Below are 115,343 nucleotides of genomic sequence, written 5' to 3' on the forward strand. Positions count from 1 at the left end.
TAAAGAAGGAGTAATTATTTACTCTCCTTCATTTTCTTTTATTCAAAGTGGTACGCAAAAAACAGTAGTTACTAAAGCAACACGATTCGAGAATACAAGTACCCTTAGCAATTCATATAACGTTACGAAACCAATTCAATTCCAAGATGGTAGTTTAACGCTTATAGTCTTTGCTACATTTCAACCGATTGATGAAGCTTCACAAGTTTTAGTACGCTTTCTCCCCTATATTAGTATCATTGTGCTCGTTATTGGTATAGGAAGTGCTTATTTTTATTCCAGGTTTATTACAAAGCCACTTATTTATATTAATGAAGGTGCACAAAAGATGGCAAATTTAGATTTCTCCGAAAAAATTGAGGTTCGCTCTACAGATGAGTTAGGAGAATTATCTAATAGTTTGAATGACATGTCTATTAACTTGCAACAAGCTATGTTTGATTTAAAAAAAGCAAATGAACAATTAAAAAATGATATTGAAAAAGAAAGAGAAATAGAAACAAAACGAAGAGAGTTTTTTGCGATTGTAGCACATGAATTAAAGTCTCCTCTTACTGTAATGAAAGGATACTTAGAAGGAATGATATACAATATTGGCCCTTATCAAAATCGCGATCAATATTTAAAGAAAAATCATCAAATTATTGAAAGTATGGAACAATTAGTTCGTGAAATTTTAAGCGTATCGAAATTAGAACAACACACCTTCAAACTAAAAGTAGAGGAAGTTAATCCTTCAAAGTTAATAGGTACAATCACAAAAGATCTCGAATTTTTTGCTTCTCAAAAAAGCATCGAAATAATAAAAGAAATTGATTCTGACCTTTCTATTTATACCGATTGTGCTCTTTTAGAAAAAGCATGTAAAAATATTATTCACAATGCGGTTATGTATTCACCACATAATGAAAAAGTCTATATAAAGTTAATTGAGGATTCTAAACAAGGTCAAATCGAAATGAAAATTATAAATACAGGTGTCAATATTAAAGATGAAGAGATACAACAAATTTTCAAACCATTTTATCGAATTGAAAAATCAAGGAATCGAAATACTGGAGGAAATGGTTTAGGGCTATATATTGTTAAACAAATTCTTGAAACGCTAGATATAAAGTATTCAATAAAAAATATGGAACATAGTGTACAATTTTGCATGAGTATTCCATTATCTAAACATAAAAACAAACAAACTCTCCTTTAAATAGGACGAGTTTGTTTGTTTTTGTAGTAAGTATAAATTTATTAACAGGTTTTTCACGTAATGGACAAATGCTGCTTCTTAAATGGCGATTATCATAAGTAGTGACAAACCGTATTCAATTTACATATTTATCTTCTACTATAGCAGCAAAAAAACGACATTCCGCTTAGCAGCAAATTAGATTCTCTTATTTGAGATGCATTTCATCTATGAAACTGAAAAGGAAGATGAAAAATGTATATTTGCCTCCATTTTTCAGATTAATTTGGAATTCTTTTATGGTAAGCTATATGTAAAGATTAAATATAAAACATAAAGGATGATTCGTATGCAAATAAGACCACAAGTAAGTGAATGTAACTCCTATTATGCAACGTATACCAACTTGGTATCAGACGGAAATATCATACATATTCTAGAACAACAAATGAAGGAAACGAATCTTTTATTAAAGGGAATTTCTGATAGTGAGGGACTTTTCCGGTATGCTCCTACTAAATGGAGTATAAAAGAAGTAATGGGTCATATAGCAGATACAGAACGGATTATGGCGTATCGATTACTATCAATCGCTCGAGGCGAGACAGCAGAACTTCCAGGCTATAATGATGATATGTATGTTCTTAGAGCTGCTTTTGATAAGCAATCTATGCAAGATCTTCTTGAGAATTTAATAGTTGTTCGCCAATCTACCCTGCATTTACTTAGAAGCTTAGATAAAGAAGCTTGGTCACAAAGAGGAAATGCGAATAATTCTGAAGTTACAGTTCGTGCATTAGCATACATCATTGCTGGTCATGAGCTTCATCATCTTCAAATTATAAAAGAACGTTACCTTGGTTCTAATTTATATCCAGCAACTTAATATATTTCAAGAAAAAGAGTCCTATTTATGTAGGGCTCTTTTTCAGTATTTATAACGGATTAGCGCTTAGAACCATGGCAATATTATTAAAACGGGAACGACAAACTATTTTAACATTCAGTACAGGGAGACCATTTTGATTATGGCTTGATTTTATTATAAATCAAATATAAGCTTTTGAAAGGTCTGAATCTTGAAAATTATGTCAATTAAAAAGCTACGATATTTATATTAGATTTCATTTACGACCAACTTCATCTTACTTAAATACACTGCACGATCTGATTTTTTAGCAACCTCCTGTGAGTGCGTCACAACAATAATGCATTTATTCTCTTTATGTGCAAGTTCTTGAAACAGTTCTATAATATCCATTGCGGTTTCCTCGTCGAGGTTTCCTGTCGGCTCATCTGCAATCAGTAAATCAACATTACAAGATAGTGCTCGAGCAATTGCTACACGCTGTTGTTGACCACCACTTAGTTGCAGGACGTTTCGTTTCGCTTCAACTTCTGTGAGTCCTACCCTCTCTAATAATTGTAATGCTCTTGCTGTTTTATTTTGCACTTTAACACCTGTAATTTCCATTGCTGTTAAGACATTTTGAAGAGCTGTCATATAGGTTATCAAATTATAAGATTGGAAAATTACAGATACATTTTGATTACGGTATCGATCCAAACCAATTTTTCTAATATCTTTGCCATTATACAGTACATAACCATTTTTAGGGACATCCAGTCCACAACCTAAGCTCAGGGTTGTGGTTTTGCCAGATCCGGATGGTCCTAAAATCGTGTAGAAATGACCTTTTTGAAAAGAAAAGTTAACATTATCTAGTATCGCTACATTTTTTCCATTACTTTCATAATAATAATCCAAATTTTTAAACTGTAAAATCGTCTCCATATCGAGCCTCCTCATTCATCTTTTAAAAGAATTTGTTTTGGGTTTAAACGTAGAATAGATAATGCTGGAAGAAGTGTTGCTATTATAGCAATAGCTAGTCCAATTCCACCCATTTTCCCTACATCTTCTCCTGTTACACTTACATCAATTTTATCAATTGGATCTTCTTTTTGATTTTGTAGAGTACCACCAGGTCCAGCCATCATTACAGTACCATTTTGCGAGGTATTTGTTTCTTCGCCTGCAGTAGCAATTTCATTCGACAGTAAATTATCCCCGATATATTGAGAAACTTTAGCTCCTGTTGTTATGGATAATCCAAATGCTAAAATAGCGACACACACTACTTCTACTACGAATTGCGCCATTAGTTTCCACTTTTTCTCTCCAATAGACAATAGAATTCCCATTTCTTTACGGCGTCCTTTAATTGATAGCATAATGATTAATCCTAAAATAATTGCACCTGCAATCGATACAATATAAATAATCATTTGAGAAGTCGAAGAGATATTTTCGATAGGACCAATCATTTGCTTGTACAATGAATCATGCGCATCTAATTTATAATAATTAAAATCAATATTAGATTTTTTTGCTTCTTTTTTAAATGCATCAATATATTGTGGATCATTCAAGAAATACACGACTTGAACACTACTTATACCTGGGTCTACTTCTAATTTTTTCATAGTTGAATGCGGCATATATAGTTTATTAGCTGGATCCATAATAGGAGGAGCCTGTTGCCCCATTGCTTGCTCATTTGTTTCGTAAATACCGATAATTTCAACCTCAAGGGTTTCCTTCTTATCCCCTGATTGCACTTTAACTTTGTCTCCTGCTTTCAAATTGTTTAATTCCGCTAATCGTTTTTCCATTAAAGCTACATTCTGATCCTTCATTTGCTCTGTAATTGGTTTTCCATCAATGATTTTACTTTTTCCGTTTTTAAAGCTTTCTTGTAATGCAGTCTTGCGAACTCCCTCAATCATAAAAGAAGCATTCATATCTATTTCTGTACCAGAGCTTGAACCGCCTCGCGCAGCCGCCATTCCCACTTTACCTTTTCCTTCTTCTTCTCCTTCTGAAGCTCCTACTAGTTTAAGCCCATCAGAAATACCGAAAGTGTTAGCTATGTAATTATAATCTTTTACATACTTGGACTTCGCTAATTGATCTGTTTCTTTTGCATCGAGCTGCGGCGGATTTGGCATTTCTCCAGTTTCCTTAGCTTTTTGACCTAATTTGTCGAAATCAAGACCTAAAGTAACATCTACACCAAGTTTTTTTCTTGCAGCATCCGCTGCTTTTTTTGATGCATTTTGAATTGTGAAACCTGAAAGAACCAAATTTGTAACAATTAGAAAAACTGCCATCAAAATTAATGATGTTCCTATCCTTTTTTTCATACTGAGAATTGCTCGTTTCATAAAATTCATTTTTTCTTACCTCCTTGATATCTTGTATTCTACATAGGTTATCTAGAGTTTATATGGAGCTAATCGGTAGTTTAACGAGAGATATAAGGAGTTTATGTGTAGTTATTCATTTACCTGTTCAAGAAAAACTAGAACACAAATTCAAAAACGCAGTCGTTGTTGAACATTGGTAAGAAGTAGTCAATTTAAGAGAATTATAGAAAAAGAGGCTAAGGCTTGATTTAATGTATGTAACATGAAAGATATATTTATTGTATAATTTCTATACAATAAATATATAGAAGCTGATTGTGAATATCTATATGGGAATTGTAAGGTTCCTCATAGAAATTACATCTTTTAATAAGAAAAGAAGCAAGTAAACATCCTTTTATATGGATAAGAATATTAACTTGCTTCTTACATTTTAGTATAAATTATCTATTGTAAGCTTTATAATATAATATACAAATTCATCACCTATTTTTATAATTCAAGCACCTACTAGTAGGAAAAGAAAATATTTCCTACTTAATTTAAAACATAAATTTTGTTTATGTTTTAAACAATATGTATTTTGGAGGAGGTTAATTTGATTTTTTCAAAACTCATTGATCGGTACGCCTTATATGATTTACACAAAAAAAGAAGTGTAGCATTTCAGTTTACTTCCCTTTCTAACACTTCATTAAATATAAAGAACATAGAATCTTTTTATAAAGTAAAACCATCACATTTTCATTTTGACATTAAGCATTCAAAGCAGGAAAATGAATACATGGTTGGGCAATTCAACTATAAAAGTTCGGTTCAATCCGGTGATTCACGCAACGACTCTGTAACTGGGGAATTATTCTTACATAAAAATGAAAATGCACCTCATGTTATCTTTGTTCACGGTTGGAGAATGGATTCTAACGAACGTGTGAAAAACATATTCCACGATCATATGACCAGCCTGAAGTGGAATATGTATTATTTCACTCTACCCTATCATTTTGAAAGAAAACCCGATCAATCCTTATTCAGTGGAGAGTATATGGTAAGTGCAAATATTGAACGAACAGTACAAGCAACTAGACAAGCGGTAGCTGATTTACGAGCTTTGATTAAATGGATTAAAGCAAATAAAAAGGGGCCCCTGATTCTAATAGGAATTAGTTTAGGCGGATTTATAACTAACTTAACCTCTCTTGTTGAAGGAGAAATTGATGTGTTAGCATCCATTTTCTATGCAAATCGACTTTCTTATTCTATTTGGAATACAACTCCAGGTAAATTTATTAGAGAAGACTTGGAACATCATGGTGTTACGTATGATGATTTAATAGATTATTGGAAAATCACTGAACCGAGTCAAGCATTGCCAAAAGTAAAAAAAGAAAATATTTTATTAATTTCAGGTAAGCATGATCTATATGTGCATTCTGAGGATACAGACTACTTGTGGGAATCTTGGGAAAGACCTCCACGATATATTTATAAATGTGGGCATGCCGGGATCGTTCTTAAACGTAAAAAAATTGCAACTGATACTATTGATTTTATTCAAAATCGATTGAACTCCCCGCCCTTATCCAATGTCATGCCTTAAATCGCGAGATTACTAAGTACAAAATCTTATACTTATATTGTTATATTTTTTACTAGTCACCTTTGTAAATCTTCGTCCCCTAGCCTTACACGATTGAAAATGAAATAAAATAAATAACTAAGGAACTAATTTACCATATAGAAAAACAATGCTCAGCATTTTCACCAGTGATCGCTGTATATGCAATATTACATACAAAAATCTTTATTTGTTACGTTATTAATTTAAAAATAAATTATTCATCCATTAATCTATACCCTCCGTATTTACAGTTATGGATACCCTAATTACATATGAAAAGAGAGAAGAAACATTGGTTAGTTCTTCTCTCTTTGTTTATTTTTAAGATAACTATCTATAAAATTTTTCTAATGTACATAATTACAACGACATTAAAACACTTTGCTCTTAAATCCACTACTTGTATTACTGATTGCATGAAACTCCTTCTTGAGAAAGGTTTTAATTTCTGAATGTTCTGTTGACTGTTATAACATATCCAATTTACAATTTAATTGTGGTGTTCTTTTACAATTAAACTACTTAGAATACACTTCATTTATTTGAAAACAATTACAAATAGGGGTGCTAAAATGAAAACTAGAGTAAATCCAGAATTATTACAAGGGTTAGAGATGTTTCCGGATCTCGATTTACGCCCAGAAAATTTGCAATCAATCAGAGAAGGAATAGCTCAAATGAGACCACCTACCGTTGTTGATGACTCTCTTTCTTTAACAGATAAAGTCATTGTTGGGCCTGATGATAATCCGTTACCATTACGAATTTATCGTCCAAAATCAAATCATGAATCTTTACCTGTCTTATTATGGATACATGGTGGAGGTTATATCTTAGGGTCTATAGATGATAACGATGATACTTGTATGAGGTTTGCAAAAGAAGCTAGCTGTGTGGTCGTGTCTGTAGACTACCGCTTAGCACCTGAATACCCTTACCCAGCACCAATTGAGGATTGTTATTCAGCTTTAAAATGGATTGCTGATAATGCAAAGTCATTAAACATTGATTCGAATCGAATTGGGGTTGCAGGAGTAAGCGCTGGCGGTGGACTAACAGCAGCATTATCATTATTAGCCCGAGATCGAAAATATCCTTCAATTTGTTTACAAATGCCACTATATCCAATGATTGATGACAGAAATGATACACCTTCAGCGAATGAAATTAAAGAGGGATTTGTTTGGAACCAAAAGGCAAATGAAGCTGGCTGGAAAATGTATTTAGGAGAAATGTATGGAACGGATCAAATCCCTGCCTATGCAGCACCTTCTCGAGCTGAGGATTATAGTGACTTACCGTATACTTACACATTTGTTGGTCAATTAGATCCATTCCGCAGCGAAACATTAACCTATGTAAGCAAACTAGCACAAGCTGGTGTTGATGTGGAGTTTCATTTATATCCAAATGCCTATCACTGGTTTGAAGGGTTAAATCCAAATGCCGATGTATCTATTTATGCTGTGAACGAAATAGTACAAGCAATAAAAACTGGTTTCAAACGAGTATCCAAGGTTGAGGCTTAATCCCATTACAAGAGAAACACTTATAAATAGTATATATGTATTTATCATTTAAATATAATAGCCGATTCTAAATAAGAATCGGCTATTATATTTAAAATCCGCCTAATATATCAAGGTTGAGAAACAGATATAAGATGTTTAGGCGATGTGTTTATTTCCTCTGCTAATGCTTTTATGTTCATCATGATTTGAAGTATTTCTTCTTTTGTTGTCCTTGGGTTGATAGAGCAAAGTCGAATTACTACTTTTTCTTTTAATTTAGTCGTACTTAGCATAGCAAATCCTCTTTGATTAATTTCTTCTACCAATTTTTTGTTTATTTCATGAATTGTATCTGTAGATGTTAGCTCACATGGAATATAACGAAAAGTAACAATTCCTAATTGGGCAGGTGTTACTACTTCCCAATCTTTTTCTTTCCTTAAAAACTCTTCAACTTGTTCAGCTAGCATAATGCCATGATCAATTGCCTCACGAAAAGCTGTAACTCCGAATGCTTTAAAAGAAAGCCATACCTTTAATGCTCTAAATCTACGGGAAAGTTCAATTCCACGCTCTCCAAAATTCACTTTTTCTTCTATATTAGTTTCCGTATCCCTAATATACTCTGGGATCATACGAAACGTTTCGCTTAAATATTGACTATTTCGAATGAGTACACAACCAACATCATAAGGCTGAAAAAGCCATTTGTGCGGGTCTAACGTTAAAGAATCAGCACGATGAATTCCACTTAATAACTCCCTTCCTTTTTCACTGAGAATTGCTGCAGCCCCATAAGCCCCATCCACGTGTAGCCATATATCTTCATCACCACATAGATCAGCCAATTCATCGAGGGAGTCCACCGCTCCGCAATTCGTTGTCCCTGCATTAGCAATAACACAGAATGGTTTTTTCCCTTTTAATCGATCTTCTTTTATTTGTTTTCTTAAAGTACTAACTGAAATTTTTAAATCTTCATCTGTCTCAATTCGGCAAATTTGGTGCTGTTTAAAACCTAATACTTTAAGTGCTCGATCTACAGAAAAATGAGTTTGGTTAGAAAAATAAACAATCGCATTTTCTATGTCATTATTCAGCTTGACCTGTCTCGCTACAGTAAGTGCAGTCAAATTAGCCATGGAACCGCCACTGACAAATAGTCCTTCAGCTGAATCAGGGAATCCTAGCATTGATTTTAACCAGTTAATTGTCGTTAATTCAATTTGTTCGGCACCTGCACCTACTATCCAAGCTGTAGGAAATACATTAAACCCACTTGCTAAAAAATCTGCTAATACACCAACATAATTATTAGGACCTGGCACAAAAGCCATAAAATGAGGATGATCCACATGAGTAATTTGATTAAACACATTGTTATTAAGAAAATGAAGTAATTCTTTTGGATTAGATCCGTTTTCCGGAATCGTTTCAATTAGCTTGTCTCTAAAAATATTACTATCAATCGTTTCTGAAACTGGTTTACTTTTTAAATGATTCATATGATCAACAATCAAGTCAACCGCTTGATATCCTAACTGACGCATCTCTTCGGCTGATAACTGCAAGTTTTTTGTCATTTGGTTTACTCCTATTCTATTTAAAAAGGCGAGTTCTTGCTCGCCTTTTCATTTTTTATAATTTGTAATCACCAATTGCTTGTATTGGATTTTGAAGAATCATGTTGATTAATCCATGGATGTGATTTAATATTCCCTGTATTTTCTCTGCTTCATATACGGTTTGATCAAATCCAAACTTTATTGTAAGCTTTTCTTCAGGGAAGCACATAATTCCATACTTTACATGTGGCTCATCAACAACTTCGTAATCCGTGATAGCAAAATTTCTGTTTTCATTTAAAGAAAAGATTGCTGGATTAGTTGGATAGTTTTCAAAAACCCAAAGATGGTCAGTCAACTCAGTTTTTAATTCACTTTGCTTTTGTATATCAACAAATGAATAGTATGCATACTCATTACATTTCAATGTCTCTAGTTGTACCTTTTGCAGGAAGTCCACAAAAGATTGCGTTTCTGTCCATGCTAATCGGATAGGCAAAACATTTGTGAACAGACCGAACATATTTTCAATTCCTTCTACTTCGGGAGGTCTGACTGATACTAGATTAGGCAATACTACTTCTCTCGTTCCGTTGAATTTGCCAAGCAATATTCCCCATACAGCTAGTAATGCCGTATTCATAGTTATATTATTTTTAGTTACAAATGTCTGTAACTGATCAGTCAAATCCTTGTCTAATGTTAAATCCATAAAAGTGAAGTTTAACCCTTCACTTTTAGATGGGACTTTCTTTTTAGGAATACTAATTTTCTGATTGTATCCTGATAAATAATCTTGCCAAAAATGACGTGCTTTCTCATGATCTTGTGCCAAAGTCCAGTCTATGAATGTTTCAAAAGGTTTTACCATAGGTAACTCCGCCATAGTTCCCGCATTTGTAGTTTCGTAGAGCTGGAATAATTCGTCTATCAAAATGCTGACGCTCCACCCATCACATAATAGATGATGGGAACTCCAAATTACCTTATGCTCATTATTACCTAGTTGGAATATACAGAGACGTGTCATAGGTTCATCATTTTTGAATCCTCGACTTAAATTTTCATTCATCCACTGTTTTAGGAATTCTTGCTGTTCTTGTTTCGTCATCTCAATCAAGTTTTTTATTTCTGAATTTATTTGAACATCATATAGAACAGCTTGCCAAGGTTTTGCTTGTTCATCTTGCACAATTATTGTTCTTAAAGAATCATGACGATCAACTAATTGTTTGAAACACTGAATAAAGAGTTTAATATCCAACTCCCCCTCAAGTGCCCAAATTGTTTGTTCAAAATATGCATTTGTATCAGGTTCATTCGTAGCATGTTCATAAATAACTTCTTGGAAAGGTGCTAACGGGTAAATACGTTCTATTTTTATATCCGGCATTTTTTCTTGTATTTTGGTAAGTGTTTGTTGATTAAGTTGTTTATCTTTAATATTTAGTAATGTAGCTTTATTATCGTTCATTATGTTTACATCATTTGTTTGTGAACTTGAAAAATGGTCTAGCTTTTTAACAAATTGAACCATATCCCTTAATATAGGAAATGAAAATAGATTTTTTGGTTCAAGCTCAAATCCTTGTCGATACAGTCTGACGGACACTTGAATCGCTTTTATCGAATCTCCACCTAAGGCGAAGAAATGATCATTTACTCCAACTTGATCTATTTTGAGTACTTCTTGCCAAATACTAGTTAATATTTTTTCCATTTCAGTTTTTGGAGCAATAAATACTTCATTTGTTTGTTTCTCGGGAGCAGGAAGCGCTTTCCTATCTAATTTACCGTTTGGAGTCAAGGGTAATTGGTCCAAATAAACAAAATAAGAAGGAATCATGTAATCTGGCAAGTGATCTCGCAAATGCTTTCGTAGTTCTGTTGTACTAATATTTTGCTTAGTTACCACATATGCAACTAAAAATCTTATTCCGTTCTCATCTGTTTGATCAATTACGACAGCATGTTCGACTTGTTTATAAGTTAGAAGACAATGAGCGATTTCTTCTAACTCTACTCGATACCCTTGAATTTTTACTTGGTAATCTTGGCGGCCTAAAAATTCAATATATCCCTCAGAATGCATTTTTCCACAATCTCCTGTTTTGTATATAAGACCAAAATCAGGATGTGACACAAACGCTTCATTTGTTTTCTTTTCATCATTTAAATATCCTTTAGCAAGGCCCACTCCCCCGATATATAAATCTCCAATTACACCAACAGGGCACATTTTCTTTTCATAGTTCAACACATAATACGTTTGGTTTGCCAAGGGCATCCCGTATGGAATACTATTCCAATGTGATTCCACCTGTTTGACCGGATAATAAATTGACCAAATCGATGCTTCTGTTGCCCCTCCTAGTGAAACTACTTCTGCAATCGGAAAATGTCGTTTTATTTTTTCTGGTAAAGAAAGCGGAATCCAATCTCCACTATGTAAAACTAAACGTAAAGAAGAATGTTCAAAATGAGAACCTACTTGATCCAATGCCAAATCCATGATTGCAGGCACTGTATTCCAAATTGTAATCCCTCTACGTTCGACAGTGCGGATTAATTCTTGCATGTCTCTCGGATCACGAATCATTACTAACATTGCACCTGTGCTTAAAGCTCCGAAAATATCGTATACAGATAGGTCAAAACACATGGAAGAGATACCAATAATACGATCATCTTCATTCACCTCATATTTTTGATTTATGTCTTGAATAGTATTTGTAACCGCTTGGTGAGTAATAATTACTCCTTTTGGTTTTCCTGTACTTCCTGAAGTGTATATAATATAGGCAATATCTTCTGGACCAGCAATAGAGGGCATATCTTCTGTTGTATAAAATGACAAATCATTTTCTTCATAAAGACTAGGTTCTAATAAAAGCTTGCATGAGCTATTTTTTAAAATATATGTTTGGCGATCTAAAGGATGATCGGGATCAATCGGAACATAAGCAGCACCTGCTTTTAAAATACCTAGCATATTAACAATTGTGTCAACTCGTCTTTTGGCTAAAAGACCCACTTTGTCACCAAGACCAATCCCCTGCTCTTTTAAGAATTGGGCAATTTGATTGGAGCGTTTATGAAGTTCCGAGTATGTTAACCATTTTTGCTCAAATACCACCGCTACTTCATTCGGTGTACGTTTTACTTGGTCTGTAAATAATTGATACAGAGTAGTTGAAGGTATTTTTTCTGTTGTTTCATTGTATTGTTCAATTAAAGTTTGATCCGATTCTTTCATCTGCAAAGATGTTATATCGCTTTGTTTCACCAATTGTTCCAATAAGTTAACAAATTGGGAAAACATTGCTTCTATCACATCAATATCAAACAACTCTTCAACATAATTCCAGCTAATTAATAACTCTCCATTTTTTTCAATTACTACATTATCCAAATACACTTGTGGAGTCCGAGCATGAATATAGCGAAGAGAACCAAGTTGTTCCCAAGAGAAAGCACCTGCACCTGCTAACATCGAGGTGAAAACGATTGGCATAACTGCTTTTGGCGTCATTTGATGATATCGAGTAAAATCTCGAATAAAGTTAACTCCATCGTAATGACGATGTTCAAGGCCATCTAATAAAGTAGCTTGCGTTTCTTTTACTCTAGTAAAGAAAGTTTGCTCTGGTTTTACATCAACATCCAACAAAATAAGCGATGTGAAATCTCCTACAATCTGTTCTACTTCATCATGAACAGGATAACGGTTAAATACAGTCAAATTAATTGCTAATCGACGTTGATTACTCCAATATGCCAACACATCACCATATATTGTACAAAGTAGAGCGGAAGGCGTTACCTCTTTCTCTTGTGCTAACTTTCGTAGCTTTGTCCATTTTTCATTGTCCAGGATTTTTGTAAGTGATTGGAATTTAGGAGTAGCAATCTCTGCTGGATCCTTTTTTAACAGCAAAGAAGGTGCAAACGGAAAGTCAGGCAGCTTACTTGTCCAATAATCTTTTGCTGTTTTATATTCTTCGCTTTGTTCCATTTCATCATAGATAAACATATAATCTTGAAAATCAAAAGATAAAGATTCTAATTTTTGATTTGGTTTATAATAATAATGCAACAAATCCTGTCCAACAATGTTCATGCTTGCTCCGTCCATTAATAAAGCATCGTATCGAAAACATAATAAATACGTGTCTTCTTTTAAAAGAAAAGCTTTCAATTCAAACAAAGGCCATTTTCCCAAAGGGAATACATGGTTAGTCATTCGAGAACGCTCTTCTCGCAAGCGAGCATTTTGATTCCTATCATCTAAATCTATGAGACTCACTATTTCAATCTCGTAATCAGGAACGCTTTGTAATATTTGCTGTTTTCCCTCTGGTAAAATTACAGCTCGCAACATTGGATGACGATGGATTACCTTTTGAAAACTTTTTGAAAGACGATTGATATCCAATGTTGTTTCATATTCAAAATATGTTTGAGGTGAAATACCACTTAATTCAAACTGTGAATTCCTTCCTAACATATACGCTGTCTGAACTTCTGTTAAGGAAAATGGATTAGATAAATCTTTAACATGAGTTGGTCTACTTTCAAAGTTTTCCTCTTTATGCTCTAACTTTACACAAGAACTCAGTTGAGCGATTGTGGGGTGTTTAAAAAAATCTGTTGTACTTATTTTTAAGCAGTCTTTTCTTAGTAAATTAATTACTTGAAGTGCTTTAATAGATTCTCCTTTTAATGCAAAAAAATTATCATGAATACCGATTCCCTCAATCTCCATAACTTTTTCCCATGCACACACTAATTTTTGTTCAATTTCATTGCGCGGGGCAACGTATGGGATTGATACATAATCCGTTTGTGTTATATCCAATAACCTTTTTCTATCCACTTTTCCATTTGGATTCAATGGAATCTCTTCTACCTGAATCATTTTTTCAGGAATCATAAACTCAGGTAGTTTATCACTTAAATATTTTCTGATTTCACCAAAAGACACCTTGTTATCCGATACATAGTAGGCAGCTAATAATTTCCTATTTCCATACACTTGATCAACAACGATAGCCTGGTTTATTTCTGGATATTCCCTTAATTGAGTTTCGATTTCTCTTAATTCAATCCGATACCCCCGAATTTTCACTTGATGATCCATTCGACCTAAATACTCAAGTTCTCCATTAGGCAACCAACGAACGAGATCACCTGTATGATACATCATTTCTCCTGCCGTAAAAGGACTCGGTACAAATTTTTCATCTGTCAGTTTACTTTTACCAAGATACCCTCGTGCTACCGCTACGCCAGCAATGCAGAGTTCACCAGGAATTCCAAATGGTTTTAATTGGCCATACTTATTCAATATATAGGAATGATAATTCGGATTTGGTTTGCCAATCGTAACTTCTTTGGAAGTGCTCAAGTCTTTTACTGTTGCGCAAATGGTTGTTTCTGTGGGACCATAGATATTTAAAATTGTTGCTTCACTGATACAACGAATTTTTTCAACCAAATCAATGGAAAATGATTCTCCTGCTAATAAAATAGATTTTAAATCTTTTAGAAAATTTGCCCCTTCTGGATCACTCAAAATCACTTCCATTCGCGAAGGCGTTGATTCCCATAAATCCACTTTATGTTTTTTGACCAAATGAGCCAATTCTTTTGTTGCAAACTGGTCCTCTGTAGCAATTACTACTTTTGAACCTTGCGTTAAAGGAAGACATATTTCTAACAAGGAAATATCAAAAGATACACTAGCAAGAAACAAGAATGATTGATTAGCTTTTACTTTTTCTCTCATTACATTTAAAAAATGAACTAGCGATTTTTGTTCTATCATTACCCCTTTTGGATTTCCTGTCGATCCTGATGTGTAAATAACATAAGCTAAATCATTAGGATTATGTTCTTGTACTAAATTACTTTCTTCACCTTGAAAAAGATATTCTTTATCAAGATACAGTACTTCACCTGCAAATTGTGGCAATACTTCCTCTGTTCGCTTACTAAGTAAATATTTTGCTTGACTATCTTGTAACATATATTCAATTCGTTCAGTTGGGTAGTTAGGGTCGATTGGTAAATACGCTGCTCCTGCTTTTAAAATCCCCACCATACCAATAATCATTTCTAATGACCGATCTACCATAACGCCAATAATACTTTCTTTTGAAACACCTTTACTTTGAAGAATAGAAGCCAATTGATTCGCTTTCTTATTCAATTCTCTATATGTCAAAGATTGATCATTACAAACAACAGCAATTTGATCTGGAGTTTTTAATACTTGCGCTTCAAACAAATCTTGAAATGATTGAAACAAGTCTATGCCTGTTTGAAAAGTATTCAATCCTTCTAACAACTCTTTTTCTCCTTCTGCAATAATACAAATATCTTTCAATGCCAAATTCGGATTTTGTGAAACTTGCTTTAAAACATAACAATACGAATTGGCAAACTGTTGCAAAGAAGAGAATGAACGGGACTTGCAAGAAATTTGAAATTCAAATTCATTATGTATTTCATTCCATTTTCTTCGTATCCATAGGACTAAATTATTCTCTGCGTATTCTTCTAGTGAATTTTCATTATGTAATCCTTCCATCCCGATTACAATTTGAAAAGGAGTTAAATTGTGTTTAACTAATAATTCAGAGAGCGGATACTCCTGATTTTCATACCCGAATAAAGTCGTTTGTTCAATCTCATTTACTAACTGTTTAAAGGTGTGATGCGGATGGATTTCACTTCCTAAAGGAATCAACTTATTAAGATTCTCACTTTGTTCAAGATTCTTTTCAATTATAGGAATACCAATAGTAATTCTTTCTTGATCTGTATAATGTGCCAAACAAACTCTTAAAGCGGCTTGAAACCAGCTAAATAATAATAAATCTTGAGACTTACTTATTTTTTGTATATTTTTACTAATTTCTACATTCACTATGACTTGAACGTACTCACAAGGTGTTTCTTTATTTAGTTGGTAATCGCTATTAAATACAGAAAAATCGAGAATCTCGGAAGATAATTGCTCCTTCCAAAACGCTTCTACTTCTTTATTTTCATGAATCGAACTTCGATCTTTAATGTGCATTTTTATCTTTATCCCCCTAATATTCATTTCTTCTACTCGTTAATTTTCAAGCCAACTTCAAGCCCATGGAGAAACACTTGATGGTTATCCAAACATAAAAATTGCTGAATCTCTTCAAATTTCATATGACCAACTGAACAAACCCCTAAATTTAATGTCTCAGCAACCATATTTAAGGTAGCAGTGATAATGCCTGACTCAATACAAGCAAATAAATATCCATCTGAACCGTATTTCGGAATGGAAGCGTTCGCATTATAAACCAAATAAACTGAGAATGCAGATTGAGTAAATAAATCTTGATTAATTAACTCATGATCACTTTTGATCACTTGATCAATGTTGTTTACAATCACAAGACTATTTTTTGATGGGTTATAATAATAAAATCCAGCTTTCATACCCTCTATACGTTTTGGTTTTATATAAACAAAGATATCAATGGGATAGAGCCCGCCTGCACTTGCGTAATGATAGTATATTTTTTCTTCCTTAACCTGTTTTAGAGTTGATAAGAATTGGGAAAATTCCGAAAAACCGATGTGTTTTTCCATTTCAAATTGACGACAAGACCTACGTTCCTTGATTATAGTGGGTAGCTCATCTGTTGTTTCAAGTTGAATTTCGGTTGACCGTGCAGCAACGTGCGTGCGATTTAATTGTTCACTCATATACTTATCTAACTCTTCTTTAGAAAAGCGAATCTGGTTGCTATATGGATTTGGAAAAATCTTTTCTTGTGAAGAAAATACTTCTCTTGGGTGTAATATGTTACTTACTAACACACGATTTTTTATCATGAGTTCTATGTTTTTTTGTGTCTCTTCTACATTCCCTAACGAAAAGCGCTCTACTAGTTCACTAATTTTCACACCTTTTTGAGCCATAAAATAAAAATCAGGAAACCACTCAGACAGAATACCTGTAAATCTCATTTCCCCTATCAAAACTTCATTATGCAACTTCTCCCAATGCTTAATCGGAGACCAGTAATAAATTTGTTCGCTCATATACTCCTCCATAAATGTTTAACTTATTTTTACAATGCACTTTTCCAAGCTACAAAAAATCATCATTTCTCTCATGAAGGTTATAACACGTAATTCAAGAGAATTTTGGGATAATAAAATAACATTTTTCTCATTATTTTTTTTTATTTCATCACAAAAAATGATTTTTTATTAGACATTTCACATCCTTTCCCATAGTAATCCAATAAGGTATAAACCATTTATAACATTGAGAATATTCATTTATTTTCAATGTGAAATTATTGTAATGGATTGGAGAGCAGTTGAATATAGTTATTAAATCAAATAATGTTGAGAAAGTTTTATTTATTATATCGATAAAATTTTATGATTCATTTTATTACAAATAGATTAAGAAAAGAGCTTTAAATTTTTCTTAAAAAGTTAGTGTAAAAATACAACATATTATTACATACAAAGAAGTTACTTACATATCATCTTCAAAATAGAGAAAAGACACCCTTCAAGGTGTCTTTTCTCTATTTTGATTCCATATACTTTTGGCGCCTTCGTTATTTTTAAACGGTTTATAGGAATTAATACAATTCGAACATCTAGCTCGTTATATGTTCGAGTATATAATAAAAATTATATAAATTACGAATGGATTTCAGATAATTTTATCGATAAACGCAAAGATATATTCTACTCCTACGGTTACAATAGCAATAACCTATTGCTTATTTTTTATTAAATTGTAATATAATTACAGTATGTGAAATTATATTACATTAACTTTAAAAGCGAAGTGAGAATAATCTTCACTTCGCTTTTAAAGTTTGCAATCCTTATTAAATTTGCTCAATTCAGTATTTATTTCCACACTCTTCGCTTTTATTTAATCGGTTTTTCTGATTTTAAAACAATGGAACTTAGTGCAGGAATTTTAATTTTATTGTCATGTACAACATAAAGTGGTTTACTTCCCGCCTGCTTCCCGTCTACTAGTACTTTCCAAGGACCTTTAAATGGAAGTGTTATTTCAACAGCTTCTCTATTTGCATTGTGAGCCACTGTAAAGTATTCATGTTTATTCCCCTCTATTGTATAAGTTACAGTATTTTTCGGAGCATCAATAAATGATACGTGTGTTTTTATTTGATCTGCAGATGTCATTCGAAAAGCTGAGTACTTTTTGCGTAATTCTATTAAACCCTTCATATAATCTACTTCATTATTAAACGTTGCACGGCGCAACCAATCCATCTGGTTAATTGAATCTGGAGATTTGTAACTATTATGATCACCGTATTTCGTCCGCATAAACTCTTGCCCTGCATGTAAGAATGGAATTCCTTGTGATGTTAATAAAATCGAAGAAGACAATTTGTGCATTTGTTTTCGCACTTCATCGCTATCATCTGAATTAGTTAACTCAAGTTTATCCCATAATGTATGATTGTCATGTGCTTCCACATAAGTTAATACCTGTTCCGAATCTTGATAGGTAGATGAATTTTTATCGTAGTCAATACCTGCCGTAATCCCTTTTTTAATACGATCTTCCATGTTTTCCTTCCCATTTATAAAACCATTTTCCTTCTCCTCAAATACACTACCCTTCAATCCATCACGTATATTATCATTAAAATGAGCAATCCCTTTCATTTTCTCTGCATTTTTTTGATTTGCTTTCAGCTCAGCTGCAAGAGGTGTATTTAAATCCCATCCTTCTCCATGTAGTATAATAGAAGGGTCAATTTGATTAACAGCTTTACGTATTTCATTCATCGTTTCATAATCATGAATACCCATTAAATCAAAACGGAATCCATCTAAATTGTATTCTTTTGCCCAATATGTGACGGAATCTATCATAAATTTCCTCATCATTTTTCTTTCTGAAGCAGTATCATTTCCTACTCCAGTTCCATTTGCAAATGTTCCATCTTCATTGTAACGATAATAATAACCTGGAACTAACTTATGAAAATTAGATTCAGCAGCGTTATACATATGGTTATATACGACATCCATCACTACTCGAAGATTATTATCATGCAGTGTTTGAACCATTTGCTTTAATTCAGTTATTCGAACAGTCGGCTCATAAGGATTTGTAGAATAGGAGCCTTCTGGAACATTGAAATTTTTAGGATCATATCCCCAGTTATATTGCGGTTCATTTAAAGTCTCTTCATTTACTGAAGCATAATCAAATATCGGTAAAAACTGAACGTGAGTAACACCAAGATCCTTTATATGATCAAGTCCTGTTTTTACACCTTCTGGCCCTTTTGTTCCTTTTTCTGTTACACCTAAATATTTCCCTCTCTGTTTAATACCACTTTCAGGTTGGATGGAAAGATCGCGTACATGTAATTCATAAATAATAGCATCTTCTGGATTTTTAAATTTCGGCTTTTTGTTTGCTTTCCATTTTTTCGGATTTGTTTCTTCTAAATTAACGACTGCACCTTTATCTCCATTTACAGAAGCAGCACGCACATATGGATCAACCGCTTCAGTCCATGTATCACCAATTTTGACCTTATACGTATAAAAGAGCCCTTTTTGATTCCCCTTTAGTTCTGCTGTCCAAGTTCCCTTTTCACCTTGTTGCATGTTTATTTCAGCACCTATTTTATCGTTCCAGTTTTTATATGTAACTAACTTCGCTTCGCTTGCAGTAGGAGCCCATAAACGGAACTTTGTATGTTGCGCGGTATATGTATTCCCTAAATCGTTACCACTATAATAAAATAAATTATCAAATTCCTCGCTACGAATGACTTTACCAATTTCAGTATTCGTATCAGCTAAGTTTTCTATTTTAACTTTGTATGTTTGTTTTAAATCAATTTTCTGTTCCGTAATTATTTTGACCTTATTAGTAATATCTCCACTATTTATATCATAAGGACTAATATTTTTAATTTTAATGCCTTCAATTTCAATTTTCTTTTCCCTAATATGAAACGGGACATTAGTCGTTACGGTAATTTCATGGAAACTATCAATAGTTGCTTTTTGAATTGAGAGATCTGAAGAAGGCTTAGAGTTATATACTTTTTCATCGCCCGAAAGAATCCATACTTCAGCACGACCGCCCTTTATATTTTCAATCCAACGATCCCCACCATCTTTTTCCCATTCATTTGTTCGAACTATAAATCCTACACGATTATAGTCACCGTCTATTTTTATCTTAGCGTATTTTCCAAATTCATCTTCACCAGTAAATTCATAAGATGTACCATTTGCATTTTCTCCCCATAACCAAAGATTCCAGTCTTTTGTATTTCCAAGCTTCTCTTTGTAATGAATGATAACTTCAGTTGTTTTCGAATTTGAAACTGCCTTCACACCCTGAAAGGAGAAAACAGATGATAACATAACGATTAAAGTAAGTAATAAAACTGTTTTGTTAATTAATCTTTTTATAATTTGCACCACATACACCCTTTCTTCAAATATTACTAGCGATTTATTATGCTTACACTGAATAACACTGCTTAAATTAATCTAGAAATCTCTTTTGCTTCACCTCCATATTGGCTATTTTCACGTATGTATTTCAATGACCTTTCAATACGGAAGCGTTTGCATAAATTGCTTAAAAAAATAGATTTGTGTATGCCCTCATATATTTGTAAATGCTAAAAGGTCAGGGAAATCATTTTAAAGCAATCGTTTGTTATCGCTTTCATTTTATAGACTTTCTATCAAGAGGTCAATATATTATTAATTTTCTGTTTTTACACACTTTAAACCTTATTTATTTGTCGCAACTTCTTACAGATAACGCACCTAATTATTGCTTAGTCAGTTTATTTTCAACAATACATCGCTACGTAAAAAAGCTAATATCCTTAAAATGATATTAGCTTTTTTCATAATGTATTAATATATGAATGAGAACTATAATTCTAAATTACTTAATTTTTGCTGCATCAAATGCCTTTTGAACTGCTTGAACTTCAGCTGTATTTGCACCATATTTATTAGTTGCCACTCGAATACATGCTGATCTCAATTCTTTGAAATTAGAAGTCATGTTTAACTCATCAGTATTTGCATAATAGAAAATATCAAACATTTTATCTTCACCAATTCCTTTAACAGTCACTCCGTTATGAGTTCCGCCTTTTGCAATGAGATACGCAACTTTATTAATAATACTTGAATTAAAATGAACACCGCCTTGATCCCATCCATTAAAATCGTTAAATTCACTGTAATCATCTGGATAAGGTACTCCGAGTGAAGATGGAACAGAAGCTGGGTTTTCCATATCACGGAAAACAGATCCCGTTTGTTCTCCCATTGTCCAATTAAAGTTTCCATTATTTACGTATTTCTCAATAGATGTTCCCATAATATCAGATAGCGCCTCATTAATCGCACCGGATTCACCGTAATATTCAAGATTAGATTCACTAGAAGTAACAGCATGTGTAAATTCATGTCCAGCTACGTCATATGCTTTAACAATAGGATCCCCATATACAAGCATACTTCCATTATTAGCACTTAATGCATTCTGCCAATTTTTCGGATCATTCGTCTCTTCAGAATCCCAAGCATGTACAACTGAAACTACCTTTTGTCCCTTATTATCAAAGCTATTACGTTTGTATTTATCTTTATAAAAATCAAATACTTTTGTTGCTAAGTAATGAGCACTTACTGCTTTTGGATCGTTAAATGTTGCCGAAGTACTAGTCGCTAATGTACCAGGATAATAGCTTTCTTCTTTAGTAATATCTCTGTAATTCACATCATATGTTTCAATTCCTTGCCCTCTTGTATAATCAGCAAGAGCATATTTGCCATTACTTTGTTTAGAGATACCAAATGAACGAGAAATACCTAAATCATCTTTTCCTGTTCCAGTTAATGATGTAAGACTGCTTTGTTTACTTTTCTTTAAAGCTCCAACTAGTTTGTCACTAGCTTTTAAGTTAGATTCTTGTACCATATTTTTTAACATATCACCATTTTGTGCATTTACTAAATAAGTACCAGAAACATAGTTTGGTGTTGCAGCTTCAAAGGTAACTTGGTATGCATTTTTAGCTTGTCCATTATTTTCATCAACAAAAATAACCTCTTTAACTTCTGGCTCAGTAATAAACTTGATATCGTTCCCGTACTTCGTATAAATAAATTGTTTTGCTTCATCTTTTGACAGATTAATAGGTTTTTTCAATTCTTCTTGTTTTAGATTTTGCGCGCTATCACCTGAAACACTTTTAATAACACCATTATTATCTACGTGTGCAGTTAATTGATGACCATACACTTCTTTTCCTTCGTATGTTTGCTGCATACGTACAAGTGTAGTTCCATCATACGAACCACGTTTTTGAAGGACTTTATAATCTACTCCTGCTTCTCCATTGACTTGTTTTTGGGAGAGAGCTTGCTCTGTTTTCTCCTTAAGTGCATCCTTTACTACATTTTCTGGTGTCTTTTGTGACGGTTGTGTCAGTTCACCCGAACGGAACGATTCTTCCTGAATTTGAACTTGTAGTTGATCTGTTTCCTCTGCATGACCTACCCCATATGGTGCCACAGCTGTTAAAGCTAATCCAGTTGTTAATGCTACCTTAGTTAATGTCTTTTTGTTTTTCATTATTTCACCTCGTATAATTTTTGAAATAGAAAGCTTGTACAAAGTATACTGTCTATTTCTGTCGGAAAAAAGAGAAAATACACAATTTATGTAACATTATGCAAAATTACATAAATTGTGGTCAATATTATAAATAATGAACGGAACACATATGTACATTAATTTGAATAAAAGAGAGTCCTTATAGGCGCTCATCCAATTGGTTAGTTATTAATTATCTATATTCATTGTAATAAAAGTATACTTACCTCTAAATAACAACATAAAAACCCACTCTTTACTATTTTAAGAGTGGGTTTAATGTTGTTAAAATAACAATTACTATAAGAAACCTTATAATTTATATTTTTTTAGTAATCCTACTAAGTTTTTTGTAAAATTCACCTTTCGTTTTTATATGCTTAAACTGATTTGGATTAATATTTGCTTTTTGTGAGAGTGCTACAATCTCTTCTTTTGTAATTGAATCTTTCGTATTTATAGATGCTATATTTGTGTATTTTCCGTCTTCTGTTTTTGGAATTTCTAAAATCCCTTTATTCACAAGATCAACTACAGCCTTATGCTCTGAAGAATGTAAATCTACACCAGTAATTTTCCAATTACGCATAACTTTTGGCGTGTATACACCGTTCTTTACCTCTTTTAAATATGTAATAGCAAGGTTACGAATGGTTCCACCTGTTTCTCCAAATGCATTCTCTTGTTTAGATGACCAAATTTGTTCAAACTTACGCCCATCTAAAGCTCCTCCTTTTGCCTGAAGAGCCTCCATTCTGTATGCATTCATTCCCAGCGTCATAACATCGCTCATTTTGATTGGTTTGTTTGTACGAATAGAGCGTAAATTTGTAATTCTACTTCCGTATGGTTTTGTTAAGTCAATTTCGTATTTTACGCCTCCAAAGAAATCGTTCGTACTGTATTTAGATGCACGGCGGGTTTTATCAAAGCTAACGGTTACATCTCCGGCACGAGATGAGTTAAAATATCCTGCTGCCCATTCCATATAGTCTTTTAAATCTTTTCCAGAAATCTTATATACTGTAATCTCTCCCAAGGCATATTGGTAATTATACGCAATATCTTTTTTCTTAATAGGACCTGTATCCAAACGGGCATAATCATTATCAATTTGATGGGCTACTACATCTGCTTTACTGTAGTAGAGCATGACTTCATGAAAGAAATCTGATAAAGGTGTTTCTTGAATCTGAACACTTGGAATACCCTTTATTTCATTTTCAGGAACAAGATTTCTACCCTTTAATTGAGCGACTACAACATTTGCATCTCCTCTCGCATATTCGTGAAAAGGTGTTAGTGTTTCTTCAAGTGTAGGATCAGATAATATCGTTGTTCCATCAGCATTTTTTACAGGTATAGCGGTAGCAGTTTTATCTTTTAAAACCAACTTCCCATCTTGCTTTGTAAAAGTAAGGTCAATACGTGAAATATGTGTTCCATATTTATCTGGCTCTGTAATAATTACGCCATTTACAACTTCTTTTTTTACAAGTTTATGCATGTGAGCCGCAAAAATAGCGCTTAGTTCCGGACAAGCATTTGCAATATCTTGAACACCAGTACCAGGGATACCATTCTCATTTTCTAATCCCATATGCATAACTCCTACCATTACATCTACTTTACCTTCTAATTCCTTAATTGCCTTTTTCGTCTCTTCTACCGGATTTTTCACCACTAAACCATTTAAGTGATCTGTCCCTTTTTCAAAATCACTAATCATTGGTGTATTCATACCAATAATCCCAACTTTAATTCCACCTTTTTCTACAATTGTATATGCAGGAAGAAAGCGCTCTCCATTTTCCTTATAAATATTTCCTGCTAACGTTTTTCCCTTATATTGCTCACTAACTTTTTTCAATGTATCTAATCCAAAGTTGAATTCATGATTTCCAAATGCCCAGGCGTCATATCCCATTGTATTCATCGCTACCATCATTGGCGATTGTGGCTTATCGTTGAATAATTCTACTGAGTTTCCTTGAATTGTATCCCCGGCATCTACTAATATGGTATTTTGATTTTCTTGACGGACCTTCTTTATAACCGTATAAAGCTGCGTCAAACTTCCACTCATATTTGCTCCATCAAGCGCATAATCCCAAGGCATAAATCTGCCATGAATATCTGCAGTACCTAACAATGTAATATTAACTTCAGATTCCTCAGCCTTAGAGATAGGTGGTTTGACTATTACTGCTGTTCCGAGCAGTAATAGAATTACAAAGTAACATACATAGTTCTTCCATTTCATTTTTTGCATAATAATAATATTTCTCCCCTTTTTGTACTTTCGTAAAGTTGTTTGAACTTTAAAAATGTAACTTATTATTCGGGAAACTTCAACTACAAAAGATAATTTTGAAGGTGGTTCTGTTGCAAAAATAAAGAGAATAAATTGCATACATCCCCTAACAGAATTGTATTTTATCGTTTCCTGACAGAATACCCCTTCCTTAAGGGTGTGAAGTGTACTTTCAAAATAAGGATATATCATTCATTATCATTTCAATTTATTAAAACGTGCATATACAATATGTTATGATGATTAATTTTTTGAATTTCGTTGCTGATTTATTTCCTTCTAAATAAAAACACTTTCAAAAAAAATAACCCCGCTCTTCATTTAAGACGGGGTTACACTTATACAGAAAATCGGATAGTTTTATATTTTCTTAAGCTTATTGGTTACTTTCAACTAATTTCATTCTATTTTTGTTTTCTTCTGAATCAATATGAATCAATCGTTTCCCCTGTTTATAATACGCATCAATAAACAGGGAATGATTTTTACTTTTCAATTTCACAAAGCAATTTTATCTCTTTGATTTGTTCTATATGACGCTGTTCATGCAAATAGATTAATTCTATCCACTGATCAAGAAATAATTCTCCAAGAGCTGGATGCATCACTGATTTTTTTACTAATTTAGATTCATCTTCTATTGTACTCAGAAAACGCATCAATTCTTTTCTTGATTCGTTTAGCATATTGAGCATTTGCTCCACTTCAAATGGTTCTATACTTGGTTCAATCATTTCTGGAGCTATAAACTTTTTCGTTCTATCTAATAAAATAGTGTGAATTTCTTTACGCTCATTTTGGGTACTATCTAACTTTTTTAACCCTGAGGAAATAACTGTTATCACTCTTTCATCTAATAAAACTAAATGATGACAAACTTGTGCAATACTCCATTTATCCTTATCTGGTTTCCTATTAAATTGAGCATCACTCAACAAATTAATTTCCTCAACTAATTGATATCTCGTTTCATAAAACTTGTTATTTACAAATGTATCCATGTGGATTCTCCTTTCATTGCAACCTACATACTTAAATTCCTACGCTAGAAATATTATCTTCGAAAAAAGATTTTCTTTCACTACTATTCCAATTTCATTTTAAAGCCACAAATAAATCAACCTTTAACTTTCCTTCTAAATCCTCAGGAACATTATTTAAGCAAAACTCTAAATTATCTCTATCATAATCTGCATCATACTCACTATTTGGTAGCCACTCTGCATACATGTATTGATACGCTTCACTTAATTTATGAGGTTCACCATAGAACTGGTATAGACCATATGTACCTCCATCTAATCTTTTAAATTGCACATCATGATACTTTTCTTTATCGAAGTTTTCAGGAATCGTAACACATGCATCATGCCGGCACTTATGACTTGCAACGAGTTCAGGATTATCTAATGATATTCCGATAAATGATTGCTCTGGTGGATAAAGGTTATTTTCAATTGACCAGTTCAGTAACTTTCCCCAGTGATCTTGCGGTTCAAAGTAGCTACCAGTTCGTCTTATATACGCTACTTCTAATGGTGGTAATTTTTTTATAACAACTTTCATTTACATCTTCTCCCCTATAAATACGTACACTGTTTAATTAGCTTTTTTTAACATTTATTCCTTCTTAAATTAAAAGAATTCTCTAATCATATAAAGTGAACCTTTAATCAGCGGGGGATAAATTTCAATTGTAATATAATTGATTACTACTACTAAAGTAGTATGTACTTTCATACTTTTATTTGATTTTACATTCTTTTTAAATCGATATATTAATTGTAAGGAAATAAAAAGGTGGAGGATTTTAATTGATTAAAGGAATATACGAAGCACATTTACCAGTGAGTAATTTACAACAATCTATCGAATTTTATGAAAAACTAGGATTGAAGTTAGCCTGGAGCGATGAGTCAACAGCATTCTTTTGGATTGAGGATGGGAAAAGTTGGCTAGGATTATGGGCGGGCTCTGAATACGAAACAAAATATCATCCTTCTTTACGTCATATTGCATTTAGAGTTTCATATGAGGATTTAAAAGAATCATTACATTGGTTACACTCACTTCAAATTAAAACCGTTCCGTTTGGAAGTAATGAATCTATTGAACCCTTTGTCCGTCCACATCAAGGTAATGCATCTGTTTATTTTATTGATCCAGATGGTAATAGCTTAGAACTTATTTGTCATATTGTTGTACCTAATGCACTAAAACATATAACTAATAAATTATCATTTAAAGATTGGGAGACACTATTAGCTGACACATTTGAATGAATATAAGCTATAAATCATAGTGGCTCGCCTTTATTTTTATAACATGTATAACAATCGTGAATAATAATGTCCTATCAATTTATCATTAAATAAATGTAAAAAATGACCCTATTTATTCATTTTTCATGCGTATGTATGTACATTTGTGAATTTATTCGATATATTATGGGTATTGAATGATTACGAAAAGTGTATAGGTCGCTTATATAACACCTTATATTTTTATATCCGTGAAAACTACAAAGTGTATGAAAATCCATTTGTCAAATGAATTTAGTGCGGAAGGAGGTTTGTGGTTACTTCATAGGGTATAATAATCAGTTTTTTACTGATAAAAATATAGGAGGCGACATAATGTTTCGTACGATTTCAAATTTCATGAGAGTAGCTGAGATAAGAAGGAAAATCCTTTTTACACTAGCGATGTTAATCGTTTTTCGAATTGGCACGTTTATTCCAGTTCCTCATACTAACGCAGAGGTATTAAAAGTACAAGATCAAGCTAACGTTCTAGGTATGTTAAACGTATTTGGTGGAGGAGCACTGCAACACTTCTCAATCTTTGCTGTAGGTATTACACCATATATTACAGCTTCCATCATAGTACAGTTACTACAAATGGATGTTATACCTAAATTTTCGGAATGGGCAAAGCAAGGAGAAATGGGCCGTAAGAAATCAGCTCAATTCACTCGATACTTTACAATCATTCTCGCATTCATACAGGCCATCGGAATGTCTTATGGCTTTAATAATATAGCAGGTGGACAATTAATAACAGATCAAAGCTGGACTACATACTTATTTATTGCGACAGTTTTAACTGCAGGTACTGCATTTTTACTTTGGTTAGGCGAACAAATTACCGCTAACGGAGTTGGTAATGGTATTTCGATGATTATCTTCGCAGGTCTCGTTGCCGCCATTCCAAATGTTGCAAATCAAATTTATTTACAACAATTCCAAAATGCTGGCGATCAGCTATTTATGCACATAATAAAAATTGTTTTAATTGGACTCGTAATTTTAGCGATAGTTGTTGGTGTTATTTACATTCAACAAGCTGTACGTAAAATACCGATCCAATATGCAAAAGCTGTTTCAGGAAACAATCAATATCAAGGAGCAAAAAACACTCATTTACCGCTTAAAGTAAATAGTGCTGGTGTTATACCAGTTATCTTTGCTTCTGCATTTTTAATGACGCCGCGTACAATTGCGCAGCTCTTCCCTGATTCAAGCGTATCAAAATGGTTAGTTGCAAATCTTGATTTCGCACATCCAATTGGAATGACACTTTATGTCGGTCTTATTGTTGCTTTCACATACTTCTACGCATTTATTCAAGTAAATCCTGAACAAATGGCTGAGAATTTGAAAAAGCAAAATGGATATGTTCCTGGTATTCGTCCTGGTAAAGCAACTGAACAATATGTAACTAAAATTCTATACCGTTTAACATTTATCGGTGCAATTTTCTTAGGTGCTATTTCTATATTACCGCTCGTATTTACGAAAATTGCTACGTTACCACCTTCTGCTCAAATTGGTGGTACAAGCTTACTTATCATTGTCGGTGTAGCACTAGAAACTATGAAGACGTTAGAAAGCCAGCTTGTAAAACGTCATTATAAAGGCTTTATTAAAAAAGTGAATTAATTATAAAAAACACAGTTGGTTATTTTTCCAACTGTGTTTTTTATTTTATCAGTTCTGTAATTAATATACAGGGCTGTTACTTTATTAAACTACATCTCCTTCTCTAATAACCGCCCTTTTTTGAAATAAGTCCGTAGTGTTGAACGATTGGCCAAAAATACACCAATCAATATAAGACAAGCCCCCATTCCCATTGTAGGATTTAAAGGTTCTCCTAAAATGATATATCCCACAATTATTGCAATCAATGGTGATACATATAACCACGTCGATGGAAATACTGGATTTGTTTTTGATAAGAGCCAGTAATATAATCCGTGGCCACCAATCGATCCGATAAATATGAGATATAAAATAGGCCATTGCACACTCCATGAAGTTAATACGGTTACATTGGGTTGTTCTACAATAATAGATGCGATTAGTAGTAAAATCCCTCCATAAAACATTTGAATACCGTTAATAAGAAATGGTGATACATTTGATAAATCTGAAAGTATTTCTTTCGAACGAATAGAGCCTATTCCGTAAAATAACTCCCCTATAACTAAAACAATACAAGCAATACTCCATATGAAACTTACTTGTTGATGCATTCCTGGTAAAGAAACAAATATAACACCTATTAGTGCAATAACTAAAGCAACGAGTTGTTCCTTTTGTAGCTTCTCCCTATTCCTCTTTGCTTGTATTAACAAGATCATCATTGGTCCCGTAGCAGAAAGAACAGCAGCTAATCCTGAAGAAATATACTGTTCTGACCAATATAAACTTGCGAATGTCATGAATGTTAAACAAAATCCAGCATACATAATGCGTTTTGAAAATATATGTGGCATAATTTCTTTTCGCTTGAATTTAAAAATAATCATAAGGATTATGCCTGCTAAAAAGAAGCGAATTCCTGCTGAAAACAACGGTGGCGCCCCTGCTTCAATTCCAATTTTTATCGTTAAAAATGTTGTCCCGAAAATAATACATACTAAAATGTAATTAAAAATGACCATTTTGCTTCCTCCTTTTTACTCTTAAAATGAGTATAGAGGGTATGGTGTATAACAGTGTATCGGTACATATAACAGTTACTTCAAGTTGTAGTTGATTCCCTATATATTTTTCGCTTTAATTAAGTTAAAAAGAAAAATAGGTGAACCTATGAAAATTGTATTGCGTAAAGAAACAAACATACCGTATTACAAGCAAATATATATGCAAATTGTTGACAGAATACAAAGTGGTATGCTTTCACATGGTGAATCTCTTCCTTCTTTACGTTGTATGGCCACAGATTTACAAATCAATGTATTAACAGTTCGCAAAGCGTATAAACAATTAGAAACCAAAGGGTATATACGCATCGAACAAGGAAAAGGTGCTTACATATATAAACGGGTAAAGAAAGATTTCAAACCAATTCCGTATAAATGGCAACAAACGAAAACGATTAATGTTATGCGTTCTCAATATGCAATGAATAAACACCGTAAATATTATGATTTTTCACAAGCAATTCTGTATCCTCGTCTATTACCAAACCCATTTTTGGCAGACGAAATGCATAAATTGCTGGATAAAAATCCAATGTTGTTAGCAACTTACGGGCCAGTTCAAGGCGATTATGAACTGCGAGTTGAAATAGCAAATTACTTACATGAACACCAGAAATTAGTGACAGACCCATCTCAATTATTAATTACAAGCGGAGCACAACAAGGAATTGATTTAATTGCTCAAACATTATTAAAACCTGGAGATATTGTATTAGTAGAAAGTCCGTGTTACAGTGCTGCGCTTGATGTTTTCATCAATAAAAGTGTTCAAATCATTCCCGTTTCTCTTGATAATCATGGAGTTCGCGCCGACTTAATTGATGATATTTGTCAAAGTAAAAATCCCGTTTTATTGTATACGAATCCAACCTTCCAAAACCCGACAGGTACAGTAATGAGTAAAGAACGAAGAGTGGAACTTATTGAACTAGCGGAGTTATATCAATTTTTTATCATTGAAGATGATTCTTTCGGGGAAATATATTTTGAGGATGCTATAGTCCCGCCTCCAATCAAAAGTTTTGATAAAGATGGCCACGTAATATATATAAAAGGATTTAGTAAAACGTTAGCACCAGGACTGCGTATCGCAGCACTTATTGCCGATGGTCCTATTTTTGAATGGCTATATGCAGTGAAAGGTTCAATGGATATCGGTAGTCCCTTATTAACACAAAAGGCACTTCTGCCGTTTTTACGTGCGGAACGTATGAAAAACCATTTAGAAAAATTACGTACAGCTTTACAAATGAGACGTGATTTAACAATTAATATATTATCGCCATTAAAAGAACTAAACTTTGAAATACCAAATGGAGGTTTTAATTTATGGGTGACACTGCCTGATTCGATAGATCCCTTTACCTTATTACAAAAAGCAAATGAAGTAGATGTCTCTTTTTTACCAGGAACAGCTTGTCTATTAAATTACGAAACAAATGATAACCAATTAAGAATTAGCTATTCAATGTTAAACGAGAAAGATATGGAAATTGGATTAGAGAAATTACATGATACAATACGAAAAAGTATTTGTTAGAAGCAATCTCACATTAGCCAACAATAAATAATACCCGAAAATGAAAATGTATAGTATGGGATATTATTTATTGTTGAGCTTTTTCGTTATTCTTAACAATCGGTTTTAAAACTTGTCTTTCTTTTAATTCTTCAACACTGCCATATTAATCAATAACAATTGCTTTCATTTCCTTTCCTCTCCTCCTTGCTGTTTATTTTAATAACATACAATTATTTCTCAAAATTTTTTGTCTTGAATTAACATATAATTATTTTTGGGGGTAATTATGTAAGAAGCATTATAAAGTGAAACTTTAATCAACCCTCGTCAATCGGTCTTTTTCAGGAAGTTGGTCCCCTCCCAACTTCTTTACTTTCCCTGAATTTTGAGATGAGACTCTTACCGCCCGGCAAATGGCAAATAGCGGGATGAATTACAATACGAATCTTACACACATCTTAGAATCATCCAAAACTGTTTTATTAATTAAATTCAAAAGAAATGGGGCTAACTATATGAGTGAAAAGATATTTAAAATAAATGGAATTGATATATGTACAGAAAGCTTTGGAAACCCTAAGAACCCTGCTATTTTATTAATTATGGGCGCTACATGTTCCATGGTTTATTGGGACGAAGAGTTTTGTGAGCTGTTGGCTAGTACGGGGAAGTTTGTTATTCGCTTTGATAACCGTGATGTTGGACGCTCTGTTGCCTATGAACCTAGAACTTCCAATTATACAGTAACAGATATGGCTGAAGATGCAATTGGAGTACTAGATGCTTATCATATTGATAAAGCTCACCTATTTGGTATGTCATTAGGTGGTATGATTGCTCAAATTGCCGCTGTAAAACATCCCGAAAGAATTTTGACGCTAACTTTACTAGCGACTAGTGTAATAGGATCTGATGACAATACTCGCGATTTACCTCCAATGGATGAAAGAATTTTAACACATCATGTAAATGGCACAAGTATAGATTGGGCAAATAAAAATGATGTGGCAGAGTATTTAGTTTCAGGATCTCGTCTATTATGTGGATCAGAACGAATATTTGATGAAAATAGAGTTTATAAACAAGTAAAACAAGAAATAGAACGCGCAAACAATTTATTAAGTATGTTTAATCACGCTTTACTTCAAGGTGATGATGCATATGAAGGTGTACTTCAATCCATACAAGCACCTACATTAGTTATTCACGGAACAGACGATACAGCACTCCCATTTGAACATGGCCTCGCACTAATTGGTGAAATTCCAAACTCAGTACTATTAACTCTTAAAGGAGCAGGCCATGAAAACCATCCAGATGACTGGGAAAGCATAATTAATGCTGTTTCTAAACATACATCTAAAATTTAGATAAATAACTAATGGAAGGGGCACAAATTGTATTGTGCCTCCTTCTAGTTACAAACAAAAACCCATCACTGTATTCGTATGTATAGTGATGGGGACTTTTTATACTTTTCTATGTTTAAAAAAATGGACAATCTAATTGATCAACAGATTCCCATAATTTTTTTTTTGCATTTTCGGTGGATGTATTTGTGTCTAGTGTCATGTTTTTAAAAGGGTTTACTTCGACTTTTAATAAGGATGAAGGCTCCACATATAATGAGAAAACATGGCTGCTTGGTAAAGCTTTTGAAACGTCAATATCTCCTACTTGTTTAAATAGTTGCTGTGCAGCAAAAAAGAAGAAATTAGTTGGATTTGATTGTTTATTCAGCCACGCAAGCATTTCAGGTGATACCGATTTATGAATATTGATTTTTACTCGATCACCACGTTTATATCGCCTAGATCGCATACTTCCACTAACTAACTTATCGTTAAGTTTGTAAATCCTAACTCTTTTTGCTTATGCTCTCTATATTTTGGTGAACAAGTATATACTAATAATCCTCGTGCATTTGTAAATAACGGATTATCTACAAAGATTACATTTTTGAGTCGTCCTTTTTGCTTTAAAATCATTTTTAAACTGTTTTTAATAATTACTGCACCCCCGCCATAAATAAACACGTATGGATCGTCTTTCATATCATCAATTTTGTTTATAATATCCGTTGCAACGCGCGCTGCTAAACCTAATAATGCTGGTTGTGATTCCTCAACTAATAATGCATTTCTAGGGTGTTTATCATTTAAATAAATTTGATTGAACTCTGTAATACTATCAATTGTCTTTGTTGGATACTTCCGGTTCCATCTCGTAATAATTTGTAGTAACGTTTCTTTCACACCATAGGATAAACCCTTACTTAGTTGTGGTCTAAAGTTTACGCCTAGTGATACTACTTCTTCTGTCGTCCCTGCGCCAATATCAAAAGATAATAGTGTTTTATCAACAAAATCAATTTCTGACACTTTATTTTGTTCACATTCTATTTTATGTTTCACAACATTTCCTTCTTCATCGTATACAATGCCCCACGTCCCAGAAGCACCCTCAGGCAGGCATTTACAATACTCAATTGAAACATTAATTGTCACATCACGTCCGTTCGGATAATGGAAAATAACCTTATGATTTCCCATATAACGTTTTGCATTTTCAGCAGCTATTTCTTGTGTAATAAGCTGCATAGGAAGAGCGACAGATAAATCATAACGAATATTAATATGACTAGAAGTTGGACTTTGACGCATAGCGCTTACAGCTAAACCTGATAGAATTGTAATAACCATTAACTCATCAGTCGACTTATTCGATTTCTTCTCAACCTCAGTACCTTTTAATTGATCTTGGATGACTTTTTCTCCAACGATGTATCGTACATTATTTAACATTAACGATGGCGAACTTATAGTCACATCAATGTGGTTTTCTAATTCAGATAATGAGACATCTACCTCATCTAAGAGTCCTGTAGGCTCACCTATATATAAAGAATAAATACTCGGAATAAAAATAGGGTCTTGCCCTTTCACCATTAACTTCAAACCGTTGTTTCCTGCATCTGCACCAGCCTTTAAAAGTATAGACATAACTACCCCCTAAATTAATCTGACATCCCTTCCAAATATATGCGAGCCCATTCTTTTACATTCAAATGTATTGTAATTTTTTACTCATTACAAAAACAAGATATTACATAATTACGCATTGCGTGTAAAAAACATTTGACACAAAACTTCCCAAATTTTATACTATAGTTGTAAATAGTTTTTTACAATAGTGGAGGTGTTGTTCTAATATGAATCGTAATAAATTCATTTTAATAACAATCGTTTTATCATTAGTCGCAGTCCTTATACATGGTACCTATAAATACATCAATGAAGGTGTAATTTTAGGTGGAACCATTTTCTCAAGCGCTTTAATACTTAGCTACCTCCTTAATCATATTACATGGGGAGATCCCCGCGGTGTGTCAGAAGAAAGTCAAGATGAGATGGGACAACAAATTACATATAAAAGCTTTAAAATCGCATATTTTGTGCTTGTAGTTGTAATGTTCCTTTTATTAATCTTCTCCGAAGGATTTTCTATGGGAGCTAATTTAGATGGAGTAAAAAACCTCCCTCTGTTCATCGCAATTTGCTCTTCATTCTTTATTTATCCTATTGTCGAACTCATAGTTGCAAAACAATATAAGTAAAAAGATGAGGTTTTCTACATGTAGAAAACCTCATCTTTTTATATTTACATACTCTCTACAATTGCTTTTAATTTATTCACAGTCCGCCAATTCCTAACTGTAGCTGGTGTATGTAACTTCTGAAACTGGTTCATTAATTTAGAATTTCGAATGCTATTTTTGAAAAATAAATAAACGACCTTCTCATCTATATAGCAATCTTCAAGTTCACTTTTAAATGTAAGCAATTGACTACTCTCTTCTTCAGAAAGTACATTAGCTAAAAAAGCAATATGAACACTTTCTCCTTCTAACAATGAATGAACTTCATATGGACATTGTTTAATAATATTTATAAATTCATCATGTGTTCTTAGCATGACTGGAACATCGAAATCAAATTCTTTTTTTATTTCAGATTGTATTCAGTCCTTTAGAAAGTTTATACCTTCCTCAGATTCGAACACAATATTACCACTTTGTATATATGTTTTCACTTGTTTTAACCCTATTGATTCAAACACTCGTTTTAAATCAGCCATTTTGATTACTTTATGGCCACCGACATTGATTCCTCTTAGTAATGCAATATAAAGTGTCATATTATCCCCCCCACAGTAAAATGAACTTATCAATTGAATCGGTTTTCCCACTCATATTTCTCGGATATTTGTTTTAATTCTTCTAACATATCATGAATAGATAATACCTCAAATAAAATAATAGATTCACTTGAAAAATGGTGATGATAATGATTTGGTTTATAATCTTTTAAATCATTTTTATAACTCCAAGTTGGGATGTTAAAAAAATCACAAACTAACACTGTAAGAAAAACTGCAATCCCAGTTTTAATCACTCTTCCCCCAACAATATACCATTTTCTATCTTGATTCATTTTTTATATCCTTCATTTCTGTTTCATTTTATATACATATATTATATATTGTTAAAATAAAAAAACCTACTACATGAATATTCAAGAGTAAGTTTTCTATCTCGTTATTCCATTATAGGTAAATGCATTATTATTTGTTGGCCAATTGGCCCCATTCTCCTAAAACCTTTATCTTGGAAGCCGACTTTTGCATATAAATTTTGTGCAGGAATATTTCTTTCATTCACAGCAAGTACAACTTCATTTTTTATTGGAAAATAACGTTTTACAAACTCTTCTAATAATAACAATGAATTTTTAGCGTATCCTTTTCTTTGTCTATTGTGATTAATAGAAAATGATGTTAAAAGTAAAGCATCCTCATTATCAGTGAACTTCTTTACTCTATCTCCTGTTTGCAATGCGAAAAGACCAACAGGTAACCCGTTGTAATCTAAAATAACAATCACGTTTTTTGTACGATCACTTTTTGCTTTCTCCAGTAATGCGCTTGGATCTGATGTAAACTGGACTTGTTCACTTGGTAAAGTAAATGTTTGTATAACTTCTTTATATTTCTCCTTATACGGAACTAATTGAATTTCCCCTGTGTGTATGTTCATGCTAAACTCTCCCATTTTTTAGCTTATTAACTTATACCTTGCTGTGCTTTTGAATGCACTCTTCCATCTAAAAAGGTAATTTCAACAAATGAATTTGGATCGTTTCCTTTCCAAGCAAAAATTTGTTTAATTTGTGTAGAATGTTCTACCCCTTCTTCTATAAGTAAATCCCCTTCAAAACCAATTAAATCTTTCACTTCTGTATAAGTCATTCCTTCATTTATGTTCGAGAAATGATTTATATTAATAGAATCTTTCTGTTGCCTTTCCATCACAGTAGAAGAAGTTGCTGTTTGATTTTTCACTTCTTTTCTCTGTTCACACGCTGTCATACTGAAACCTAAGCATAAACTAAACAATATACATGCGCTTTTTTTCATCATAACAGTTGTCCCTCCCATCATAATTAAACCATATATTCCCTTGAAAATAAACTGAATATTTAATATTACATTCAAAAACCTCGTACAATTAAGTACGAGGTTAATTTCATTTATTCAAATGATTATTTGATTGATCATCCTGTTCTTTTCTTAACTCTTGTTCTTCATCTTTTGGTAATTGTTTATCATTATCTTTAATTGGATTCGTTTCTCTATTTTCAATCATATCATTTGGAACTTGTGGCATTACTCGGCCCACAATAGCCGCTAATTCATCTAGTATACCTTCACCTGTTTTTCCTTTTTTAATTTGCTTTCCAATTTGTTTTAGGCGTTCATACGTATCAACATCTGCTACAACGACTGCATTAGCACCGTCAGGGTCATTTTTTAAACTTTCTGCAACAGAGTATTTAATTGATTCAACACGAGTTCGATCAAGTTTTGCTTTTACGTCTATACCTACAATAGCATATTTTCCAAAAACGACCGCTGTTGCATCATTCACACCTGGCAAACTTGCTGCTAAAGATGCTAAATGATCTGCTGCTTTTTCATTTGGCTTATTTGATTTATTCGTATAATTAACATTTTTCATTGAAACATTTTTTTGTTCCGACTTTTCGTTTGGATTGTCTTTTTTTCCAATACTGCATCCAGTTATAACGAAGCAAAGCATCAATATATATATTAGAGTTTTCATTATTTTCACCACTTCACTATTAAGGTTTAATCATAAATTTTTTCAACAGCTTGCATTTTCTTTACCTTTTCCTCGGCCCCGCTATTAGCATTAATGAATATTTGATACGTATCTTTTCCTAAAGTACCTATAAATTCATAGCAAAGTACTTCATTATGCAAATCATTGACTACTAAAGCTTTACGTTCTTCCATAACTTTTACATCCGGATTGATTTTCTTTCTTGCTTCTGCTGCAGTTAGCTTTGCCGATGGAACTGTTCGCTTTTGATGTGACGCTAAGTATTCTTTTGCGGAGAACCCAACGATAGAACCATCATCTAAAGCAATTTTCATTTGGATTGCTTCTGGATAAATTCGTACTCCATTTTCATTTACTACATACGTAAATACACCAACATTATCATATTGAGAGCTATCATAAAGCTCCATATTATTAAACTTATGGTCCTTTAAAAATTTCAAACCTTTACTACCTGCATCGTTTAAACTAACTTTCTGTTCTTTAATTTCGCGGTTATTCATAACCCAAATTGGATATCCGCCTTTTCCGGTAATATCCATATAGAACTCATTGTTCGTTGCTTCATCTTTAATTTTCACACTATAGAAGGATTCTTTCGCACCTTTTCCGCTTTTCTCAACATCTACTTTTTCATTTCCTTTTAAATTCAAAAACGATTTGGCAATTTTCGCCGCTTCATCTTTAGAAATTGCCTTTCCTTCCGCTTCAAATCCACCTTTTTTATTTTTTTGCGCACTTGTAAAGGTCGGTCCGAAGTTTGTAGAAGAATATGATGTTACGTTTTTCTCTACAGTTTTCAATCCATCAATAATTGTGTTATCTGCTGGATCGCGATTTGATGCAAGTGCCATTTCTACATCCATCCAGCGTAAATTATCTTTCAAAACAAGATGTTGTACTTTTCTTAGTTCATCTTGTATATTTCCTGCATTTGAATATAAAGTTTGCAACGTTTTATATTCTTGCTCATTTAACGGCTCTTTTTCTAAATCACGAATGGCTGCACGGTAACTAAAATCACCGATATTCGCTAAAAATTCTTCCGTTTTATTAAACGGCATTAATGTTAAAGGCAGTTGCCCAACATCTGAGCGAGCTTCAGATGTTAAACGCCATACATCCGCTAGTGCAGGTGATAAAGATGATCGTGAATTCATCGCAAGTGTTGTACCAATTTTATCGTGCAATAAATCGACTTCGTATGCTAAATCATGGAATGCACGTTGATAACTATTTTCCGCTCGAATTAAAACCGCATTTTTCTCTTGGTGCTCTTTATAGCCCCAGTATCCTGTTCCTACTACACCGACTGTTAATAATACAATGATAATACCTCTTAACATTGTCCCACCTCCGCTCTATTTACAGAAAATATGTTTACCGATTTTTTTAATTTGTGGACGAGTCCAAATCCATTTACTAGTCGCAGTATCTGGATTGAAATAATATAAAGCATTTCCTGTTGGATCCCATCCGTTAATCGCATCTAAAACTGCTTTTTTTGCTGTTTCATTTGGCGTTAAATATATTTGTCCATCGGCTACCGCTGTAAATGCTCTAGGCTCAAAGATTACACCTGAAACAGTATTTGGGAACGACGCACTTGTAACACGATTTAAAATAACAGCAGCTACTGCAACTTGTCCTAAATACGGTTCACCACGTGATTCCCCGTATACTGCGTTTGCCATAAGCTGAATATCATTTTGAGAATAACCGTTCGGAACATTTGTCCCTTTATTTTGAGGTGGTTTATTCTCCTGTGCAGTGCCACCACTATTTCCTTTATTCGTTGTCGTCCCTTTATTAGCAGTTGACTTGTCATACTTCGTTGCCTTCACGAGCATTTGCTTCGTTTTAGCTCCAGCTAAACCATCAACGGGTAATCCGAATTTCTCTTGAAAATTCCGAAGTGCCCAGTATGTACCCCATCCGAAAACACCATCCACTTTTCCCGTATAAAATCCGTTATATTTCAAACGAGATTGCAGTTCAATGACATCTTCGCCAGATGCCCCTCTTTGAATGACTTGATTAGAAAAAGCTTCTACATTCTTTAGTTGTATACTACTGACCATTAAAGACAGCCCTATGAACGCAAGTAAAACTGCTATTTTAAAAATAGCCTTTTGGCGCATAATTTTTCCTCCTTAATTACGGAAATGATTTCTTGGTTATGTTTTGTAAAAGCCTCGCTTTTATGTAAAGAAGACAAAAAAATCCAAACTAATATCGTTGAAAAAATATGTAAACAATATACAAAAAAGATAAAAGGAGTTCATCATGAAGAAATTGTTAAAGCGTGTCGCACTTGTCATTCTGTTCCTAACAACATGTTCAAATATATATACAGGCTCATCAATTGTTCATGCGCAGCCGCCGTATGCTAAATGGGGTAAGCTAGCCGTAGAAAAGACGAAAGAACAATACCCAAAAGCAGAAATTATTGACTATCTTCATATAGGTAGAAAACCCAAAACAGTTCAAATAACTGTTGAAAAATTTAAATTGTGGTTACGTGAAGATGGAAAAGAATATGGTGTTTTTGTTGATGTAGAATTTGAAACAAAGACGGAGAAATTTATAAAGATGTCGTTTCAGAAGACGAGTAGATAAAGTGAAACCCCCACTGTTAAAAACAGACACAGTGGGGGTTCTTGCATTTCTAAAATTCTTTTCTAAAGTTTCGATTCCCTAAAAATCTTACCAATATACAAATAGCGCCAATTACAACTGCTATCCCTATACTGTATAAAAGTACTTTACCATACCCACCTATTCTTGGATCTAAAAACGGATATGGATACCAATTCACGATTGGACCACGTACTAAGCTATATACCACATAAAAAAACGGGAATAAGAGCCAACTTGCAGATTGTTTCCAAGTGATTTTCTTAATAGGTGGATTTAAAATCCAATCTAAAAGCATTGTAATCGGCATGATATAATGTAGCACAGTATTTACCCATGGTATTGCCGTTTGAAGTGATTCTTCTAACCCTCTTAATAATAAAAAATAAATGAGTCCAGTCGTAAGTATGTATACCGTTGCTGCACCACGAAGTATACCAAACTGCTCTGAGCAACCAAATGTAGCTGTTCCGATACTACTTAAAAGGAGAATACATGCAACTAAAATGTTACTTTCGATAGTGAAGAAACTAAAAAAGTTAACTGGGTTGAACGGTTTCACTTGTGCCCGTATTATAAATTGCGTAATGATTGTACTAAATGCTAGAAGGCTTAAACATAGTCTAAATAAAGATAAAATTTTTTCATCTTTCATACATTCCCTCCTTTTCTTATATATAATTAGAATTTCCCTGTACATGCTCAATAAATAATTTTAACGGAACGAGCCCACGTTTTGGCATATGACTACTTATAATAGCTACTACTTCTAACTGAGGAATGATAACAATGTATTGTCCGCCATATCCCATAGCAAAATATATACAATACGGTATGTGAAATCTTTCGTTATGTAATACCCACCAGTGATATCCATATGCGCCCACATGTTCATATGTCTCAAATTGCGCCCTACTTGACTCTTCTAACCATTTCGCTGATACAATTTCTTTTTCATTCCAATATCCATTTTGCAAACATAATTTTCCTAATTTTAATAAATCGGTAGATTTCATTTTCATACCGAAGCCACCTACATATATACCCTGCGGATCTTGTTGCCACTCGTATTCGTTAATTTCTAATGAATTAAATAAATATTTCTTTGCAAACCGCTCTGTCGACATTCCAGTAGCTTCTTGAATAATATAGCTCAGTAAATGAGAAGAACCTGAATTATAATTCATTTTTGTAGCAGGTTCTTCAATTATTGGCTTTTCTAATATGTACTGTACCCAGTTCTCTGATTCTACAAAGTCATTTGGGAATACTACTCCATTCCCAAACTCTTTCCAGTCCTCACCAGTAGTCATTGTTAATAAGTGATATAGCGTTAAATCATGTTTTTCCCCAGGTACATTTTCAATCCACTCTGTAATTGATGTATGTATATCATTTATATAGCCCTTATCAATTGCAATACCAATTAATAAAGATACGATACTTTTTGTAATCGAATTTATTTTATATAAGTTATTTGCACATTCGGGTGTTTTATAATACTCAGTTGTTAATTCCCCTTTTTGATAAACAAGAAATGTATTCACTTTTTTCTTTTCGAATTTATTTTCTAGTTGCTTGAAATCCAAAAACTTTACCTCCATTTAAATAGTTACTCCATTTATTATATCTTGTTCCTTCATTTTAAACATAATTGTGCTCAAATAAAAATAAACCTGTCAGCCATAATGAACTGACAGGTTTATTTTTATAATTTCGTACGAACATTCCAAAGCTCTGGGAAGAATTGTTGATCAAGTACTCGCTTTAAATAAGAAACACCGGAGGATCCACCTGTACCCATTTTATGCCCAATAATTCTTTCTACTGTTTTCATATGACGGAAACGCCATTGTTGTAGCCAGTCTTCAATATCAATCAATTTTTCAGCAAGCTGATATAAATTCCAATATTTTTTCACATCCGCATACACTTCCAACCATGCTGCTTCTACTGTTGCATCTTCTTCATAAGGCTGCGTAATATCACGGTTTAACACATCTTTATGAATAGGGAATCCTTCTTTTACTAATGCTTGAATCGCGACATCATATAGACTTGGTGCATGTAGCGCTTTATGAAGTCGTGCATGTAATTCTGGATCCTTTTCATAAATTTTTAATGCGTGTGGCGTTTTATAGCCAAGTGCATACTCAATCATACGATATTGATACGATTGAAAACCTGAAGCTTGACCGAGTGAATCACGAAACTCAATATATTCTGATGGTGTTAATGTCGCAAGAATATCCCAAGATTGAATAATTTGAGACTGAATTTTTGATACACGTGCTAACATTTTAAAAGCTGGTTGTAATTTATCTTGTTTAATAGATTCAACCGCCGCATTTAGCTCATGTAAAATGAGCTTCATCCAAAGCTCACTTGCTTGGTGAATAACGATAAATAACATTTCATCATGATGGTCCGATAATCTTTTTTGAGAAGATAGTAAACTATCTAATTGTAAATACTCCCCATACGTCATATTCTCTTTAAAATCCGTATGAATCCCTTTTTCCATAATTACTTTTTCATTTTCTTTCATATTAGCCAAACGCCCCTTTTATATGATTCTACTTATATTGGTCTAATAACGGCTCGAACTGGACTTCCATCTGCATCAGTTAATGCAAGTGGTAATGCAATAAGTTCATAATCACCGTCTGCTACATGATCTAGTACGACATTTTCTAAAATATGAATTCCATGTTTAAATAATTGATGATGCGCTGCTAATTCTTTATCATCTAGCGGATCAACTGATGGTACATCTACTCCGATTAAACGAATACCTTTCTCTGAAAGAAACGACGCTATGTCTGCACGTAAATGAGGGATCACCTCTGGAAATTCTTCAGCTTTTCCATGTGAAGATGTACGTAATAATAATCGTTCTACACCTTCTAAATGAAAGCTTTCTAATTCCTTTTTCCCGATGCTTTCAAGATTAGAAACGTCAATAATCCGTGCTGGGCCAACATAAACTTGAACATCTAAATCCAATACTTTCTTTCCATCATTATCAAAATGAAATGGTGCATCAATATGAGTGCCTGTATGAATACTCATCGTTAACTTTCCGACATTTACTGAGCCACTTTCTTCTTTTGACCATGAAACTTCATACGAGAACGGTGTGTCTCCTGGCCACGTTGCAATATTATTATTTAGCGGTTGTGAAATATCAATCCACTCTGATGTTTTCATATTTATGCCACAACCTCTCGCTTATTTTCAAACTGCTTATACTCTTCATTTTTCATAATTTTCTTTAATATTTGTACAGATTTCCACACTTCTTCGTATGTGTTATATAAAGCGACCGGCGCAAGTCTCACCCCATTTGGCGCTCTAAAATCTGGAATTACTCCATTTGCTTTTAGTGCTTTACATATACGTGCTGCTTCTGCATGCTCTAAATAAATGTGCCCGCCTCGTTTTTCATCCTCTAATGGATTTCCAATTGTAAATTCGAAATCTTTTAATTCATGTCCAATTAAATTCAGCATGTATCTCGTAATATGTAAAGATTTCTCACGTAAACGTTCAATACCAGCATCTTTGAAAATTTCAAGTGAACCAATTAATGGTGCTGTACTTAATACGTGCGGTGTACCAATTTGATAAGCACCTGCATGATCAGCAGCTGTTAATGTATGCTCCATATCAAACTGTTTATCTTTTCTAGAACTAAACCATCCAGACAATCCTGGCAGTCTATTAAAATGTTTACTATTTACATAAAGGCCTGCAACACTACCCGGTCCTGCATTTAAATATTTATAATTGCACCAAACAGCAAAATCGACATCCCAATCTTTGAAATGATGCGGAATAGATCCTATTGAATGGCATAAATCAAATCCAATGTGAATGCCGCATTTATGAGCTTCCGTTGTTAAACGTTTCATATCAAGAATTTGACCACTTCTATATAAAACAGAAGGTAATAAAATTAAAGCGATATCATCTTCCATCGCATGGATAATATCTTCTTCAGAAAGTGTTCTACCATCTCTGCTTTTCACTCTTACTAAATGCTCATCTGGATCTAATCCTTTTAAACGAATTTGACTTTGAAGTGCATATATATCTGATGGGAATGTTAATTCATCCGCAAGAATTTTTGTACGTATTCCTTTCGGCTCATAAAATGTGGCAATCACTTGGTGTATATTCATCGTCGTGGAACCGGTTACAATGGTTTCTTCTGGTAAGGCTCCAATAAGAGGTGCAGTCAACTCACCTAATTTCTCCGAGAGAAAAAACCACGGATGCTCACCCTCTGTCCAGCCGTCAATGCCATACTCTTTCCATGAATCTAGCAAAATAAGTAACGATTTCTCTGCTCTTTTTGAAAGTAGTCCTAATGAGTTTCCATCTAAATATATCGTTCCTTCTTTTTTATAGAATTCAGTTTGAAAATCTTTCAGTTCATCATGTTTATCACATTCAAGCGCATATTCATAATTCGGTTGAAATAGTTCTTTATACATGGTGTCACCTTCTCTTAATTTTCTTTTTATTCTAACTAATTGAAATATATCACCTCAATTGATACGACGTCAATGATATTATGTCAGTTGACTTTATATATGAATTTCTTTTACAATACAGTTATATTTTCAGATATTTCAGTATAAAGAGGTGATTCTTTGAAAAACAGTACCCTTTCATCAAGAAAACACCGCTCCTTAGAAACGAAGAAGAAACTATTACACTCTGGTTACACTATTTTTATACGTAACGGATTTCAAAAAACGACAATTACACAAATTATTAAACATGCAGAAACCGGATATGGTACAGCATATGTATACTTCAAAAACAAAGATGATTTCCTAATTAGTTTAATGGAAGATGTTATGAATCGTTTTTATAATATCGCTGAACGCTCTTTTTCTCCACAAACAAAAGAAGAAGCACGTATAATGATCCAAAATCAAGTTAGAGCATTCCTGCAATTAGCAAATGAAGAACGCGCTATTTTGCAAGTTGTAGAGGAAGCGATAGGATTATCAAGAGAAATACGGCAAAAATGGGATGAGATTCGGGAACGTTTTATAAAAAGCATTAAACAGGATATTACATACTCTCAAGAAAGTGGATTGGCACAACCTAATTTAAATAAAGAGATTGTAGCACGCGGTTGGTTCGCGATGAATGAATCGTTTCTTTGGACTATTATGCAAAACGACAAAAAGATTAACTTAGAGGAAATTGTGTATACGTTAACGGAGATGTATACGACGGGGTTATATAAATAGCACACCTTCAATAAGTAAGGTGTGTTATTTTACATCTATAAAAATATATTATCTGGGTATGGTAGTGCTAAAGTAGGCTTTTCAGAAAATGAGAAATATTGTAGTTTTAAAGATTCACCATCTATCGATTTCAGTTTTCCACTAGTAACTTCACACTCAAACACAACAACAATATATTCTACCTTATCGCCATTTGCATATGTATAACGAAACTCTTCCCCTCCAAATACCCCTTTTTGTTTTTTTACTTGTACTTTCAATCCTGTTTCTTCCCATACTTCCCGAATTACTGCTTCTTCTGGAGTTTCCCCAGGTTCAATTGCTCCAGCTGGCAAACTCCAGTATTCTCCGCCAGGATATTGAAATAAGATTTCTCCCTGCTCGTTTTTAATAACTGCAGCTACACTTGGCATGAATATTAGTTCATGTCCTAATTGCTCCCGGATTTTTTTATAATATAGCGACATCGACATAAAATTCTCCCCCACTTCATTAGTAAATACCTTTATTTCCTGACATCTATTGTATAATAATACCAATAACAATTCCTATATAGAAAGGACAAGAAAATGTCTCAAGAACAACTAATAAATAGTTTTCTATCATTTTTAGGTGCTACAAAACAGCATACTAGCTTAAGGTTTTTAAATGAACTTATTAAAGCTCATCAAGAAAAAGTAAAGTGAGAAACTCTTACTAAAATAATTGACTGGGAAAAAGGTAATAAAACAGGTCATTTTTTTCCTTCCATTGAGACATACATATACCGTATTACAACAAAAGGTCTCGGGGGTACTTGTTGGACGCACTCAATTGGATTTCATTGGTTATTATCAAATCTTGGTTTTAATGTTCATTATATGTATATGGATCCCGGACATTTATGCTTACGGGTTAACTTAGACCAACCTTATTATGTTGATGTTGGTTATTGTGCACCTTTATTCCAATCTTACCCACTTTATGAATCATTTCAAGTAAGTAATGTAAGAGAAACTTTCACTTATGAAGTCTCAAATAATAAGATTGAAATTACTAGAAATCCAGGTCCCACAAAAACCTTACACATAGAACCAATACACTTATCAAATATGAAAGAACTTATTTCAAGGTCTAACGATTGGCGTACATCTCCTGTATTAAAGAAAATTCAGATTTTCGGTTATATCGATGGTATTCCAACTTCTATTAATGATAATGTTTTAAAACGATATTTCCAAGGTAAGAAAAGAGAACAAATCATTACATCTTCTGAACTTAATTATTGGATAACAGAAAGATTTTGTGTTGATAAAGAAATATATGAAAGAGCTATTGAGATTTTCAATGAAAAAATTTTCAAACAGTAAAAGCGTTACTCATGAGATTGAGTAACGCTTTTACCTTAATATATTTTTAATATTAATCTTCTTTATGATAAGCAGCTTCTACACATTCTGCTAGACGTTCCATTTGTTCTATAGTTAAACCTCGTGAAATCCAGCCTGTTAACTTATACATCATTTTATAATAAAAATTACTAGGTTCATATTCTGAAATTAATGTTAGTGCTGTACCTTCCTCATCTTCTTCTAACATATAAGTCATTGCTGAATATCCTTGCTTCATTTCACTACCTAGTGAAATAATATGGGGTGTATCGTATTCAAGAATTTCTACTTCTGCCTCAAATGTTTTCTTACCTACTTTTTGAACAGAAATATATTTATCTCCTACACGTGGATTCTCTTTATCCATATTTGAAGGATAGCGATTTTCTATTATAAACGTATTCCATTCTTTTATTTTTTCATCTTCTATTATATAGTCACATACAATATCCATTGGTGCTTTTATTACTATTTCAATTGCAAAACTCATTATACTGCCCCTCTCAAATACCCTATCCATTTCTATTTAACTAAATCATTATGCCATATTTTATATAGTGAAATACAAATGGAATTTTAACTTTTATTGCGAGAATATTTTTCGTAATAAGAAAATCATGAATAAATAATTTAAATACTTATTCATGCAAAATGTTTTACTAACAATACAACAATTAAATATAACGCAACGAGTAGTCAAGCGATGCCCATACTTTTATTTTCTTTATTTTTAAAATTTTGCACTCCTAAGCTAACTAACATAATCCCTATAAGCGTTTGTAAAATTAGCATACTCTGTTCCGAAACATCATTCCAACTATAAATAGAATACCCCCTTACAATAATTGCAAGTACAATCGTTAAGATCCTATTCATATGAAAATCCTTCCTATAAAAAAAGAAGCCACTAAGTTTCCTTAGTGGTTTTATTAACAATTTATATTTAGTAAAATTACTTTTTATGAGTTTGATATAAGTCAATAGAATTTCCTGTCCAATATAACTACGCATGTTAGCCCACTTTTTCTTTATTCAGTCTACTTACAATTCCAACAATAAATTTATATTCAACCCTTCTCTTCTTATCTTTCTTAAAACCCTCTTTCGTATCAAAAATAAAACAAGTTTTCCGAAACCAAATACGTACGTATAAAGACTCAAAATAAATAGGTTTTATAATACCTCGTTCTTCAAATTCAGTTCCATCTTTATTTTCGGTTTCTGTTCGAACAAACCACCTATTCCCGATGCCAATTTCAATATACTTCACATAAGCCCCCCTTCCGGAAATTAATTTCTAACAATTCTATTATTTCCCCGGTAAGCGCACATTCCGACAGAACATGAGCCCACAAAGAAAAAGTAGATTGCAAAAATCTACTTTATAACTTATATTTTTGCATTCGTTTATAAAATGTACTACGGGGTACATTTAATAGTTTTGCAGCTAACGAAACATTTCCATTTGTCTTTTGTAATGCTTCAATCATGCTATCACGCTGTATTTTTTCGCGAAAATGTAATGTCTGTTCTGTTTTAGTTTCAACTTGTAACTCAAGTTGTTGTTGATTTCCCATCATTGTTTGCAGCAAAAAAACTACTTGTTTTTCGCATATTTCCCGTCCTTGCGACAAAATGTAAATGCGTTCTAATACATTTACTAGTTCCCGAATATTTCCGGGCCATGTATGTTGTAAAAATTGATTGTATATACTCTTTGGAAATACAACATTCCAATTCTTCTGTTCGCAAAAGTGTTGTATAAAATATGGGATATCCTCTTTTCTTTCTATTAACGATGGAACATATAACGGATAAACGTGCAAACGATAATATAAATCTTGACGGAATTTCCCTTCTTCTACTAACCGTAGTAAATCTTTATGTGTGGCAGTAATAATACGAATATTTACTGGTACCAATTTTGAACTCCCAATTGGAGTTATTGTGCGTTCTTGTAAAACACGCAATAATGCTACTTGCATCTCTGGTGGTACTTCACCAATTTCATCTAAAAATAATGTTCCTCCGTTTGCTTGTTCAAATTTCCCTTTATATCCTTGACGTCGCGCACCTGTAAATGCACCTTCATCATAACCGAACAATTCACTTTCCATTAATTCTTTAGGCAAAGAACCGCAGTTTACAGCTATAAAGGGCCCGTCTTTTCTTGGACTATTTTCATGAATCGCTCTCGCGACATATTCCTTTCCTACTCCTGTCTCACCACATACATACACACTAGCATCAGTCGGTGAAACAAGCTTAATTTCTTCTAGTGTGTGTTGAAATGCTTTACTTGTCCCGGTAACTCCTGGAAAAGTAATTCCTTTTATAAATGTGAAAGTAGAATATGTATTCATTTGTTTGTTTTCCTTTAAATACATACATTTCCCGATCATTCTTTCATTACTATATACCGGTATCTCTAATTTAGTTTCCAATCCATGGTGCACTAACTCTTCAAGTTTCATTCTTGACCAATTAGTTACTCGTTCCCGAACGCTCTTACTCGCAGAAACGATAACATCACGATGATTACAAATAACTACTTGTTCATCACTATCAATGACATCTAAAAAACGATGGATTAAGTGTAATTCATTTTGATGAACTCTTATGCTACATTCGCGTTCAATCGCATGTGCAATTGAAGTTACCATACCGAGCATATATGGATGTGAAAATTCAATTGGACAGGAGAAATCTAGAATACCAATTAATTTCCCGTCATCGTTATGAATGGGAGCAGCCGCACAACTCCAGCTATGAGATACCACGGAGTAATGTTCAGTACCACTTATCATAATAGCTTCTTCAATTTCTAGCGCTGTTCCTATTGCGTTTGTCCCCACAGCTGCTTCCGTCCATTTTACACCTTCAATAAAATTAATATGTTTCGCTCGCTTTAACGTTTGTTTATTTCCACTTAACGATAGAACATAACCATCTGGATCGATTAATAATGCCATCATTTGTAGTTCATCAATGGTTTTTCTCATATTTTGTATTTGAGGTAATGCTATATCAAGGAAAATTTCACTCTTTTTCTTTTGTTCTTGAAAAAAAACAGAAGACAAAATTTTCTGACCTTTACTCATATGAGGATTCACATTTGCTTGTTTACATCGGTACCATGATTCTGAAATTCTTTCGTTTATACGGTTCGAATCAAGGACTCCTTCATCAATAAACTTTTTCCATGTATGTAAGTAAAACGGTGAAGCTAACATTGTATCATCTCCCTTTTAATTGTTTTGGAGATTTATAAAACATACTTTTATTATAAAACTGAATAAAAGCGTTTTCAATAAAACTAGAAAGACGACACAAATATGTTAATAATTTGAATATCCTAATGCATTTCTTTATTCTTTTTTAGTAGCACTATATTTTGTATAATGGACGCAAAGAAAATACATAACCAAAACCACTTTTGTGGATTATCATTTATAAAGAAAACAATCACGGCTATTGCAAATAAAATAGTGGATGCTAAACTAAAATATAATTTTGTTCTAATTTCTATTATCCCTCACCCCTCTGTTACTTTACAGTACATACTAACTCTTCATTTTTCATCTCTACTATGTACTCCTGTAAAACATATTCTTTCCCGCCATGGTTTTCATACCATTCATGTATTCCTTTAATATGCCTCTCATCACTTCTAATTTTCGATTCTATTTCATTATACTGTTCATAACTATCATATTCCCATATGGCAAATACTTCAGACGTACCATTCTTATTATCTTTCATCCAGCGTCCTATTAGCCTAGAACTATGCTTTAATTGATTAGGTACGTTCGTATTATTGAAATGATCATTAAATACTTCTATGAATTCATTTTTCACTACATAGTACTTCCTTCTGTAAAACATACTTCTTCACCTCTTTCATGAAAAGTATTAGTAAATCTTCCCATCACTACCGTATTATAATACTTTCCATCCGATAGTCTTTTGTCATTTTTCAAAATGCCTTCTACTTCAAAACCTAATTTTTTATAAAGATGAATAGCTTTCTCGTTTGTCTCTAATACTTGTAAAGATATTTTATTCACTGCATTTTCGTCAGCCCATTTAATAGATTGTTGTAATAGGCTCTTCCCCATTCTATATCCCCAAAACTCTTTTAAAATGCAAACGCCAAACTCCACTTTATGAGATAATCTCTTAAAATTTGATCCTTCACATCTTGAAAATCCAACGATTTGATTGTGCACTTCTGCAACTAAAAAGAGATTCTTAGTCTCTTCACTATCTGTTTTTATTATTTTTTGAAATCCTAGATTATCTATAAATCCCTCTCCAGCATCTCTATCCATATTTTCAGTTTCTCCATCAATCTGAACTCTAATTTTCGATAACTGCTCAGCATCTTTCTCAGCTGCAGAACGAATTGTATAAGTTAATCCATTTATATAAAACTCTTGCTCTTTTACAATCATGTCAAACTCCTTTCAAATGAATATAATGGCGCTATTACAACTTGTTTACCTTGTTTCTCAAAGTCCTGAACAGTTTCTTTACTAGCCTCTTCGTCAGTTATAATAATGTCAATTTCTTTTAGAGACTCTCCTCTTATAAAACAATCTATTCCAAGTTTATTATGTGGAACTAAACAAATATTTCTTCTAGCAATTTCACTTACTCTTTTACTAAAATAAGCAACTTCAGGTGTTGCAGTACTAATACCTTGTAATGAAATGCCTCCACCTGTAGAGAAATAAAGATCAATAGAAAATCTACTTATCAATTCAGAGGCAAGTGTATCAGTAATATTCCCTGAAGGTTTTACTTTTCCGCCAATTAAATACGTATCAATATTCTTATATTCTCGTAGATAACCAGCTATTTCTATAGAATTCGTAATAACCGTAAATGATACTTCTGGTAAATATTTCAGCATCGCATTATGAACGGAAGCCCCACCAATAAAAATTGAATCACCTTCTTGTATATAAGATACCGCAACTCTTGCAATTGTGTCCTCATACATTGAGCTATCACTATAACGTTTAGCTGGTTCCGCAGCTAAGTTTCTCACTCGCGTAAGTTCAATTGCACCTCCGTGCGTTCTTTTTAATAAACCATCCTTTTCCATAATAGACAAATCTCTTCTTATAGAATCAATAGACATATCAAATCTTTCCGCAAGATCCTTTGCGATTACTCTTCCATCTGTATTAAGTAGTTCTAAGATTCTCTCTCGACGTTCTTCAGTAAACATGTCATCACCACCGTTATTGAAGATTCAGAAACTTAAACTTTATTTTAATTATATGTATGCCTCTTCCATTTTACAATATTTTCAATTCTTATTTATTCCGTTTTATACAGTCTTCTCCCTCTTTCTATCCTGTTAACTTGACAACCAAATAAATATATATCTGTATATTATGCAAAAACACTTCCATTCACCTTCCTATTGATGTAAAATTATTCCTATGTTTTACTTTTTAATACAGAAAGGGATTACTATGAAACCATTAATCAAAACGACATGTACAGCATTATTATTTACTGGAATATTAACAGGATGTAATAGCAATACTACATCAAAACAAGAAAAGAGTGCTCTCGAAAAGAATGCAATGCACTATGGAGAAATAGTTAAAAACGAATACTATAGAGCGACAGTTGAAAATGCAAAGTTTGAAAAAATAGACAAAGAGCGGCGCCTTACTACTCGTGTTATGATTAATAATGTTCGGGACGATGGACAAACTATTGATCTTTCGGAAATAAAATATTTCATACAAGATGAAAAAACTGGTCAGAAATATGAAGGTGAAGCTCATCCGATAGATGACGAGCACTATAAAAATGTTCCACACGAATTCTCTTTAACTACTGACGTTGTGTTTGAACTGAAAACTTCACCAAAAGATTTAAATAATATGTATTTATACATAGATAGCAAAGCAGCGCCGTTAACAGATACATATTGGAAGCTTGATAATTTAGTATCTAAATAGAAAGACCAGTCTTACATGACTGGTCTTTTACATTCATACATTTAACTTTCATTAACACTTATAATAATTTTCTAATAACAACTTGAATAACATCAGCTAAACCAGTGTGCCCTTTCCCTTCAATTCGCTCTTGTTCGCCATTAAAGAAATGAATTACCTTATGTTCTTCACACCAAGTAAGGATATCAATTGGATCATACAGCATATCAACATCTTTTGGTCCACCAGTACCATAGTTTATTTGTTTTTTTGAGTAAACTTCAAACATAATTAAACCACCAGGCTTTATCGTTTGTATCATTTTACCTAATATCATTTTTTTATAATCATCATGAAAATGTCCAAATACCATAATTGCTGCATCATATTCGTTTTCTGGCAAACTATCAGCTAATAAATCTACTTTTTTTGTATGCACGTTTACGTTATGCTTCTCTGCCAATTTTTTTGTCTTCTCTAATCCATCTTCCGAATAATCAATAGCTGTTACTTCGTTCCCTTGTCTTGCTAGAAATATAGCATTTCTACCTTCTCCCTCCGCGAAAGCTATTACTTTATTGTGATTTGCTAAACGAAATGCTTGTTCTTTAATAAATGTATTAGGTTCTTCCCCGTAAAAATATTCATCTGATTTATATCGATCATTCCAAAATTTAGTCATCATCTTCTCTCCTTCTTCATATCATTTTCCAACTACAATTAAAGATATCAAAGAGTCTTTTTATCCTTAATTAATTTAAAAATAAAAGCAGATTAAAAATCCACTTTTATTTTTTTCGCAAGATCTACGATTTTTTGATTTCGTAACTCTTCTTCCATTTTCTCTTCTGCTGCAAGCATTACTTCATTAATTAAACATCCAGGTTTGTCATGTAAACAACATTCAAACAATGATGTTTTACCTTCAATTGCATGTATAATATCTAAAAATGAAATATCTTCCCAATTCTTACTAAGCGAGTAACCGCCCTTTGGACCAGATGATGAATGTATCATCCCTTCCTTCGTCAACTTAGTTAGTATTTTAGACAAGTACGTTGGTGAAACATTTTGCATTTCTGCTAATTGGTGAACACTAACTAACTTATTTGGTGTAGCCTTTGCCAGAAAAAGCATTGTATGAAGAGCATAATTTGTAGCTTTAGAATATTTCATAATACAGCTCCTATTGTAGACTTCATGTATCTACAATAACTTTATTTTTTTATTATGTCAAACGTTTGTAATACTCCATACAACATTATTTCTTCACAAGTAATACATCTGCCGCGCAAATCGTCACTTCTCTAAATGGAGAGTCAAATAAAACACCTAGTTCAAAACCATCTTCAGTAAGAGCTATTTCATGATATAACCACCAAGCATTTTCAAAGTTTTCCAGCATAGAACACTTTGTTACTCCTATAAAGTGAAACTTTAATCAGTGGGGGTTTTGTTCATCTCCCACTGATTATTAGCTCTAACCAATCGGGCTTTTACGGGCAGTTAATTCCCACCTAACTTCTTTGCTTTCGCTGCATTTTGAGGTGGGTGTCTTACTGCCCGTTAATGCGGGATAAAAGTTATTTCAAGTTTATCAAATTCACTAAAAGTACCAATGCAATCTAATACGATAGACAAAATATCTTCTGACTTTCTCTTTACTACTTTAATTACACTATCTTGTAGTGATGTCTTGTGTAACTGAGCAACATTTGACGGAAGTTTTTTCTCAATGGAATTAAAATATTCTACGTATGATTGATCTAATTATTCCACTCTTTTCTCATAATCTGTTGACCACTCTCGCATACGTTTTTTCAATTCACCTGATGGGTACTCTGAATTAATTGTGATGTTTTGTATAATTGAGTATATCGATTCAGGAAGGAATTTTAATAAATCTATTTTCCTTTCCTCTATTTCTTCCTTTAAACTTTGTATATCCATTTCCGACCATTCTTTTATAGACTCTATAAAACTTAAAAATTCTAAAAATTTATTTTTTTATACCAATCTCTTGTAAAATATTTCAATGACACCTCTCCTAAAACATCTTTACATCCAGTAAAAACAATATATCCACTTATTATATCATTCCAATAACTATTTTTTCTAAAGAAAAAATGTAAAACTGTAAATATTCCGCCTATTATTTCTAAAACTTCAGAATATTTACAAAAGTATAAAATTATAATACATTTTAGCTGTACAAGATTCACCTGTACAAAAATCCAAACAAAAAGGGATGGTTATATGTTGAAGAAATTAGTAGCAGGTACATTAGTAGCGGGATTTGCATTTACTGGAGGACTAGGAGTAGCAAGTGCTGAAGAAAAAAGTAACACAATTAAGTCTTTTGATTATTTAAAAGTGGATGAACAGAACGTTAATTCACTTACAAAATTAAGTGATCAAGATAAAAAAGACATCCAAATTACTATGGTATTACCAGAGCAAAATGAAAATGGAGATTGGTTAGCTTACGGTTTTACTAGTAGAGAAACATTGGATGCTTATATTGAAAAGGATAAAAAAGCACTTAAAAATAAAATTAATCCTTTAGGTAGCGGCGCTGGTAGTACTGATTTTTATGAACATATAAATAAAGGTGGACAATACATTTACTGGAGCAGTGGCTTTAAAAACTTACCTTCTAGCTGGAACGACAGAATTTCTTCTGTAAGTACGGCTTCACCTTCTGCAAGTTATTCAACGACACTTTGGGAGCATACTTCTACACAAGGATATGGAAAAGGTGTTGTATTTAAACACGCTGATTGGTATGGTAAAACTGCTAATTTAGCTCCTGAATGGAACGATAAAACTTCAGCTATTGACGTAAAAAAATAATAGGATATTCAATTTCTTCCGTAAAAATTCAAACCACTATTCTCTTATTCATTTAGAGAATAGTGGTTTATTATAATTCCATTTAAGCATGTACAGCATGCCCTACTGCTTGCGATAGCGCTTCATGAATCGCTTCAGATAAAGTCGGATGCGCTGCAATATAATCTCTCATAATATCGGCAGTAACTTCCGTATGAATCATTACAGTTCCTTGACCAATTAGTTCGGTTGCACGTGGACCGATAATAGAAATCCCAACAATTTCTTGATATTTAGGTTCCACAATAACTTTTACTTTCCCCGTTTGTTCTCCAATAATAAGCGCTTTTCCGTTCGCTGTAAAAGGAAATTCTCCAATTTGTATGTCACCGTACTGCTCTTTTGCATCTTTTTCTGTTAGACCAACGCTAGCAATTTCTGGAGCGGTATACATACAACGAGGTACAGCATGATAGTTAACTTTTACATCTTCTCCGCTCGCGTGTAATGCTGCCGTCGTTCCTTCATGGAAGGCAACGTGAGCAAGCTGGATGCCACCAATTACATCACCAGCTGCGTAAATATGTGATACATTGGTTTGCATATGTTCATTTACAGAAATTCCTTTATTTGAATATTGAATGCCTGCTTTTTCTAAATCTAATTGTTGTATACGTGGTTTTCGGCCGACTGAAACGAGAACAAATTCTGGATTAACTTCTTGGATACTTCCTTCATATTCAAATAATGCCTGCTTCTTATAACTATTTAATCCTTTTAAAGCTGCCCCTGTACATATTTTTACGCCATCAGTTTCTAGTTTTCCTCTTAAAATATGTGCGATATCTTCATCTTCACCAGGTAATAATTGTGGTGCCATTTCAATAATTGTAACTTTTGTTCCAAGACGACTATAAATACTTGCAAACTCGCACCCTATTACACCACCGCCAACGATTAATAATGATTTCGGTATATGATCTATGGACATTGCATGGCTACTATTTAAAACCCACTTTCCATCAAATGGAGCAAAGGGTAATTCAGTCGGTTCTGAACCTGCCGCTATAATGAACTGTTCTCCATCTACTACATCTTCTTTATCACCGTATGTAACTCGCACACGATGATCCGTTTCGAATTTCGCTTTTCCTTTTACAACTTTAATTTTATTTTTCTTCATTAAATATTGTATTCCTTGGACGAGTTGCATTACGATTTGTGATTTCCTTGCCTGTATTTGATCCCAATCAATTGATATACTTCCTGTATTAAGCATAACCCCATAATCATTCGCTTTTCTCACAATGTCATGCACTTCTGCACTTTCTAACAATGATTTCGTCGGCATACACCCAACATTCAAACACGTTCCGCCAAGGTCAGCTTCATCAATAAGAGTGACCTCTTTTCCATTTTGAGCCGCGGTAATTGCCGCTACATATCCAGCTGGTCCGCCTCCAATTACAACTAATTTACTCATTCTCTCACCTTCTCTTTATAAAAGAATTGTTATAGGTTCTTCTAAATAATATTTAATTGTGCGTAAAAATGCAGCTGCTGGTGCACCATCTAGTACACGATGATCGAATGTTAAACTTAAAGGTAACATACTACCTTTTTTTAATTTTTTCCCTTTATATACAGGAACATGTTCAATTGCGCCAATACCTAAAATACCAGTCTCAGGTGTATTTAATACAGGTGTGAAATATTCAATACCAAAGCTACCTAAATTACTAATTGTAAATGTCGTTCCGTGCATATCATCACTACTTAAGCTACCTGCTCGCGCCTTTTGTGCCATATCCTTAATCTCTTTAGACAACTCTACTAAAGATAAATTATTTGCAAAGCGAATAGCTGGAACGACTAATCCTTTTTCTAATGCGACTGCCATACCTAAATGAACATGTTCAAATTGATGAATTGCATCATCTATATAAGCGCTGTTCATTTCTTTATGATCCCCAAGCGCTAATATAACAGCTCGAGAAACGAAATCCGTAATGGTTAATTTGTTATCGTATCGTTTTTGTACAACTTCCGCTATTTCTTTATGTAAAGCAACTAAATCTGTAACATCTACTTTCATCGTTAAGGTTAATTGTGCGCTATTTTGTAAGCTTGCGTGCATACGATTTGCGATTGCTTTCCGCATACCAGTAACAGGAATGGCTTTACTTTCTTCTTGTTCAAGTACTTCTGGGATTGCTACTCTTTCTTCAAGCGCCTTTAATACATCTACCTTTGTAATTCTTCCGCCGGGGCCTGTACCAACTAATGCCTTGAAATCCAGATTTTCAGACTTTGCAATTTTCTTCGCTACAGGTGAAATTTTAATTCTTTGCTTCGATACTTCTTTCCCATTTGGTTCTTGATTTTGTACATTTTGTACTTCTATATTAGATGTTTTTTCTTCTACAACATGTGTGCTTTCCTGCATTTCTACTTTTTCATTCGGTTTACCGATGTAGCAAATTACAGTACCAGGCGGCACTCCTTCATCTTCACTTACAGCTATATCAAGTACCGTACCATCAACTGGCGCTTCAATTTCCGTTTCAATTTTTTCTGAATTAATACTAGCAATCAGTTCTCCTTTTGCTACATTATCGCCTGCTTTAATATTCCAGCTCGTAATAATACCTTCTTTCATCGCCATACCTAACTTCGGCATTACAACTTCTACAGCCATGTTTCTCTCTCCCTTCACATCGTTTTATTACACATGTAATAAAGATTGGTCTCCAATCATTTCTGATACAGTTTCAATTACTTTTTCTGGCGTTGGCAAATACAATTTTTCAAGTGGTGGTGAAAACGGAACCGGCGTATGTGGTGCTGTAATTCGTTTAATGGGTGCATCTAACAAATCAAAACCTTTATCCGCTACAATTGCCGCAATATCTGTTGCGATACTACATCTTGGATTCGCTTCGTCAATAACGATAAGACGATTTGTTTTTTCAACAGATGATAAAATCGTATCTTCATCAAGCGGTGATAAAGATCGTGGATCGATTACTTCTACTTCAAGCCCCTTTTTCGATAATTGCTTTGCAGCTGCAAGCGCTGTATGAACTTGCTTTCCGATTGCGACAATTGTTACATCAGAACCTTCCCGTTTAATATCTGCTTTTCCTAATGGAATTGTATAGTATCCTTCTGGCACTTCACCTTTCATATTGTAAAGTGTTTTATCCTCAAAGAAGATTACTGGATCATCATCTTCAATTGCTGCTAATAATAAGCCTTTTGCATCATACGGCGTGGAAGGAACAACAACTTTAATACCTGGTATGCTCGTAAATAATGCGTACAAACTTTGTGAATGCTGAGCTGCTGCACTAAAACCAGCGCCATGCATCGTACGTACTGTAACGGGTACTTTTGCTTTACCTCCAAACATATAACGGAATTTCGCACCTTGGTTTAATACTTGGTCAAGACAACTACCGATAAAATCATTAAACATTAACTCAGCTATCGGACGTAACCCAGTTGCAGCAGCTGCCATCGCAGCTCCCATATAACCTGCTTCAGAAATTGGTGTATCTAAAATACGATTCCGGCCAAATTCTTGTACTAGCCCTTTTGTAACACCAAGAACACCACCCCAAGCTTCATCATCTTGCAGATGATCAACTTGTGCACCGCCTGCAACGTCTTCACCTATTAAAATTACATTTTCATCACGACGCATTGAGATTTTCATTGCTTCATTAATTGCAGTTGACATACTTACTGTTCTAGTCATAATTTTTCACCCTCCTCTTATTTGTAAGAAACGTATACATCTTTTAATAATTCTTCATCGTCTGGGTATGGACTATTTTCACTAAATTCAATCGATTTTTGCACCGCTTCATCTACTGCCTTTTCCATATCTACAAGCTCAGATTCAGTTAATAAAGCTTCATGAATTAAATGCTTACGGAAATTCACAATTGCATCTTTTTCATTTAAATGTTCTTCTTTTTCTTCTGAAGTTTTATACGTTTGTGCTTCACCCTCGAAATGACCGTAATTACGATATGTCATACATTCAATTATTGTTGGACCACCGCCTTTACGCGCACGTTCTACTGCTTCTTCAGCAGCTTTATATACAGCTAGAAGATTTTTTCCATCCACTTGAACACCTGGAATGTTATAAGCTTTTGCACGATCCGCAATAGAATCACAACTTGAAGCATATTCAAATGTCGTTGCTTCACCGTAACCGTTATTTTCTGCGATAAAAATAACTGGTAACTTCCAAATCGCCGCTAAATTAACCCCTTCATGAAATGTACCTTCATTATTTGCTCCATCACCAAAGAAACAAACACTTACATCTTTTGTTCCTTTATATTTAGCTGTTAATGCTGAGCCACAAGCAAGCGGGAAACCACCGCCTACAATGCCATTTGCACCAAGCATTCCTTTATCTAAATCAGCAATATGCATGGAACCGCCTTTACCTTTACATAATCCTGTTGCTTTCCCGAAAAGTTCAGCCATCATACCATTTAAATCACAACCTTTTGCGATACAATGTCCATGACCTCTATGTGTACTTGTAATACTGTCACTATCCGTTAAGTGGGCACATACACCAACTGCTACCGCTTCTTCACCTGCGTATAAATGGACGAAACCTGGCAGCACGCCTTGCGCGAACAATTCATGTACCTTATCTTCAAACTTACGAATCTCTAACATTTTTTTATACATCCAACGAGCTTGTTCTTTCGTAATTTCATTCCCTTTACTTTCAGTTGTTTTTAACATGTCCAGCCCTCCTATTTTCTTGTTCGTCTGTTATATTGCAAGTACCGTGCCAAATTCTAATCCTTGATTTAATAGGTTTTCTCTTTTCTTTCATAATAAAAAAGTGGACAAAACGAGACATCTGTCTCGTTTTGTCCACTTTTGTTCACCTAATTTGAGAACTATTATCTTATTGATTATCAAAGCTCTGCTGTAATTTTCGGATGTAAATAATTTGCCCAATATGATATGCATTATGAGTTGTTACATTCGCTAACACTTCCCACCACTTTGCAGAAACAGGAAGTCCTACTACATCACTTTCAACCTTTTCTTCATTTATAAGATTTTGCCATTGTAACAGTTTTTCTAGTAGTTTTTCCCGTAATTCATCGAAAGTTTGATTATTTGAAAGCATAAAACTTTTGTTATTATCTCCTATAGCGGGTACTGCATTCACATTTGATTCTTTATACCTAGTTTGCCACGTAGAGTTCCAATACAGTAAATGTTGTACGATTTCAGCTATACTATTACTCTCTTCACTCGGTTTCCAGCAAGCTTCCCTCTCAGATAAATCCTTAACTGCATCGGAAAATGGCATATACCAACTAGGATCATTTGCATTCGCTAATAGCTGATCTGCTAATACATCTTTCACATGGACCATTTTTCTTCCCTCATTTCATTATCATATTGATATACACTACTCTATATACGCTCATTCCCTATAATCCCCTTTTTTTACATACAAATTGATTTCATACTAAATGTAAGAATAATAGATTTTCTTATCATAACTCGTTATGATAAAAGAAAAAGAAAGCTGGCGAAAAATGAATAAAAAAATCGCAATAATTACTGGAGCCTCAAGTGGATTTGGACTATTAACTACACTCGAACTCGCAAAAAAAGATTATTTAGTTATCGCTACAATGCGAAACCTTGAAAAACAAGGAACCTTACTATCCCAAGTTACTCAACTTAACTTACAGCAAAATATAAAAGTTCAACAATTAGATGTAACAGATCAAAATTCTATACATAATTTCCAATTATTTTTAAAAGAAATTAATAGAATAGATCTCCTTATAAATAATGCAGGATATGCAAATGGGGGCTTTGTAGAAGAAATCCAAGTAGACGAATATCGAAAGCAATTTGAAACGAACCTTTTTGGAGCTATATCAATTACCCAGCTTGTTTTACCATATATGAGAAAACAAAGAAGTGGAAAAATCATTAATATAAGCAGCATTAGCGGCCAAGTTGGATTCCCTGGTTTATCTCCTTATGTATCTTCAAAATATGCATTAGAAGGCTGGAGTGAATCGCTTCGCTTAGAATTAAAACCTTTCGGAATAGATGTCGCTTTAATTGAACCTGGTTCTTACAACACAAATATATGGGAGGTTGGTAAACAACTAGCTGAAAACCAATCTGATACAACATCTCCTTACAAAGAATATATGGATAAAATACAAAAACATATTAATAGCGGTAGTGATACATTTGGTAATCCGATAGATGTTGCTAATAAAATCGTTGAAATTGCTGAAACAAAGCGTACTACTTTACGATATCCTATTGGAAAAGGTGTAAAATTTATGATCTTTACGAAGAAGATTCTTCCTTGGAGATTGTGGGAACACCTTGTTTTGAGAAGCTTTAAGAAGATGTAATAAACTTTTTGAAAACTATTTTGAAAGAGGTGCTAATTAAATGTTAGGTTTACCGTATGGGAAAGTGTTTTTAGTGCCGTGGACTGAAGAATGGGAAATTGAGTTTATGAAAGAGAAACAAATCATTGAGGAACAAATTGGCGAACATATTTTAGCGATACACCATATTGGTAGTACTTCTATTCCATATTTAAGTGCAAAGCCAATTATTGATATAGCAATAGAACTAAAAGATAATGCAGTTGGCATACAATGTATCGCAAAGTTGGAACTACTAAATTATAAATACAGAAAAGATGTATTGCCTGAAAGATACTATTTTAATAAAGGAGAGCCACGAACTCATCAAATTCATATGTATGAACAAGGAAATAAATATTTAATAGAACAATTACAATTTCGAGATTACTTAATAGACAATAAAACATCTCGTATACAGTATGAACAATTAAAAATTCAACTTTCACAAGCTAATCCTACTGATAAACATAAGTATGCGGAGGACAAAACAAATTTCATTACATTCATACTAGCTAAAATAAATGATTGAATGAAAAAGACAGAATTTCATACACAGAATAAGAAACCGTTTATTCCTAAGTAAATGGTTTCTTATTCGTTAGTTATCTTATTATTTATACTATCAATTTTTTTATTATACAGCAGGTGGAAAGAAGTAAAATAGTATCGAAGTCATAAAAATAAACGTGAATACCCCAATTACCGAAAATATATATTCTTTCGACTCTCTATCATACTTCCATTCCATCAATGCTCTTAAGATTAACTTCCCACCTAAATAAGTAAAAATGACATAAGCAATATTAACACTTTCGAATTTAAAGATAAACATAAAGCTAGTTATTAAATAAATAAAAAGTAGTCCTATTTCCAATTTTTTATGTAAACTATTTACATGTTTCTTATATCCCCAAAAACCACCCTTGGGCATATTCAATTTTTTTCTTAAAAACTTATCGAGAAAATAGACAGCTATACAAAAAACAATAGTTATAATCCAAAAAGTAGAAGCTCCTATTTTCACCCCTCCTATTATTTCATTTGATTACTTGAAATAAATTGGACTATATTACGGTTATCCCCTTCTAAATAACTTATGATTCCTTCAGGATATGTCGGCTTCTCCTGTAATTCCTCTAGACTTTTCCAAATTAATATAATATCCTCATGCTCTTTATGCCTTATTTCATTTGTAATGATTTTTTCAACAGTCCCCCAATATATCAATGTACAATGATGACCTTTTTCGTTGTCCCACTCAAAAATGTGTTCATTTACAATTGCTAACTCTTGAACATGAACTTTCAAATCGTATTCTTCTATTAACTCTCGAATTATTGCTTCTTTTGACGTTTCACCAAATTCAATAGAGCCACCTGGAAAACGATAAAATGATTCGTTTTCATCACATTGTACTAGTACTTTTGAATGTTCGTCGTTTACAATCATTACTTCAGCCCGTAAATGTGGTCTTATCATTTTCTCACCCTTTATTTGTATGACCATCCATCACCAATACGTATTATAGAATACATTCAAAATAATACCTGTAATTATTAATAACGGAACAATTCCAAACGAAATAATATATTCTTTTGCTTTACTATCATATTTCCACTGCATATATCCTTGAAAAATGTACAACGTCATAAAAAAGAAAATTGGTATATAAGTCATGTATATTGGATTCCAAATTGAACCTATCATCATAAGTACTACATAAGAAATAATGATGATTCATTGTCCCCATTTATGTGATTGACTGACATATTTACTATTCCATCCTGTTTGTCTCGGTATATTTAACTTCTTCCTCACGATTTTTTCTAAAAAAATTAAAATTATAATCCATAACAATAAGACAATTAGTTTCAAAAGAAACAGAAAGGCCTCCTCCTTTACCTTTTCTCCGGCTGATCACTCGGATACGTAACATTCTCTTTATTTTCAACGTCCCAACTAATTATAGTCGCACTATCACGTCCCAACTGATGATGCACGTGTTCTAAAACATTGTGAATATTTTCTTTAAGTGTTTTATCATTTCTGTTAATAGTATTATACAAATTTACAGGTATTTCATATCGGCGTTCCCCGCATTCTAATACTCCATCTGTCACCATTACAATTCGGTTCTTTCCAGTACGTAATTCACGAATACCTGATGAATAGCAAGGAACAGGTAAATCAAATGTGTTTACATTTCCAATCCATTCGTAAAAATGACGTTGATTTAATGCATATTGTCCTAACTTATGTAACTCTTCATGAAATACATACACTAAACAATCACCGATAGAAAGCCACCATATATAATTTTCTTTCCTTACACATAGTAAGCAAGCTGTTTCACCTTTAATTTTTTTGCACTTTTCCTTAAATGAAGATGCCTGAAAAATTGTCAGTATATGATTTTCAACAGATTGAAACACTGTATTAATTGGTTCATTCAAAATTACTTTTATATTTTCATATTCTTTTTCGATTGTATTTACTACTAAATCAACACTTTCCGCACTATTATGTCCATCTAATATAGCTGCAAATTCCCAATCACCATTTGACCAAACTAACGCGCCATCTTCGTTCTTTTTTGCTCCGGCGCTTATATTCCCGCCGTATTTACCAAGTACAATATCACCATATTGCTTAACTGAAATTTCTCCTAAGCACATTTCTGTATTTCCAACCCATGAATATTGTCTATTATTTGTTATATGCATATTCACTCACCATATACTTTCGTATTCTTTCGCATAGTTTTTGGATTTTCTCTGCGTCACCATATGGCGCACCATTCCATTTCGCTACTTCAGTCGGTGACCAAAACTCTTTGGGTGTATTTGGATAACGCGGTATGATGTGCATATGCATATGTGGTACACCATTCCCTGAAACAAAAGCATAAATATGTTCTGCTCCCTCACTTTCTTTTAACGCTTTACTTACCCTACTTGTTATAAGTCCGAACGCTTTTGCTTCTTCATCCGTTAATTCAGCAAGGCCAAGTACATGTCTTTTTATATCTATCATGACATAACCAAGGTATGTTTCTTCATTATCCCAATGGACATGTCCAACATAAACGAGTTCATCTTCGTAAATAGCTCCACCTGGAACTATAATATTTCCTTTATGTTTTTTGCAAATGAAACAGTTTTGTTCTATTTGATTGTTTGTTGACATATCCATCACCTTCCTTTTCATATATAATATCACAATAAAAGGAAAAACAGGTTTCGTATTCCGAATTTTCATTCTTTTGATACAACAATTTTTGAAATGAATTTACATCTCATTATTTCTTCAAAAACGCAATCCCAATTATAATCCCAATCACAATTCCGATTACTAAATTATTTGTAAAGTGCCCTTGAAATACACCAATTACAACTCCTATACCGACACCTATTGCCAAAGCATCATTCCTTTTTTTATTTTTAGCCAAAATTACATCTCCTCCCATCATTTCTCCCTAAATAACATACATTTACTTTAATGTATTAATATACGCACTATCTCGCTTAAATATTTCCAAAAAATGTACTGTAACTTCACATATAATATTTTCCATTTTCTGTACATACTCCTTTTATATTGGAAAATTTTCAAGTAACTATTAATTATACATAGGCATTTACTATAAGAAAGCTTCGTAATTTATTGAAGGAGGAACGATTCAAATGTATCCTCATTGGAATCCAAATATAAATCAACAGTATGTTTATTCCCCTCATCCCGCAAGGAATACATTGCATCATGATTCACAATATATGATGCAGCGTATTGCAAGTCTTGAAAATCAATTAACTAAATTAATCTCATTAATCGAGGAAAATAATCAATTAATTAAATCAATGGAACAACAAAAAAACCAAGTTTGTGCACCAGCTGGAGGTTCTGTTATCGTTCGTATGTGATCTGGATGCAATAAAAAACACACTTTGTATTATAAAAGTGTGTTTTTTATTCATTATTTTCTTTTCGTATGGAACCCTTGTGTAATTCGATCTAATATAATTGCGATTACTACGATAGCTAATCCAGCTTCAAATCCCATTCCGATATTAACTTGTGTTACAGAGCGATATACATCAACTCCAAGTCCTGGAGCTCCTACAAGTGATGCTGTTACAACCATCGATAACGAAAGCATAATGCTTTGGTTCACACCAGCCATAATCGTTCCGGTTGCAAGTGGTAATTGTACTTTAAATAGTTTTTGTGATGCCGTGGATCCAAACGCATTCGCTGCTTCAATTAAATCTTCTGGAACTTGTCTAATTCCTAAGTCAGTAAAACGAATTGTCGGTGGCATTGCAAAGATTACTGATGCAATAATTCCAGGTACTACACCTACTCCGAAAAATGTAATCGCTGGAATAAGGTATACGAATGCAGGCATTGTTTGCATAAAATCTAATGTTGGTTTTAAAAATTTTGAGAAACGTTCATTTTGAGATGCTAATATACCAATTGGAATTCCGACAATAATTGAAATAATAACAGACGTAAGTACGAGTGCTAATGTTTGCATCGTCTGTGCCCAGTAGTTAATATTTAAAATAAATAATAAACCGATCAGTGTAAAAATAATTAAAGATACCTTTCTCGTTGTGTACAAAATGAGGAAACAAAGGATGATAATCATCAATATGGCCGGTATTATTGTTAAAAAATTAGTGAGTAAATCAACGAATCCGCCGATAATATAAGAGAATCCTCGGAATAAGCCTTCAAGGTGCTCATATAAACTTGCAACAAATGAGTCGACCCATTCCCCTAATGGAATCCGCGGTATACTATTCATCGTCTTTCACCTCTTCCTCAATGTTTCCTGCAAGAGCTTGAATGACACTTTCACGTTTAATAATTCCTCTTAGCCTTTTCTTCTCATCGATTACTGGTAACGGATATTTCATCTCTGCCATTTTTGCATATGTCTCTTCCAGTAAAGTATCCAAATACACATGCGGAATATCATTAAGTAATAAATCAGCAATCGGCCACTGTTTTTGTACTGCTTTACTCGCATCATCCGCAGTTAATATACCTAAAAACTCATACTTTTTGTTTACAACATATACAGTTGAGACACCTGCATTCCTCATAATTTGAAGGGCTACACGAGGTCCACGATCAATTAATAAAGTTTCTGGTCGTTTTAAAATAGACTCAGCCGTAATTACTTTTCCTAAATTCACGTCCGCAACAAACTTTTCTACAAATTCATTAGCGGGACTCATCATAATTTCTTCTGGTGTTCCAATTTGGACAATTTCTCCATCTTTCATTAATGCGATACGATCTCCAATTCGAAGCGCTTCATCTAAATCATGCGTAATAAATATAATCGTTTTTTCCATTTTATCTTGTAACTCTAACAATTCATCTTGCATTTCTTTTCGAATAAGTGGATCTAATGCACTGAATGACTCGTCCATTAGTAATACATCTGGATTATTCGTTAGTGCCCTTGCGATTCCAACGCGCTGCTGCATACCACCACTAAGTTGACTTGGGTAATTATCTTTATGATGATCGAGTCCTACTAACTGTAGCGATTCTAACGCTTTTTTCTCTCGCTCTTCAACCGGAACTCCTTGAATTTCTAAACCATATGCAACATTTTGTATAACTGTACGATGCGGAAATAGAGCGGATTTCTGAAATACCATACTCATTTTCGTTCTTCTTACTCTCCGTAACTCTTCTTTTCCCATCGTTGCGATGTCTTCACCATCTATGTATATATGACCTGCAGTTGGTTTAATCAATTGATTTAACATACGAACTAGCGTAGATTTCCCGCTACCAGACAAACCCATAATAACGAAAATCTCTCCAGAGTAAACTTCAAACGTTGCTTTTTTCACCCCAACGTTCATTCCTGTCTCTTTTAAAATTTCCGATTTACTTTTTCCTTCTTTTAATAAGGAAAGGGCTCTTTGCGGATGTTTCCCGAATACTTTTGTTACGTTTTCAACACGCACCTTTGTATTATCCATGTCACTACTCCTTTTCTACCCATCTATTCACATAGTGTTGCGATTTTACAAAGAAATATTACATAAAAATGACATTCATAAGATTTCTTTAAAATTCTCGTTTCCGTTCATAATAAGAATGCTTACTTATACATTTATTTTATAAGGCAAACGTTACTTAGGAGGTTTTCGATGCGAAAGAAAATTTGGTTTATATGCCTTGCATTATTTATTACTATGATTTTCACTTCATGTAATGCAACAAATGCAAATTCGAAAGGAAAAATTAAACTTGGTGTAACAAGTTGGAAAGAAAATATTGCAACCGCAAACATGTGGAAAGTTTTATTAGAAGAAAAAGGCTACAAAGTTGAACTTATGTATTTAGAAAAAGCCGCAATTTGGACTGGTGTCGCTCGCGGTGATGTTGATGCTAATTTAGAAGTGTGGCTACCCGTTACGGATAAACCGCTAAACGATCGTTATAAAGATGATATTGTTTTAAAATCAAAATGGTATGAAGGTACTGGTCTTGGCCTAGTCGTCCCTTCTTATATGAAAAACATTAACAGTATCGAAGATTTAAATGCACATAAAGGTGAGCTAGATAACAAAATTGTCGGAATCGAACCCGGTAGTAGTCTTATGAATTTAACGAACAAAGCAATGAAGGAATATGATATTAAACTAAAACTTGTCCAATCTTCTGAGGCTGCGATGATGAGTGAATTAAAGAAAGCATATACGAAAAAGAAACCAATCGCTGTTACGCTTTGGAATCCACATTGGGGCTTTTCGGAATTTGACTTGAAATATTTAAAAGACCCTAAGAAAGTATATGGTGAAAAAGATGACATTTATTACTCTGTTCGTAAAGGTTTCGAAAAAGACCATCCGGATATCATAAAATGCTTTGACAAATGGAAGATGAACGATGAACAGCTTGGTACGTTAATGGTCGAGTTAAATAAAACGAAAGATCCCGAAGAAGCGGCGCGAAAATGGATTAAGAAGAATCAAGCGCTAGTTGATGAATGGGTAAAAGATTAATAAAAATAGGCTAGAGGGTTAGCGTATCCTCTAGCCTGTTTTTAACTTATTTTTTCGTAACAACGTCATCTACAATCCCATATGCCTTCGCTTCTTCTGCAGTCATAAAATAATCTCTTTCTGTATCATGTGCTACTCTTTCAATCGGTTGGCCTGTTTTTTCTGCAATCATTTTATTAATATCATGCTTTAACTTTAATATTCTTTTTGCTGTGATTTCAATTTCTGTTGCCTGACCTTGTGCACCACCAAGCGGTTGATGAATCATAATTTCACTGTTAGGGAGTGCAAACCGTTTTCCTTTTGCACCTGATAATAATAACAATGCACCAAATGATGCTGCAAATCCCATGCATAACGTTTGCACATCTGGTTTAATGAGATTCATCGTATCTAATATGGCAAAACCTGCTGTCGTTGAGCCGCCTGGGCTATTGATGTATAAAAATATATCTTTCTCGGCATCTTCCGCTTCTAAAAATAATAATTGCGCTACGACACTACTCGCTACTTGATCATTTATTTCTGAACCGATAATAATAATGCGGTCTTTCAATAACCTTGAATATATATCATAAGAACGTTCTCCTAATTTCGTTTGTTCCACTACATATGGAATTGCATTCATTTTATATCCCTCCAATAATTATTATGCTGCGTAAAGCATATAACTGTAGGAAGAAGGTTTTTTCACATTAAATAATAAGACTGGCTGTTTAGATGGTAACTTAGTAAAATCTATTGTCGGAAGAAGCTTCGTTAATAATTCCGGTCTTTCCTCACGAATAGATGTTACAACAACTTCAATATCCTCTGTGAATTCGACTATCTCAATCCCTTCTTCACTTACAGTTTTTAGCCTATTTCTACTCCGAAATAAAGAAGCTTTCACTGCACCTTCTGATACAGAACACACTTTAGCAATATCAGCGATACTATATTGAAAAACATCTTTTAATAATAAAATTGCGGATTGCTGTACATTTAATGAAGACAATACTTTCCCTACCATTTCATGCAAATCTGCAATGTTCTCATGTGGTTCTTCAAATGTGATTTGTTCTCTTATTTTTTCATAAACAGACTTAGACTTCATCTGATCTAACCAACGATTTCTTGCTATTTTATAGACGAGTGTCATACAAATATCTTTATTTCTATATTTTTGAAGCACTTTACACACTGTTTCTTGGGCGAGATCTTCCCCATCCCATTTGTTTTTCGTTAAAAAAGTACAGTATCTTTTTAACTCTCCATATTGTTCAATTAAAAAGTTTATATTTGAATGATTCATATCGATATGATTCTTTAAAACATGAGTTACTTTTGTGCACAAAATAACCACTCCTTTTCAGCGCTTACTTAATAAACGATTCAACATTAAAAAAGTTACGGGGATATAAAAAAATAATGTTTATGTTCAATAATTCGCGGTCATAAATATGTTATGTACAATTTTACGTGAGGAGGAACAAATTTGCCAAAATTAACAATTGAAGGTGCGGGAACTTTTGATGTGAAAGAAGGAACAAAGTTAGTATTAGCAATTGAAGATAGCGGTGTCAACATTCTTCATCGTTGCGGCGGGAATGCACGTTGCACAACTTGTAGAGTAGAAATACTAGCAGGTGATTTCTGTGAAGCAAGTGCGAATGAGAAACATGCAATGACGGAAAAAGGGATTGAAGATCATTTACGATTATCTTGTCAAATGCGCGTACATAAAGATATAGTCGTTCGTCCGGTACTTACAGTTGAAAATTCAGGTCTTGATGCCGGGCCGCGTCCGGCGGAATAAAGAGATGAATTTAAAACAGCTCGCTGGCGAATATGCCGCTAACTTTGTAAATGATGGCATGAAGATTGGGCTTGGTACAGGTTCTACTGTATATTGGACAATACAAAAATTAGGTGAGCGTGTAAAAGAAGGATTATCATTTGAAGCTGTACCAACATCAAAGGAAACTGAAGCATTAGCACATCAACTAAATATCCCCCTACTTTCGTTAAACGACGTACAAAGTCTTGATCTTACAATTGATGGAGCGGATGAAATTGATTCAAATTTACAGCTTATAAAAGGCGGTGGCGGTGCATTACTTCGTGAAAAAATCGTTGCCTCTTCCTCTAAAGAACTAATTATCATTGCTGATGAATCGAAACTTGTAACACATTTAGGTAATTTTCCATTACCTGTTGAAATCATCCCTTTTTCATGGAAACAAACCGAAAATAAAATTCAGTCTTTAGGGTGTCAAACAACGTTACGTTTAAAAAATAATGAAACCTATATAACCGATAACAATAACATGATTATCGATTGTATATTCCCTAATCATATTTCTAATCCTGCCCATTTACACACCCAATTAAAAATGATTACTGGTGTAGTTGAAACAGGGTTGTTTATAAGTATGACGAGTACAGCAATTATTGGCACTAAAAATGGGATAAAGAAATTGTAATAAAAGCTAACTTTTTAAAGTTGGCTTTTTAGTATGTTCTTCTTCTCTTAATAGTGCTTTATTATGATATACTAGGAAAACGCAAACTGATTACATTAGAAAGGACTGAATATTTTGCAATCCAAACTTATAACAGAACTTACTGATTTAGAAACTGCCTTTCATATTCGAAAAGAAGTATTTGTAAAAGAACAAGGTGTTCCTCTTACAGATGAATTCGATACATTCGATGAAATCGGAGAGCAATGTAAACATATTTTAGTTTATTATCATGATCTTCCTGTAGGCACAGGGCGTATACGATTTGTTGATGGTGTCGGAAAATTAGAACGTATTTGTATTTTAAAAGATTATCGTACATACGGATTAGGTAAAGTCATCATTCAAACGTTAGAAGAAATTGCTCGTAACGAACAAGCTACAAAAGTGAAGCTACACGGTCAAACACAAGCTGAAGGATTTTATAAAAAATTAGACTATCAAACTTCTTCTGATATATTTATGGAAGATGGCATTCCGCACATACTTATGACGAAAGTGTTATCATAATAAAAAGGGTAGTATATGAATCTTATGTATTCATACACTACCCTTTTTTATTAATAGAAAAGTGAATTCTCAAGATTACCTTTTGCATCAAAGCCCATCATCTTTTAGTTCATACCTAGGTAAAACTTACACTGTTTTCCATAATGATAATGCATAAATCCAGTTTGGATCACCATTTCCTTGATAACTCTGGACTGCTTCATATACTTTTCCTTCGTGTAGAACTCTATCTCCCTTTTTATATGCTTTTTTTGCATCCCACGCTTCATATGAAGCGCTTTCAGCTTTTGTAGTAATTGTGAATATATCACTCTGTACGGATTCATTTCCAGCTACATCAACAGCTTTCACTACATATTTATAAGTAGTATTAGCAAGCAGATTTTTATCCATATAAGAAGTTGTATTGGATGTTGCAATCTTTTTCATTAATCCTTCTATTTCTCTATAAATATCATAATGGTCTACACCAATGTTATCGTCAGATGGACTCCACATTAAATCCACACTTGATGCTGTCGTTCCCATACTATGTAATCCTTTTGGTTGTGTTGGTGCTTCTGTATCAGGAGTCGCAACTGTCGTTTTTACTGTAAGCGCTGTACTTTCTTTCGATACATTTCCAGCTGCGTCAATTGCTTTTACAGTATAAGAGTATTCTGTGCTTGGTTGTAACTTCTTATCAATAAAATGAGTGCCTAGTATTGTATCGATCATCTCTCCGTTACGGAAGATTTGATATCCTTTTACCCCTACATTATCCGTAGAAGAGTTCCATGTTAGTTCTACACTATTCGCTGTTACTTTTTTCGTCTGAAGTCCATTTGGAATACTTGGCGCTTCTATGTCTGGTTTCACATCATTAATAAGATTAACATCAATTACATTATAGAATGCATTTGCTGTATCAGCTACATCCCATACTGCTAAAATCACATGATATCCACTACGATCAGTAGGTACATTAATTTTATGAGTTAAATTATTTGAAGCTGCAGAACCATCGTGTTGCACAGTTCCAATTGGTTCAAAATCTGCTCTTGTTAGCGCTTTATTTGGGTTCCATCCTTTTTTAGTAATATAGTAATGCCACTTACTCGTTAAGTGAGGCGCAGTATACTTCCAAGTAAATGTATTTTCCCCACCAGTGATTGTATTTTTAAACCAACGATTTGCTGTTTGTTGATCTAAAATACCACCAAATTTTCCGCCTGCTGAAGCAATTTGTCCATCTACTGGACCACCTTGTGGGAACCCTTTTGGAGCTTCTAAACTTTGTGGTTCATACATAACACTTCCGCAGTTTACATTTAGCGCACCATAAGTTGGACTACATAAAGCGGATCGGCTACCAGGCTTTTCAACAAAACCGTGCGCATAAGCATTTTGAGGAATAAGTGTCGTACTAATAATTCCAGCTGTTAATGCTACAGCTCCTAAACTTTTTTTGTTCATTTTCATGTTTTGTAGTTGTTTTAAAAATCGATTATTCATGTTCATGTCTCCTTCTTGTTATACTTTGTAGTGGAATGTGGGCTTTGATGTAAAAGAATAACAAGAGACAAACTTGTACCGATGTATGTATTAATTATGCATACATCGCAGTGAAAATATATTTTTCCTTGTGAAACATTTCACTTTATGAATATATCATGACATAGAACTGGCCTAAGCATGTGCAGAAGTTGTGCAGAAACAGTGAAATTATTACTAACATATAAAACCACATCCTGAAATCATAAAGTAAAACTTTAATTAGTTGGGGTTTTACGGTCGGTTAATACGGGATAAAATAAAAGTGTGCAGCAGAAATTGTAGACTTAGTTCTCAAAATTCACATTTAGTATTTTCATTTTTTCCATTTAAACAATTCTTCTTTTCTTACAACAGAAAAGTGTCTATATCATTTAATATAGACACTTTTTTCATGTATAACTTTATATTTATTACTGACCTACAAATGTAAAAAATAGAATAATATTCTTTTAATCCCGCTTTTTTTTGAAAGTACATTACAAAACGCAATGGCATCGTTCCATGAAATATTGACAACTGGTTTATGATTTTTATCAAAATTATTTAATGGACTATTTGTAATAGCATCATATAGTTTGATTGTTACAGCATACTTCGCAAGAAGAAATGGTTGAATTTGCACTAGCCATTCTTTTTTTATTCGATCATTTCTTAATACTACCTCTCCAGCTGGAATATTTACCATTAATGAATCGATTGTTTGAATTAAATCATTAGTCATTTTCTATTCCTCCAAACGTTCATTTTATATGAATTTATAGTCATATACTCATTACAAAATACAATTTTCAAAAAGCGTTAAATTTTTCATAATAAAAAACGATTAGTTTAATCAAACTAATCGGTAAGATCCAAAAAGAATTGTTGTGTCACATTCTATTATTATATGTGCTCTAAAAATTTCCGAACCTCATTTGGAGATTTTAAAACAATAACCTTTTTCTCTTCGGACAATTGCTCTAACCCTTTTAAAATTGTAGGTCGTTTAGCATTAGGATATTTCCATATCCATTTAAAAAATTGCAAATCAAATCTTTCTTCACATCTCGCGCCCATATCTGGTCTTGTTTTATTCCGGTATTTTACAATTCTTTTAAACGCACGATAAATACAAATTGTTCTATGAATATCAAGGAAGATAATTGTATCAGCTGCATTCAGTCTGATATCCATCGTCCCGCCATAATTCCCATCAATAATCCACTTCTCATCTTTAATTAAGTTATTTTGAACTGCTATTTGTTCTTCTCTCGGAACACCTTCCCAATTCGGTTTCCAAAATAATGCATCAAGATGATGCACCTTAATATTTAATTTATTTCCTAACTGCCTTGCTAATGTAGATTTTCCTGAACCACCAGAACCAATTAATATTATTTTTTTCATACCTTTACGATACCTTCTATAACTTCTTCAATAGCTTCCTTATTAGCAAAAATCCAGAAGAACATTTCTTCATTTAACTTTAATAAATCTGGTAACTGGACAAAATAAGCAATAAAGATAATTTGAATTGAAAGCATAACATACCAAATGGCTTTTCGTTCTTCTTTCGTTAAATCATTTTGTTTATAATAACCTTCAAAGACTTTGCTAACGATATGTAACCATTTCCCTCTTAATCTTTCATCACTAAATAGCTCGCTTAATATACTTGTACAGCAATAACATAAATCAAATATTTTTACATTATTTTCTAAAATCTCAAAATCTATAAACCCTTCCAGTTTATCATCTTTAAAGATTACATTTGATAGATGCATATCACGATGAATAATTTGTCTCGGTAATGAATGGACCGTTTCCTTGAAATCTGTGTGCATTCGCTCCATCTTTTGAATTACCTCTCGATGAACATACTCATTCTTTTCTAAAATTGGTATAGCCCATTCAAATACCGTCTTATATAAATTTCTTTTTATTAACTCATGATCACTATTCACCGAATGTAATGCTTTGTGCAGATTAGCTATTTCTTCTCCAATTGTACTTGCTAGCCTTTCCAGCTTATCCGTATCTTTTATTTCTAAAACACTTCCGGCAACATACTCATATAAGCAATAATATTTTTCTTTATATAATACATATTGTTCATCATTTTCTGTCTTTACTACTCTCTGTACTTTAATTCCCTTTTCATACAGTTGATCCAAAACATCGAATTCAACTAGAAGTTGGTCTATCGATCCCGTTCTCTTTAAAATATACTCTTTATTCTTGCATATAACCTTCGCTACTTTTGGTTGCATTACAGTAGCTGTGACATGTTCATTTTGAAACCAAAACTTTGCAATTTCCAGTGCTTGTTCCATTTACAAATACTCCTTTTACAATTCTTATTTCTTCCGAAAAATAACCTCACACAGTATTCCCACTCCAACACCAATTGTATAAGCCACTAAATCACTCCACAAAAAACCGTATCCCAACACGAGTCCACCCAAAGTCGTTGCACGCATGCTATCTATCCATTCCGCATGATACAATTGGCTCGCTTCAATCCCGTAGCAAAACATTAAACTAATAAAAGCCAACTTCTTCGTCTCTGTTTTAGGAAACAAAAATCCAAAGCCAGTGAAAATCATTAATGCCCATAATGCATCACCTAAATAATCATTTAATAGATGTGGTAGTGCAAAAGCAAACTTTCTTGAGCTAAGACCTAAAATAATAACAACTATAGTAAATAGTGCATATACTACTCTATTTCGTTTCGTATTCATTTTAAAGTCTCCTAATATGTGATGTAAAACTGTAAATAGCTAGTAAAACAAAGTTATTTTACTAGCTATTTATTGATTGCTTTTATGATAAGAAAATGTGGATTCATATTTAAATAATAATATGATTTTTCGCTTACTTCTTTCATTTTTTCAATTGCCTTCGGTTCCACTATCTCTTCTAATACAAAATAATTTGTAGTTTCATTTAGTATGTCTTGTAATGATCTTCTAAAAAACTTGACTTCAATAGTAATATTCGGTTTAACCCAAGTATCTATTAATAACTGTTTTTCAAAATAATTTTCACATGGAAACTTTGTGAAATCCATAAAAGGATGATGAATAGAATAAATAAGTTCTCCACCTGGCTTCAATACACGACGAAATTCTTGAAATACTTGATTCCAATTTTCTATATAATGAAGAGTTAATGAGCTTACAATCACATCATACGTATTATCTTCAAATGGCAATGTTTCTTGCAGATCATGACAAAGGAACGTCGCTTCTTCTCCTATATTTTCTTTTGCTGCTTTTACCATTTCAGGACTTACATCAATTGCTGTAACATTTGCTCCTCTTCCTATGAATTGAGAAGTATACCATCCAGCTGCACATCCAGCATCTAATATCTTTTTTCCTTCTAGTTCCTTTGGAATAAGCTCCATCATCGCCGGTCTTTCATAATAACTGTTATATGGATTTGCGAAATCTAGATTTTCTTTATATGTACTCGCTAATTTATCATACGTATCTTTAATCGAATCTTTCATTACACACACTCCTAATACATATTAATCCATTAACTCCTGCTGCTTTTTCTTTGAAAATGATTGTAGTACTAAATCATACGACCAATCAATCATTTTATTAATTTGCTCCTGCTCTATATCCTTATGAATATAAACGGTATTCCAATGTTTTTTATTTATATGATACCCTGGAATAATTGTTTCTGGATAATCTTCTCTTATTCTTAATGCGACTTCTGGATCACACTTCAATGTAATCGCAGCTTTTTCGCCTTCTTCATGATTTACTATCGCAAATATTTTATTATTAAGCCTCATACATGTTGCACTCCAGCCACCTGGAGAATCTTCTGTCGCTTTTCTTTTCGATAAACAGTACGCTCTTGTTGCATTCATTTTAATTGGCACCTCTTATTCTTTCCCTGTTTGATTACGATGCATCACAATTTGCTTCGTTGCTTGAAATTGCTGCTCACCGTAAAACTTTATTAGCTTCTCTCCGCAAAATAGACTAACAATATCAATATGAGATATTTCTGGAAGTAATATTGTAAGCATTTTCTCTCCAATACCTTTATTTCTTACATTCTCATGTACGACAACATCTTCAATGTATGCTCGAAAAACACCATCAGAAACGACTCTAGCAAATCCAACTAATTCATTTTCTTCCCATACTCCAATGGCTATACTATTCTTTAACATTTTTTCAATATCGACTTCTTTTCTTTCTGGCCACCAACCGACAGAATCATAAAGCTTCTTTATTTTTTCTGCACAGATTGGTTGTTCTTGTTGCAATTTATACGTGTACATATGCTTTCTCCCATCAATCAGTATACATAATATTATTATAATCTCTTTTCAAAAAAGTGCTGACTATGACCTTTCGGATGATCTTCAACGATACCATACTCCCTGTAACCGTGCTTTTTATAAAATTCTGGCGCTTGAAAACTAAATGAATCTAGCAATATTAATCTGCACCCTTTTTCCTTCGCAATTTCTTCAATTTTATGTAACAGTTGACTACCATAACCGTCATGACGAACTGATTTATCAACCCATAAAAAGTCGATATGAAGATGATAAAAATACATCGTACCTGTTACACCACCAAATATTTTTCCTTCTTCATTTTTTACTACGAGACTTACTTCTTCCATCGGCTGTTTTACTTCATCTGTTAAGATGGACATATTATATTGAATGACTTTATTTTTAATGTATTCTCCTTCAATACGTGTACCGTTCTCTATATGTTTCATATACATTGCTTCCTTTCAACTTAGTAAGCTACATTTTATTTTTCCCCTTTAAAATACTAATCAAAACGAATCCACCATATGTAACAAAGCATGAAAAGCCAATTATCCCTGGTACAGAGACATAGCCTACCCTTATGTAACTTATAACTGCAAAACAAGCGATAGACAATAAAATAGATGGCCAAAATATAACAGCTATTTTTCTTCGCCCTCGTTTCGATGTACTTTCTTTCTCTTCAGAAACACGTGTGCCAAAAAGCAATACAATACAAATAAGGATCGCTGCAAAGTAAATTGTATCTAATGACAAATTGTGATCATATAGGGCGATTCCAACTTCAAGAGCAATAATCGTTAAAATTAAAATAATGATTGTTAAAGTCTTTAAGTTTCTTTTCAATCGCTCACTCCTAGCATGCTTTCACTATATTCTTTGTATATGTACTTTAAAACTACTGCAAAAGCTTCATCTATTTCTTTATTTTCACTTCGATTAGGTAAATCTTTCCCCCCAATAACGTAAAGAACCGGGAATTCGTTAAACACCCCTATTATACCAATATTTATTATTGCTGTAGGTAATCCACCTGTCATATGAGCTATATGATAATACGGTATCCCTTCATATTCTCCTTGTTGCCTTACCATTCCATTTATTATTGGTTCCCATAATTCCGGCTCAGTTTTATACCCTCGAAAAATTCGCACTAAAAGTGAATGTATTTCATTTAACTCTCCAACATTTTGTTCATCTCTAGGGTTTTCTTGAACATGTATGTTAGGGAAGTACGTTGAAACATGCTTTCTAATAGTATCCCATCCTCCGCAGTGCAATACAATCGCCTTTGCAATATAACTGTCATGACACGCTATCATCACTTCAACAGCTTTACTGAGTGATATTGTATCTCTTCCTTGCAAATGTGGATATAATTGTGCACTATCTTCTTTTGAATTAAATTTAATTTGGTGAAGCATATCATTCCAACTAATTTGTTTGTTTTTTACCATGTTTGCTACTGCAAATCCAATTGCCACTTTTGCTGCTGATGCTAAAGGAACATATAGTTCATTATTATAGGAGGCAATTATATCTTCAAATTTTGTAGAAGACACAATCACTCCAACTTGACCAGATTGTATTTCTTTCATTCCTTCAATGACAGTTTGCATATTCGCACCTCTTTTTATATTGTTTTATTACATTCTTTAATTTCGATATAGAATGTATAAAACCTTTTTTGTTACTTGATATGTATGCATACAATAAAAAAGATAGCATGAAATTTTCCCATGCTACCTTTCTAAAATACATACTAAGCAAAACGCAAATATCTATTCTTCCGTAGGCCTTTCAGGACCATTAAGCTCCAATTGATAAAAAGCTAAATCTAACCACCTATTAAACTTATAACCAGCCTTCTTAATTGTCCCCGCATGAACAAATCCATAGTTTTCATGTAAGGCAATACTTTTCTCATTTTCTGCATCAATTCCAGCAATTAAGGTCATATACTCTCTTTCCTTTGCAATTTTGATTAATTCTTTCATTAATGAAGACCCAATGCCACTTTTTCTATATGCCTTATCTACATACACAGAATGTTCAACTGAATATTTATAAGCAGGCCACGCTCTAAATGGACCGAATGTCGCAAATCCTACTACTTTATTATCTAATTCATATACGAAAATTGGATACCCTTCAGCCTTTTTTTGTTCATACCAATCTATTCTATTTTCAAGGGTTACAGGTTTATACGCATATACAGCTGTTGTATAAAGTATCGCATCGTTATAAATATCTAAAATGTATGCTAAATCTCTTTTCGTTGCTTCCCTTATCATTGTTTTCTTCCTTTCATCATGTTCATCTTATTTCACTACCTTTTTAATAGTTTTATTTTATCGAAAATTCCGATTTTTATCTACATACGAATACTAGCTTTTCGGAAACCATCAAACATATTTATTGCAGCAGATAACATGTAGAAAAAAATTCCTCCCCCAATGAGCCACGTTTTAAACTCATCTGGGGAAATAGTAAATGCATTTGCCAAATACGTAATAAACCCTGCGTTAAATACATGTGGATTTACTACAATTACAATGAATACTATCGTCCCAGCTACTTGAAGAATAGCATTCCCAATCGCCAATCTTTGCGTCCATTGTCCCTGCACTAATTTATAAAGGGATATACATATTTCAAAAACGATCATAATTACAACGATTGGCCAGTACTGCAATAAAACATCTTGATTAAAAGTTGGCGAGACAAACTTCAGTCCATTTGCCGTACCGTTATATACGCCAACAAGATGATTCGCATAAAAATAAAGTGTAGCCCAAACTGCTGTCCACATTAAACCTCCAAAAACTTCAAACTTCGAGATTGCTTTTTTCTTTGGGATATACGAGATGGTTTTCAAATCATCTGGTGTCCATTTTTTTAAACTTGTTGTCAATGGTTGTGGGTCTTTTTCTTTATCTGTTCTTTCTAAAACAGCAAAAACAAGTGTAATCCAAAAAAATACTTGGAGACCTACTTCAAATGTTTTTGCAATTCCTTCACCCATCAATTTTAAAATAACATTTACTACTGCCTGCTCACCACTATAACTACTAAAACTTTCTGCAGCCATTGAAATAAGTGCAATAACAACTGCAATTGGTATAATCATTTTTAATAATGTCATATATACATCAAAATAACGTGGTCCAATTAAATGCATCGGTCTATCCATGTATCCATTAGCCAATGAAACTGGACTTCCCAATTTTTCAAGAACGCTCTTTACATCATCTTCATTATAATTATCAGGTAACATATCCTCTATTGTTGACCGTATTTCAAGTGTAATATCTTCACGATTTTTTTCAGGTAATCTTTTTGCAACTTCATGGACGTAGATATCAATTAGACTCATTATCGTCCTCCTCCTTTAATAAGTTATACAGTTCTTTTGAATCCTTTATCCATTCTTTTTTCAACTGCAAAAATATTTCTAATCCATATTCACTTAAAACATAATACTTACGAGGTCTACTCTCCGTTTTATCCCAACTACTCGTCACTAATTCCTGCTTTTCTAATCGGCGAAGTAGCGGATATAAAGTACTTTGATCAATTGTAATTCCTGATTGCTCCAATAACTGGACAAGTGAATATCCGTACTGCGGCGTTGTTAATTGACTTAAAACGGCTAACGTTAATGTCCCTCTTCTTAACTCAGTAATTAACGAGTTTAATAAAGTATCCATTCACTCACCTCATTTCCATTACTATATGTCATACAGTATGTGTTTTATACTATGTATCGTACAGTATTAGTGTGACAAAAACTATAATTTTTTACCAAAAAACGGATAATGAAAAGCGCAAATTATATGATTTGTGCTTTTTTAGCTAAGTTATATATATCACTCTAAAAGGTAGCAACCTTAACTACTAATTTTGCAGTTCCAGTAATACTATATTAAGCTACAAATATCGTATACATATGATGTGAACATAACACCTCACTATAGGAAGCTAATAAAACGGAAAATTACCATAGTTGAATGATTCCTGTTTTATTCTTTAGGCACTGTTAATTTCACACTGTTTTCAGCACCTAATCAACGTTATTTCCTTCATAAACTTCATCTTGTTCAAAATCTTTATTTTTGTTTGGTTTATTAGAGAAAAATAAAAAAACAATTAAATTAGGTTAATTGTTTTTCAAATACAAAATCTTTATTTTTTTAAATAACCTATGATATTCGAAAAGACAAATTCTCCAAATGCAAGTGGTATATAAATAAACCATAACTTTAATATTGCCTTTGTTTCTTTGTGATCAGAATCCCCCATTAAAACCAACCCTATCCTTTATTTTCAAATATTTTGATTTTAATTCCAATAACAAGGAAATTATACCATTTACCAATGTTGTAGTCTATGTTTTCTAAAAAATTAAATAAATAAAACTCTTGTATTCCTTCAATATTCAGATAAAAACAATAACTTTTTTACGTTTCATCTTCAAAGTCTATAATGAGTCCTGTTAGAACCTCTACATTACCTATCGATTGGATCCCGTGACCATCTTAAATTCTTCCCACTCTAACTGCTCTTTTGTGATTCATCGTCACATTATGATGAATCACTCATACATTATCTAGAAGTAAAAAACCCTAATTCACTTTTCTCTTAAAGAGCACAATTCAAATGTGCTCTTTTTAAGTCCGTTCGAATAAAATTCAAAATCCTACTGATAAACAAAAAACCCTCGTTTATCAATAGGATTCATTAGCTATATATAGCGATTATAGCGAACTCCATCACCTATTACTAAAGTCGAACTGATTTAAGTAATATAAATTCCCCTTTTTCTTTAGAAAATTGAACAACCTCTACAATCGCCTCAACATTAATTACTCCGTAAACATGCGGATATTCTTGACCGTTAGAAGCAAGTTCATATTTTACTTCTGCTTTTAATAGAGCTGGATCAATTGTAAGTAATAAAACATCTTCTTCATGCTTGAAATATTTTTCTGCAACTTTTAAAGCTTGATCTAATAATGAACAATGGATAAATCCCTCTTTTATAAGTGATTCTTCATTAATTTCTCCAGTTGTTTTTGCGATTTCCCAATTACTTTTCGTAATTACTTTTGTAATCATAGTGACTCTCCCTTTTTAATTTATGTAATGATATAATAACACTAAATTTTCAACACGTGCTTAATAGATTGGGGACTTATAATGGATAAACCTCTCACTGCATTACAAACTATTATTATACATATGAATAAAAATGAGCATTGGCATGATTTTATTTGTTACTGTCAGCATCGCGAAGCGGGACTTCGAAAATTAGCTTTTAAACATTTAGAGACATTTATTTCAAATGCAAAGAAATGGGAATCAAAAGATCAAGAAGAGTTTGCCATTTCGCTGTTTACTATTTTAGATGCATTAAACGAAAAAGATGGGATCTTAACTTTCTCACTAAATAGTTTTCTAATTGACATTCTATATAGATGGACAGAAAACAACCCATTTGATTCAAGACCTTTTAGATGGATAGGAATTTATATGGACTCTAGCAATAAAGAAGACGATTTAGAAAAATTCCTTCGAAAAGCGATTGAATTAGGTGGTGATACCGAACAAAAAGCCATGATATACCTAGTTTCTAATTACATCAATACTTTAGAATTTGGTACAAATGAATTCCCTTCAGGTTATTGCGGAGATTTAAGCGAATGTATAGAAAAACTTCCCTATATGCTGCAATTAATTAATAGAATTCAGAATAAGAACATAAAGGAGCAAAACATTGGGCAAATACAAGAACAACTACACCTTATTCTAGATTGGTTAAAACATACACAAACTCCAGTAGATGCCGTTCGTGTACGGGAAAAAGAACAAACTAAGGAATTAGAAAAGGTCATTGTATATTATTTACACAACAGCTCAAGTCGTTAATTCATCGTGTACAGAGATAATAAAGTTGTTTAAAAAACGCCAGTCATGTTATTCAACAATCGGGCTATATAACGGAATAAATCATTGTGAAAATTAAAAACATTTGAAATAATCGTCATTAAGTTGAAGCAGAGCGATTGCAGCAAAAGGTGATATGACTTTTTCTTACTTAATAATCGTACGATAGTTAAAAAATTCAACTAATTATATTCCGAAAGGGTGTGTGTAGTATCTTATCAACTAATGTTTTTACTTATAAATCTAAGGATGGAAAAACAGTAATAATTAGAGAAGCTAAAGAACATGATGCAGAAAGAATACTAGATTCTGCTTCAAAAGCTTTAATAAACGCTCCATACATGCTAAGTACGGTTGAGGATGTAAAAAAGGTGCGTATCGATGCTATTCAAAAAACGTTAAAAGCTTATCTTGAAAATCCAAATTATGTACAGTTTATTGCTGAAGTTGATGGTAAGTTAGTCGGTGCAATAGATTTTAAGAACGGAAACAAAGAAAAAATTAGTCATCAAGGGGCTTTTGCGATGACCATACTACCTGAATATCGAAATTATGGTATTGGAAGAGCTCTTCTAGAAACGTTAATCAATTGGGCTAAAAATAACAGTAAGATTGAAAAAGTTTGTCTTGAGGTAATGGAAGATAATCTAGGTGCAATCCAGTTATATAAGAATCTAGGCTTCTTTGAAGAGGGTAGAAAAGCAAAGGGTGTAAAATTGGATGATAGCTATCAAAATTTAATATTAATGGCTTTATTCGTTTAAAATCGAACACTAATTTCAATATAAAAAGAGGATCTTCATAGTCATCTCCCTGTTAAGTAGACAGTAATAGAAATCCTCTTTTTATATTTATCTCACATTAGCTTGCAGTAAAAATCCCCACTGATTATAGTTTCACTTTATTTTAATCCTTTAATTAAAGGTGACGCTTCTCCACTATAGAAAATCCATAAGTCATGAAGTGATCTCGTACATCCGACATATAGTAATTTTGCATCATGCTTTGTGTTTTTGTAATGTTCCTCATCCACATCAATTAAAAGCACCGCATCAAATTCTAAACCTTTCGCTAAATAGACAGGTACTACTGATATACCACCTTCATATTTACTTTGGTTTGCTTCAATTACGTTTACCGTTAATCCTGCATTTGTTAATTTCACATATATATCACGGCATTCATCTTCTGTTCTTCCGATTACCGCAATTGTTTTCACATCTGCATTTTGCAAATGTTTTACCGTCTTCACAATTTCAGTAAATTGATTTTCTGTATGAATTACTTTCACATCTTCTCCACTGCGGAAGACTGGTGTTGTGAGTCCTACTGGGATTTCTGCATTTTTAATTATTTCATTTGCAAATTCAATAATTTCTTTTGTAGAACGATAACTTCTTGTCAATTCATAATAACCGGTTTCTTGGAATACTTCCTTAAAAGCATTCCAATCTTCAATTCCTTGGTAATCATAAATCGCTTGCGATAAATCACCTAATATAGTGAAAGAATTACCTAATGTAATTTCTTTTAATACATAAACTTGGAAAGGCGAAAAATCTTGCGCTTCATCAATAACAACGTGATGAAACTTCTGCCCGATTTCAATCCCTGTTATACGATGATGTATGTATATTAAAGCTGGTAAATCTTCTACATACACTTCTTTTTTACGACAACTCTTTTCTGTTTCTTTAACAAGTTCTTCAGGTAATACCTCGAGTATTTCTTTACTTTTTACTATTGAACTATACAGTGAAAGAGCACTCATTTTCGGCCAAAACTTCATATATGCGTTCAGTCTCTTAGTCGCTTCTTTTTTAAGTAATTTTTTCTCGTTTGTTTCCCCGAATTTTTTAAGTTCAATTTCAATCCAGCGCTTCATTCGTCCTACTAATCGTTCTCTTCTTTTCTGTAAAGGATAATGTTTATATTCAACTTGCATCCATTTTTTAATATCTTCTACTGGAATAATCGCTCTATCCCACGCCTCAAAATCTTTTGTCGGAACTAACTCATTTTCAAATTGGATCATTCTCTCTTCAATAAACTTCTTAAATTCCAACGTACCCTTTAATTTACCTAGCATTACCTTCTTTTGATCACGATTAATTGAAAATGCTTCTTTCAATTTTTCTTCTGTCTGCTTTAGTTTCACTGAATCATCTAACGTACGTAATGCCCAATCCAGAAACGTTGTTTGACTAATATTCCCTACACCTAATTCAGGAAGTACACTCGAAATGTAGTCTAAAAACAGACTATTCGGCGCAAATACGATCATTCTTTCTGCTTCTAGTTGTTCACGATGTTCATAAATTAAAAAAGCAAGGCGATGTAAAGCAATTGTTGTCTTTCCACTCCCTGCAACCCCTTGAATAAGTAATGGTAAATTTCTTTCCGCTCGAATAATATCATTTTGTTCCGATTGAATCGTTGAAACAATATCCTTTAGCTTATTATCTTTATTCTCACCTAATCGATATAGAAGAAAATCATCGGCATGCGATACATCTTCATTTCCTTTTACATATGTATCAACAACACGTTCAAGTTCTCTTTTTCGAATGGAAATGTTTCGTTTTAAATACACATCACCTTCTACTAACCCATCTGGTGATTGATAAAATGCTAATTCTTCTCCACCGGTAAATGAATAAAACATACTTGCGACAGGCGCCCGCCAATCAATAATGATTGGCTTCATCGTGTCCATATCCGAAACCCCTACTTTTCCGATATAAATCGGCATAACTTCTTCTTTTCCATCTTCCTGAAAATCTAACCTTCCAAAGTACGGCTCTTGCACACCAATACGTAAGTTTTGTCTATTAGACTCCCTCATACTTTCAAGAATTTGCTCTTTAAAATCTTCTCCATAATAAACCGGGGTTTTTTCAAGCTTATCCAATTGCTCATCCATCGTATGTAAAGTATCCTTCATTTTTTGTAACTCACCTTCAAATATGTTGCTCATTTCGACGATTCCCTCCTGTCCGTTCTAATTTTTCAGTCGAAGTATCATTGTATTAAAAACCCAATTATAAAGTCAATAGTTTCCGTTTAAATTTTCCGAAAAAACTTATTTTTCATCTTTCTAATTTAAAAAGAATATGCAACATCTAAATCACACAAATACACATATAGTATAGTGATGCATACAAAAGATACTACTTTCTATTTGTCTCCTATTTAATTTATCTATTAACAAATATTGTAAAAATTAAAGACTTTAATCAATGGGCGTTTTACTGCCCACAAATAGTAGGATAAATAAAAGTAAAGGAGGTTCTTCAAATGAATATTTTGAATCTATCTCAAGATTAAATATGCTTCTATCTGGCTGTATCCTTATGGTTTGTTGGTCAATTATGTATGTTGAAATATATAGACTTACAAAATCCGTCTGGCCATGTGTTATCATGCATGCAATCGAGGATGCTGTTCCTACTGTTTTAGTTACAATAACAGGGATTATTACTCTTACAAACAGTAGTGATTTTTGGTTAAATCCTACTAGCGGGGTCGCTGCTACTGTTTTATTTCTCGGAATTGGAATCGTACTAAGAACTATAAGAATAAAAAGAGAACGACAATTATTCACACAATAAAAAGCAGATAATGAATTCGTCATTATCTGCTTTCCAATTTTTAAAACTACCTTATTATATTTTTTGATACATAAGCCAATCTCCAGAGTCTATCACTTTCTTTAACATCTTTTTATCCTGAGCGATATACACATATGCCTCAATTTCCCTATAAGCAACATATACTGTTTGCGTGATTCGATTATATAAATCAGTCTCCGCATTGCCTTTATATTCTTCTAGTTCATCTAACTTACACAATATCTCATCATTTACTACATAAATTTCTCCATACACCTGTTCTTCAATCGAATAAGTCATGGCCGGATATCCTTCGTTCGTATCAAATAATTTTCCATATGTCCAAGCTCTGTCTGCGATGCATGTTGCACCTAGCATATAATGAGCATTCGTTTGTCCTCTTCTTAACGTTCCATAAACGAAAACATGATACATAAATTCTTATCCCCTTTATATGCCTCTACTTTCTTATTTGTAAATAAGCACGAATCATAAAGTAACTCACTTCATTCGGAAGCTGTTCTTTAATAGATTTCAGACCACCATCTGCATTTTGAACGGCAGTTTCAATAAGAGATTCATACTCTGCTGGAACAAAGCTTTGCCAATCTACTTCCATTCCATCCTCATAGCAGCGAATTAAATGGTTTTCGATTGTTTGTCTTGATAAGTTACGTTCTTTTGCAATCTCATTCAAATCAATACCTTGTTTATACATTTCATACGTTTCTAAATGAGAATTTGCGGACGCTTTTCCTGACTTTTTACGCTCTGAAACTACTTCTGTCTTAATCGTTTCACCATAATTTGGATTTTCCTTAATAAAATGCTGAACTGCTTGTAAGAAGTGCGAGCCATATTTCACAAGTTTGTGTTCTCCGATACCTTTTACCGCCAACAATTCGGAATCACTTTGCGGCATTTTCACACACATATCTTTTAATGTTTGGTCAGAGAAAATAACGAATGGCGGTACACCTTCTCCTTGTGCAATTTCTTTACGTACTTCACGAAGCACTTCAAATAAAGGATGGTCTTGAACAATTTGTCTTGTCTCTACTCGTTCTTTTCGTAAAACATTCTCTTTACCAAGTAATACTTCTTTCCCTTTTTCAGTTACTTTTAACGTCGGATAAGTGCCATGTTCAACTGCAATTAACTCGTCTGAAATTAAAAACTCAATAAACTCACTGACCTCTTTTACACTACGGTTCGATAAAAGCCCATACGTTGGTAAAGTATGAAAATTAAATTCAATAACTTTCTTATTCTTCGACCCAGTTAATACTTGCGCTATCATTTGCTTTCCAAAGCGTTGGTTCGTTCTAATCATGCATGATAAAACCATTTGTGATTCTCTTGTCACATCGATGCTCTCGCGATTGTCTGTACAATTACCACAGCGTCCACAATCTTCTTTCGGTTCTTCTCCAAAGTATTGCAAAATGAATGATTGTAAACATTGTTCTGTATGACAGTAATCGGTCATATTTTGCAATTTTTCAAGTTCATTTGAAAAACGTGATTCTCCAGTTGATTGATCAATTAAAAAACGCTGTACTTGTACATCTTGAGAAGAATATAACAATATACATGTACTATCTAATCCGTCACGACCAGCACGTCCTGCTTCTTGATAGTAACTTTCCATATTTTTTGGAAGCTGATAATGAATTACGTAACGAATATTCGATTTATCAATACCCATCCCGAATGCAGATGTTGCTACCATTACACTTACTTCATCTCGTAAAAAGAGTTCTTGTTGCTCATTTCGATCAATATCACTCATACCAGCGTGATATTTTGATACAGAAACTCCTGCCTTCATTAAATCTTCATATAACTGATCGACTACTTTTCTAGTAGCTGCATATATAATCCCAGATTCCTTTTGATTTTGACGAATATAATCCGCCAAATATGCATTTCGATCTTGCCCTTTAATAACAGAAAACGATAAGTTTTCACGCTCAAACGTTGTCATAATTGTATTTTCTTGATTAATTTCAAGTGTATTACAAATATCATCACGTACTTGCGGTGTTGCTGTTGCTGTTAATGCTAATACGAGCGGCTTTTCTGGAAGATAATCTAATATGCGATGTATATGTAAATAACTTGGACGGAAATCATGTCCCCACTGTGAAATACAGTGTGCTTCATCAATCGCAATCATAGGGATTTTCATATCGATAAGTTGGTCAACAAACTCCATCGAATCAAGACGCTCAGGCGCCACATAAAGTAACTTGTAATGTCCTTGTTTCGCTAATTGAATTCGCTGATTTGCTTCTGCAATAGATATAGAACTATTAATATATGTAGCTGAAATGCCATTCTGTACCAATGTATCTACTTGATCCTTCATAAGTGATATTAGAGGCGATATAACCAACGTCGTTCCTTCAAATACTAATGCCGGAATTTGATAACAAATCGACTTACCGCCACCGGTTGGCATAATACAAACCGTATCTTTCCCATCTAGTACATTTTTAATTGTTTCATCTTGTCCTCTTCGAAACGAAGAATAACCAAAGTAGGACGCTAAAAGTTCTTGTGCTTTAGTAAACAAAAAAGAGTCACCTGCTTTTCTTTATCTTTCATCTACTTCTATTATATCAATCACTTATGCGACTTGAAAGGGATGATTAGATGCTTATTGTTTTTTCATTATTCTATGTTTCTTCACTTATTTAATATGAATTAGCATCATTATTTTATATGTTTTACAGCATTTATAACGTAAATCCAGTACACAAGAAGAAAGATTTTCAATTTAAATGTTCATTTTATTTCCCTTTCTTGAATACTACTAATCGTATACATATAAATTCAGGAGGTTACTATATGAATCATCGTAATATGAGTTCCATCAAGGCAAAAACGAAAACACAAAAGCCCCAATTCTCTAATAATGATGCGTGGAAATATGAATCATACTATAAGTATCAGGCATTATTCTCTTATAAAAAGCTTTTTAATTTTCTTTCTCAACTTTTTAGACGTTAATATATGCACAAAAAATATATTATTCACAGAAGTTTTCTCAATATTAAACGTATAAACTTACTACAATTGAATTGTTAACATATATAATAATCTGTTGGATAAACCCCTTAAGTTGACCTGCTTATATTAGCAGGTCTTTTTCATGATTACATACTTCTGTGCACCTCAATCTCACTTCCACTTCTTTTCTCCATTTTATAACCATATTTAAATCCCAACAATTAATGATAATCATAAATTGTTGGGATTTAAATTGTTCACATATAATTATGCAATTCTTCTTTCTCAATACACAAAAGTCATTTTACTTGTTACTATAAAAGTACTCCAGATGAGTTTTTGCTCATCGACATTATCTAGTTATTGGGACCTGCCGCGGGAAGCAGGTCCCTTTGACTGTATTAAGGTACCAATTTCATTTGGACACATTTACCAGGTTTTTTCAAAAGAATTTTATGATAACATTACGTAGTCGAGTCCGACATCTCGGCAATACCCTTTTGAGGGTCTGCAACTTCCCTTGCAGACCCTATTTTACTTTATATTCACTTTATTCATATATACCACAACATCATTCACCTAATTTCTCCATTTCAAATTCCCTAAAAATAATCTAGGACACGTAACTAAAAATAAATGTTTATCATACTTTGAGTTATACATGTTCAAAGGAGTGTTACTATTTATGTATTCTTATTGGCAATCGTATTACTCCCCCTACCATAACCCTTATGTAAACTATGATTTATCCGTACGGAACTACCGAATTAGTAAAAATGAGAATTTTTTAAAAGGGTATATGCGTTCTTTATGGGAACAACACGTCGCTTGGACGAGATTGGCTATTGTAAGTATAGTATTTAATTTACCAGATGTTAACGTTACTGTTGGGCGACTTTTACAAAACGCAACACATATGGGACTATCACTTGAACCATTTTACGGTGAAGATGCAGTGAAAAAATATAGTGCATTAATTAAAGATCACTTAGTAATTGCAGCGGATCTTGTTAAAGCCGCAAAAGCTGGTAATCAAAATGCAGCGGCCGCTATAGAGAAAAAATGGTACGCTAATGGTGACGCAATTATTGAATTTCTTAACAGTATCAACCCATATATAGATAAAGAAGAATTTAGAAAAATGTTTTATGAACATTTAGCACTAACGAAAGCAGAAGCACTTGCCTTCCTAAATAAAGATTATGAAGCAGGAGTAGAACTTTACGATAAAATTGAAAAAGAAGCATTAGAAATGGCCGACATGATAACAAACGCAATCGTAAAACAATTCCCGCAAGTATTTCAATAAAGTGAAACTTTAATCAGAGTAGGTATTACTACTAAGTAATACTTGATAAAAATAAGTCGATTTCCCAACATAAATCGGCTTATTTAGTTTTCTCTCCATGATATTTCACCTCTCCTCTTTACATTTAGCTTATATCGATATATTTTATTAATATCCGTTTTTTATAGGAGGAAATAGTTTGATTAACGCGATTGGTCTAGTTTTTATACTTACAAATAAACACGAGAAAAAAAAGAAAGTTTACTTAAATGAAAAATTTGCACTAATAGATATTATTGATTCTAAAGAAGTATTTGATGATGAAGGGAATCCTTTAGTAGAACTAACATGTAAATACAGTATATATTTAGATGAAAAATATTACTGTAAATCTCTCGATGATTATACTGGACAAGTATTTCCTTTCTTAAGTGCAAAAATAGGAAAAGGTCTTCTAAGAAACTTAAACTACTACTTTTCTTACGTTGATGCCTATGATAAGAAACCACCAGTTAAAGAAATAAGACCACTTATGAAACAAGTAACTAACAGATAGCCAAAAATACAAAAAAGAAAGCATCTAACTCTGGATGTTTTCTTTTTTATTGAAAATTCATTAACTTTCATACTCTTCTAAAAGTCTGTATCCAAGCATATTTTAAATTAAAAACATTGGAGGATTAGAGTGAATGAAATACTCAGAAACAATTATAAGCAAACGACTTCGAATACTTAAAATGACGGGTATGTTTTTCATGCTAGTGTTAATAGCATGGATTGGCTATACAAAATTACTTTATGAAAACGGCTTTCTTCAAGAAAAAAAGAATTCAGTAGAAGTAATGAACACTAGCATTACAGGAGAAATAGAGCAGCTTTTTCATATAAACTTGCAAGGTTATCGAAAAACAAGCCTTGATGCTGTTATAGAAGCCAGTAAAACCGATCCAAGTGAACTATCCTTAATTGAACTAGTCAACAAATCCTGTTCGCGAGATTGCATAGGTGAACCAGTTACATATGTAAACTCAAACAATGGATATATCTTTTATAAGGAATCTAATGGAACTAATGTAGCTATAACGGTTAAAAAGAAAGACACATGGGTAATTGTAAAGAAATCTGTTCAAGATGGAATATAATCACCCCAAAAAAGAGTACGCATCGTACTCTTTTTTATTATTAATACCCTTCCTCTTCATGCCTACAATGGCATTTCGCTTTTGTTTTACAATGACATTTTTCACACTCACACTTCGGTTTCTCTTTGCAACAACACTCGTGAAAATCATTGCGCTTACATCTACATCTCCCAAACATTAAATCATCCCAAAATTTATTACAATCTTGAAAATGTCCACAATGACAAGTATTTCTCATAAATATGCTTCCTCCTTGATAGAATTCATCATATTCTATGTTTGAAAGTATACAAAGGCTTGTTTATTAGTCTATTTTCTCCATATTATAAGTAGAGTTAAAAGATTAAATAAAAATAAAAACCGTCACATGACGGCTCTTATTTTTATTTAGCAAACTACTCTTTTGTATAAAAATATTTAATTCCTTTCATATCTAACCAAGCAGTTGCTTTGTCCAGTTCGTTCCCTTGACGATAATCTGTTTCGAAATACACAAGCCCTTGGTTATCTCCACGAGATATTATTTTAGAAGTATATCCAAGCTTATCCATCATTTGAATCATGTCAGAAATTAAATTTACACCAAATTCATAAGTAACTACTTTGTTATATTTATTCACTATAATTCCAACCCCTTCTTGTTTTTTTATCGGCTCAACAATTTGATTTGTAAACCAAGCTAACGGCTTATTTCCAATCAGCTTATTTAAATCACACTTGCCGATACCAGCCACATTGCCTGTCTCTGTGTATTGCCAAATATCACATGGATACGCCGGTTTGTTACCACCATAACGAGGAATCCATACAAAATCACAATTGACATTTGCCATTCCAAATGGAGCATACATATGATGAGCAATATATAAACCGACTTTCTTAGCTCCTAATCTGCGTAATTCATCAATAAAAGCTTGTGCACCCGCTCTCATATCGTTCATTGTTCTTACTTCTACGTCAGCTACCCAAACTGTTGCATTTTTATCACCACGGTTCCAAAAGTCTCTTGCTTCTATCCGTGCATCCTCTACTGAAACGAAACGACAGAACGCATAATTACCAAACGGAATATTCCTTGCTTTCATTGCTTGTACATAATTTTTATATAAAGGATCTACATAGTTTGAACCATCTTGCACACGTACAATTACGAAATCTAATTGTGGTGCTGCGATATCCCAGTTAATGTCGCCATTCCATTTCGAAATATCTACAATATAACCCATTATTTAACATCTCCTTTTTCATTATTATATTCAAAGCTTGTTTTTTTGTTATTATCAACTAATAAATAGTATGAGAGGTATTATATTATTGGGTAATAATTTAAAATTCGGCTTATGTATTGAGAAAACAAAATATTATTACGGGTTTAATAAGTAAAGATTTACAAAACTCTAAACTATATAAAGTGAAACGATAATTAGTAGGAGTCTACGAGCAGTGTAATTCCCACCTAATTTCTTAGCTTCATCCGAATTTTGAGGTGAGAATTTTACCGCCCACAAATAGCTTGATAAATAAAACCACCTTTCTGACAGGTGGTTTTGTGTACTAATTTACATATAAATTGTCCATATTTTTATAGTTACTTAATATACTTGTTAACTAAAAATAAGACAATTTTTAGTTTTTAATCAAACCAATTTTCGTTTTATCTCACGTACTCATAGTACCATTTACGTGCATCTAACCAAGCTGTAAATTTATCGATATTCCCGGACGGATAGCCATTCGTTATAGCATAACCAATGCCATCTTTTTGAACGACAATTTGTCCATCAATACCCGCATCAACCATAGCTTGAGCCAAAGCTTGTAAATTACTAAATGCTACACCACCAGTTTTTACTTTGAGCAAATTCGCTGCACCTCCTCCAGTTTGTCCTGTAAGAGCAAATACAATAGAATTAGCGATTTTATCAACATTCCATTTTGCCATGTCGGATTCATTATCAATAAACCCTAATTCAATAAGAATAGCCGGTGCCTTCGTTCCATTTAATACTGCTAAATCTGTACGTTGTTTCGCACCTCGATCACGCCATCCAATATCTTTTGCTAGTTGAGCTGAGATTTTAGCCGCCAAATCTTTCTGATCATAATATAAAACCTCAACACCCTGTCCATTTCCATCACTTGCATTAAGATGAAAAGAAATAACTAAATCCACAGCATGGGAATTGCTATTCCGAATGATATTATTTAAATTTTGTGATTGAGTTGCCCCTACCTCGTCCGTATCGTCATAAACCGTGTGTCCTAGGGCTCTTAACTTAGCCGCCACGGCATCTTTAACTTGCCTATCTAGAACGTGTTCTTTCCGATTCCCGAAATTAGCACCTTGAACAATACTATTGTGTCCTCCGTGCAAACTATATCTAGCCATTATTCATCAACATCTCCTTTCTTAATATCTTATTCAAAACTTGTCTTATTGCTATTCCCACTTACAATCTTAACTGTGCCCATACGTCCTATATTTTCTAAAAGTGACGCAATTTGTTTTCGATATAAAAAAGCTATCGCTTCATAAATCGAATGATTTATTCTCTAAATTACTTTTACATGAATGACGACACGAACAAAAAAGCATCACCCTTTCGGCGATGCCTAAAAACTCTATTTTACTTTTCAGCTCCCTAAATAAATAGAGTTTAAAATCACTGAAACTACACCTATATTTCCTCCCCTTCCTTCACAGCTTCTTTCAACCTCTGCAACATATACCCAATTCCTTTACACCCCTCTAGCGGATATGTAATCATTTCTTCTGGATATAACTTTGTCACTACTTTTTTATGCTTCTTCCCTGCTAGTAAGACGATTTCGTCAAACTGTAGTAAACTTTTATCTACCATCTGTTTTTGTAATTGCTCTATACTTATTACCTCATCGCTTTTTGAATCAAATGCAAGATCATAGTTTTCTAATACAATATCACTTGGTCTTAAAAATCCATGTTTCGCTGATAATATAACCCAGTTTTCGAAAAACATAGTTGCGTACGCCTGACATGCTTTTCCGAACGGACTAATATATACATCTTTTGCTTCCATCGGTCCGTAGTCTGAATGTTTATCCCAAATTTTCTTTTTTCCGCATGGAATTATACATAGCCTTTTCATATATATTTCTACTCCCTTTACTTTGGTAAATAAAATTCGTTATTTTGTACATTTTTTTCTCGAAATACTATATAATAATTCTGAAAGTTAAAATTACACATTTTACCATATGCGTACTATAGATTACTCTCATTGCAAATATTATAATACCATAAAAAATTTTTCATTTTTTCTTCAAAATAATGAAACTAAATTATAATACAAGTATGTATTAATAAAACAATAAGGGAGGTTCATAAAAATGAAAAATATTATCCCTGCACTATTAGTCTATTTTATCGTTTGCGTTATTTCCGTTATCATCCCAGCATCTGAAGGCTATAATTATGTCGGCTGGAAGTTATTTGTTGGGCAAGTGTATGCGATACCTATTTTCTTCATTACTACGATAATCACATTTTATATAAACAAGAAAAAATCTTACGAATAAACGATTATAAGGATAGCTAACGCTATCCTTATTTTAATTCGTTAATCAAAACTTTATATCCTTTCTTCTAAAAAGTTAAACGCAACATCTGTATTTCAGCGTTTAAACGCAGTTCCTCCGAAATCCAGCTCTCTAATTTTGAAACAGATGCAATATTTTTTCAAAAAGCCCCTGTAATTTACTTTTCAATACTTCCATATCATTAAGCATACACAATGCGACTGTTTAAAAGTTAAAAATTTCTGCTTATTATAAATAAAAAAGGACAAGTAGCCAATCTGACTACTTGTCCTTACTGTTCATCTGTACGCAATACGATTAAGCTTGGAATGCTTCTGTTAATACTGGTACGATTTGTTTTTTACGAGATACAACACCTTTTAAAGTAGCTGTATTGTTTTCTAGTGATACGTTGTATGCTTTCTCAACAACGTTTGCTGCTTTACCGATCGCAAGACCGACAGAATCGTTAGTTAAGATATCAGTTACAACGAATAAGAATAGGTCTAAACCTTTTTCTTCTACTACTGCAGAAATTACTTTTTCAAGTTCCGCTTGGTGTACAAGAACGTCGTTTGTATCAACAGCGTTTACTTGTGCGATTTCAACTTTCGCATTACCCATTTGGAATTCTTTAGCATCAAGAGAAATTAATTGCTCCATTGTTTTTCCGCTTAAGTCAGCACCAGCTTTTAACATTTCTAAGCCGTAGTTATCTGCATCTACACCAGCGATTTCCGCTAATTCACGAGCAGCTGCTACATCTTGTTCTGTGCAAGTTGGAGATTTGAATAGTAAAGAATCTGAAATGATTGCAGATAACATTAAACCTGCAACTTCTTTACGAATTGTTACGCCATTTTCTTTGTACATTTTGTTTAAGATTGTAGCTGTACAGCCAACTGGCTCACAACGATAGTATATAGGATCGCTTGTTTCAAAGTTAGCAATACGGTGATGGTCAATAACTTCTAACACACGAACTGATTCGATATCGTTAGCACTTTGTTGACGCTCGTTATGGTCAACTAAAATAACGTTGTCCACTTCGCTTGCTACTGTCTCAACAAAACGCGGTCCTTCTACTTTAAAATAGTCTAACGCAAATTGAGTTTCACCGCTGATTTCGCCTAAACGTACAGGCTCAGCATTCATTCCTAATTCTTTTTTCAATTCTGCATAAGCAATTGCAGAACAAATTGCATCTGTATCTGGGTTTTTATGCCCGAAAACTAGTACTTTTTCCATGTTTTCCACCTCTTCATGAAAAGGATATCTTAAAGAAGCAAATATGACAATATTTAAAGCATATTTTTTTATAAATAATTGCACTTTCTTCTATATTTTTCATCATTTTCATAAAAAAAATCATCTAAAATGAATTAGATGATCGAAATGTATGTTTCAATTAAAATAATGTAGGAGCTTGCACTACATTGTTAAAAGCGAAATTTGAGGATAAGCCATTATTCAAAAGGTTTACATCTATAACTTGATAAAACGCATTTCCAGTGTCTGCAATTTCCCAAACAGCTAAAATAAGATGGTATCCACTACGGTCAGTTGGTACATTCGCTTCGTGCATTACTGTTGTCCCTGGTCTAGCTCCACCGTCATTTTTCACATAGAATGGCACTAAATCTAAATCTGATCGCGTCAAAGGTTTATTGGGATTCCAACCTTTTTTCGTAATATAGTATTTCCACTCTTTCGTACTATGAGGAGCCGTTAGTTTCCACTTGAATGTATTCGTCCCGCCATTTAACGTAACTTTCTTCCACCTATCTACAGTTTGAACATCTAAAGCGGGAAAATGACCAGCCCCTGCAATTTGTCCATCAGAAGGTCCTAGTTGCGGGAATCCACCTATTCCTTCTACGCTTTGAGGTTCATATTGAATCGGTCCACAATTTACATTTACCCCTTGCTTACATAAATAAGATCGGCTCGCTGGTGATTCTACATATCCATGAGCTGAAGCCTTTTCTGAAAATCCAAATGTTAATAATCCCGTAAGTAATACGCCACCACTTAAAATAACTTTCTTCATCTTTTGTAAACTATTCTTTTTCATTCTTTCATCCCCTTCCCATAATAAAGCGAAAATAACTATAGTTGGCTAGTCATCTTCTCTACATTTATTATAAGACGAGAATCATTACTAAAAGAACCCTCTAAAAACTTTCTCAAATTCATTTAGTGCGTTAATTAGATTATAATTAACTATTTTAACACCGCCAGAAAAATATAGACGGTGTTAAAAATAGTCGTTTATTATTCACTTACTAATAATTAAGCACTCTCCCCGTTTGATTATAACTTAAATGTTTTTATAATAAAGAACCGTAGCATCTAACTTTCCATTCGTAGAAATTGCATACCCTGGTATTGTTCCAACTTCTTGGTAGTCTAGTGATTTGTACAATTTATTGGAAGGATCTCCTTCTCTTGTATCTAATACTAAAAGAGACCTGTTTTCTTGCTTTGCTCGTTCCTCTACTTTTTGCATAAGCGATCGTCCAATACCGTTTCGTCTAAAATTTGGATGAGTCATTAATTTGCAAATCTCGGCTCTATGAATTCCGTTAGGCTTAGTAACTAATTGTAATTGAATACTCCCTGCTACTTCGTTGTTTATTTTAGCCACATACAATATCACTTCTGGCGCTAATACTGTTTGCCAATACTTTGTTGCATCTTTTTGTTCCAGTGGAGGCAAAAAACCAATTGATGCCCCATCATTTACAACCATTTTCAAAAGTTTCGAAAGTTCTTCTATATCATTTTCTAGTTTCTTAATTTCTTCAATTACTAAATTCCGCATTACTTTTCCCCCTTTTGTTTCATTGTAACAATTTTTAAAGAAGGAATAATGAAATAATAAGAGGAATTTATAGTTAAGATATGATTTTTTGTGAAAGGATAACGATATGAAATATATATTAGATAGAACGTACGCAAAAGAATTACTCGAATGGGCATATGAACAAAACCCGGGCCCTTGGTTTGAACATTCACTACATGTTGCTCATGCAACTGAAAACATAATTATAGAACTTATAAAAAAAGGGTACAAGCTAGATGCTGACATAGCATATAACGCTGCCCTTTTGCATGATATCGGAAGATACAAAGGTTTTACCAAATCGGTCATTCATTCCTATGATGGTTATATGTATATGAATGATTTAGGGTATACAGGAAACGCTGTTATTTGTGTGACACACTCATTCCCATGCAAAAATGAACATATAGATATCGCAGCGGAATGGAGTCTCGTTCCTGACCATATGAGAAGCCGGTTAGTTGAAATATTAAATGAACATTGTAACTACGACTTATACAATAAAGTAATTACTCTTTGTGACGCTCTTGCTGATGCGGATGGCTTTACTACGCTGGAAAGAAGATTAATTTCTGTTGGTTTGCGTCATGGTACAACATCTCATACATCTTTACATTGGAAAGGGTTTTATGCGATTAAGAAAGAATTAGAAGCTTTAATCGGTAAGAGTATATACACAGTTCTTCCTGATGTAGAAAAATCTATTTATGAAGATATAGAATATTAAAGTAAATACAAATTGAAAACGATAAACTTTGTATGTATGTTTCTAAAAGACTCTTTCAAAAATGGAGGGATTTCTTATTAGTAAAATAGGATTTGACTTGATAAACCTTGAGGGGAATTTTGAATTTGGATATGAAGATATAAAAAAGATTTCTATAAGATGTAAATTTTCTAACTGTTCACATACAAACGAACCAAACTGCGCGGTTAAAAGAGCTATCTCTGACGGTGCTCTTTCTGAAGAAGTAGTTAACAGTTACTATAGAGATTTTAATGAGGCACATTATGTTTCTAAACAGAAAAATAAAACAAAAGCCATTGATTATATGAAGCAATTGAAGCTTTTTACAAAACCTTAAAATTAAATAAATAGTTGTTATTTCTCATTCCTACTAAATTTAAAATTCTCCCATTATTGTATAACCATAAATTGAACCCATCCTAGATAATTTTTATACTCAAATTTAATTTCACATAAAAAACGTTTTAAACATAAAGTTTAAAACGTTTTTTTATTCAATGCTTTTGATTTTTCAATTCTGTTAAACACTCTTGCACTAAAGTTACCGCTTGACTCATCGCAGCTCCGCCAGCAAATGCTGCTGAAACACCACATGCTTCTAGAATCTCTTTATCCGAACATCCTTGATCAAGACAACCTTTTGTATGATAAATTGTACAATACTCATCTTGCGTTGCTAAACTAATTCCTAATGCAATAAGTTGTTTTTCTCTTTTTGTTAAAGAACCCTCTTGAAAACAAGCTTGCGTGAACGCATTATATGTCTCAGCGATTTCAGGAATTTGATTTGTAAAACTACCTATACCTTCTTTATAATGATGTAGAATATCATTTATCGAACTATGTTGCTCATGTTCCATCTTATTCCCTCCAGTCATATTATCCATACTTATTGTAGTATGTGATGAAATGGAGGCAATATACCTTCTTTTAAATTAAGAATTTTCAATTAATTTTAGTTATAATTTTAAATTATCATCGACAATAACTTTTTCTCTAGAACTTTTTCTTTCAACCTCTTTACTTCTTTCTTCCCAAAATGTTAATCCTTCAATCCCCACATTTTTAGGATTAAATACTGGATCTTTCCCTTCTTTTTTCTGCGTTTCATAATCTTTTAACACTTTTAATGCGGTTTTACTTAAAAGTAAGATTGCGATTAAGTTTAACCATGCCATACTACCAATTCCTAAATCTCCAAGATTCCATAAAAGCGACGCTGATTCAACGCTACCGATGTAAACCATAATTAAAAATCCAAATTTTAAAACTGGTTTTAACCAGCCATACTTCAGTTGACGATCTAAATAAGTAAGTGTCGTTTCAGCGATATAGTAATAAGCGAGTAACGTTGTAAATGCAAAAAAGAAAATCGCAATTGAAATAAATATTGGACCAAACCCTGTTATCACAGTTTCAACTGCTTGTTGTGTATAAATTGGACCAGCTTCCACATTTCCTATGTTTTGTACAATGGCGGTTTTCCCTTCAGGTATAACATTATACATACCTGTTATTAAAATCATAAGAGCTGTCGCTGTACATACGACAATTGTATCGATATATACGGAAAACGCTTGAACTAATCCTTGTTTTGCGGGATGCGTTACTTCAGCAGCCGCCGAACTATACGTCGCTTCTCCGACACCAGCAACGTTTGAAAATACAGCGCGTTTTACGCCCCATGCAATAGCTGCACCAACAATTCCACCAAACATTTCATTTACACCAAATGCGCTAGAGAAAATTAAAGCAAACATACTTGGAATCTCCGTTACATTCGCAATTAATATGATACATGTAACAATTACATAACCAATTGCCATAAATGGAACAAGCATTTGAGAAACGCCAGCAATTCTCTTTACACCACCAAAAATAATTGCTGCTAGTAACACGACTAAAAATATACCAGTTATATATTTGCTAATACCATTAGAGTTTTCAAATCCAACTGCGATACTACTAGATTGAATACCTGGTAATAACACGCCATATGAAAGTGTTACAACTACTGCTACAATGACTGCAAACCATTTCATTTTCAAACCTTTCTCAATGAAATATGGAGTACCGCCGCGATATTCATTCCCTACTTTACTTTTGTATACTTGAGATAATGTTGATTCTACAAACGCGCTCGCTGCCCCTAACAAAGCCATTACCCACATCCAAAATACAGCTCCAGGACCGCCGAAAGCAATTGCTGTCGCTACCCCTGCAATATTACCAATTCCAACTCTTCCTGATAAGGCTAAACAAAATGCCTGAAAAGATGATATTCCCGTCTCTGAACTCTTTCCTTCAAATAATAGTTTAATCATCTCTTTAAAATAACGGATTTGCAAAAAGCGTGTTGCAATCGTGAAATATACGCCTGCCCCTAATGCAAAAACAACTAAACCGATACCCCACACTTGCCCTACTAACCATTCTACTAAATTCTCCATCCAAATCCCCCTTATCATTCTTTGGAAAAGCAATTTTGTATATAAAAAAAACGGACAACTATTATCAAACTTTCTAGTTGTCCGCATCTTTCATTATTTCATCCCTCAATTTTTATCAGTAAAACGCCCTATTACTTTATATTTACCCAAACACTTTTCACTTCTGTATAATTATCAAGCGCATATGAACCTAATTCGCGGCCAATACCAGATTGTTTATATCCACCAAATGGTGTAGCTGCATTTTCTAAGTTATAATCATTAATCCACACTGTTCCTGCTTTTAATTTATTTGCTACTTGATGACCCGTTTTGATATTTTGCGTCCATACACCCGCAGCAAGGCCATAGGATGAGTTGTTCGCTCGTTCAATTACTTCTTCTGTCGAATCAAATGGAAGTACGACAACAACTGGTCCAAATATTTCTTCCTTAACGATTGTCATATTGTCTGTAACATCTGTGAATATAGTTGGCTTAACGAAATAACCTTTTTCAAGCGCACGTTCGCCACCAGCCGCAACTGTAGCACCTTCTTTCTTCCCTTGCTCAATATAATTTAACACACGCTCTTGTTGTTTCTTAGATACGAGTGGACCCATTTCCGTTCCTTTCTCCATACCTGCTCCAAGTTTTACGTTGTTCGCCATTTTCACAAGTGCATCTACTACAGTTTCATAATGTTTACGATGAACAAATACACGTGATCCTGCGCTACAATTTTGACCGTGGTTATACATAATACCTTGGAATGCACCATTTATCGCTTCTTCCAAGTCCGCATCTTCTAAAATGATATTTGGTGATTTTCCGCCAAGCTCTAACGTTACATGCTTAATCATTTCTGCAGATTGACGCATAATATACTTTCCTGTAACAGTAGATCCTGTAAAAGCAACTTTATCAATGTCATGATGATTTACAATTGCAGCCCCTGCTTCAGGACCAAAGCCTGATACAAAGTTTACAACGCCGTTTGGAAATCCAGCCTCTTTAAAGAGTTTCGCTGTATATAGTAAAGATAAAGGCGTTTGCTCTGCTGGCTTTAATACAATCGTACAACCTGTCGCCAGTGCAGCTCCCATTTTCCAAGAAGACATAACAAGCGGAAAATTCCACGGAATAATTTGTCCTACAACACCAACAGGTTCATGTCTCGTATAATTCAAGTAATCTTTAGAAATCGGGATTGTTTGCCCAATAATTTTTGTAGCCCATCCTGCGTAATAACGATAATTTTCTACAGTCGCTGAAATATCATCATCAAGTGCTACTTGATATGGCTTTCCATTATCTAAAGCTTCTAGTTGCGCTAATTCTTCTCTATGTTCTTCAATTAAATCTGCTAATTTATAAATAAGATGCGCTCTTTCAGCAGTAGTCATTTCTGCCCACGGGCCAGATTCAAATGCAGATCTTGCCGCTTTTACTGCAGCATCAATATCCTCTTCTTGCGCTTCACATACGACTGCTAGAACCTCTTCTGTTGCTGGATTGTACGTTTCAAACGTCTTTCCGCCAATAGCAGAAACAAATTCGCCATTAATAAACATTTTAATTTCTTCATTTAAAAACGCTTCCACTTTTGGTTTCAGCTCAATATTTGTCTTTAACATTATGTTCTCCTCCTTATTTAAACAGCTGCATGAGCTGCAATATTTGATAAAATCGTTTGAAGCTTTTGATCTTCTTCTACAGTTAACCCTAGTCTTGGATAGCGAGAAGGTCCTCCCGCTTGCCCATGTAATTCCATAGAACGTTTAACGATTTGAACATATTTCCCTGATCCTTCAAGAAACTCGCAAAGTGGTAAAATAGCATCGTTTATTTCCCACGCCTTTTCTAATTCACCATTTTGAAAATGCTCATACATTTTTGTAACGAGACCGGGAACGATATTTCCTGCTACTGAAACCCATCCCGAGGCACCAACTAAATATGATTCCATAACTAAATCTTCAGAACCACAGAAGACTTGGAAAGCCCCTTCACTTTGTCTTACTAAATCTCTCGCTTTTCGAATATCTCCGCTAGATTCTTTAATATGTGTAACATTTTCACACTCTTTTCCAATACGGAGCATTAGCTCTGTACTCATATCAACACCAGAAGTAAATGGATTATTGTATAACATAATTGGTATATTTACAGAGTTTGAGATTTCTTTAAAATGAAAATAAATCTCCTCTTCCTTCGGTTTACAATAGTAAGAGTTTATAATTAATACACAATCCGCTCCGTGCGCTTCTGCATGTTTCGTATATTCAATTGTTTCTTTCGTCGTCTCTGCTGCAGTTCCAACAATAACTGGAATACGGCCATCAATTTCTTTCAACACGGTTGCTACCATTTTAAATCGTTCTTCTTTTGATAAACTTACAAATTCTCCTGTACTTCCATTAATGATGATACCTGCAACGTTTTGTTCGATAAAGTAATTTACATTTTGCTTTACCCCATCCCAATTAATTTCCTGAAATTCATCCATCGGTGTTATTAATACTGGAAATGCCCCTTTAATTTTTTGCATATTTATCTCTCCCTATCACATTTTATTTTAATAAGAAACCTGCCGGAAACGGATCCGTAGGGTCTAATAGAAACGTCTGCATCCCTGTAATAAACCCTCTACTTTCAAAACGGAAAATGTATCCTAGTTCCTCCTTCTTCACTTTCTCCACAGTTATAAAACTATTAAATATACTTTCATTTTTAAAAGGTTTATCCGCCATATAATCATTTTTAAATAACGCATGAACATAGGAAACAATAGTAGAAACAAAACCTGGCGAACGTACGATAAAGTTATCTTCATGAAATGTAATCGATTTTATATGGTTCTTTTCTTTTTGCGAAGGATCTACTAAAATAAGCCCTTTTATTAGCGACTGTATTTGTATAGCCTGCAGTGTAGCTTCTCCCCATCTTTTCAATTCAGAAATGTTTTCCATGCGAATTTCTGGCGAATACGCACCTTTTTCTACAACTGCATATACTTTATCTGCTTGTATAAGAGAATAACTTACATTACCAATCTGTAAATTTTTCTCAATCATATAGCATAGTTTGCTTTCAAACGAAACCGATATAACTTCATCATTCTCTACATACGCATGAACTAAAAATATTCCACATAACGTTTCAATTTTGTATTGATTGGACTCTCTCTTTTTTAAATACCCACTTTCGAGTAACATCGTTATTACTGCAACAATGCCTCCATAATGAAGCGGAATCGAACCTTCATGATTAAAAAATAATACAGCTGCATCCACTTCATTATAGATAGATGGAACGACAATACACCCATTCAAACCGATAAAACCACGTGGTTCATTTAATAAAAGCTTCATCTCTTCTGCTAATTCACCTGAAAATTGTTCATTTAATTGCTCCAAACTGTAGTAGTATTTGCATGGTACGTCTTTCATTACACGAAATGCCTCGCCATTTACATGTACGTCTACTGCTGTATACATTTTTTGAATGTTCATTTTATATCCTCCGTTTCATGTTCCATCGGCGGAATTAGCAAAAACCCTTCTTTAAGTGGATCCATTTCATTGTAAAAAAATCTATGCATACCCATAAGCCAAGCTGATCCCGTAATTTTCGTTATGACAGCTTCAATATTTTCAACATGTGTCGTATTCATGACATATCCTTTAAATAAAGAACCAACGATACTCTCATGAATGAACTCTTCACCAATTTCGATTTCTTTCTGAGCGTATAATACAGCTAGCTTCGCAGATGTTCCTGTACCGCATGGAGATCGATCTATTCCGCCTGGTGGTACAACAACTGTATTTTTCACATGCGCACATTCATGAGTAGGATCTGTATAAAATTCAACATGTGTTAATCCTCTTATAAACGAATACTCTGGATGAGTGATTTCAAACTTCTCATTAATTGTGTTCCTTATATGAATCGCCTTATCGATGATTGTAGATGCATTTTCTGGTACTAATTCTAGATCTACTGATTTCGCATCAATAATGGCATAAAAATTCCCTCCATACGCAATATCAGCCTCTATAGTTCCAATGTCTTTCACTTGTACAGTAATATTTTTCAATAAAAAAGCTGGTATGTTACAGAAAGATACTTCTTTTGCTTTTCCATCTTGAACAGCAATATCTACTTCAACTAAGCCAGCCGGTGTATCTAGTTTTAAAGAAGTAATCGGTTCAACTACCGGAATTAAACCTGATTCAACTAACGCTGTACATACACCGATTGTATCGTGACCACACATCGGTAAATATCCACCTGTCTCTATGTATATAACACCTATATCAGCCTCAGGATGACACGGGTCTGTTAATAATGCTCCTGACATTACATCATGACCACGCGGTTCATTCATTAACAATTTTCGAATCCAATCATACTCCTTTTTCATATGTAACATCTTCTCTACCATCGTCTCTCCAATCAACTTTGGAAGTCCACTAATTAATGTCCTCGTTGGATTCCCACCTGTGTGTGTATCAATCGTCGTAAAGGCTCTTTGTGACCTCATCCGTTTAACACCCTTTCTGTAAAACGACTCAAACGAAGTGGTTCAATAGGAATAATTGTCTCTTTTTCATTTAATAACTCTTCAATTACTTTTCCAGTAACTGCTGCAAGACTAATCCCATCACCTTCATGTCCAGCGGCAATGAAATAATTCGGAATATGTTCCACTCGTGAAATAATCGGTAAATGATCTTCCGTCCACGGACGTAAACCAGCGTAAGAACGAATTACCATCATATCTGCCATTTTGGGATAAAAACGAATTGCTCTATTTGCGATACATTTAATGACTTCATTATTTATCCTCGTATGAAATCCTACAAATTCACGACTACTACCAATTAAGAAATTTTGACTTTCAGTAGGCTCAAATACGAGCGCAACCCCGTATTTTTCAGTTAAAGCATCCACTTTTCGTTTTCCGCCAAATTTAGAAATTAAATAACCGAATTCCATTACTTTACGGCATCCTACGTGTTGTTGCCTTGAAGCTACAATAATATGCCCTTTTCTCGGTTCAATTGGTATATTTATATTTAACATCTGACCAATCTTAGGAGCCCACACACCGGCTGCATTTACAACTTGTTGTGCTGTAAAAGTTCCATTCGTAGTTTCTACAACAAATGAACCATCCGTCTCTATTTCCATACTCTTTACTTCCGTCTGCTTAAAAGCTTTTGCGCCAAACTTTTGTGCCTCTGACACAAGCGAGAAAGCAAGGAGATATGGATTCACAGTTGAATCCGTCGCACATTCTAAACCACCTAATAAATCATCAGCAAAAAAAGGCGACTCTTCCCTTATATCTTGCCTATCAAGCATTCGAAACGGTAATCCAGCTTCTTTTTGCCGATTTACCCATTGCTGCGCAGCTTCCATCTCTTCGTCTGACTCACATACGAGAATACTTCCTGGTGCCCTATATTCAAATGAATGCTCTAATTCTTCACTTAAATCAGTTACTAATTTTTGACTTACTAAAGACATTTGACTATCAAATCCCGGGTCTTTATCAATGGCCAAAATATTCCCATCACACCGTGAAGACGTCCCGCTGACAAATTCCCCTTTTTCAATGATTGTTACGTCTCTTCCGTATTTTGAAGTGTAATAAGCGATAGAACACCCTATTATTCCACCACCTATAATTAAAACGTCGCAGTGCCTCACAATATACTCCTCCTTTCCTAGCCCTCTCACTTTCTTTTCATGCAATTGACGTGCCAATTCTGTACATATACAATTTTTATAAATAATATTTTTATTTGTAAAAATATTTTAAATTTATAGTAAATAGGTGTATTATTTTTTTATCACTGTCAAAATTTTTATACATAACAGGAGGACATTATGGAATTTTCATTCCCGACTATACAAGAATTTTTGGAAAGCGTTTTAATCAATCATACATGTTGCCTTGATCGCATTAAGAAAATAAACGAAAGGTTTTATTATCTCCCTTCTACTACAGAAGAATATAATTGCGCAATTATTTATGTAGATGACTCATTCACTGCATTAATTGACGCTTTTTCTTATGAATTAGCTGTTATCATCCTTAACGAAAACGATGAGCCGATATGCTGTATAACTTCTCAGCAAATGATTCTATTTCTTTATAAGTCCTACAATGAACTACAGTCATTTTATGACACTGTAATACAAACAACTGACTCTTCTGTTACAGTAATTGATAGTAAAGAATGCGTTCGAACTTGGACAGATGGTGCTGAAAAAATATTTTCAGTCAACCATAATGAGATTATTGGGCAACCGATTACTCGTTTTTTTGATTATAAAGACTTGGAAATTTTACAATCTTTACATGATGGAAAAAGCATAGTCGCTCAGTTCCATCAGCCTCGCCCCGATTTATTCGTATTAATTAATTCAAATCCAGTTTATTGTAATGATGAAATTATAGGAGCAGTCGTTTCAGAAACAGATGTTACAAATCAAGTCGCTTTAAATGAAAAACTATTTAATATGTCACATGAAATGCACCGTTTAGAACAAGAAGTGGCAAAGTATAAAGATGAATCCGATCCATTCCTTGCGATGAATGGAAAAAGTCCTGTTATACAAAGAACGATACAATTAGCTAGAAAAGTTTGTTCGGTAAAATCAACTGTTTTAATACTTGGGGAAAGCGGAGTTGGAAAAGAAGTATTTGCGAAAGCAATTCATGAAGCAAGTGAAGCAGCGAAGGCGCCTTTCATTTCGATTAACTGCGGGGCAATTCCAGAAGCATTATTTGAAAGTGAATTATTCGGTTACGAGCGTGGGGCGTTTTCTGGAGCAAATAGTAAAGGAAAAAAAGGTAAAATTGAACTCGCGCAAGGCGGTACTTTATTTCTTGATGAAATAGGTGAAATGCCACTTGATATGCAAGTAAAACTGTTACGTGTACTGCAAGAGCGAAAGTATTACCGAGTTGGTGGTGAAAAAGAAATTAATATTGATTTCCGTATTATCGCTGCTACAAATCGTGATTTACAAGAAGAAATGATAAAAGGAACTTTCCGAGAAGATTTATATTACCGCTTAAATGTAGTTAGCTTGCAGATTCCACCGCTGCGCGAAAGACGCGAGGATATTATTGAATTAACCTATTCTTTCTTAAACGATTTTTCAATCAACTATAACAGACCAATTCGTGACTTACCTTCAAGCATTATGCATGAACTGCTTCATTACAATTGGCCAGGTAATATTCGCGAACTTCGAAACGTTGTTGAACGGCTTGTGGTATTCGCAACAGACGGAATTATAAAACAAGAATATTTACCATTTCATACGACTGAAACTTTAGACAACCATACAGCCCATTCCCTATTACTCAGCAACAATAATACAATCCTTTCTTTACAAGAAGAGATGGATGAGCATGAGAAAAAAGTTATTGAAAGGGCTTTACGAATTTTAAATGGGAATAAATTAGAATGCGCAAAACAACTTGGTGTAACAAGGGCTACTTTATATAACCGTTTAAAGAAACTTGGACTTCAATAAAGAATCAGTATGCACCGATCAGGCGTTTACAGGTAGCCCTCTCTCCCTCCTCTATATTGGCATGATTTTTGCATATATAATTTGTGAAAACCGAACTAGAGGAGGAATACATATGACAAATAAAAACAACTTAATCGTTTGTCGTTGTGAAGAGGTTACATATGGGCAACTTCAATCGACAATTGCTGAATATAACTGTTCGGCAAGAGAATTAAAACTAAGAACACGTGCTGGCATGGGATTTTGCGGTGGTCGCACATGCAGAATAATGATAGATCGAATGATTGAAAATGCGAATCCTGACGTAACTCTTAATGAACTACCGTTAAAATATCAACCACCAATACGTGCAGTTACTTTTGGATCGGTAGGTGAAAGTAAATGAGTAGAATTACACATCACCCTATTTTAGGTACTTTACAAAGTAGTGAGCGTATTACCTTTCAATTTAACGGTCATCAATACGGAGCATATGAACATGAAACGATAGCTGCTGCCCTGTTAGCAAATGGAATACGGACATTAAGAGTTCATGAAGATAGCGGAGCACCGCGAGGTATTTATTGTAATATCGGGCACTGTTCCGAATGCCGCATGACAGTAAATAATCAAACAAATGTGCGCGCATGCTTAACTGTTGTAGAAGAAAACATGGTTGTTGAAAGCGGGAAACAGCATCCGAATATCGTGAGAGAGATGGTGAAAAAACGATGAGTGATGTAATTATTATTGGTGCAGGGCCAGCGGGATTATCTGCTTCTATTTCTTGTGCTCGTTTCGGACTAAAAGTGCTCGTTATTGATGAATTTATGAAGCCGGGCGGGAGATTGTTAGGACAGTTGCATCAAGAGCCTACTGGAGAATGGTGGAACGGAATAAAAGAATCGAAGCGACTTCATGAAGAAGCAGAATCACTTTCAGTACATATCAGGTGCGGTGTTTCGGTCTATAATTTAGATAGAGATGAAAACAATTGGTTTGTACATACTAATATCGGTACGTTAGAAGCACCTTTCGTACTACTTGCTACTGGAGCTGCGGAACATTCTATTCCCCTTCCTGGCTGGACACTTCCAGGAGTGATGTCAATTGGAGCAGCTCAAGTTATGACAAATGTTCATCGCGTGCAAGTTGGAAAAAAAGGAATTATTATTGGTGCTAACATTTTGTCTTTCGCCATTTTAAGTGAATTGCAATTAGCGGGAATTACAGTGGATCATATTGTACTCCCTGAGAAAAGCGAGTTAAGTCAAAAAGCTGGTGAACCTGAAGAAGTTTTAAACTCTCTTTTAAATGCAGCTCACCTCGCTCCTTCTGCTTTCTTGCGAATAGGTAGCCACTTTATGAAATTTGATTGGATTCGAAAAGTTGGATTAACATTCTATCCAAACAACGGAATGAAAATAAACGGAACGCCACTTCACCTTCGGAAAGCAGCTCTTGAAATTATCGGAACAGATCAAGTTGAAGGTGTACGTATTGCTAATATTGACTCTAAAGGAAATGTTATTAATGGATCAGAGAAAATATATGAAGCAGATTTTGTTTGTATTGCCGGAGGATTATACCCACTTGCCGAACTTGCAGCTGTAGCTGGTTGTCCCTTCCATTACATTTCAGAATTAGGCGGACACGTTCCTCTCCATTCCGAAACAATGGAAACCCCTCTTCCTGGTTTATTTGTAGCCGGCAATATTACAGGCATTGAAAGCGGAAAAATTGCGATGGCGCAAGGAACAGTTGCAGGTCTATCTATTGCTAAATATGCAAGCAAAAAACGTGATATAGTCGACCAACAATTATCTCACGCCATTCAAAACGTTCGCTTTATTCGTCAGAAAGCTGCAATTCAGTTTAATCCGATAGTAGATATCGGTAGACGAAAAATGAATGAAATTTGGCGTGATTACTCATCTACATATGCACATACTAAAAAGAGCTGCTGAGATTATTCTCAACAGCTCTCTTCTCTACTCATCTGAGTTATTAAATTTCGCTAATGCGTAAATGCCTTCTTCATCATCTAATTCAAGTTGTAATCTCGCTGCGAATGGATTGACATTATATTCTCTGTCAAGCAATAAGCGTAAAGCTTCGATTAAGTTTGCTTGAATTAAAATTTGCTGGCGACCATTTACCTCTACTTCCGCAGAGAAACCGTAGTCATCGTCATACATGAGTTCAACTAACACTTCTTCTGGACCCACTTGTCTTTTTTCAGCTATATATACGCACAGCGCATTTATAAGCTCTTGTTCAGAAATTTTTATTGTTTCCATGCTACTTCATCTGCCTTCTTCTTACGTTGGTCTTTGAAGTATTTAAATGCACGAACTGCTAACATTACGATACCAGCCATTACTAACATATTTACCATAAACGCTAATACAGAACCAAGAGCTCCCATATTTGCAAATAAGCTACCCATTAGTAAACCACCAAGACCACCTAGTAATAAACCTTTCATAAAGCTTCCTTTATTACTTTTTGGTGTTGTGTTTGTTGCTTTCGTTTTTGAATCTGGAGTCGTTTTTTGAGAATTTACATTTGAGTCTTTTTTGTTTAAATCAACTTTTGACTTTTGACCTGAACTTGGTGTAAATGATTTTTTACCAGATTTGTAACTTTTCGCTGCCGCATGATCTACGAACATAAAGCTGCTAGCCCCAAAGATAACCATGAATGCTGTCATTACTGTTACAAGTTTTTTCAACATATTATATCCATTCTCCTTTTATATAGATATATGTGAAACCTATCTTTCTAGTAAATTCAGAATGATAGATTTGTTTTTAAGAACATTTTAAAGGTTCTTATGAACTTATTATATGAACTTTTGTCGAAATATGCAAGTATTATTTACTTTCAACAGTTTGGTCACAAGGGAAAAATTAAGCAAAACAGAATTGACTTTAAATGAAACAAAACATATTATAAGTTCATAAGAACTTTTTATTATTTTGGAGGTGAAAAGATGGAAACATTTCATCTCACACGAAATGAAATGGCTACCCTTCTTCTATCACTAAGAGGATGGAATACGAAAAAGCCTCTCGGTATTTTACAAGAAGCTTGGGCAAAGTCACATAAAAAAGATATTGAAAGCGGACAAAGCGTTACAGCTTTTATTACTACCGCACTTTCACCTATTTTTGAAAAGCTGATTAAAATTGACGATACTGATGTCGGTTTTTCTTTAAATGAAATAGTTGCGCTTGGCAATCAGATTGAAAACACAAGTTTCTCTGTAACTGCTATGCAAAACTGGGTGAAACGAGATATAAAAGAAATGATTGGCTCTCCTCAAAAAGGGAAAAAATATTCAATTGAACAAGCAGCCTTACTATTTATTGTCGAAGATTTAAAAACAGCACTTGATTTTGAATCCATTCGTAAGCTATTACGCCTTATTGTAAATGATCCAGCTGATCGAAGTGATGATTTAATCAATCCTGTTCATTTATATGTAGCATACTCTTCTTTATTTGAAGAACTCAATCAAGGGAATTGCTTACAATTAAATGCAACAGATACCGTTCATACAATTGAAAACATCGTAAAAGAAAAAGCTGATAAAATCGCAAGTAAGTTCGATCAAATTAATAACGAACAACGCGAAGCAATTCGTAACGCTATTATTATTGCGACCCTTTCTGTACATACCGCTTATGTACAAATGTTAGCAAAGCGTTACGTAACAGCAACTTTATTTTTACAGAACTTAGATGTGAAGCCGTAAAAAAACAAGCATCCCCCCGTCATATACGTAGGACAGGGGGATGCTTGTTTTCAATCAATATAAAATACAAAAATCATTTTACATCTAAGTTTCATTCTACAATAGCTCTTGATTATGTAAAAATCATTACTAACCTAACATTCAACAACGTTCATTTATTTCCATTAAATTCCTATCTGATTTTCTCGATAAACTTAATTACTTCATCTTTATAATTATATTTGTCATTAATTTCTTGTAATAATTCAATATCATGCGTATGAGTTTTTCCTGTCTCTAACAGCTCACGATATAAATCAATGTAAGGAAGATTTTTATTCATGGCATTTTTATATTCCTTTTCTACATCGTAAAAAACCTTTTTAAACCTCACATCAGTAATCCCTGCCTCATCAATTTCAAGAATTGCATACTGAGCACGCAAGTCAGAGTTTAGCTTATTCCACTTGTAAAAAGGTTGTCCAACTGTTCCTGGGTTAATAATTAATTGATCATTGCTACTATAGCGCAACAATTGATGGTGGGTATGAGCGTAAATCGCAATATCATAATCACGATCAAATAGCCGATCAAACTGTTCCTGATTATTAGTGGGCCACAAATCTCCTCCGTAATTTTTATTTTGTAGATTATGACTAATACTGATTGATAAATCATTAACCTGTTTTGTTATATGTAATGGTAAATTTTTAACATACTTAATATAGTTTTCATCCAGGTTTTCACATTGATACTGAACTAATCTAGAAACATAAATATCAGTTGCGTTATCAATATCAATATTTTTATTAAGAACGTCAAGAAAACTATCTTCCCAGTTTCCTTGTACATAAGTATCAACGTTAATACTTTCTAATATTTCAAACAAATCATTCGATCCAGGACCAGGCATAATTAAATCTCCTAAAAACCAATAATCAGTCACACCTTCTTTCATAGAATCTTCGATAACTGCTTTTAAAGCAGTTGCATTTCCATGTACATCTGCCAGTACAGCAATTTTATGTTTCATGTATTTTATTCCCTCCTCTAAATTTACGTTTCCATCTCATTCATTTTTTATTTTCGAACCAAATCAAATTGAATAGGCATATTCTTTTTTAGGCAATTTTACTATCTCTTGAATGAAATTTGATTTCTCTAAAATGTCCTCTAACTGCCCCTCACTATGGACGTAAATACCACCTGCATATGAACTGTACGCCTTTTTCTC

Annotated in this window: 116 protein-coding genes, 8 pseudogenes and 1 riboswitch (2 of these 125 cut by a window edge); of the genes and pseudogenes, 36 read left to right on the plus strand and 88 right to left on the minus strand. The window is 33.6% G+C overall.

The window, feature by feature from the left end; all coding sequences use genetic code 11:
- Together F3I02_RS21475 and F3I02_RS21480 are read left to right on the plus strand one after the other, a co-directional pair.
- Positions 1-1,204: the 3' portion of a sensor histidine kinase gene (locus F3I02_RS21475; protein WP_001084902.1), read on the plus strand. 269 nt of this gene lie to the left of the window's left edge; 1,204 of the gene's 1,473 nt are visible here — the last part of the coding sequence; its start codon lies beyond the left edge, outside the window; the stop codon is at positions 1,202-1,204.
- A 328-nt stretch (positions 1,205-1,532) separates the two neighbouring features.
- A complete protein-coding gene (locus F3I02_RS21480) occupies positions 1,533-2,069 on the plus strand; it encodes a DinB family protein (RefSeq protein WP_196478409.1) in 537 nt (178 codons plus the stop codon).
- A gap of 231 nt (positions 2,070-2,300) precedes the next feature.
- Here the strand turns inward: F3I02_RS21480 and F3I02_RS21485 are convergent, their stop codons facing one another.
- Together F3I02_RS21485 and F3I02_RS21490 are read right to left on the minus strand one after the other, a co-directional pair.
- Positions 2,301-2,978 carry an ABC transporter ATP-binding protein gene (locus F3I02_RS21485; protein ID WP_000447859.1) on the minus strand — a complete coding sequence of 226 codons (678 nt, stop codon included), beginning with the start codon at positions 2,976-2,978 and terminating at the stop codon, positions 2,301-2,303.
- A gap of 11 nt (positions 2,979-2,989) precedes the next feature.
- Complete coding sequence (locus F3I02_RS21490; RefSeq protein WP_001010229.1) at positions 2,990-4,420, minus strand: ABC transporter permease; 1,431 nt, start codon at positions 4,418-4,420, stop codon at positions 2,990-2,992.
- 571 nt (positions 4,421-4,991) lie between these two features.
- Between F3I02_RS21490 and F3I02_RS21495 the strand changes: the two genes are divergently transcribed.
- Together F3I02_RS21495 and F3I02_RS21500 are read left to right on the plus strand one after the other, a co-directional pair.
- On the plus strand, positions 4,992-5,993 hold the full coding sequence (locus tag F3I02_RS21495) for an alpha/beta hydrolase (RefSeq protein ID WP_196478410.1): 1,002 nt from the start codon (positions 4,992-4,994) through the stop codon (positions 5,991-5,993).
- Positions 5,994-6,586: 593 nt separating this feature from the next.
- A complete protein-coding gene (locus F3I02_RS21500; RefSeq protein ID WP_000857945.1) occupies positions 6,587-7,543 on the plus strand; it encodes an alpha/beta hydrolase in 957 nt (318 codons plus the stop codon).
- Positions 7,544-7,653: 110 nt separating this feature from the next.
- Here the strand turns inward: F3I02_RS21500 and F3I02_RS21505 are convergent, their stop codons facing one another.
- From F3I02_RS21505 to F3I02_RS21540, 8 genes are all read right to left on the minus strand, one after another.
- Complete coding sequence (locus F3I02_RS21505) at positions 7,654-9,108, minus strand: pyridoxal phosphate-dependent decarboxylase family protein (RefSeq protein WP_000164808.1); 1,455 nt, start codon at positions 9,106-9,108, stop codon at positions 7,654-7,656.
- A gap of 55 nt (positions 9,109-9,163) precedes the next feature.
- Positions 9,164-16,174: a non-ribosomal peptide synthetase gene (locus F3I02_RS21510; protein WP_196478411.1), complete on the minus strand. Its 7,011-nt coding sequence runs from the start codon at positions 16,172-16,174 to the stop codon at positions 9,164-9,166.
- A 32-nt stretch (positions 16,175-16,206) separates the two neighbouring features.
- Entirely contained in the window at positions 16,207-17,184 is a 978-nt protein-coding gene (locus F3I02_RS21515) for a SagB/ThcOx family dehydrogenase (protein WP_000003217.1), read from the minus strand.
- 855 nt (positions 17,185-18,039) lie between these two features.
- Positions 18,040-20,598 carry a type I pullulanase gene (gene pulA, locus F3I02_RS21520; RefSeq protein WP_196478412.1) on the minus strand — a complete coding sequence of 853 codons (2,559 nt, stop codon included), beginning with the start codon at positions 20,596-20,598 and terminating at the stop codon, positions 18,040-18,042.
- Positions 20,599-21,079: 481 nt separating this feature from the next.
- On the minus strand, positions 21,080-22,783 hold the full coding sequence (locus tag F3I02_RS21525; protein WP_097946176.1) for a M4 family metallopeptidase: 1,704 nt from the start codon (positions 22,781-22,783) through the stop codon (positions 21,080-21,082).
- 340 nt (positions 22,784-23,123) lie between these two features.
- Positions 23,124-25,076: a bifunctional metallophosphatase/5'-nucleotidase gene (locus F3I02_RS21530; RefSeq protein WP_196478413.1), complete on the minus strand. Its 1,953-nt coding sequence runs from the start codon at positions 25,074-25,076 to the stop codon at positions 23,124-23,126.
- Positions 25,077-25,603: 527 nt separating this feature from the next.
- A complete protein-coding gene (locus F3I02_RS21535) occupies positions 25,604-26,119 on the minus strand; it encodes a DinB family protein (RefSeq protein ID WP_000379383.1) in 516 nt (171 codons plus the stop codon).
- A gap of 94 nt (positions 26,120-26,213) precedes the next feature.
- Positions 26,214-26,684: an AraC family transcriptional regulator gene (locus F3I02_RS21540; RefSeq protein ID WP_150158997.1), complete on the minus strand. Its 471-nt coding sequence runs from the start codon at positions 26,682-26,684 to the stop codon at positions 26,214-26,216.
- A gap of 248 nt (positions 26,685-26,932) precedes the next feature.
- Between F3I02_RS21540 and F3I02_RS21545 the strand changes: the two genes are divergently transcribed.
- Together F3I02_RS21545 and secY are read left to right on the plus strand one after the other, a co-directional pair.
- Positions 26,933-27,400, plus strand: coding sequence for a VOC family protein (locus F3I02_RS21545; RefSeq protein WP_000589638.1), 468 nt, complete (start codon positions 26,933-26,935; stop codon positions 27,398-27,400).
- Positions 27,401-27,754: 354 nt separating this feature from the next.
- Positions 27,755-29,059, plus strand: a complete 1,305-nt coding sequence (gene secY / locus F3I02_RS21550) for a preprotein translocase subunit SecY (RefSeq protein ID WP_000490135.1) — start codon at positions 27,755-27,757, stop codon at positions 29,057-29,059.
- Between the two features lie 89 nt (positions 29,060-29,148).
- Here secY and F3I02_RS21555 read toward each other — a convergent pair whose 3' ends face one another.
- Complete coding sequence (locus F3I02_RS21555; RefSeq protein ID WP_000234327.1) at positions 29,149-30,066, minus strand: DMT family transporter; 918 nt, start codon at positions 30,064-30,066, stop codon at positions 29,149-29,151.
- Positions 30,067-30,214: 148 nt separating this feature from the next.
- Between F3I02_RS21555 and pdxR the strand changes: the two genes are divergently transcribed.
- Both pdxR and mleBCA read left to right on the plus strand, forming a co-directional pair.
- A complete protein-coding gene (gene pdxR / locus F3I02_RS21560; protein WP_000706795.1) occupies positions 30,215-31,648 on the plus strand; it encodes a MocR-like pyridoxine biosynthesis transcription factor PdxR in 1,434 nt (477 codons plus the stop codon).
- Positions 31,649-32,145: 497 nt separating this feature from the next.
- Positions 32,146-33,000, plus strand: coding sequence for a BCA family alpha/beta fold macrolide esterase (gene mleBCA / locus F3I02_RS21565; RefSeq protein ID WP_001290771.1), 855 nt, complete (start codon positions 32,146-32,148; stop codon positions 32,998-33,000).
- A gap of 115 nt (positions 33,001-33,115) precedes the next feature.
- On the opposite strand, the gene F3I02_RS21570 is transcribed toward mleBCA, so the two are convergent.
- Positions 33,116-33,451, minus strand: coding sequence for a hypothetical protein (locus tag F3I02_RS21570; protein WP_001257760.1), 336 nt, complete (start codon positions 33,449-33,451; stop codon positions 33,116-33,118).
- Positions 33,452-33,462: 11 nt separating this feature from the next.
- Positions 33,463-34,632 carry a ParM/StbA family protein gene (locus tag F3I02_RS21575; RefSeq protein WP_000025621.1) on the minus strand — a complete coding sequence of 390 codons (1,170 nt, stop codon included), beginning with the start codon at positions 34,630-34,632 and terminating at the stop codon, positions 33,463-33,465.
- 209 nt (positions 34,633-34,841) lie between these two features.
- Between F3I02_RS21575 and F3I02_RS21580 the strand changes: the two genes are divergently transcribed.
- Positions 34,842-35,246, plus strand: coding sequence for a hypothetical protein (locus F3I02_RS21580; RefSeq protein WP_001081360.1), 405 nt, complete (start codon positions 34,842-34,844; stop codon positions 35,244-35,246).
- Positions 35,247-35,290: 44 nt separating this feature from the next.
- On the opposite strand, the pseudogene F3I02_RS21585 reads toward F3I02_RS21580, so the two are convergent.
- The 7 genes and pseudogenes from F3I02_RS21585 to sleB all read right to left on the minus strand — a co-directional run bounded on the left by F3I02_RS21585 (position 35,291) and on the right by sleB (position 39,973).
- Positions 35,291-35,827: pseudogene (locus F3I02_RS21585) on the minus strand (DUF1697 domain-containing protein).
- A gap of 227 nt (positions 35,828-36,054) precedes the next feature.
- Positions 36,055-36,123, minus strand: a pseudogene (locus tag F3I02_RS34115) (hypothetical protein); the annotation flags it as partial.
- A gap of 104 nt (positions 36,124-36,227) precedes the next feature.
- A complete protein-coding gene (locus tag F3I02_RS21595) occupies positions 36,228-36,740 on the minus strand; it encodes a GNAT family N-acetyltransferase (RefSeq protein ID WP_003301495.1) in 513 nt (170 codons plus the stop codon).
- Positions 36,741-36,751: 11 nt separating this feature from the next.
- A complete protein-coding gene (locus tag F3I02_RS21600; RefSeq protein WP_000976443.1) occupies positions 36,752-37,108 on the minus strand; it encodes a hypothetical protein in 357 nt (118 codons plus the stop codon).
- Positions 37,109-37,214: 106 nt separating this feature from the next.
- The gene (locus F3I02_RS21605) at positions 37,215-37,811 is read right to left on the minus strand and encodes a YhcN/YlaJ family sporulation lipoprotein (protein WP_000854058.1); all 597 of its coding nucleotides are present in this window, start codon (positions 37,809-37,811) and stop codon (positions 37,215-37,217) included.
- A gap of 26 nt (positions 37,812-37,837) precedes the next feature.
- On the minus strand, positions 37,838-39,178 hold the full coding sequence (gene ypeB / locus F3I02_RS21610) for a germination protein YpeB (protein ID WP_196478414.1): 1,341 nt from the start codon (positions 39,176-39,178) through the stop codon (positions 37,838-37,840).
- 15 nt (positions 39,179-39,193) lie between these two features.
- The gene (gene sleB / locus F3I02_RS21615) at positions 39,194-39,973 is read right to left on the minus strand and encodes a spore cortex-lytic enzyme (RefSeq protein ID WP_001249053.1); all 780 of its coding nucleotides are present in this window, start codon (positions 39,971-39,973) and stop codon (positions 39,194-39,196) included.
- A gap of 145 nt (positions 39,974-40,118) precedes the next feature.
- On the opposite strand from sleB, the gene F3I02_RS21620 reads away from it, so the two are divergent.
- Positions 40,119-40,451: a DUF3889 domain-containing protein gene (locus tag F3I02_RS21620; protein WP_000734902.1), complete on the plus strand. Its 333-nt coding sequence runs from the start codon at positions 40,119-40,121 to the stop codon at positions 40,449-40,451.
- A gap of 49 nt (positions 40,452-40,500) precedes the next feature.
- Here F3I02_RS21620 and F3I02_RS21625 read toward each other — a convergent pair whose 3' ends face one another.
- The 5 genes from F3I02_RS21625 to kynU form a co-directional block, all read right to left on the minus strand.
- Positions 40,501-41,124: a Pr6Pr family membrane protein gene (locus F3I02_RS21625; RefSeq protein ID WP_196478415.1), complete on the minus strand. Its 624-nt coding sequence runs from the start codon at positions 41,122-41,124 to the stop codon at positions 40,501-40,503.
- Between the two features lie 16 nt (positions 41,125-41,140).
- Positions 41,141-42,058: a serine hydrolase domain-containing protein gene (locus tag F3I02_RS21630; RefSeq protein ID WP_163051203.1), complete on the minus strand. Its 918-nt coding sequence runs from the start codon at positions 42,056-42,058 to the stop codon at positions 41,141-41,143.
- 119 nt (positions 42,059-42,177) lie between these two features.
- Positions 42,178-43,017: a tryptophan 2,3-dioxygenase gene (kynA, locus tag F3I02_RS21635; protein ID WP_000661972.1), complete on the minus strand. Its 840-nt coding sequence runs from the start codon at positions 43,015-43,017 to the stop codon at positions 42,178-42,180.
- A gap of 32 nt (positions 43,018-43,049) precedes the next feature.
- The gene (gene kynB / locus F3I02_RS21640; RefSeq protein WP_000858074.1) at positions 43,050-43,679 is read right to left on the minus strand and encodes an arylformamidase; all 630 of its coding nucleotides are present in this window, start codon (positions 43,677-43,679) and stop codon (positions 43,050-43,052) included.
- Positions 43,680-43,681: 2 nt separating this feature from the next.
- Positions 43,682-44,968, minus strand: a complete 1,287-nt coding sequence (gene kynU / locus F3I02_RS21645) for a kynureninase (RefSeq protein WP_196478416.1) — start codon at positions 44,966-44,968, stop codon at positions 43,682-43,684.
- 159 nt (positions 44,969-45,127) lie between these two features.
- Between kynU and F3I02_RS21650 the strand changes: the two genes are divergently transcribed.
- Positions 45,128-45,739, plus strand: a complete 612-nt coding sequence (locus F3I02_RS21650; protein WP_196478417.1) for a TetR/AcrR family transcriptional regulator — start codon at positions 45,128-45,130, stop codon at positions 45,737-45,739.
- A gap of 35 nt (positions 45,740-45,774) precedes the next feature.
- On the opposite strand, the gene F3I02_RS21655 is transcribed toward F3I02_RS21650, so the two are convergent.
- Complete coding sequence (locus F3I02_RS21655) at positions 45,775-46,212, minus strand: NUDIX hydrolase (RefSeq protein WP_000062925.1); 438 nt, start codon at positions 46,210-46,212, stop codon at positions 45,775-45,777.
- A gap of 96 nt (positions 46,213-46,308) precedes the next feature.
- Between F3I02_RS21655 and F3I02_RS21660 the strand changes: the two are divergent.
- Positions 46,309-47,113: pseudogene (locus F3I02_RS21660) on the plus strand (arylamine N-acetyltransferase family protein).
- Between the two features lie 27 nt (positions 47,114-47,140).
- Here the strand turns inward: F3I02_RS21660 and F3I02_RS21665 are convergent.
- The 7 genes from F3I02_RS21665 to F3I02_RS21695 all read right to left on the minus strand — a co-directional run bounded on the left by F3I02_RS21665 (position 47,141) and on the right by F3I02_RS21695 (position 52,345).
- Entirely contained in the window at positions 47,141-47,599 is a 459-nt protein-coding gene (locus F3I02_RS21665; protein ID WP_000006414.1) for an SRPBCC domain-containing protein, read from the minus strand.
- Between the two features lie 206 nt (positions 47,600-47,805).
- Positions 47,806-47,985, minus strand: a complete 180-nt coding sequence (locus tag F3I02_RS21670; RefSeq protein ID WP_002164057.1) for a DUF3953 domain-containing protein — start codon at positions 47,983-47,985, stop codon at positions 47,806-47,808.
- 136 nt (positions 47,986-48,121) lie between these two features.
- Positions 48,122-48,379 carry a DUF3977 family protein gene (locus tag F3I02_RS21675; RefSeq protein ID WP_000873842.1) on the minus strand — a complete coding sequence of 86 codons (258 nt, stop codon included), beginning with the start codon at positions 48,377-48,379 and terminating at the stop codon, positions 48,122-48,124.
- Between the two features lie 112 nt (positions 48,380-48,491).
- Positions 48,492-50,342 carry a sigma-54-dependent Fis family transcriptional regulator gene (locus tag F3I02_RS21680; protein WP_163051211.1) on the minus strand — a complete coding sequence of 617 codons (1,851 nt, stop codon included), beginning with the start codon at positions 50,340-50,342 and terminating at the stop codon, positions 48,492-48,494.
- A gap of 313 nt (positions 50,343-50,655) precedes the next feature.
- Positions 50,656-50,994: an NIPSNAP family protein gene (locus tag F3I02_RS21685; protein WP_163051213.1), complete on the minus strand. Its 339-nt coding sequence runs from the start codon at positions 50,992-50,994 to the stop codon at positions 50,656-50,658.
- The gene (locus tag F3I02_RS21690; RefSeq protein ID WP_196478418.1) at positions 50,967-51,563 is read right to left on the minus strand and encodes a GNAT family N-acetyltransferase; all 597 of its coding nucleotides are present in this window, start codon (positions 51,561-51,563) and stop codon (positions 50,967-50,969) included. Before F3I02_RS21690 ends, F3I02_RS21685 begins: the two co-directional genes overlap by 28 nt.
- The gene (locus tag F3I02_RS21695) at positions 51,560-52,345 is read right to left on the minus strand and encodes a DeoR/GlpR family DNA-binding transcription regulator (RefSeq protein ID WP_196478419.1); all 786 of its coding nucleotides are present in this window, start codon (positions 52,343-52,345) and stop codon (positions 51,560-51,562) included. Before F3I02_RS21695 ends, F3I02_RS21690 begins: the two co-directional genes overlap by 4 nt.
- Positions 52,346-52,595: 250 nt before the next feature.
- Between F3I02_RS21695 and F3I02_RS21700 the strand changes: the two genes are divergently transcribed.
- Positions 52,596-53,093 carry a hypothetical protein gene (locus F3I02_RS21700; protein ID WP_098906109.1) on the plus strand — a complete coding sequence of 166 codons (498 nt, stop codon included), beginning with the start codon at positions 52,596-52,598 and terminating at the stop codon, positions 53,091-53,093.
- Between the two features lie 58 nt (positions 53,094-53,151).
- On the opposite strand, the gene F3I02_RS21705 is transcribed toward F3I02_RS21700, so the two are convergent.
- From F3I02_RS21705 to F3I02_RS21720, 4 genes and pseudogenes are all read right to left on the minus strand, one after another.
- Positions 53,152-53,757: a class I SAM-dependent methyltransferase gene (locus tag F3I02_RS21705; RefSeq protein WP_196478420.1), complete on the minus strand. Its 606-nt coding sequence runs from the start codon at positions 53,755-53,757 to the stop codon at positions 53,152-53,154.
- Positions 53,758-53,846: 89 nt separating this feature from the next.
- Positions 53,847-54,248 carry an Rrf2 family transcriptional regulator gene (locus F3I02_RS21710; protein WP_000877650.1) on the minus strand — a complete coding sequence of 134 codons (402 nt, stop codon included), beginning with the start codon at positions 54,246-54,248 and terminating at the stop codon, positions 53,847-53,849.
- An 85-nt stretch (positions 54,249-54,333) separates the two neighbouring features.
- Positions 54,334-54,501: pseudogene (locus tag F3I02_RS21715) on the minus strand (DUF4085 family protein); the annotation flags it as partial.
- A 146-nt stretch (positions 54,502-54,647) separates the two neighbouring features.
- Positions 54,648-55,108 (minus strand): annotated as a pseudogene (locus tag F3I02_RS21720) (DUF4085 family protein); the annotation flags it as partial.
- A gap of 220 nt (positions 55,109-55,328) precedes the next feature.
- Here F3I02_RS21720 and F3I02_RS21725 point away from each other — a divergent pair.
- Complete coding sequence (locus tag F3I02_RS21725; protein ID WP_196478421.1) at positions 55,329-55,925, plus strand: hypothetical protein; 597 nt, start codon at positions 55,329-55,331, stop codon at positions 55,923-55,925.
- Positions 55,926-56,007: 82 nt separating this feature from the next.
- Here F3I02_RS21725 and lpdA read toward each other — a convergent pair whose 3' ends face one another.
- The 5 genes from lpdA to F3I02_RS21750 all read right to left on the minus strand — a co-directional run bounded on the left by lpdA (position 56,008) and on the right by F3I02_RS21750 (position 61,329).
- Positions 56,008-57,387, minus strand: coding sequence for a dihydrolipoyl dehydrogenase (lpdA, locus tag F3I02_RS21730; RefSeq protein WP_196478422.1), 1,380 nt, complete (start codon positions 57,385-57,387; stop codon positions 56,008-56,010).
- Positions 57,388-57,402: 15 nt separating this feature from the next.
- On the minus strand, positions 57,403-58,602 hold the full coding sequence (locus F3I02_RS21735) for a dihydrolipoamide acetyltransferase family protein (protein WP_196478423.1): 1,200 nt from the start codon (positions 58,600-58,602) through the stop codon (positions 57,403-57,405).
- Between the two features lie 27 nt (positions 58,603-58,629).
- Positions 58,630-59,664, minus strand: a complete 1,035-nt coding sequence (gene acoB / locus F3I02_RS21740; protein WP_000198898.1) for an acetoin:2,6-dichlorophenolindophenol oxidoreductase subunit beta — start codon at positions 59,662-59,664, stop codon at positions 58,630-58,632.
- Between the two features lie 17 nt (positions 59,665-59,681).
- On the minus strand, positions 59,682-60,680 hold the full coding sequence (gene acoA, locus F3I02_RS21745; protein WP_000921299.1) for an acetoin:2,6-dichlorophenolindophenol oxidoreductase subunit alpha: 999 nt from the start codon (positions 60,678-60,680) through the stop codon (positions 59,682-59,684).
- Between the two features lie 169 nt (positions 60,681-60,849).
- A complete protein-coding gene (locus F3I02_RS21750) occupies positions 60,850-61,329 on the minus strand; it encodes a DinB family protein (RefSeq protein WP_196478424.1) in 480 nt (159 codons plus the stop codon).
- A 166-nt stretch (positions 61,330-61,495) separates the two neighbouring features.
- Here F3I02_RS21750 and F3I02_RS21755 point away from each other — a divergent pair, with 166 nt between their 5' ends.
- Positions 61,496-62,341: an oxidoreductase gene (locus F3I02_RS21755; RefSeq protein WP_222838330.1), complete on the plus strand. Its 846-nt coding sequence runs from the start codon at positions 61,496-61,498 to the stop codon at positions 62,339-62,341.
- A gap of 40 nt (positions 62,342-62,381) precedes the next feature.
- Positions 62,382-62,891 (plus strand): GrpB family protein, encoded by a 510-nt coding sequence (locus F3I02_RS21760; protein ID WP_000901210.1) that lies wholly within the window; start codon positions 62,382-62,384, stop codon positions 62,889-62,891.
- 105 nt (positions 62,892-62,996) lie between these two features.
- Here F3I02_RS21760 and F3I02_RS21765 read toward each other — a convergent pair whose 3' ends face one another.
- The 6 genes and pseudogenes from F3I02_RS21765 to F3I02_RS21790 all read right to left on the minus strand — a co-directional run bounded on the left by F3I02_RS21765 (position 62,997) and on the right by F3I02_RS21790 (position 65,828).
- Entirely contained in the window at positions 62,997-63,380 is a 384-nt protein-coding gene (locus F3I02_RS21765; protein WP_041488163.1) for a DUF4181 domain-containing protein, read from the minus strand.
- Positions 63,381-63,394: 14 nt separating this feature from the next.
- Positions 63,395-63,841 carry an NUDIX domain-containing protein gene (locus F3I02_RS21770; RefSeq protein WP_196478425.1) on the minus strand — a complete coding sequence of 149 codons (447 nt, stop codon included), beginning with the start codon at positions 63,839-63,841 and terminating at the stop codon, positions 63,395-63,397.
- Between the two features lie 30 nt (positions 63,842-63,871).
- Positions 63,872-64,237: pseudogene (locus tag F3I02_RS21775) on the minus strand (DUF4181 domain-containing protein).
- 23 nt (positions 64,238-64,260) lie between these two features.
- Positions 64,261-65,085 (minus strand): PP2C family serine/threonine-protein phosphatase, encoded by an 825-nt coding sequence (locus F3I02_RS21780; RefSeq protein ID WP_196478426.1) that lies wholly within the window; start codon positions 65,083-65,085, stop codon positions 64,261-64,263.
- Positions 65,069-65,569, minus strand: a complete 501-nt coding sequence (locus F3I02_RS21785) for an HIT family protein (protein ID WP_142237967.1) — start codon at positions 65,567-65,569, stop codon at positions 65,069-65,071. Before F3I02_RS21785 ends, F3I02_RS21780 begins: the two co-directional genes overlap by 17 nt.
- Positions 65,570-65,660: 91 nt before the next feature.
- On the minus strand, positions 65,661-65,828 hold the full coding sequence (locus F3I02_RS21790) for a glycine zipper domain-containing protein (protein ID WP_000508470.1): 168 nt from the start codon (positions 65,826-65,828) through the stop codon (positions 65,661-65,663).
- A gap of 217 nt (positions 65,829-66,045) precedes the next feature.
- On the opposite strand from F3I02_RS21790, the gene F3I02_RS21795 reads away from it, so the two are divergent.
- On the plus strand, positions 66,046-66,282 hold the full coding sequence (locus F3I02_RS21795) for a hypothetical protein (protein ID WP_000283222.1): 237 nt from the start codon (positions 66,046-66,048) through the stop codon (positions 66,280-66,282).
- 53 nt (positions 66,283-66,335) lie between these two features.
- On the opposite strand, the gene F3I02_RS21800 is transcribed toward F3I02_RS21795, so the two are convergent.
- Together F3I02_RS21800 and F3I02_RS21805 are read right to left on the minus strand one after the other, a co-directional pair.
- A complete protein-coding gene (locus F3I02_RS21800; protein ID WP_196478427.1) occupies positions 66,336-67,172 on the minus strand; it encodes an ABC transporter permease in 837 nt (278 codons plus the stop codon).
- Positions 67,165-68,370, minus strand: a complete 1,206-nt coding sequence (locus F3I02_RS21805; RefSeq protein WP_196478428.1) for a quaternary amine ABC transporter ATP-binding protein — start codon at positions 68,368-68,370, stop codon at positions 67,165-67,167. Before F3I02_RS21805 ends, F3I02_RS21800 begins: the two co-directional genes overlap by 8 nt.
- Positions 68,371-68,541: 171 nt before the next feature.
- Here F3I02_RS21805 and F3I02_RS21810 point away from each other — a divergent pair, with 171 nt between their 5' ends.
- A complete protein-coding gene (locus F3I02_RS21810; RefSeq protein ID WP_001227624.1) occupies positions 68,542-69,399 on the plus strand; it encodes a glycine betaine ABC transporter substrate-binding protein in 858 nt (285 codons plus the stop codon).
- 46 nt (positions 69,400-69,445) lie between these two features.
- Here F3I02_RS21810 and clpP read toward each other — a convergent pair whose 3' ends face one another.
- Together clpP and F3I02_RS21820 are read right to left on the minus strand one after the other, a co-directional pair.
- Positions 69,446-70,027 carry an ATP-dependent Clp endopeptidase proteolytic subunit ClpP gene (gene clpP, locus F3I02_RS21815; RefSeq protein ID WP_000991610.1) on the minus strand — a complete coding sequence of 194 codons (582 nt, stop codon included), beginning with the start codon at positions 70,025-70,027 and terminating at the stop codon, positions 69,446-69,448.
- Between the two features lie 21 nt (positions 70,028-70,048).
- Complete coding sequence (locus tag F3I02_RS21820) at positions 70,049-70,735, minus strand: RNA polymerase subunit sigma-70 (protein ID WP_000337518.1); 687 nt, start codon at positions 70,733-70,735, stop codon at positions 70,049-70,051.
- 141 nt (positions 70,736-70,876) lie between these two features.
- Here F3I02_RS21820 and F3I02_RS21825 point away from each other — a divergent pair, with 141 nt between their 5' ends.
- The 3 genes from F3I02_RS21825 to F3I02_RS21835 all read left to right on the plus strand — a co-directional run bounded on the left by F3I02_RS21825 (position 70,877) and on the right by F3I02_RS21835 (position 72,413).
- A complete protein-coding gene (locus tag F3I02_RS21825) occupies positions 70,877-71,197 on the plus strand; it encodes a 2Fe-2S iron-sulfur cluster-binding protein (protein ID WP_001125388.1) in 321 nt (106 codons plus the stop codon).
- 4 nt (positions 71,198-71,201) lie between these two features.
- Positions 71,202-71,864, plus strand: coding sequence for a ribose 5-phosphate isomerase A (gene rpiA, locus F3I02_RS21830; protein ID WP_001049981.1), 663 nt, complete (start codon positions 71,202-71,204; stop codon positions 71,862-71,864).
- 114 nt (positions 71,865-71,978) lie between these two features.
- On the plus strand, positions 71,979-72,413 hold the full coding sequence (locus tag F3I02_RS21835) for a GNAT family N-acetyltransferase (protein WP_001190880.1): 435 nt from the start codon (positions 71,979-71,981) through the stop codon (positions 72,411-72,413).
- Positions 72,414-72,539: 126 nt separating this feature from the next.
- On the opposite strand, the gene F3I02_RS21840 is transcribed toward F3I02_RS21835, so the two are convergent.
- From F3I02_RS21840 to F3I02_RS21910, 15 genes and pseudogenes are all read right to left on the minus strand, one after another.
- Positions 72,540-73,907: a lytic polysaccharide monooxygenase gene (locus tag F3I02_RS21840; protein ID WP_001065141.1), complete on the minus strand. Its 1,368-nt coding sequence runs from the start codon at positions 73,905-73,907 to the stop codon at positions 72,540-72,542.
- A 474-nt stretch (positions 73,908-74,381) separates the two neighbouring features.
- Positions 74,382-74,670 (minus strand): annotated as a pseudogene (locus F3I02_RS21845) (formylglycine-generating enzyme family protein); the annotation flags it as partial.
- A 161-nt stretch (positions 74,671-74,831) separates the two neighbouring features.
- Positions 74,832-75,335: a DNA topology modulation protein gene (locus F3I02_RS21850; RefSeq protein WP_196478429.1), complete on the minus strand. Its 504-nt coding sequence runs from the start codon at positions 75,333-75,335 to the stop codon at positions 74,832-74,834.
- Positions 75,332-76,261 (minus strand): phosphotransferase enzyme family protein, encoded by a 930-nt coding sequence (locus F3I02_RS21855; RefSeq protein ID WP_196478430.1) that lies wholly within the window; start codon positions 76,259-76,261, stop codon positions 75,332-75,334. Before F3I02_RS21855 ends, F3I02_RS21850 begins: the two co-directional genes overlap by 4 nt.
- Positions 76,262-76,285: 24 nt before the next feature.
- Positions 76,286-76,672, minus strand: coding sequence for a ribosomal maturation YjgA family protein (locus tag F3I02_RS21860; protein ID WP_196478431.1), 387 nt, complete (start codon positions 76,670-76,672; stop codon positions 76,286-76,288).
- 65 nt (positions 76,673-76,737) lie between these two features.
- Positions 76,738-77,445: a class I SAM-dependent methyltransferase gene (locus F3I02_RS21865; protein WP_000655257.1), complete on the minus strand. Its 708-nt coding sequence runs from the start codon at positions 77,443-77,445 to the stop codon at positions 76,738-76,740.
- A gap of 21 nt (positions 77,446-77,466) precedes the next feature.
- Positions 77,467-77,820 (minus strand): MmcQ/YjbR family DNA-binding protein, encoded by a 354-nt coding sequence (locus tag F3I02_RS21870; protein WP_000994629.1) that lies wholly within the window; start codon positions 77,818-77,820, stop codon positions 77,467-77,469.
- A gap of 15 nt (positions 77,821-77,835) precedes the next feature.
- Positions 77,836-78,240 (minus strand): GNAT family N-acetyltransferase, encoded by a 405-nt coding sequence (locus F3I02_RS21875; RefSeq protein ID WP_046945011.1) that lies wholly within the window; start codon positions 78,238-78,240, stop codon positions 77,836-77,838.
- Positions 78,241-78,275: 35 nt separating this feature from the next.
- Complete coding sequence (locus tag F3I02_RS21880) at positions 78,276-78,692, minus strand: GNAT family N-acetyltransferase (protein ID WP_000680417.1); 417 nt, start codon at positions 78,690-78,692, stop codon at positions 78,276-78,278.
- A gap of 28 nt (positions 78,693-78,720) precedes the next feature.
- Positions 78,721-79,092 (minus strand): hypothetical protein, encoded by a 372-nt coding sequence (locus F3I02_RS21885; protein WP_000827982.1) that lies wholly within the window; start codon positions 79,090-79,092, stop codon positions 78,721-78,723.
- Positions 79,089-79,865, minus strand: coding sequence for a serine hydrolase (locus tag F3I02_RS21890; RefSeq protein WP_196478432.1), 777 nt, complete (start codon positions 79,863-79,865; stop codon positions 79,089-79,091). Before F3I02_RS21890 ends, F3I02_RS21885 begins: the two co-directional genes overlap by 4 nt.
- Positions 79,866-80,027: 162 nt before the next feature.
- A complete protein-coding gene (locus F3I02_RS21895; RefSeq protein ID WP_196478433.1) occupies positions 80,028-80,540 on the minus strand; it encodes a GNAT family N-acetyltransferase in 513 nt (170 codons plus the stop codon).
- Between the two features lie 80 nt (positions 80,541-80,620).
- Positions 80,621-81,622: an HAAS signaling domain-containing protein gene (locus F3I02_RS21900; protein WP_196478434.1), complete on the minus strand. Its 1,002-nt coding sequence runs from the start codon at positions 81,620-81,622 to the stop codon at positions 80,621-80,623.
- Positions 81,609-81,956, minus strand: a complete 348-nt coding sequence (locus F3I02_RS21905) for a PadR family transcriptional regulator (RefSeq protein WP_000380305.1) — start codon at positions 81,954-81,956, stop codon at positions 81,609-81,611. The genes F3I02_RS21900 and F3I02_RS21905 overlap by 14 nt, the downstream gene beginning before the upstream one ends.
- A 1,014-nt stretch (positions 81,957-82,970) precedes the next feature.
- A riboswitch (Fluoride riboswitch) is annotated at positions 82,971-83,032 on the minus strand.
- Positions 83,029-83,364 carry a DUF952 domain-containing protein gene (locus F3I02_RS21910; RefSeq protein ID WP_046945009.1) on the minus strand — a complete coding sequence of 112 codons (336 nt, stop codon included), beginning with the start codon at positions 83,362-83,364 and terminating at the stop codon, positions 83,029-83,031. It overlaps the preceding riboswitch by 4 nt.
- An 81-nt stretch (positions 83,365-83,445) precedes the next feature.
- On the opposite strand from F3I02_RS21910, the gene F3I02_RS21915 reads away from it, so the two are divergent.
- Complete coding sequence (locus F3I02_RS21915) at positions 83,446-84,174, plus strand: hypothetical protein (RefSeq protein ID WP_000360489.1); 729 nt, start codon at positions 83,446-83,448, stop codon at positions 84,172-84,174.
- A 221-nt stretch (positions 84,175-84,395) separates the two neighbouring features.
- The gene (locus F3I02_RS21920; protein ID WP_196478435.1) at positions 84,396-84,956 is read left to right on the plus strand and encodes a GNAT family N-acetyltransferase; all 561 of its coding nucleotides are present in this window, start codon (positions 84,396-84,398) and stop codon (positions 84,954-84,956) included.
- 137 nt (positions 84,957-85,093) lie between these two features.
- On the opposite strand, the gene F3I02_RS21925 is transcribed toward F3I02_RS21920, so the two are convergent.
- Entirely contained in the window at positions 85,094-87,169 is a 2,076-nt protein-coding gene (locus tag F3I02_RS21925) for a HelD family protein (RefSeq protein WP_196478436.1), read from the minus strand.
- A gap of 319 nt (positions 87,170-87,488) precedes the next feature.
- Between F3I02_RS21925 and F3I02_RS21930 the strand changes: the two are divergent.
- Positions 87,489-87,803, plus strand: a pseudogene (locus F3I02_RS21930) (CPBP family intramembrane glutamate endopeptidase); the annotation flags it as partial.
- A gap of 54 nt (positions 87,804-87,857) precedes the next feature.
- Here the strand turns inward: F3I02_RS21930 and F3I02_RS21935 are convergent.
- Together F3I02_RS21935 and recQ are read right to left on the minus strand one after the other, a co-directional pair.
- Entirely contained in the window at positions 87,858-88,238 is a 381-nt protein-coding gene (locus F3I02_RS21935; protein ID WP_000274902.1) for a gamma-glutamylcyclotransferase family protein, read from the minus strand.
- Between the two features lie 25 nt (positions 88,239-88,263).
- Positions 88,264-90,381, minus strand: coding sequence for a DNA helicase RecQ (gene recQ, locus F3I02_RS21940; RefSeq protein ID WP_196478437.1), 2,118 nt, complete (start codon positions 90,379-90,381; stop codon positions 88,264-88,266).
- A 275-nt stretch (positions 90,382-90,656) separates the two neighbouring features.
- On the opposite strand from recQ, the gene F3I02_RS21945 reads away from it, so the two are divergent.
- The 4 genes from F3I02_RS21945 to F3I02_RS21960 all read left to right on the plus strand — a co-directional run bounded on the left by F3I02_RS21945 (position 90,657) and on the right by F3I02_RS21960 (position 93,248).
- Positions 90,657-90,818: a hypothetical protein gene (locus tag F3I02_RS21945; protein WP_001016536.1), complete on the plus strand. Its 162-nt coding sequence runs from the start codon at positions 90,657-90,659 to the stop codon at positions 90,816-90,818.
- 685 nt (positions 90,819-91,503) lie between these two features.
- On the plus strand, positions 91,504-92,127 hold the full coding sequence (locus F3I02_RS21950; protein WP_000287736.1) for a hypothetical protein: 624 nt from the start codon (positions 91,504-91,506) through the stop codon (positions 92,125-92,127).
- 178 nt (positions 92,128-92,305) lie between these two features.
- Entirely contained in the window at positions 92,306-92,662 is a 357-nt protein-coding gene (locus F3I02_RS21955) for a hypothetical protein (RefSeq protein WP_000606231.1), read from the plus strand.
- A gap of 133 nt (positions 92,663-92,795) precedes the next feature.
- On the plus strand, positions 92,796-93,248 hold the full coding sequence (locus F3I02_RS21960) for a hypothetical protein (RefSeq protein WP_000877572.1): 453 nt from the start codon (positions 92,796-92,798) through the stop codon (positions 93,246-93,248).
- Here F3I02_RS21960 and F3I02_RS21965 read toward each other — a convergent pair whose 3' ends face one another.
- From F3I02_RS21965 to F3I02_RS21980, 4 genes are all read right to left on the minus strand, one after another.
- On the minus strand, positions 93,249-93,422 hold the full coding sequence (locus tag F3I02_RS21965; protein ID WP_000503012.1) for a hypothetical protein: 174 nt from the start codon (positions 93,420-93,422) through the stop codon (positions 93,249-93,251).
- A 221-nt stretch (positions 93,423-93,643) separates the two neighbouring features.
- Positions 93,644-94,474 carry a GH25 family lysozyme gene (locus F3I02_RS21970; protein WP_000540620.1) on the minus strand — a complete coding sequence of 277 codons (831 nt, stop codon included), beginning with the start codon at positions 94,472-94,474 and terminating at the stop codon, positions 93,644-93,646.
- 428 nt (positions 94,475-94,902) lie between these two features.
- Complete coding sequence (locus tag F3I02_RS21975) at positions 94,903-95,637, minus strand: N-acetylmuramoyl-L-alanine amidase (RefSeq protein ID WP_000135279.1); 735 nt, start codon at positions 95,635-95,637, stop codon at positions 94,903-94,905.
- Between the two features lie 289 nt (positions 95,638-95,926).
- Entirely contained in the window at positions 95,927-96,376 is a 450-nt protein-coding gene (locus F3I02_RS21980; protein ID WP_000824872.1) for a DUF6884 domain-containing protein, read from the minus strand.
- A gap of 241 nt (positions 96,377-96,617) precedes the next feature.
- Between F3I02_RS21980 and F3I02_RS21985 the strand changes: the two genes are divergently transcribed.
- Positions 96,618-96,806 (plus strand): DUF4017 family protein, encoded by a 189-nt coding sequence (locus tag F3I02_RS21985; RefSeq protein ID WP_000789486.1) that lies wholly within the window; start codon positions 96,618-96,620, stop codon positions 96,804-96,806.
- Between the two features lie 318 nt (positions 96,807-97,124).
- On the opposite strand, the gene ppaC is transcribed toward F3I02_RS21985, so the two are convergent.
- The 3 genes from ppaC to F3I02_RS22000 all read right to left on the minus strand — a co-directional run bounded on the left by ppaC (position 97,125) and on the right by F3I02_RS22000 (position 99,630).
- Positions 97,125-98,054, minus strand: a complete 930-nt coding sequence (gene ppaC / locus F3I02_RS21990; RefSeq protein WP_000416865.1) for a manganese-dependent inorganic pyrophosphatase — start codon at positions 98,052-98,054, stop codon at positions 97,125-97,127.
- A 160-nt stretch (positions 98,055-98,214) separates the two neighbouring features.
- Positions 98,215-98,880, minus strand: coding sequence for a lytic polysaccharide monooxygenase (locus F3I02_RS21995; protein WP_196478438.1), 666 nt, complete (start codon positions 98,878-98,880; stop codon positions 98,215-98,217).
- A 246-nt stretch (positions 98,881-99,126) separates the two neighbouring features.
- Positions 99,127-99,630 carry a GNAT family N-acetyltransferase gene (locus F3I02_RS22000; RefSeq protein ID WP_196478439.1) on the minus strand — a complete coding sequence of 168 codons (504 nt, stop codon included), beginning with the start codon at positions 99,628-99,630 and terminating at the stop codon, positions 99,127-99,129.
- Positions 99,631-99,736: 106 nt separating this feature from the next.
- On the opposite strand from F3I02_RS22000, the gene F3I02_RS22005 reads away from it, so the two are divergent.
- Complete coding sequence (locus tag F3I02_RS22005) at positions 99,737-100,378, plus strand: HD domain-containing protein (protein ID WP_000874109.1); 642 nt, start codon at positions 99,737-99,739, stop codon at positions 100,376-100,378.
- A gap of 61 nt (positions 100,379-100,439) precedes the next feature.
- A complete protein-coding gene (locus tag F3I02_RS22010; RefSeq protein ID WP_000398279.1) occupies positions 100,440-100,736 on the plus strand; it encodes a P-loop NTPase family protein in 297 nt (98 codons plus the stop codon).
- 157 nt (positions 100,737-100,893) lie between these two features.
- Here F3I02_RS22010 and F3I02_RS22015 read toward each other — a convergent pair whose 3' ends face one another.
- The 7 genes from F3I02_RS22015 to F3I02_RS22045 form a co-directional block, all read right to left on the minus strand.
- Positions 100,894-101,286: a carboxymuconolactone decarboxylase family protein gene (locus F3I02_RS22015; protein ID WP_002005224.1), complete on the minus strand. Its 393-nt coding sequence runs from the start codon at positions 101,284-101,286 to the stop codon at positions 100,894-100,896.
- 72 nt (positions 101,287-101,358) lie between these two features.
- Entirely contained in the window at positions 101,359-102,849 is a 1,491-nt protein-coding gene (locus F3I02_RS22020) for an alanine/glycine:cation symporter family protein (RefSeq protein ID WP_196478440.1), read from the minus strand.
- Between the two features lie 131 nt (positions 102,850-102,980).
- On the minus strand, positions 102,981-104,465 hold the full coding sequence (locus F3I02_RS22025) for an aldehyde dehydrogenase family protein (RefSeq protein WP_000920987.1): 1,485 nt from the start codon (positions 104,463-104,465) through the stop codon (positions 102,981-102,983).
- 17 nt (positions 104,466-104,482) lie between these two features.
- Positions 104,483-105,379: a 4-hydroxy-tetrahydrodipicolinate synthase gene (gene dapA, locus F3I02_RS22030; protein WP_001169462.1), complete on the minus strand. Its 897-nt coding sequence runs from the start codon at positions 105,377-105,379 to the stop codon at positions 104,483-104,485.
- Positions 105,380-105,401: 22 nt separating this feature from the next.
- On the minus strand, positions 105,402-106,343 hold the full coding sequence (locus F3I02_RS22035; RefSeq protein WP_196478441.1) for a proline racemase family protein: 942 nt from the start codon (positions 106,341-106,343) through the stop codon (positions 105,402-105,404).
- Positions 106,340-107,377, minus strand: a complete 1,038-nt coding sequence (locus tag F3I02_RS22040) for a proline racemase family protein (RefSeq protein ID WP_001257517.1) — start codon at positions 107,375-107,377, stop codon at positions 106,340-106,342. Before F3I02_RS22040 ends, F3I02_RS22035 begins: the two co-directional genes overlap by 4 nt.
- Positions 107,374-108,549: an NAD(P)/FAD-dependent oxidoreductase gene (locus F3I02_RS22045; protein ID WP_001215263.1), complete on the minus strand. Its 1,176-nt coding sequence runs from the start codon at positions 108,547-108,549 to the stop codon at positions 107,374-107,376. The genes F3I02_RS22040 and F3I02_RS22045 overlap by 4 nt, the downstream gene beginning before the upstream one ends.
- Before the next feature lie 180 nt (positions 108,550-108,729).
- Here F3I02_RS22045 and F3I02_RS22050 point away from each other — a divergent pair, with 180 nt between their 5' ends.
- From F3I02_RS22050 to F3I02_RS22065, 4 genes are all read left to right on the plus strand, one after another.
- Positions 108,730-110,391, plus strand: coding sequence for a sigma-54 interaction domain-containing protein (locus F3I02_RS22050; protein ID WP_196478442.1), 1,662 nt, complete (start codon positions 108,730-108,732; stop codon positions 110,389-110,391).
- 112 nt (positions 110,392-110,503) lie between these two features.
- Entirely contained in the window at positions 110,504-110,776 is a 273-nt protein-coding gene (locus F3I02_RS22055; RefSeq protein ID WP_000182619.1) for a (2Fe-2S)-binding protein, read from the plus strand.
- Positions 110,773-111,105: a (2Fe-2S)-binding protein gene (locus F3I02_RS22060; protein ID WP_000087066.1), complete on the plus strand. Its 333-nt coding sequence runs from the start codon at positions 110,773-110,775 to the stop codon at positions 111,103-111,105. The genes F3I02_RS22055 and F3I02_RS22060 overlap by 4 nt, the downstream gene beginning before the upstream one ends.
- The gene (locus F3I02_RS22065; RefSeq protein ID WP_196478443.1) at positions 111,102-112,337 is read left to right on the plus strand and encodes an NAD(P)/FAD-dependent oxidoreductase; all 1,236 of its coding nucleotides are present in this window, start codon (positions 111,102-111,104) and stop codon (positions 112,335-112,337) included. The genes F3I02_RS22060 and F3I02_RS22065 overlap by 4 nt, the downstream gene beginning before the upstream one ends.
- 24 nt (positions 112,338-112,361) lie before the next feature.
- Here F3I02_RS22065 and F3I02_RS22070 read toward each other — a convergent pair whose 3' ends face one another.
- Both F3I02_RS22070 and F3I02_RS22075 read right to left on the minus strand, forming a co-directional pair.
- Positions 112,362-112,670 (minus strand): YxcD family protein, encoded by a 309-nt coding sequence (locus F3I02_RS22070; RefSeq protein WP_063245515.1) that lies wholly within the window; start codon positions 112,668-112,670, stop codon positions 112,362-112,364.
- Complete coding sequence (locus tag F3I02_RS22075; RefSeq protein WP_196478444.1) at positions 112,658-113,107, minus strand: hypothetical protein; 450 nt, start codon at positions 113,105-113,107, stop codon at positions 112,658-112,660. The genes F3I02_RS22070 and F3I02_RS22075 overlap by 13 nt, the downstream gene beginning before the upstream one ends.
- A 258-nt stretch (positions 113,108-113,365) precedes the next feature.
- Between F3I02_RS22075 and F3I02_RS22080 the strand changes: the two genes are divergently transcribed.
- Positions 113,366-114,130: a DUF1836 domain-containing protein gene (locus tag F3I02_RS22080; RefSeq protein ID WP_000447231.1), complete on the plus strand. Its 765-nt coding sequence runs from the start codon at positions 113,366-113,368 to the stop codon at positions 114,128-114,130.
- A 172-nt stretch (positions 114,131-114,302) separates the two neighbouring features.
- Here the strand turns inward: F3I02_RS22080 and F3I02_RS22085 are convergent, their stop codons facing one another.
- On the minus strand, positions 114,303-115,142 hold the full coding sequence (locus tag F3I02_RS22085; RefSeq protein ID WP_163051921.1) for a metallophosphoesterase family protein: 840 nt from the start codon (positions 115,140-115,142) through the stop codon (positions 114,303-114,305).
- A 63-nt stretch (positions 115,143-115,205) separates the two neighbouring features.
- On the minus strand, positions 115,206-115,343 hold the 3' end of the coding sequence (locus F3I02_RS22090; protein ID WP_196478445.1) for an HD domain-containing protein. It continues 978 nt past the right edge of the window; the window shows 138 of its 1,116 coding nt (coding positions 979-1,116); its start codon lies off the right edge, out of view — the gene reads right to left on this strand; the stop codon is at positions 115,206-115,208.

This window comes from Bacillus sp. SRB3LM (assembly GCF_015712745.1).
GTDB lineage: Bacteria > Bacillota > Bacilli > Bacillales > Bacillaceae_G > Bacillus_A > Bacillus_A thuringiensis_K.

What these genes read in the sequence shown, in the direction of transcription:
- F3I02_RS21735 (WP_196478423.1), bottom strand. Translation starts at nt 58,602, where the DNA reads ATGGCTGTAGAAGTTGTAATGCCGAAGTTAGGTATGGCGATGAAAGAA.
- F3I02_RS22050 (WP_196478442.1), top strand. Translation starts at nt 108,730, where the DNA reads ATGGAATTTTCATTCCCGACTATACAAGAATTTTTGGAAAGCGTTTTA.
- F3I02_RS21950 (WP_000287736.1), top strand. Translation starts at nt 91,504, where the DNA reads ATGTATTCTTATTGGCAATCGTATTACTCCCCCTACCATAACCCTTAT.
- F3I02_RS22080 (WP_000447231.1), top strand. Translation starts at nt 113,366, where the DNA reads ATGGAAACATTTCATCTCACACGAAATGAAATGGCTACCCTTCTTCTA.
- F3I02_RS22075 (WP_196478444.1), bottom strand. Translation starts at nt 113,107, where the DNA reads ATGTTGAAAAAACTTGTAACAGTAATGACAGCATTCATGGTTATCTTT.
- F3I02_RS21785 (WP_142237967.1), bottom strand. Translation starts at nt 65,569, where the DNA reads ATGAAAAGGAAGGTGATGGATATGTCAACAAACAATCAAATAGAACAA.
- F3I02_RS21895 (WP_196478433.1), bottom strand. Translation starts at nt 80,540, where the DNA reads ATGATAAGGGAAGCAACGAAAAGAGATTTAGCATACATTTTAGATATT.
- F3I02_RS21995 (WP_196478438.1), bottom strand. Translation starts at nt 98,880, where the DNA reads ATGAAAAAGAATAGTTTACAAAAGATGAAGAAAGTTATTTTAAGTGGT.
- F3I02_RS21860 (WP_196478431.1), bottom strand. Translation starts at nt 76,672, where the DNA reads ATGAATACGAAACGAAATAGAGTAGTATATGCACTATTTACTATAGTT.
- F3I02_RS21725 (WP_196478421.1), top strand. Translation starts at nt 55,329, where the DNA reads ATGTTGAAGAAATTAGTAGCAGGTACATTAGTAGCGGGATTTGCATTT.
- F3I02_RS21750 (WP_196478424.1), bottom strand. Translation starts at nt 61,329, where the DNA reads ATGGTCCATGTGAAAGATGTATTAGCAGATCAGCTATTAGCGAATGCA.
- F3I02_RS22010 (WP_000398279.1), top strand. Translation starts at nt 100,440, where the DNA reads ATGGAGGGATTTCTTATTAGTAAAATAGGATTTGACTTGATAAACCTT.
- F3I02_RS21760 (WP_000901210.1), top strand. Translation starts at nt 62,382, where the DNA reads ATGTTAGGTTTACCGTATGGGAAAGTGTTTTTAGTGCCGTGGACTGAA.
- F3I02_RS21670 (WP_002164057.1), bottom strand. Translation starts at nt 47,985, where the DNA reads ATGAATAGGATCTTAACGATTGTACTTGCAATTATTGTAAGGGGGTAT.
- F3I02_RS21620 (WP_000734902.1), top strand. Translation starts at nt 40,119, where the DNA reads ATGAAGAAATTGTTAAAGCGTGTCGCACTTGTCATTCTGTTCCTAACA.
- F3I02_RS21890 (WP_196478432.1), bottom strand. Translation starts at nt 79,865, where the DNA reads ATGCAAACTGTCATTGAAGGAATGAAAGAAATACAATCTGGTCAAGTT.
- F3I02_RS21970 (WP_000540620.1), bottom strand. Translation starts at nt 94,474, where the DNA reads ATGGGTTATATTGTAGATATTTCGAAATGGAATGGCGACATTAACTGG.
- acoB (WP_000198898.1), bottom strand. Translation starts at nt 59,664, where the DNA reads ATGACTAGAACAGTAAGTATGTCAACTGCAATTAATGAAGCAATGAAA.
- F3I02_RS21710 (WP_000877650.1), bottom strand. Translation starts at nt 54,248, where the DNA reads ATGAAATATTCTAAAGCTACAAATTATGCTCTTCATACAATGCTTTTT.
- F3I02_RS21690 (WP_196478418.1), bottom strand. Translation starts at nt 51,563, where the DNA reads ATGATTGTAAAAGAGCAAGAGTTTTATATAAATGGATTAACTTATACA.
- F3I02_RS22040 (WP_001257517.1), bottom strand. Translation starts at nt 107,377, where the DNA reads ATGAGGTCACAAAGAGCCTTTACGACGATTGATACACACACAGGTGGG.
- rpiA (WP_001049981.1), top strand. Translation starts at nt 71,202, where the DNA reads ATGAATTTAAAACAGCTCGCTGGCGAATATGCCGCTAACTTTGTAAAT.
- sleB (WP_001249053.1), bottom strand. Translation starts at nt 39,973, where the DNA reads ATGCGCCAAAAGGCTATTTTTAAAATAGCAGTTTTACTTGCGTTCATA.
- F3I02_RS21505 (WP_000164808.1), bottom strand. Translation starts at nt 9,108, where the DNA reads ATGACAAAAAACTTGCAGTTATCAGCCGAAGAGATGCGTCAGTTAGGA.
- F3I02_RS21755 (WP_222838330.1), top strand. Translation starts at nt 61,496, where the DNA reads ATGAATAAAAAAATCGCAATAATTACTGGAGCCTCAAGTGGATTTGGA.
- F3I02_RS21905 (WP_000380305.1), bottom strand. Translation starts at nt 81,956, where the DNA reads ATGGATACTTTATTAAACTCGTTAATTACTGAGTTAAGAAGAGGGACA.
- F3I02_RS21880 (WP_000680417.1), bottom strand. Translation starts at nt 78,692, where the DNA reads ATGAAACATATAGAGAACGGTACACGTATTGAAGGAGAATACATTAAA.
- F3I02_RS22015 (WP_002005224.1), bottom strand. Translation starts at nt 101,286, where the DNA reads ATGGATAATATGACTGGAGGGAATAAGATGGAACATGAGCAACATAGT.
- F3I02_RS21960 (WP_000877572.1), top strand. Translation starts at nt 92,796, where the DNA reads ATGAAATACTCAGAAACAATTATAAGCAAACGACTTCGAATACTTAAA.
- ypeB (WP_196478414.1), bottom strand. Translation starts at nt 39,178, where the DNA reads ATGTTAAGAGGTATTATCATTGTATTATTAACAGTCGGTGTAGTAGGA.
- F3I02_RS21800 (WP_196478427.1), bottom strand. Translation starts at nt 67,172, where the DNA reads ATGAATAGTATACCGCGGATTCCATTAGGGGAATGGGTCGACTCATTT.
- F3I02_RS21840 (WP_001065141.1), bottom strand. Translation starts at nt 73,907, where the DNA reads ATGAATAATCGATTTTTAAAACAACTACAAAACATGAAAATGAACAAA.
- F3I02_RS22055 (WP_000182619.1), top strand. Translation starts at nt 110,504, where the DNA reads ATGACAAATAAAAACAACTTAATCGTTTGTCGTTGTGAAGAGGTTACA.
- F3I02_RS21530 (WP_196478413.1), bottom strand. Translation starts at nt 25,076, where the DNA reads ATGCAAAAAATGAAATGGAAGAACTATGTATGTTACTTTGTAATTCTA.
- F3I02_RS21865 (WP_000655257.1), bottom strand. Translation starts at nt 77,445, where the DNA reads ATGAAAGATTCGATTAAAGATACGTATGATAAATTAGCGAGTACATAT.
- F3I02_RS21485 (WP_000447859.1), bottom strand. Translation starts at nt 2,978, where the DNA reads ATGGAGACGATTTTACAGTTTAAAAATTTGGATTATTATTATGAAAGT.
- F3I02_RS22060 (WP_000087066.1), top strand. Translation starts at nt 110,773, where the DNA reads ATGAGTAGAATTACACATCACCCTATTTTAGGTACTTTACAAAGTAGT.
- F3I02_RS21540 (WP_150158997.1), bottom strand. Translation starts at nt 26,684, where the DNA reads ATGAAAGTTGTTATAAAAAAATTACCACCATTAGAAGTAGCGTATATA.
- F3I02_RS22035 (WP_196478441.1), bottom strand. Translation starts at nt 106,343, where the DNA reads ATGAACATTCAAAAAATGTATACAGCAGTAGACGTACATGTAAATGGC.
- F3I02_RS21525 (WP_097946176.1), bottom strand. Translation starts at nt 22,783, where the DNA reads ATGAAAAACAAAAAGACATTAACTAAGGTAGCATTAACAACTGGATTA.
- F3I02_RS21625 (WP_196478415.1), bottom strand. Translation starts at nt 41,124, where the DNA reads ATGAAAGATGAAAAAATTTTATCTTTATTTAGACTATGTTTAAGCCTT.
- mleBCA (WP_001290771.1), top strand. Translation starts at nt 32,146, where the DNA reads ATGAGTGAAAAGATATTTAAAATAAATGGAATTGATATATGTACAGAA.
- F3I02_RS21510 (WP_196478411.1), bottom strand. Translation starts at nt 16,174, where the DNA reads ATGCACATTAAAGATCGAAGTTCGATTCATGAAAATAAAGAAGTAGAA.
- F3I02_RS21900 (WP_196478434.1), bottom strand. Translation starts at nt 81,622, where the DNA reads ATGAGTCTAATTGATATCTACGTCCATGAAGTTGCAAAAAGATTACCT.
- F3I02_RS21810 (WP_001227624.1), top strand. Translation starts at nt 68,542, where the DNA reads ATGCGAAAGAAAATTTGGTTTATATGCCTTGCATTATTTATTACTATG.
- F3I02_RS21500 (WP_000857945.1), top strand. Translation starts at nt 6,587, where the DNA reads ATGAAAACTAGAGTAAATCCAGAATTATTACAAGGGTTAGAGATGTTT.
- F3I02_RS21850 (WP_196478429.1), bottom strand. Translation starts at nt 75,335, where the DNA reads ATGAAAAAAATAATATTAATTGGTTCTGGTGGTTCAGGAAAATCTACA.
- F3I02_RS21665 (WP_000006414.1), bottom strand. Translation starts at nt 47,599, where the DNA reads ATGAGTTTTGCAATTGAAATAGTAATAAAAGCACCAATGGATATTGTA.
- kynA (WP_000661972.1), bottom strand. Translation starts at nt 43,017, where the DNA reads ATGAAAGAAAATGAAAAAGTAATTATGGAAAAAGGGATTCATACGGAT.
- F3I02_RS21695 (WP_196478419.1), bottom strand. Translation starts at nt 52,345, where the DNA reads ATGTTTACTGAAGAACGTCGAGAGAGAATCTTAGAACTACTTAATACA.
- F3I02_RS21770 (WP_196478425.1), bottom strand. Translation starts at nt 63,841, where the DNA reads ATGATAAGACCACATTTACGGGCTGAAGTAATGATTGTAAACGACGAA.
- F3I02_RS21870 (WP_000994629.1), bottom strand. Translation starts at nt 77,820, where the DNA reads ATGAATGCAACAAGAGCGTACTGTTTATCGAAAAGAAAAGCGACAGAA.
- F3I02_RS21975 (WP_000135279.1), bottom strand. Translation starts at nt 95,637, where the DNA reads ATGGCTAGATATAGTTTGCACGGAGGACACAATAGTATTGTTCAAGGT.
- F3I02_RS21595 (WP_003301495.1), bottom strand. Translation starts at nt 36,740, where the DNA reads ATGGGAGAGTTTAGCATGAACATACACACAGGGGAAATTCAATTAGTT.
- ppaC (WP_000416865.1), bottom strand. Translation starts at nt 98,054, where the DNA reads ATGGAAAAAGTACTAGTTTTCGGGCATAAAAACCCAGATACAGATGCA.
- F3I02_RS22005 (WP_000874109.1), top strand. Translation starts at nt 99,737, where the DNA reads ATGAAATATATATTAGATAGAACGTACGCAAAAGAATTACTCGAATGG.
- dapA (WP_001169462.1), bottom strand. Translation starts at nt 105,379, where the DNA reads ATGCAAAAAATTAAAGGGGCATTTCCAGTATTAATAACACCGATGGAT.
- F3I02_RS21535 (WP_000379383.1), bottom strand. Translation starts at nt 26,119, where the DNA reads ATGGATACATTTGTAAATAACAAGTTTTATGAAACGAGATATCAATTA.
- F3I02_RS21945 (WP_001016536.1), top strand. Translation starts at nt 90,657, where the DNA reads ATGAATCATCGTAATATGAGTTCCATCAAGGCAAAAACGAAAACACAA.
- F3I02_RS22070 (WP_063245515.1), bottom strand. Translation starts at nt 112,670, where the DNA reads ATGGAAACAATAAAAATTTCTGAACAAGAGCTTATAAATGCGCTGTGC.
- F3I02_RS21795 (WP_000283222.1), top strand. Translation starts at nt 66,046, where the DNA reads ATGTATCCTCATTGGAATCCAAATATAAATCAACAGTATGTTTATTCC.
- F3I02_RS21575 (WP_000025621.1), bottom strand. Translation starts at nt 34,632, where the DNA reads ATGTCTATACTTTTAAAGGCTGGTGCAGATGCAGGAAACAACGGTTTG.
- F3I02_RS21925 (WP_196478436.1), bottom strand. Translation starts at nt 87,169, where the DNA reads ATGAGCAACATATTTGAAGGTGAGTTACAAAAAATGAAGGATACTTTA.
- clpP (WP_000991610.1), bottom strand. Translation starts at nt 70,027, where the DNA reads ATGAATGCAATTCCATATGTAGTGGAACAAACGAAATTAGGAGAACGT.
- F3I02_RS21915 (WP_000360489.1), top strand. Translation starts at nt 83,446, where the DNA reads ATGGATAAACCTCTCACTGCATTACAAACTATTATTATACATATGAAT.
- F3I02_RS21680 (WP_163051211.1), bottom strand. Translation starts at nt 50,342, where the DNA reads ATGTTAGCTTCACCGTTTTACTTACATACATGGAAAAAGTTTATTGAT.
- kynB (WP_000858074.1), bottom strand. Translation starts at nt 43,679, where the DNA reads ATGAAAACATCAGAGTGGATTGATATTTCACAACCGCTAAATAATAAT.
- acoA (WP_000921299.1), bottom strand. Translation starts at nt 60,680, where the DNA reads ATGTTAAAAACAACTGAAAGTAAAGGGAATGAAATTACGAAAGAACAA.
- F3I02_RS21910 (WP_046945009.1), bottom strand. Translation starts at nt 83,364, where the DNA reads ATGATTACAAAAGTAATTACGAAAAGTAATTGGGAAATCGCAAAAACA.
- pdxR (WP_000706795.1), top strand. Translation starts at nt 30,215, where the DNA reads ATGAAAATTGTATTGCGTAAAGAAACAAACATACCGTATTACAAGCAA.
- F3I02_RS22000 (WP_196478439.1), bottom strand. Translation starts at nt 99,630, where the DNA reads ATGCGGAATTTAGTAATTGAAGAAATTAAGAAACTAGAAAATGATATA.
- F3I02_RS22025 (WP_000920987.1), bottom strand. Translation starts at nt 104,465, where the DNA reads ATGTTAAAGACAAATATTGAGCTGAAACCAAAAGTGGAAGCGTTTTTA.
- F3I02_RS21490 (WP_001010229.1), bottom strand. Translation starts at nt 4,420, where the DNA reads ATGAATTTTATGAAACGAGCAATTCTCAGTATGAAAAAAAGGATAGGA.
- F3I02_RS21985 (WP_000789486.1), top strand. Translation starts at nt 96,618, where the DNA reads ATGAAAAATATTATCCCTGCACTATTAGTCTATTTTATCGTTTGCGTT.
- kynU (WP_196478416.1), bottom strand. Translation starts at nt 44,968, where the DNA reads ATGTATAAAGAACTATTTCAACCGAATTATGAATATGCGCTTGAATGT.
- F3I02_RS21875 (WP_046945011.1), bottom strand. Translation starts at nt 78,240, where the DNA reads ATGTACACGTATAAATTGCAACAAGAACAACCAATCTGTGCAGAAAAA.
- lpdA (WP_196478422.1), bottom strand. Translation starts at nt 57,387, where the DNA reads ATGAGTAAATTAGTTGTAATTGGAGGCGGACCAGCTGGATATGTAGCG.
- F3I02_RS21790 (WP_000508470.1), bottom strand. Translation starts at nt 65,828, where the DNA reads ATGGGAGGAGATGTAATTTTGGCTAAAAATAAAAAAAGGAATGATGCT.
- F3I02_RS22020 (WP_196478440.1), bottom strand. Translation starts at nt 102,849, where the DNA reads ATGGAGAATTTAGTAGAATGGTTAGTAGGGCAAGTGTGGGGTATCGGT.
- F3I02_RS22065 (WP_196478443.1), top strand. Translation starts at nt 111,102, where the DNA reads ATGAGTGATGTAATTATTATTGGTGCAGGGCCAGCGGGATTATCTGCT.
- secY (WP_000490135.1), top strand. Translation starts at nt 27,755, where the DNA reads ATGTTTCGTACGATTTCAAATTTCATGAGAGTAGCTGAGATAAGAAGG.
- F3I02_RS21480 (WP_196478409.1), top strand. Translation starts at nt 1,533, where the DNA reads ATGCAAATAAGACCACAAGTAAGTGAATGTAACTCCTATTATGCAACG.
- F3I02_RS21555 (WP_000234327.1), bottom strand. Translation starts at nt 30,066, where the DNA reads ATGGTCATTTTTAATTACATTTTAGTATGTATTATTTTCGGGACAACA.
- F3I02_RS21655 (WP_000062925.1), bottom strand. Translation starts at nt 46,212, where the DNA reads ATGTCGATGTCGCTATATTATAAAAAAATCCGGGAGCAATTAGGACAT.
- F3I02_RS21705 (WP_196478420.1), bottom strand. Translation starts at nt 53,757, where the DNA reads ATGATGACTAAATTTTGGAATGATCGATATAAATCAGATGAATATTTT.
- F3I02_RS21780 (WP_196478426.1), bottom strand. Translation starts at nt 65,085, where the DNA reads ATGCATATAACAAATAATAGACAATATTCATGGGTTGGAAATACAGAA.
- F3I02_RS21700 (WP_098906109.1), top strand. Translation starts at nt 52,596, where the DNA reads ATGAAACCATTAATCAAAACGACATGTACAGCATTATTATTTACTGGA.
- F3I02_RS21855 (WP_196478430.1), bottom strand. Translation starts at nt 76,261, where the DNA reads ATGGAACAAGCACTGGAAATTGCAAAGTTTTGGTTTCAAAATGAACAT.
- F3I02_RS21605 (WP_000854058.1), bottom strand. Translation starts at nt 37,811, where the DNA reads ATGAAAACTCTAATATATATATTGATGCTTTGCTTCGTTATAACTGGA.
- F3I02_RS21515 (WP_000003217.1), bottom strand. Translation starts at nt 17,184, where the DNA reads ATGAGCGAACAAATTTATTACTGGTCTCCGATTAAGCATTGGGAGAAG.
- F3I02_RS21570 (WP_001257760.1), bottom strand. Translation starts at nt 33,451, where the DNA reads ATGCGATCTAGGCGATATAAACGTGGTGATCGAGTAAAAATCAATATT.
- F3I02_RS21935 (WP_000274902.1), bottom strand. Translation starts at nt 88,238, where the DNA reads ATGTATCATGTTTTCGTTTATGGAACGTTAAGAAGAGGACAAACGAAT.
- F3I02_RS21805 (WP_196478428.1), bottom strand. Translation starts at nt 68,370, where the DNA reads ATGGATAATACAAAGGTGCGTGTTGAAAACGTAACAAAAGTATTCGGG.
- F3I02_RS21580 (WP_001081360.1), top strand. Translation starts at nt 34,842, where the DNA reads ATGAATCGTAATAAATTCATTTTAATAACAATCGTTTTATCATTAGTC.
- F3I02_RS21980 (WP_000824872.1), bottom strand. Translation starts at nt 96,376, where the DNA reads ATGAAAAGGCTATGTATAATTCCATGCGGAAAAAAGAAAATTTGGGAT.
- F3I02_RS21600 (WP_000976443.1), bottom strand. Translation starts at nt 37,108, where the DNA reads ATGATGAAAAAAAGCGCATGTATATTGTTTAGTTTATGCTTAGGTTTC.
- F3I02_RS22085 (WP_163051921.1), bottom strand. Translation starts at nt 115,142, where the DNA reads ATGAAACATAAAATTGCTGTACTGGCAGATGTACATGGAAATGCAACT.
- F3I02_RS21685 (WP_163051213.1), bottom strand. Translation starts at nt 50,994, where the DNA reads ATGTTTTACAGAAGGAAGTACTATGTAGTGAAAAATGAATTCATAGAA.